At 40.4% G+C, this 115,343-nt stretch carries 95 protein-coding genes and 1 riboswitch (1 of these 96 only partly in view); of the genes, 64 read left to right on the forward strand and 31 right to left on the reverse strand.

The features are described from left to right. The first annotated feature begins 318 nt into the window (after positions 1–318). Positions 319–669 carry a DUF4870 domain-containing protein gene (locus ACWICE_RS08195; protein WP_454298055.1) on the forward strand — a complete coding sequence of 117 codons (351 nt, stop codon included), beginning with the start codon at positions 319–321 and terminating at the stop codon, positions 667–669. A gap of 72 nt (positions 670–741) precedes the next feature. Here ACWICE_RS08195 and ACWICE_RS08200 read toward each other — a convergent pair whose 3' ends face one another. Further along, complete coding sequence (locus tag ACWICE_RS08200; protein WP_185211489.1) at positions 742–1,209, reverse strand: hypothetical protein; 468 nt, start codon at positions 1,207–1,209, stop codon at positions 742–744. A 210-nt stretch (positions 1,210–1,419) separates the two neighbouring features. Here ACWICE_RS08200 and guaB point away from each other — a divergent pair, with 210 nt between their 5' ends. The 4 genes from guaB to nhaA all read left to right on the forward strand — a co-directional run bounded on the left by guaB (position 1,420) and on the right by nhaA (position 6,041). Continuing rightward, positions 1,420–2,895, forward strand: a complete 1,476-nt coding sequence (gene guaB / locus ACWICE_RS08205) for an IMP dehydrogenase (RefSeq protein WP_454298056.1) — start codon at positions 1,420–1,422, stop codon at positions 2,893–2,895. A 159-nt stretch (positions 2,896–3,054) separates the two neighbouring features. Beyond that, complete coding sequence (locus tag ACWICE_RS08210) at positions 3,055–3,180, forward strand: 30S ribosomal protein THX (RefSeq protein WP_093095150.1); 126 nt, start codon at positions 3,055–3,057, stop codon at positions 3,178–3,180. 248 nt (positions 3,181–3,428) lie between these two features. Continuing rightward, complete coding sequence (locus ACWICE_RS08215; RefSeq protein ID WP_254528360.1) at positions 3,429–4,865, forward strand: alanine/glycine:cation symporter family protein; 1,437 nt, start codon at positions 3,429–3,431, stop codon at positions 4,863–4,865. A gap of 6 nt (positions 4,866–4,871) precedes the next feature. Further along, on the forward strand, positions 4,872–6,041 hold the full coding sequence (gene nhaA / locus ACWICE_RS08220) for a Na+/H+ antiporter NhaA (protein ID WP_185217209.1): 1,170 nt from the start codon (positions 4,872–4,874) through the stop codon (positions 6,039–6,041). A gap of 35 nt (positions 6,042–6,076) precedes the next feature. Here nhaA and ACWICE_RS08225 read toward each other — a convergent pair whose 3' ends face one another. Then, a complete protein-coding gene (locus ACWICE_RS08225; protein ID WP_254528361.1) occupies positions 6,077–7,378 on the reverse strand; it encodes a DUF389 domain-containing protein in 1,302 nt (433 codons plus the stop codon). Between the two features lie 101 nt (positions 7,379–7,479). Then, the gene (locus ACWICE_RS08230; RefSeq protein WP_313258829.1) at positions 7,480–8,349 is read right to left on the reverse strand and encodes an AraC family transcriptional regulator; all 870 of its coding nucleotides are present in this window, start codon (positions 8,347–8,349) and stop codon (positions 7,480–7,482) included. A 114-nt stretch (positions 8,350–8,463) separates the two neighbouring features. Here ACWICE_RS08230 and fucP (ACWICE_RS08235) point away from each other — a divergent pair, with 114 nt between their 5' ends. The 14 genes from fucP (ACWICE_RS08235) (at position 8,464) to ACWICE_RS08300 (ending at position 25,894) form a co-directional block, all read left to right on the forward strand. After that, on the forward strand, positions 8,464–9,714 hold the full coding sequence (gene fucP / locus ACWICE_RS08235; protein ID WP_454291067.1) for an L-fucose:H+ symporter permease: 1,251 nt from the start codon (positions 8,464–8,466) through the stop codon (positions 9,712–9,714). A 16-nt stretch (positions 9,715–9,730) separates the two neighbouring features. Beyond that, positions 9,731–10,060, forward strand: a complete 330-nt coding sequence (locus ACWICE_RS08240) for an L-rhamnose mutarotase (RefSeq protein WP_093097687.1) — start codon at positions 9,731–9,733, stop codon at positions 10,058–10,060. A 6-nt stretch (positions 10,061–10,066) separates the two neighbouring features. Beyond that, the gene (locus ACWICE_RS08245; RefSeq protein ID WP_454298057.1) at positions 10,067–11,731 is read left to right on the forward strand and encodes a UxaA family hydrolase; all 1,665 of its coding nucleotides are present in this window, start codon (positions 10,067–10,069) and stop codon (positions 11,729–11,731) included. Positions 11,732–11,765: 34 nt separating this feature from the next. Further along, on the forward strand, positions 11,766–12,530 hold the full coding sequence (locus ACWICE_RS08250) for an SDR family NAD(P)-dependent oxidoreductase (protein ID WP_454298058.1): 765 nt from the start codon (positions 11,766–11,768) through the stop codon (positions 12,528–12,530). A gap of 99 nt (positions 12,531–12,629) precedes the next feature. Then, the gene (locus ACWICE_RS08255) at positions 12,630–13,487 is read left to right on the forward strand and encodes a fumarylacetoacetate hydrolase family protein (protein WP_454298059.1); all 858 of its coding nucleotides are present in this window, start codon (positions 12,630–12,632) and stop codon (positions 13,485–13,487) included. Between the two features lie 8 nt (positions 13,488–13,495). Next, complete coding sequence (locus ACWICE_RS08260; RefSeq protein WP_185211498.1) at positions 13,496–14,326, forward strand: amidohydrolase family protein; 831 nt, start codon at positions 13,496–13,498, stop codon at positions 14,324–14,326. Positions 14,327–14,331: 5 nt separating this feature from the next. Then, positions 14,332–15,120, forward strand: coding sequence for an L-fucose dehydrogenase (locus ACWICE_RS08265; RefSeq protein ID WP_185217201.1), 789 nt, complete (start codon positions 14,332–14,334; stop codon positions 15,118–15,120). Between the two features lie 446 nt (positions 15,121–15,566). Then, positions 15,567–16,733, forward strand: a complete 1,167-nt coding sequence (locus tag ACWICE_RS08270; protein ID WP_454298060.1) for a glycoside hydrolase family 172 protein — start codon at positions 15,567–15,569, stop codon at positions 16,731–16,733. A 6-nt stretch (positions 16,734–16,739) separates the two neighbouring features. Beyond that, positions 16,740–17,984 (forward strand): DUF6786 family protein, encoded by a 1,245-nt coding sequence (locus ACWICE_RS08275; RefSeq protein WP_454298061.1) that lies wholly within the window; start codon positions 16,740–16,742, stop codon positions 17,982–17,984. A gap of 11 nt (positions 17,985–17,995) precedes the next feature. Next, positions 17,996–19,759 (forward strand): L-fucose isomerase, encoded by a 1,764-nt coding sequence (locus ACWICE_RS08280; protein ID WP_454298062.1) that lies wholly within the window; start codon positions 17,996–17,998, stop codon positions 19,757–19,759. 4 nt (positions 19,760–19,763) lie between these two features. Continuing rightward, positions 19,764–21,098 (forward strand): L-fucose:H+ symporter permease, encoded by a 1,335-nt coding sequence (gene fucP / locus ACWICE_RS08285; protein ID WP_185217197.1) that lies wholly within the window; start codon positions 19,764–19,766, stop codon positions 21,096–21,098. A gap of 11 nt (positions 21,099–21,109) precedes the next feature. Further along, complete coding sequence (locus ACWICE_RS08290; RefSeq protein WP_454298063.1) at positions 21,110–22,777, forward strand: ribulokinase; 1,668 nt, start codon at positions 21,110–21,112, stop codon at positions 22,775–22,777. A gap of 5 nt (positions 22,778–22,782) precedes the next feature. Continuing rightward, on the forward strand, positions 22,783–24,864 hold the full coding sequence (locus ACWICE_RS08295) for a hypothetical protein (protein ID WP_454298064.1): 2,082 nt from the start codon (positions 22,783–22,785) through the stop codon (positions 24,862–24,864). A gap of 40 nt (positions 24,865–24,904) precedes the next feature. Then, positions 24,905–25,894 carry a LacI family DNA-binding transcriptional regulator gene (locus tag ACWICE_RS08300; RefSeq protein WP_185211505.1) on the forward strand — a complete coding sequence of 330 codons (990 nt, stop codon included), beginning with the start codon at positions 24,905–24,907 and terminating at the stop codon, positions 25,892–25,894. 4 nt (positions 25,895–25,898) lie between these two features. On the opposite strand, the gene crcB is transcribed toward ACWICE_RS08300, so the two are convergent. Beyond that, a complete protein-coding gene (gene crcB, locus ACWICE_RS08305) occupies positions 25,899–26,279 on the reverse strand; it encodes a fluoride efflux transporter CrcB (RefSeq protein ID WP_185211506.1) in 381 nt (126 codons plus the stop codon). 272 nt (positions 26,280–26,551) lie between these two features. On the opposite strand from crcB, the gene ACWICE_RS08310 reads away from it, so the two are divergent. Continuing rightward, on the forward strand, positions 26,552–27,448 hold the full coding sequence (locus ACWICE_RS08310) for an AraC family transcriptional regulator (RefSeq protein WP_185211507.1): 897 nt from the start codon (positions 26,552–26,554) through the stop codon (positions 27,446–27,448). Positions 27,449–28,426: 978 nt separating this feature from the next. On the opposite strand, the gene ACWICE_RS08315 is transcribed toward ACWICE_RS08310, so the two are convergent. After that, positions 28,427–28,933: a DUF6702 family protein gene (locus ACWICE_RS08315; RefSeq protein ID WP_313258794.1), complete on the reverse strand. Its 507-nt coding sequence runs from the start codon at positions 28,931–28,933 to the stop codon at positions 28,427–28,429. A 112-nt stretch (positions 28,934–29,045) separates the two neighbouring features. On the opposite strand from ACWICE_RS08315, the gene ACWICE_RS08320 reads away from it, so the two are divergent. Then, on the forward strand, positions 29,046–29,621 hold the full coding sequence (locus ACWICE_RS08320) for a HupE/UreJ family protein (RefSeq protein WP_185211509.1): 576 nt from the start codon (positions 29,046–29,048) through the stop codon (positions 29,619–29,621). Continuing rightward, positions 29,618–31,984 carry a M1 family metallopeptidase gene (locus ACWICE_RS08325; protein WP_313258792.1) on the forward strand — a complete coding sequence of 789 codons (2,367 nt, stop codon included), beginning with the start codon at positions 29,618–29,620 and terminating at the stop codon, positions 31,982–31,984. Before ACWICE_RS08320 ends, ACWICE_RS08325 begins: the two co-directional genes overlap by 4 nt. A gap of 236 nt (positions 31,985–32,220) precedes the next feature. Here the strand turns inward: ACWICE_RS08325 and ACWICE_RS08330 are convergent, their stop codons facing one another. The 3 genes from ACWICE_RS08330 to ACWICE_RS08340 form a co-directional block, all read right to left on the reverse strand. Further along, positions 32,221–32,766 (reverse strand): GNAT family N-acetyltransferase, encoded by a 546-nt coding sequence (locus ACWICE_RS08330; protein WP_454298065.1) that lies wholly within the window; start codon positions 32,764–32,766, stop codon positions 32,221–32,223. Beyond that, a complete protein-coding gene (locus ACWICE_RS08335; protein WP_454298066.1) occupies positions 32,763–33,416 on the reverse strand; it encodes a TetR/AcrR family transcriptional regulator in 654 nt (217 codons plus the stop codon). Before ACWICE_RS08335 ends, ACWICE_RS08330 begins: the two co-directional genes overlap by 4 nt. Positions 33,417–33,484: 68 nt before the next feature. Further along, positions 33,485–34,549, reverse strand: a complete 1,065-nt coding sequence (locus ACWICE_RS08340; RefSeq protein ID WP_254528387.1) for a helix-turn-helix transcriptional regulator — start codon at positions 34,547–34,549, stop codon at positions 33,485–33,487. Between the two features lie 594 nt (positions 34,550–35,143). Between ACWICE_RS08340 and ACWICE_RS08345 the strand changes: the two genes are divergently transcribed. From ACWICE_RS08345 to ACWICE_RS08355, 3 genes are all read left to right on the forward strand, one after another. After that, entirely contained in the window at positions 35,144–35,317 is a 174-nt protein-coding gene (locus ACWICE_RS08345; protein ID WP_454298067.1) for a hypothetical protein, read from the forward strand. 46 nt (positions 35,318–35,363) lie between these two features. Further along, positions 35,364–36,461 (forward strand): slipin family protein, encoded by a 1,098-nt coding sequence (locus ACWICE_RS08350; protein ID WP_454298068.1) that lies wholly within the window; start codon positions 35,364–35,366, stop codon positions 36,459–36,461. Positions 36,462–36,529: 68 nt separating this feature from the next. Further along, on the forward strand, positions 36,530–37,951 hold the full coding sequence (locus ACWICE_RS08355) for an RtcB family protein (RefSeq protein WP_454298069.1): 1,422 nt from the start codon (positions 36,530–36,532) through the stop codon (positions 37,949–37,951). 129 nt (positions 37,952–38,080) lie between these two features. Here ACWICE_RS08355 and ACWICE_RS08360 read toward each other — a convergent pair whose 3' ends face one another. The 8 genes from ACWICE_RS08360 to ACWICE_RS08395 all read right to left on the reverse strand — a co-directional run bounded on the left by ACWICE_RS08360 (position 38,081) and on the right by ACWICE_RS08395 (position 44,968). Continuing rightward, a complete protein-coding gene (locus ACWICE_RS08360; protein ID WP_454298070.1) occupies positions 38,081–38,785 on the reverse strand; it encodes a HesA/MoeB/ThiF family protein in 705 nt (234 codons plus the stop codon). Beyond that, positions 38,778–39,920 carry a 2-iminoacetate synthase ThiH gene (thiH, locus tag ACWICE_RS08365; protein WP_454298071.1) on the reverse strand — a complete coding sequence of 381 codons (1,143 nt, stop codon included), beginning with the start codon at positions 39,918–39,920 and terminating at the stop codon, positions 38,778–38,780. The genes ACWICE_RS08360 and thiH overlap by 8 nt, the downstream gene beginning before the upstream one ends. Positions 39,921–39,924: 4 nt before the next feature. Beyond that, on the reverse strand, positions 39,925–40,692 hold the full coding sequence (locus ACWICE_RS08370; protein WP_185211519.1) for a thiazole synthase: 768 nt from the start codon (positions 40,690–40,692) through the stop codon (positions 39,925–39,927). Next, positions 40,673–41,323 (reverse strand): thiamine phosphate synthase, encoded by a 651-nt coding sequence (gene thiE / locus ACWICE_RS08375; protein WP_454291087.1) that lies wholly within the window; start codon positions 41,321–41,323, stop codon positions 40,673–40,675. The genes ACWICE_RS08370 and thiE overlap by 20 nt, the downstream gene beginning before the upstream one ends. Continuing rightward, positions 41,320–41,928, reverse strand: coding sequence for a thiamine phosphate synthase (locus ACWICE_RS08380; protein ID WP_454291088.1), 609 nt, complete (start codon positions 41,926–41,928; stop codon positions 41,320–41,322). Before ACWICE_RS08380 ends, thiE begins: the two co-directional genes overlap by 4 nt. Further along, positions 41,925–43,736: a phosphomethylpyrimidine synthase ThiC gene (gene thiC, locus ACWICE_RS08385; protein WP_454298072.1), complete on the reverse strand. Its 1,812-nt coding sequence runs from the start codon at positions 43,734–43,736 to the stop codon at positions 41,925–41,927. The genes ACWICE_RS08380 and thiC overlap by 4 nt, the downstream gene beginning before the upstream one ends. A 19-nt stretch (positions 43,737–43,755) precedes the next feature. Beyond that, a complete protein-coding gene (gene thiS, locus ACWICE_RS08390; RefSeq protein ID WP_185211523.1) occupies positions 43,756–43,962 on the reverse strand; it encodes a sulfur carrier protein ThiS in 207 nt (68 codons plus the stop codon). A gap of 65 nt (positions 43,963–44,027) precedes the next feature. Next, a riboswitch (TPP riboswitch) is annotated at positions 44,028–44,126 on the reverse strand. A 101-nt stretch (positions 44,127–44,227) separates the two neighbouring features. Continuing rightward, positions 44,228–44,968: a hypothetical protein gene (locus ACWICE_RS08395; protein WP_454298073.1), complete on the reverse strand. Its 741-nt coding sequence runs from the start codon at positions 44,966–44,968 to the stop codon at positions 44,228–44,230. Between the two features lie 221 nt (positions 44,969–45,189). Here ACWICE_RS08395 and ACWICE_RS08400 point away from each other — a divergent pair, with 221 nt between their 5' ends. Together ACWICE_RS08400 and ACWICE_RS08405 are read left to right on the forward strand one after the other, a co-directional pair. Next, complete coding sequence (locus tag ACWICE_RS08400; RefSeq protein ID WP_185217180.1) at positions 45,190–46,056, forward strand: EamA family transporter; 867 nt, start codon at positions 45,190–45,192, stop codon at positions 46,054–46,056. Between the two features lie 63 nt (positions 46,057–46,119). Beyond that, positions 46,120–46,368: a DUF7218 family protein gene (locus ACWICE_RS08405; protein ID WP_185217293.1), complete on the forward strand. Its 249-nt coding sequence runs from the start codon at positions 46,120–46,122 to the stop codon at positions 46,366–46,368. Between the two features lie 13 nt (positions 46,369–46,381). Here the strand turns inward: ACWICE_RS08405 and ACWICE_RS08410 are convergent, their stop codons facing one another. Beyond that, positions 46,382–47,131, reverse strand: coding sequence for a DUF6882 domain-containing protein (locus ACWICE_RS08410; protein ID WP_185211527.1), 750 nt, complete (start codon positions 47,129–47,131; stop codon positions 46,382–46,384). A gap of 480 nt (positions 47,132–47,611) precedes the next feature. On the opposite strand from ACWICE_RS08410, the gene ACWICE_RS08415 reads away from it, so the two are divergent. Both ACWICE_RS08415 and ACWICE_RS08420 read left to right on the forward strand, forming a co-directional pair. Beyond that, positions 47,612–49,300, forward strand: coding sequence for a tetratricopeptide repeat-containing sensor histidine kinase (locus ACWICE_RS08415; protein WP_454298074.1), 1,689 nt, complete (start codon positions 47,612–47,614; stop codon positions 49,298–49,300). A 6-nt stretch (positions 49,301–49,306) separates the two neighbouring features. Continuing rightward, complete coding sequence (locus tag ACWICE_RS08420) at positions 49,307–49,972, forward strand: response regulator transcription factor (protein ID WP_185217178.1); 666 nt, start codon at positions 49,307–49,309, stop codon at positions 49,970–49,972. Between the two features lie 380 nt (positions 49,973–50,352). On the opposite strand, the gene ACWICE_RS08425 is transcribed toward ACWICE_RS08420, so the two are convergent. Then, on the reverse strand, positions 50,353–51,045 hold the full coding sequence (locus tag ACWICE_RS08425; RefSeq protein ID WP_254528414.1) for a response regulator transcription factor: 693 nt from the start codon (positions 51,043–51,045) through the stop codon (positions 50,353–50,355). Between the two features lie 347 nt (positions 51,046–51,392). On the opposite strand from ACWICE_RS08425, the gene ACWICE_RS08430 reads away from it, so the two are divergent. Beyond that, positions 51,393–52,073 (forward strand): hypothetical protein, encoded by a 681-nt coding sequence (locus ACWICE_RS08430; protein ID WP_454298075.1) that lies wholly within the window; start codon positions 51,393–51,395, stop codon positions 52,071–52,073. 7 nt (positions 52,074–52,080) lie between these two features. On the opposite strand, the gene ACWICE_RS08435 is transcribed toward ACWICE_RS08430, so the two are convergent. After that, a complete protein-coding gene (locus tag ACWICE_RS08435) occupies positions 52,081–53,007 on the reverse strand; it encodes an SMP-30/gluconolactonase/LRE family protein (RefSeq protein WP_454298076.1) in 927 nt (308 codons plus the stop codon). 43 nt (positions 53,008–53,050) lie between these two features. On the opposite strand from ACWICE_RS08435, the gene ACWICE_RS08440 reads away from it, so the two are divergent. From ACWICE_RS08440 to ACWICE_RS08460, 5 genes are all read left to right on the forward strand, one after another. Continuing rightward, positions 53,051–53,803: an HpcH/HpaI aldolase family protein gene (locus ACWICE_RS08440; RefSeq protein ID WP_454298077.1), complete on the forward strand. Its 753-nt coding sequence runs from the start codon at positions 53,051–53,053 to the stop codon at positions 53,801–53,803. A gap of 160 nt (positions 53,804–53,963) precedes the next feature. Continuing rightward, on the forward strand, positions 53,964–55,757 hold the full coding sequence (locus ACWICE_RS08445; RefSeq protein WP_454298078.1) for a class I mannose-6-phosphate isomerase: 1,794 nt from the start codon (positions 53,964–53,966) through the stop codon (positions 55,755–55,757). A 32-nt stretch (positions 55,758–55,789) separates the two neighbouring features. After that, positions 55,790–58,918: a GH92 family glycosyl hydrolase gene (locus ACWICE_RS08450; protein ID WP_454298079.1), complete on the forward strand. Its 3,129-nt coding sequence runs from the start codon at positions 55,790–55,792 to the stop codon at positions 58,916–58,918. 47 nt (positions 58,919–58,965) lie between these two features. After that, positions 58,966–60,261 (forward strand): MFS transporter, encoded by a 1,296-nt coding sequence (locus tag ACWICE_RS08455; protein WP_454298080.1) that lies wholly within the window; start codon positions 58,966–58,968, stop codon positions 60,259–60,261. A 1-nt stretch (position 60,262) separates the two neighbouring features. Then, positions 60,263–62,596 carry a GH92 family glycosyl hydrolase gene (locus ACWICE_RS08460; RefSeq protein ID WP_454298081.1) on the forward strand — a complete coding sequence of 778 codons (2,334 nt, stop codon included), beginning with the start codon at positions 60,263–60,265 and terminating at the stop codon, positions 62,594–62,596. 24 nt (positions 62,597–62,620) lie between these two features. Here the strand turns inward: ACWICE_RS08460 and ACWICE_RS08465 are convergent, their stop codons facing one another. Continuing rightward, positions 62,621–63,922: a hypothetical protein gene (locus ACWICE_RS08465; RefSeq protein ID WP_454298082.1), complete on the reverse strand. Its 1,302-nt coding sequence runs from the start codon at positions 63,920–63,922 to the stop codon at positions 62,621–62,623. 123 nt (positions 63,923–64,045) lie between these two features. Between ACWICE_RS08465 and ACWICE_RS08470 the strand changes: the two genes are divergently transcribed. Together ACWICE_RS08470 and ACWICE_RS08475 are read left to right on the forward strand one after the other, a co-directional pair. Next, positions 64,046–64,783, forward strand: coding sequence for a GntR family transcriptional regulator (locus tag ACWICE_RS08470; protein WP_454298083.1), 738 nt, complete (start codon positions 64,046–64,048; stop codon positions 64,781–64,783). A gap of 150 nt (positions 64,784–64,933) precedes the next feature. Further along, positions 64,934–65,362 carry a cold-shock protein gene (locus ACWICE_RS08475; protein ID WP_237219494.1) on the forward strand — a complete coding sequence of 143 codons (429 nt, stop codon included), beginning with the start codon at positions 64,934–64,936 and terminating at the stop codon, positions 65,360–65,362. A 113-nt stretch (positions 65,363–65,475) separates the two neighbouring features. Here the strand turns inward: ACWICE_RS08475 and ACWICE_RS08480 are convergent, their stop codons facing one another. The 5 genes from ACWICE_RS08480 to ACWICE_RS08500 form a co-directional block, all read right to left on the reverse strand. Further along, entirely contained in the window at positions 65,476–65,670 is a 195-nt protein-coding gene (locus tag ACWICE_RS08480; protein WP_093095228.1) for a cold-shock protein, read from the reverse strand. 27 nt (positions 65,671–65,697) lie between these two features. Next, complete coding sequence (locus tag ACWICE_RS08485; RefSeq protein WP_454291098.1) at positions 65,698–66,804, reverse strand: DEAD/DEAH box helicase; 1,107 nt, start codon at positions 66,802–66,804, stop codon at positions 65,698–65,700. A 246-nt stretch (positions 66,805–67,050) separates the two neighbouring features. Beyond that, complete coding sequence (locus tag ACWICE_RS08490; protein ID WP_454298084.1) at positions 67,051–68,112, reverse strand: fatty acid desaturase family protein; 1,062 nt, start codon at positions 68,110–68,112, stop codon at positions 67,051–67,053. A 126-nt stretch (positions 68,113–68,238) separates the two neighbouring features. Beyond that, positions 68,239–69,633 (reverse strand): aminopeptidase P family protein, encoded by a 1,395-nt coding sequence (locus ACWICE_RS08495; protein WP_454298085.1) that lies wholly within the window; start codon positions 69,631–69,633, stop codon positions 68,239–68,241. A 100-nt stretch (positions 69,634–69,733) separates the two neighbouring features. Continuing rightward, the gene (locus ACWICE_RS08500; RefSeq protein WP_454298086.1) at positions 69,734–72,460 is read right to left on the reverse strand and encodes a DUF5695 domain-containing protein; all 2,727 of its coding nucleotides are present in this window, start codon (positions 72,458–72,460) and stop codon (positions 69,734–69,736) included. 380 nt (positions 72,461–72,840) lie between these two features. Between ACWICE_RS08500 and ACWICE_RS08505 the strand changes: the two genes are divergently transcribed. The 13 genes from ACWICE_RS08505 to ACWICE_RS08565 all read left to right on the forward strand — a co-directional run bounded on the left by ACWICE_RS08505 (position 72,841) and on the right by ACWICE_RS08565 (position 91,963). Beyond that, positions 72,841–73,704, forward strand: a complete 864-nt coding sequence (locus ACWICE_RS08505) for an AraC family transcriptional regulator (RefSeq protein WP_185211540.1) — start codon at positions 72,841–72,843, stop codon at positions 73,702–73,704. 110 nt (positions 73,705–73,814) lie between these two features. Then, positions 73,815–74,717, forward strand: a complete 903-nt coding sequence (locus ACWICE_RS08510) for a dihydrodipicolinate synthase family protein (RefSeq protein WP_185211541.1) — start codon at positions 73,815–73,817, stop codon at positions 74,715–74,717. 78 nt (positions 74,718–74,795) lie between these two features. Further along, positions 74,796–76,292 (forward strand): aldehyde dehydrogenase (NADP(+)), encoded by a 1,497-nt coding sequence (locus ACWICE_RS08515; protein WP_454298087.1) that lies wholly within the window; start codon positions 74,796–74,798, stop codon positions 76,290–76,292. Positions 76,293–76,296: 4 nt separating this feature from the next. Then, positions 76,297–77,295, forward strand: a complete 999-nt coding sequence (locus ACWICE_RS08520; protein ID WP_454298088.1) for a 4-hydroxyproline epimerase — start codon at positions 76,297–76,299, stop codon at positions 77,293–77,295. A 22-nt stretch (positions 77,296–77,317) separates the two neighbouring features. Continuing rightward, positions 77,318–78,577 carry an NAD(P)/FAD-dependent oxidoreductase gene (locus ACWICE_RS08525; protein WP_454298089.1) on the forward strand — a complete coding sequence of 420 codons (1,260 nt, stop codon included), beginning with the start codon at positions 77,318–77,320 and terminating at the stop codon, positions 78,575–78,577. Between the two features lie 26 nt (positions 78,578–78,603). Beyond that, a complete protein-coding gene (locus ACWICE_RS08530) occupies positions 78,604–80,370 on the forward strand; it encodes a DUF885 family protein (RefSeq protein ID WP_454298090.1) in 1,767 nt (588 codons plus the stop codon). A 16-nt stretch (positions 80,371–80,386) separates the two neighbouring features. After that, the gene (locus tag ACWICE_RS08535; protein ID WP_185211545.1) at positions 80,387–81,802 is read left to right on the forward strand and encodes an APC family permease; all 1,416 of its coding nucleotides are present in this window, start codon (positions 80,387–80,389) and stop codon (positions 81,800–81,802) included. Beyond that, on the forward strand, positions 81,799–84,033 hold the full coding sequence (locus ACWICE_RS08540; RefSeq protein ID WP_454298091.1) for a DPP IV N-terminal domain-containing protein: 2,235 nt from the start codon (positions 81,799–81,801) through the stop codon (positions 84,031–84,033). Before ACWICE_RS08535 ends, ACWICE_RS08540 begins: the two co-directional genes overlap by 4 nt. A gap of 36 nt (positions 84,034–84,069) precedes the next feature. Beyond that, complete coding sequence (locus ACWICE_RS08545) at positions 84,070–85,014, forward strand: ornithine cyclodeaminase family protein (RefSeq protein WP_313258714.1); 945 nt, start codon at positions 84,070–84,072, stop codon at positions 85,012–85,014. Between the two features lie 294 nt (positions 85,015–85,308). Continuing rightward, positions 85,309–88,257 carry a SusC/RagA family TonB-linked outer membrane protein gene (locus ACWICE_RS08550; RefSeq protein WP_454298092.1) on the forward strand — a complete coding sequence of 983 codons (2,949 nt, stop codon included), beginning with the start codon at positions 85,309–85,311 and terminating at the stop codon, positions 88,255–88,257. 49 nt (positions 88,258–88,306) lie between these two features. Beyond that, positions 88,307–89,917: a RagB/SusD family nutrient uptake outer membrane protein gene (locus ACWICE_RS08555; RefSeq protein WP_454298093.1), complete on the forward strand. Its 1,611-nt coding sequence runs from the start codon at positions 88,307–88,309 to the stop codon at positions 89,915–89,917. A gap of 188 nt (positions 89,918–90,105) precedes the next feature. Next, complete coding sequence (locus ACWICE_RS08560; RefSeq protein WP_185217158.1) at positions 90,106–90,444, forward strand: TFIIB-type zinc ribbon-containing protein; 339 nt, start codon at positions 90,106–90,108, stop codon at positions 90,442–90,444. A 598-nt stretch (positions 90,445–91,042) separates the two neighbouring features. Then, entirely contained in the window at positions 91,043–91,963 is a 921-nt protein-coding gene (locus ACWICE_RS08565; RefSeq protein WP_454298094.1) for a glycoside hydrolase family 43 protein, read from the forward strand. Positions 91,964–92,031: 68 nt separating this feature from the next. On the opposite strand, the gene ACWICE_RS08570 is transcribed toward ACWICE_RS08565, so the two are convergent. Then, complete coding sequence (locus ACWICE_RS08570; RefSeq protein WP_454298095.1) at positions 92,032–92,943, reverse strand: hypothetical protein; 912 nt, start codon at positions 92,941–92,943, stop codon at positions 92,032–92,034. Between the two features lie 118 nt (positions 92,944–93,061). Between ACWICE_RS08570 and ACWICE_RS08575 the strand changes: the two genes are divergently transcribed. Beyond that, positions 93,062–94,552 carry a sulfatase gene (locus ACWICE_RS08575; RefSeq protein ID WP_454298096.1) on the forward strand — a complete coding sequence of 497 codons (1,491 nt, stop codon included), beginning with the start codon at positions 93,062–93,064 and terminating at the stop codon, positions 94,550–94,552. Positions 94,553–94,700: 148 nt separating this feature from the next. Here the strand turns inward: ACWICE_RS08575 and ACWICE_RS08580 are convergent, their stop codons facing one another. From ACWICE_RS08580 to ACWICE_RS08600, 5 genes are all read right to left on the reverse strand, one after another. After that, positions 94,701–95,063 (reverse strand): hypothetical protein, encoded by a 363-nt coding sequence (locus tag ACWICE_RS08580; RefSeq protein WP_454298097.1) that lies wholly within the window; start codon positions 95,061–95,063, stop codon positions 94,701–94,703. 652 nt (positions 95,064–95,715) lie between these two features. Further along, positions 95,716–97,743, reverse strand: coding sequence for an FUSC family membrane protein (locus ACWICE_RS08585; protein WP_454298098.1), 2,028 nt, complete (start codon positions 97,741–97,743; stop codon positions 95,716–95,718). A 145-nt stretch (positions 97,744–97,888) separates the two neighbouring features. Further along, the gene (locus ACWICE_RS08590; protein WP_454298099.1) at positions 97,889–100,576 is read right to left on the reverse strand and encodes a hypothetical protein; all 2,688 of its coding nucleotides are present in this window, start codon (positions 100,574–100,576) and stop codon (positions 97,889–97,891) included. A gap of 222 nt (positions 100,577–100,798) precedes the next feature. Continuing rightward, a complete protein-coding gene (gene fdhA / locus ACWICE_RS08595; RefSeq protein ID WP_185211556.1) occupies positions 100,799–101,992 on the reverse strand; it encodes a formaldehyde dehydrogenase, glutathione-independent in 1,194 nt (397 codons plus the stop codon). Between the two features lie 43 nt (positions 101,993–102,035). Continuing rightward, positions 102,036–102,437: a GlcG/HbpS family heme-binding protein gene (locus ACWICE_RS08600; protein ID WP_185211557.1), complete on the reverse strand. Its 402-nt coding sequence runs from the start codon at positions 102,435–102,437 to the stop codon at positions 102,036–102,038. 137 nt (positions 102,438–102,574) lie between these two features. Here ACWICE_RS08600 and ACWICE_RS08605 point away from each other — a divergent pair, with 137 nt between their 5' ends. The 13 genes from ACWICE_RS08605 to ACWICE_RS08665 all read left to right on the forward strand — a co-directional run. Next, positions 102,575–103,474 (forward strand): helix-turn-helix domain-containing protein, encoded by a 900-nt coding sequence (locus ACWICE_RS08605; protein ID WP_454298100.1) that lies wholly within the window; start codon positions 102,575–102,577, stop codon positions 103,472–103,474. Between the two features lie 320 nt (positions 103,475–103,794). Next, on the forward strand, positions 103,795–105,135 hold the full coding sequence (locus tag ACWICE_RS08610) for a MutS-related protein (RefSeq protein ID WP_454298101.1): 1,341 nt from the start codon (positions 103,795–103,797) through the stop codon (positions 105,133–105,135). Positions 105,136–105,297: 162 nt separating this feature from the next. Continuing rightward, a complete protein-coding gene (locus tag ACWICE_RS08615) occupies positions 105,298–106,158 on the forward strand; it encodes a sugar phosphate isomerase/epimerase family protein (RefSeq protein WP_454298102.1) in 861 nt (286 codons plus the stop codon). 28 nt (positions 106,159–106,186) lie between these two features. Next, complete coding sequence (locus ACWICE_RS08620; RefSeq protein ID WP_454291121.1) at positions 106,187–107,893, forward strand: IlvD/Edd family dehydratase; 1,707 nt, start codon at positions 106,187–106,189, stop codon at positions 107,891–107,893. 20 nt (positions 107,894–107,913) lie between these two features. Then, positions 107,914–108,678: an SDR family NAD(P)-dependent oxidoreductase gene (locus tag ACWICE_RS08625; protein WP_185211562.1), complete on the forward strand. Its 765-nt coding sequence runs from the start codon at positions 107,914–107,916 to the stop codon at positions 108,676–108,678. Between the two features lie 56 nt (positions 108,679–108,734). After that, positions 108,735–109,898, forward strand: a complete 1,164-nt coding sequence (locus ACWICE_RS08630) for a Gfo/Idh/MocA family protein (RefSeq protein ID WP_454298103.1) — start codon at positions 108,735–108,737, stop codon at positions 109,896–109,898. A gap of 284 nt (positions 109,899–110,182) precedes the next feature. Continuing rightward, on the forward strand, positions 110,183–110,908 hold the full coding sequence (locus tag ACWICE_RS08635) for a hypothetical protein (protein ID WP_454298104.1): 726 nt from the start codon (positions 110,183–110,185) through the stop codon (positions 110,906–110,908). A 21-nt stretch (positions 110,909–110,929) separates the two neighbouring features. After that, positions 110,930–111,586, forward strand: coding sequence for a hypothetical protein (locus ACWICE_RS08640; RefSeq protein WP_185217146.1), 657 nt, complete (start codon positions 110,930–110,932; stop codon positions 111,584–111,586). Continuing rightward, positions 111,532–112,314, forward strand: coding sequence for a sensor histidine kinase (locus tag ACWICE_RS08645; RefSeq protein ID WP_313258675.1), 783 nt, complete (start codon positions 111,532–111,534; stop codon positions 112,312–112,314). The genes ACWICE_RS08640 and ACWICE_RS08645 overlap by 55 nt, the downstream gene beginning before the upstream one ends. Beyond that, positions 112,314–112,982 carry a LuxR C-terminal-related transcriptional regulator gene (locus ACWICE_RS08650; protein WP_454298105.1) on the forward strand — a complete coding sequence of 223 codons (669 nt, stop codon included), beginning with the start codon at positions 112,314–112,316 and terminating at the stop codon, positions 112,980–112,982. Before ACWICE_RS08645 ends, ACWICE_RS08650 begins: the two co-directional genes overlap by 1 nt. A 130-nt stretch (positions 112,983–113,112) precedes the next feature. Next, positions 113,113–113,439: a hypothetical protein gene (locus tag ACWICE_RS08655; protein ID WP_185211566.1), complete on the forward strand. Its 327-nt coding sequence runs from the start codon at positions 113,113–113,115 to the stop codon at positions 113,437–113,439. Positions 113,440–113,634: 195 nt separating this feature from the next. Beyond that, positions 113,635–114,879: a tetratricopeptide repeat protein gene (locus tag ACWICE_RS08660; protein ID WP_454298106.1), complete on the forward strand. Its 1,245-nt coding sequence runs from the start codon at positions 113,635–113,637 to the stop codon at positions 114,877–114,879. Between the two features lie 32 nt (positions 114,880–114,911). Continuing rightward, positions 114,912–115,343, forward strand: partial view of a hypothetical protein gene (locus tag ACWICE_RS08665; protein ID WP_454298107.1) — the 5' portion only. Its footprint extends 51 nt past the window's final position; the window shows 432 of its 483 coding nt (coding positions 1–432); its start codon is at positions 114,912–114,914; its stop codon lies off the right edge, out of view.

Here is a 115,343-nt window from a genome sequence, read left to right on the forward strand (position 1 = left end):
TCGCAAAGGTATAAAAAAATTATATAATGAAAATAGTATATCAAACTTAATACGGAAAAAGTTGTTATTAAATATTGTCTTCATTTTCAATTAGAATGGAATCGTCAAATTCCTAATTTTCTGTGTTATTATTGGGTTAAACTTTTTGGCGATAGCCAAGCATTCTTTTCCACATTCTTCCGATCAATTCCTTATTCAATTACCCTAAAATGCCCTGAATTCAGGGATGTTTTCCTTTGGTCCATTTCGATAAGTTTGCAACTCTGATCGATGAACATTGGCTTTTTACGGACTATTAATTAAATAAACAGAAACAATATGAACAGAAATGATTTGAAAATGAATGAGGAAAGGATTCAGGACAATAAGACATTAGGTGTCGTATCCTACTTGACTTGGATTGGTTTGTTAGTGGCATTTTTGATGAACAGGGACAAGAACGATCCCTTTGTCAAGTTCCATATTCGCCAAAACCTAGGTTTGTTTATCCTGGGCCTGGTTGCAGGTGTCTTGCACTATATACCAGGGGTAGGAGGGATTGTTGCTTATCTAGTCTTTATCGCACTGTTTATCTTTTGGGTAATCGGATTGATCGGCGCTATCAATGGGAAGGAAAATGCAGTTCCAGTGGTTGGGCCTATGTTCCAGGAATGGTTCAAGGGTTTTTAGTGTCTAGGATTTGATCCATTAAAAAAGGCTTTCCGGTATCCGAAAAGCCTTTTTTATACATTTTAATTCAGCTTATTTCAAAGTGAATTTAAATCCTAAGCTAAAACGAGCAGCTTCGAAGTTTGAGCTGTGAGAAAGGTTCCACCAAGGTTTCCAGTCAAAATGTAATGCTAATGGAGCAGCAGGGATTTTGTACTCAAGACCAGCAGCTGGACGTACAGCAAACCAAGTCTCATCACCACCGAAACCTAACTGAGGACCAACACCTACATACCATCCTAAACCGTTAGTACCAGCGAATTGTTGGTTGTAAGAGTAGTCAGCTCCAACTGCGGTGAAGTTATCACCGAATAAAACTTGCGCGTTACCAGCATTGTTACCACCGAATGAATGTTTGATCTGTGGGCCAAACAAAGTAGCGCCATCACCTAAGTCAATAGCTAAACCGATTGCTGTTTTATAAGGAGTCTGAGCTTTTGCTTCGTTAAAACCAAAAACTAATGCAGCTGCCGCTGCTAATGATAGTAATGTCTTTTTCATAAATATTGTGTTAATTAAACTTTAATTTATACATGAATAGCAATTAGCTTGCCAAAAATTTAACATTCCTTTAACTAATTGCTCAATTACCTGTTTTCCGGTAGTTGTACCTTAATGTCGATTTTATGTAAATAGTTATTTAGAGTTTTATTATTTTATAAATTTTCGTAAATTTGCCTCGCAAATAGGAAACCCCATTTAATATTTGCTATGCAATTAGATCCACAAAAATTCGTACAAGAAGGACTTACCTACGACGATGTATTATTAATTCCTGCATATTCAGAAATCTTACCTCGTGACGTAGATACAAGTACATTCTTAACTAAGAAAATCAAATTAAATATTCCTTTGGTATCGGCCGCTATGGACACCGTAACAGGTGCTGATCTAGCGATAGCGATTGCTCAGGCAGGCGGAATCGGTATGTTACATAAGAATATGACGATCTCGGAACAAGCAGCTGAAGTGCGCAAAGTAAAGCGTTCAGAAAGCGGAATGATCCAAGATCCGGTCACCTTATTGGAAAATGCAACCGTAGGTGATGCTTTTCAGATCATGAAAGATCATAAAATCGGTGGTATTCCGGTTATTAATTTGGAAAGTAAGCTGGTTGGGATTGTTACAAACCGTGACCTTCGCTTCCAGAAAGATATGGCCCGCCCGATCAGTGAACTGATGACCAAAACCAATTTGGTGGTTGCTCCTGAAGGGACCGATCTAATCAAGGCTGAAGAGATCCTTCAGAACCATAAGATTGAAAAACTACCAGTAGTTGATACAAACGGTGTCTTGAAAGGATTGATTACTTTTAAAGACATTCAGAAATACAAACACTATCCTAATGCAGCAAAAGATGAACATGGTCGTCTATTGGTTGGTGCAGCGGTAGGAGTTACGCCAGATACCCTAGAACGTGTTGAAGCTTTAGTTAAAGCTGGTGTTGATGTGGTTACCATTGATACTGCACACGGACATTCCCTAGGTGTTATCAATAAATTGAAAGAGGTAAAGGCTGCATATCCTAACCTACAGGTGATCGTAGGAAACATTGCAACGGGAGATGCGGCGAAAATGTTAGCAGACGCTGGTGCAGATGCGGTTAAAGTGGGTATTGGTCCCGGATCAATCTGTACAACCCGTATCATTGCTGGTGTAGGTGTTCCTCAATTGTATGCCGTTTATGAAGTCGCTAAGGCTTTAAAAGGAACGGGTGTACCATTGATCGCTGACGGTGGTATCAAACAGACAGGAGACATTGCGAAAGCAATTGCTGCCGGCGCAAATACCATTATGGCTGGTTCATTGTTTGCCGGTGTTGAAGAAGCACCAGGTGAAACTATCCTATTAGAAGGTAGAAAATTCAAGTCCTATCGTGGAATGGGTTCTGTAGAAGCTATGGAAAAAGGTTCTAAAGACCGTTATTTCCAAGATGTGGAAGATGATATCAAGAAATTGGTTCCAGAAGGAATCGTAGGTCGTGTACCATATAAAGGGACCTTGGCAGAGGTAGTTTACCAATATATCGGTGGATTACGTGCTTCCATGGGTTACTGTGGTGCTGCAACCATTGAAAAATTACAAGAAGCGAAGTTTGTTCGTATCACAGGTGCTGGATTGCGTGAGTCTCATCCTCATAATATTCAAATTACTAAAGAGGCGCCTAACTACAACAGTAGAGGATAAACTCGCCTCCATGGGGTATTTAAACAGGGTTATGGTTTTGCCATAACCCTGTTTTGTTTTCGCCCATTTCCTTTTTGTTCATTTTGTAATATGTCTCATTTTTAGTAACTTGAGAGTCCAAAATATATTTTTATTTAACAATTACATAATAACAAGCTTATGGGAAAAGGAGATAAAAAAAGTAGAAAAGGAAAGATCATCATGGGTTCATACGGTAAAAAAAGGCCTAGAGATCCATGGAAACATAAGACCACAGTAAAGTCTACAGAAGAAAAATCTAAATAGAACATATTTTCTGAAATGTAAGAAGCATCTTGAAGAAAGGTAAAACTGGAGCAAGATGCTTTTTCTTTTGTGTTGATATTAGTTAAAATTATCCTTTCCTTAAATTTTCTGCTTGTATTTTATAGAAAAATTGGGTCAATTCTTTCTATAAAATTAGTGTGACATATAGAGATTATCTATGCAATAATTCTGTAAAGCGTTGGAAGTATTCTATATTTTAGCGGACCTACCAATTGAGGGATGGATTTATGCAGGAAATTATAGACAAAATTTATAGTATAGTTTGGAGTGATGCCTTGGTGTACTTGTGCCTTTTGGCAGGGGTGTATTTTACGGTTCGCTTTAAATTTCCACAACTAATTTATTTGAAAGAGATGATCCGCCTTCTCTTTAAAGGCAATAGTTCCAAAAAGGGAATATCCTCTTTTCAGGCTTTTTCATTGGCCATATCGGGTCGGGTGGGGACAGGAAACATTGCTGGTGTGGCTACAGCCATTGGTATGGGTGGACCAGGCGCCGTATTCTGGATGTGGATCATTGCTTTCTTGGGAAGCTCATCGGCGATTATTGAGGCCACTCTTGGTCAATTGTATAAAGAGGAAAAGGATGGGCAATACCGCGGTGGACCAGCCTATTATATCCAAAAAGGGTTAAAGAGTAAGGTGTTTGCTTGGATATTTGCCATTGTGACCATCATCAGTACGGGTTTCTTATTGCCAAGTGTGCAGAGCAATAGCATTGCCTTGGCCATGAAGTCAGCCTTTGACCTTTCTCCAATGGTTATCGGGATCTTTTTGGTGCTGTTATTGGGTTTTATCATTATCGGTGGTGTAAAAAGAATCTCTAAGGTTGCCGAATATGTGGTTCCATTTATGGCTGGTGCATATATCTTAATGGCCGTTGTCATCATAATCCTAAACATCCAGCAAGTTCCGGCGGTTTTTAAACTGATCTTCCAGTCAGCCTTGAATTTGGATGCCACATTTGGCGGGATCGTGGGTTCCGCGATTTCTTGGGGTGTAAAACGAGGGATCTATAGCAATGAAGCCGGTCAAGGTACTGCGCCACATGCTGCAGCAGCTGCCGAGGTGAGCCATCCAGTTAAACAGGGTTTGGTGCAGGGTTTTTCAGTTTATGTGGATACTTTATTTGTTTGTACGGCTACGGCGTTGATGATCCTGTTTACAGGGCAATATAATGTAGCAGATTCCGCTGGCGGATTTATTGTGCAGCACATCCCAGGTATTGAAGCAGGTCCGGAGTTTACCCAATTGGCCGTTTCGCAGCATTTTCCTTCCTTAGGGGCGGGTTTCATTGCCATCGCATTGATGTTTTTTGCTTTTACAACGATTATGGCCTATTACTATATCGCCGAATGTAATGTGAGCTTTATAGGAAAAAACAGGAGCAGGACTGCCTTGATCTGGGTTTTGAGGGTGATGATATTGGGTTCGGTCTATCTAGGATGTATTTCAACAGCCAAGATGGCCTGGGATCTGGGCGATATTGGCGTAGGAATGATGGCTTGGCTAAACATGATCGCCATTATTTTGTTGCATAATAAGGTCTTGAAACTTTTCAAAGATTATAACCAACAACGAAAAGAAGGAAAGGATCCGGTATTTAATAATGCTGAAACGAAGTTTTCAGATGTGGGGATTTGGGAGAAAAATAAAAATATATAATTACCTATGGCTAAATTAATTAATCTGAACGTTTTTAAGGATTTCTTTGCGTCGAGTAACGCGGGTGGGATCATGTTGTTTCTATGTGTTATCCTATCCATGATCATTGCAAATAGTCCCTTGGCGGCAGCCCTTCAAAATCTTTTGGACCTGCCACTAGGTTTCGAAACGGAATCCATTCACTTGAAATATTCAGTTCTGCTGTGGATCAATGATGGTCTGATGGCTGTTTTCTTTTTATTGGTAGGGTTGGAGATCAAACGTGAAATCGTGGAAGGTGAACTGTCTTCACCTAAAAAAGCGAGTTTACCGATTTTATGTGCTATTGGTGGTGCTGTTGTGCCTGCATTGATCTATTTGTCCTTTAATGCTGGACAGGAAACGGCAAGTGGTTGGGGTATCCCAATGGCGACGGACATTGCCTTTGCATTGGCGGTGATCAATCTGTTGGGCAACAGGATTCCTTCCAGTCTCAAGATATTCCTAGCTGCCTTGGCTATCGTGGATGACTTGATCGCTATTTTGGTAATCGCGTTTTTCTATTCTTCGGGAATTGAATTGACTTATCTATACTATGCAGTTGCGGGTATGGTTGTATTGATCCTGATGAACAAATTCAATGTGCTGAATCCTTACTTGTATTTGATTCCGGGTGTGTTTATTTGGTATTTTATTCATCATTCCGGTATCCACGCTACTATTGCTGGGGTTTTGGTGGCGATGACCATTCCTACCAATGATACGGCAATTGAATCGCCATTGGAGCGTTTGGAGCATGCTTTGACCAAGCCGGTTAACTTCTTGATCATTCCACTTTTTGCTTTTGCCAATACCAATATAACCCTGGAAAAGGAAATGTTGGGCGGACTGACTTCTGGCTTAGGGTTGGGGATTTCATTGGGATTATTGGTCGGGAAACCGATCGGTATCCTGTTAACTTCCTTTTTATGTACGAAGGCTAAACTAAGTTCTCTACCTGAAGGAAGTAATTGGAAGCATATTATTGGAGTAGGGCTGTTGGCTGGTATTGGTTTTACCATGTCCATCTTTATCGCCATCTTATCGTTTAGCAATCCAGACCATGTTTCTGAAGCTAAACTATCCATTTTATTGACTTCTTTATTAGCGGGGGTATTTGGATACCTCGCCTTAAATTCCAAGAAAGAATATAAGTAATAAACAAAGGGAGGCTGATAAATGCCTCCCTTTGTTTATTGTGAATTTGCCCTTACGATTTGGATATTGCCAGTTTCCAATTTGTTTTCCAGCCATTTCTTTAATTTGCCAAGTTCCTCAGCGTTTATATCCTTCTGAGCATTGTACGTAATGATATTCTGGTAGTGACTGCTGTCGGATGATACAACGACCAGTTGTTTTCCTATGCTGTAGGGTGCCAATTCAGGGAATAGGATATTGATTTCCTTGATTAGGTTCTGGTCATCGAAGGTATAGGAAGCGAGTTCTTTCCTTAGGTTCTGGATCGTCACATCCTTTTCAGAAACATTTCTAGATTGCCTGTTGATCTCTGCCAAAATATCTCTTTTGAGATCTGTGCTGTCCTGTCTGATCAGGAGATCCGTATTTTCTAGATTATAAGTAGCTAACTTCATTTTGAGATCCTTGATTTCCAAGGAGTCGAATTTCTTGTCCAGGAAAGCAAGTTCAATCTTTTTGGGCCGGCTGTTGAAATAGGTGTTCTCGTAAATCAAGGTGTAGCCCTTGTTCACAAATTCATTTTGGATGAAATTATCAACGTTTTGGCTGTATTTCTTTTCTTGTAGTAGGAGGTAAGCCAAATAGAAACTTGGAATTAGGATCACCAAGATCAGGGTACTGATGGTTCTTGTAATACGTTTTTCCTTGGCTTCATCCACGAATTTTACTTTAGGGTATTTCAAGAATTTAACGATCAAGAAGGTTGAGATACAGATAAAGAAACAGTTGATGGTGTAAAGGTAAAGTGCTCCACCGAAATAACTGAAATTGCCGATGGCGAGACCATATCCGGCTGTACAGAGGGGTGGCATGAGGGCGGTGGCAATCGCAACTCCGGGGATAGGATTTCCCTTTTCCACCCTGGTCAATGCTATTACGCCTGCTAAGCCACCAAAGAATGCGATGAGGACATCATAAATGTTTGGAGCGGTACGAGCCAGTAATTCCGATTGCGCTTCCTTAAATGGGCTTAAAAGAAAGTATACAAAGGAAACAAATAGACTGACAACCGTGGCAATAGCCAGATTCTTGATCGATTTCTTCAATAGGGTGAAGTCATAGGTCCCTAAGGCAAAGCCCGCACCTACAATCGGACCCATCAATGGAGAAATTAGCATGGCACCGATGATGACAGCCGTGGAGTTGACATTCAGTCCAACCGAGGCAACAACAATGGCACATGCCAAAATCCATACATTTGCCCCGCGAAAAGATATGCTGGAAGTGACGTTTTCCAAAACCTTATCCTTCGCTTCTTCCCCAAAATGTAAATTTAAAAATCTGTATAGTTTGTTCATGGCAGTGTGATTCTGCCTGCAAAAATATCGTTTAATATGAATTGAAAAAATAAAAAAGGGAGCTTTCGAGAAAAAATATCAAGGACTTATTTACTTCGTAATTAAGTCCTGAATTGATTGGGCGTGGTGCCCGTAATGCTCTTAAAAGACTTGTGGAAGCTCACAAAATTATTGAATCCAGAATCATAGCATACTTCTTTCAGGCTAATGTTGCTATTCCGCAATTGAAAACAGGCATGTGATATCCTGACTTCGTTAATGAATTGCACCGGCGTTTTTCCGGTTTTATTCTTAAAATAGCGGCAAAAGGAGTTTTCGGTCATTCCGGCAACCTTGGCCAGGTCCTGAAGCATGATTCTGTGTTTGTAGTTTTCACGAATGTAGCCCATCAGGCTGTTCATCCGATATTGGTCTTCTGACTGATTGAGAATGGAATAATTTGTACTGATCAATTCCTCGGCTACTAGGTTGGATGCCTCCTGCAAGCATTCCAATAAGAGGAAAAACTTGGTCATTCCGCTGGATTGGATGCATTTCTGGATCTGCAGGTCAAATAAACCATCCTGATCAATGGGGATATACCTGCCTCTACTCGTTTGATCCAACAGCTGTTTGATCTGTACTAACTCAGGTGCTTGCAAAAACTTCTCTATTCCAAAGTCCTGGATAAAATGGACAACAACACAATCTATTGTTTCTTCAGGCTTTTCTGGATTGGATATTTCATCAAAAAGCCAATAATGAGGGATCTGAGATGGGATAAGCACAGCAATTCCAGCATGGAAACTCTTTATTCGGTCACCAATAAAAAGAGTTCCCGATCCTTTCTTGACATAGACCAGTTCCCATTCTTCATGATAATGCCAAATGGATTGATGCTTGGGGAAATAATCCCTTCGCATCTGGAAACTTTGATTCTCTGTTTTTGGAACAGTGAGTTGCTTGATGATCATAATGTCTAATTTATTCATAAAAATTGAATTGCAAAGGCCGTGAATGGTAAAATAGTTTATTAATTAGGTAATATAGTTCAATACTTTTTGCTGAAATATCTCGTATTTAGTTTCTCAATTATATTCCACACTATGAACAATAGGAGTAACACTATAGCTATCGTATTAATCACGTCCCTGTTTTTTTTCTGGGGATTTATCCATAACCTGGACCCTATATTGATAGCTCACCTCAGGAGTGCGTTCAGTTTGACCCATCTCCAAGCCTCTTTGGTGGATTCAGCAGTGTTTATTGCTTATTTGGTCATGGGTATTCCGGCCGGACTGATTATGCAGAAGTATGGGTATAAGGTTGGGATTTTAGTGGGGTTGATCCTTTTTGCGGTAGGATGTTTTTTGTTTGTGCCGGCAGCCAACACGATGAGCTATATGTTCTTTCTTTCTGCTTTATTCGTGGTGGCCTGTGGAATCACGATTCTGGAAACAGCTGCAAACCCTTATATGACTGTCTTAGGGGATCCTAATACAGCCACCCAACGTCTGAATTTCGCCCAATCTTTTAATGGTTTGGCTGCTTTTGTTGCTCCGATCGTCGGAGGGAAGTTTATTCTGACGGAAGATCCCAAAACCGTTGAACAGGTTGCGGCCTTGACTGATGCGGAGCGTTTGGCCTATATACAGACGGAAACGGCCGTGGTAAAAGGGCCCTATGTTATTTTGGGGGTCATTATTTTGGTAGTTGCATTGATCTTTTTCTTCATCAAGTTGCCTGAAGTAAAGGAAGAAGAGGGCGAAGGAAAAGGCTTTTTAAAGGCCTTGAGGCATAAAAACGTTGCTTGGGCCGTCCTTGCACAGTTCTTTTATATTGGTGCACAGGTCTGTGTGTTGAGCTTTTTGATCGTATATGCCGTGGAAGTATCAGGTATTGAAGCGAAAGATGCTAAATACTATGCAGGGGTTGCTGGCTTGATGTTTATGTTAGGGCGATTTGTTGGGACCTTCTTTATGCGTTATATCGCTCCAGCGAAGCTGTTGTTGTATTACGCCGCTATCTCGGCCTTACTGACCTTGTTGTGTATTTTTGGTACAGGTGTCATCACGCTTTACAGTATGGTTGCCATAGCATTTTTTATGTCGATCATGTTTCCAACGATCTTTGCGATTGGGGTAGAGGGTACAGGTGCGGATACTAAATCTGCATCTAGTTTGATCATTATGTCCATCGTTGGAGGGGCTTTATTGCCTCCGGTTTTGGGGTATGTGTCAGATTTGACCGGTCATATGCAATACGGGTATTTTGTGGTATTGGTTTGTTTCTTGGTGGTGGCCTTGTTTGCTACCCAAAACAAGAGCGATAAACTGATTGTTAAACAGGGACATTGATAAATAGATTATGAGTATTAAAAGATATGCCATGGCTTTGGATCTGGTTGATGATCCAAAAATGATCGCTGAATATGAAGATCACCATAGGCGAGTTTCTGCTGAAATCAAAAAGTCGATTACTGATGCTGGTGTAACGGTGATGGATATATATCGCTTTGCTAATCGCCTGTTTATGATCATGGAGGTTGATGAGAGCTTTAGCTTTGAGCGAAAAGATAAGATGGACGCTGAGAATCCTGCTGTGCAGGTTTGGGAGCAGTTGATGTGGAAATATCAGCAGTCTATTCCAGGATCTAAACCTGGCGAAAAATGGGTAATGATGGAACAAATATTTGAATTATAGTACCAAATGGAAAAAGAGAGATTGGAGTTTTTACAAATCCATCCTAAAGATAATGTCCTGGTGGCTCTTCGTGACCTGCCAGCTGGCTATTCCCTGGAATTTGAAGGGAATGAAATCAGCCTGAAAAGAGCTGTGGCTGCCAAGCATAAGTTTACCATAGATCCTTTCCAAAAGGACGATGAGGTTTATATGTACGGCGTTTTGGTGGGAAAGGTGAATGAAGACCTGCAAAGTGGCGAGTTATTGGATGTAAATAACCTGCGCCATGCCGCTGACGATTTTAAACTAGGCGATAGAAAATTAGAATGGCAAAAGCCTGATGTGTCTGCATTCTTAGGAAGAACGTTTCGAGGTTACCATAGGAGTAATGGATTGGTAGGGACGGCTAATTATTGGTTGGTTATTCCATTGGTGTTCTGTGAGAACAGGAACGTGTTGACCTTGAAGTCGGCATTGGAAGAGAAATTAGGTTACCAAGTTGAATCGAAAGATTATTCGGATGAGGTGGATGAGTTGATTTCCAGATATCAAAGTGGAGCTTCCATAGATGATCTGATGTCTGTGGACTTGAGTGCCGCGAGAGAGAACAAGGCTAAAAAGAGGCTTTTTTCCAATGTAGATGGCGTGAAATTCCTGAACCATGATATGGGATGTGGTGGAACAAGGATGGATTCGGATGCCCTATGTGGCCTATTGGCTGGATACATTACGCATCCCAATGTTGCGGGAGCAACAGTGTTGAGCCTAGGATGTCAGCATGCCCAAGCTTCTATTTTGAAAGCTGAGATTGCAAAACGAGATCCCCATTTTGATAAACCGTTGTTTGTATTTGAGCAACAGTTTGAAGGGACGGAGCAGGAGTTGATGCAGAAAGCTATCAAATCAACCTTTACTGGTTTGGTAGAGGCAAATAAACTGGAACGCCAAGAAGCAGGGTTGGATAAACTGTGCATAGGACTGGAATGTGGAGGTTCAGATGGTTTTTCTGGTATTTCTGCAAATCCGGCACTAGGTTACCTTTCGGATATGTTGGTAAGCCTAGGAGGCTCGGTCATCCTTTCGGAATTCCCAGAGTTGTGTGGTGTAGAACAAGAATTGAGCGATCGTTGTATTGATGAGCCTACCGCAGAGAAGTTTATTCAGTTAATGCGAACATACAACGCGAAAGCGGAGGCTGATGGCTCTGGATTCTATATGAACCCATCGCCAGGTAATATCCGCGATGGATTGATCACGGATGCGATTAAATCAGCTGGAGCTGCAAAGAAAGGAGGGACTTCTCCGGTGGCAGCTGTGGTGGATTATCCTGAATTGGCAAACGGTCCTGGTTTAAACCTGCTATGTACTCCTGGAAATGATGTAGAGAGTACCACGGCTGAAGTTGCGGCTGGAGCCAATGTGGTTTTGTTCACTACCGGGTTGGGAACTCCAACAGGGAATCCGATTACTCCGGTTATCAAGGTGGCGTCCAATACGAAAGTCTACAATAAAATGAACGATGCAATCGACCTGAACTGTGGGACCATCATCGATGGGGAAGAAAGCATTGAGGAAGCTGCACACCGCATCTTGAATTATGTCATTGCAGTTGCAAGTGGTGAGGAAACAGCAAAAGCAGTTAAGCTTGGTCAGGATGATTTTATTCCTTGGAGACGTGGAGTTTCACTTTAGTAAATAATAATAAAACATTTAAATAGAAATAATTATGTCTAGGCTAAAAGATAAAGTAGCGATTGTGACAGGCGGGGCAAGTGGGATAGGGAAAGCCATTTCCACTTTGTTTGCCAAGGAGGGAGCAGTTGTACATATTTTGGACCTGAACCCGACTGGTGGGGAAGAAACCAAGAAGTTGATTGAAGACGAAGGTGGAAAATGTGAAGTCCATACTTGTAATGTGAGCAACCAAGCTGAAGTACTGGATGTAGTAAAACAGATTGGCAAGGTGGATATATTGGTGAATAATGCCGGTATTGCTCATGTAGGCAACCTAGAAGGGTGTACTGAGGAAGATATGGACCGGATTTACCAAGTGAACATAAAAGGCGCTTATAACGCCTTATTTGCGGTCGTTCCAGTAATGAAAGTTAATGGAGGTGGAGCAATCTTGAATTTGGCTTCCATTGCAACCCTAGTAGGTATCCCAGATCGCTTTGCTTATTCCATGAGTAAAGGTGCTATGTTTGCCATGAGTTTGTCCGTAGCTAAGGATTACCTGAAAGATAATATCCGATCAAACTCCATTTCCCCGGCACGAGTACATACGCCTTTTGTGGATGGGTTCATTGCCAAAAACTATCCTGGTAAAGAGGCCGAAATGTTTGAAAAGCTCTCTAAAACCCAACCTATCGGACGTATGGCAGAGCCGGAAGAAATTGCAAAATTAGCCTTGTTCCTTTGTTCAGATGATGCATCGTTTATTACTGGTAATGACTATGCTATCGATGGAGGTTTTGTGAAGTTGAATAATTAAAATAGACATAAGACAATAGATAAAAGACATTAGACTTTGGTGACTTGATTGTTCTTATGTCTCGTGTCTTGTGTCTATTGTCCCTAAAAGTATAGAAAAATGAAATTAATCAGATACGGAGAATCAGGAAGAGAAAAGATCGGTGTGAACATCGATGGAAAGAATTATGATGTTTCGGCATTTGGCGGAGACTATAACGAAGAGTTTTTTACGGACAATGGACTTGCCCGTCTGGAAGAGTTTGTGAAAGCGAATCATGGGAAACTGATAGAGATTCCTGCAGATTCTCGATTGGGAGCTCCATTCACGAGACCATCTAAGATTGTATGTATTGGCTTGAACTATAAAGACCATGCGGAGGAAACTGGGGCTAAGATCCCAGCAGAGCCAATTATCTTTATGAAATCCACTACTGCATTGGTAGGTCCTAATGACCAAGTGATGATTCCTAAGAATTCAGTGAAGACCGACTGGGAGGTTGAGTTCTGCATTGTTATCGGTAAGAAAGCAACTTATGTCGAAGAATCTAAAGCCTTGGACTATGTTGCTGGTTATGTTCTTCACAATGATGTTTCAGAGCGTGAGTACCAATTGGAGCGTGGCGGAACTTGGGATAAAGGGAAAGGATGTGACACATTCGCGCCTATGGGCCCATTTATGACGACTACTGATGAAATTCCTGATATCAACAATGTAAAACTTTGGTTGAAAGTGAATGGCAAGACCTATCAAAACGGAAATACCGCCAACCTGATCTTCAATGTGCCATTTGTAGTTTCCTATGTCTCTCAGTTTATGACCCTGTTGCCAGGGGATGTGATCTCCACAGGAACGCCTGCTGGGGTTGGCTTAGGCTTTGATCCTCCAATTTATCTTAAAGAAGGAGATGTGGTTGAATTGGGGGCTGATTATCTTGGTGAGCAACGTCAGGAAGTAATCGCTTTCCACAAAAATTAAAAGAGACCATGAGAATAGATACTCATCAACATTTTTGGTTATTTGATCCCGTAAAGGACGCTTGGATTACAGATGAAATGTCGGTAATACAACGGAATTTCCTTCCCAATGATATTTCTGGAACCCTCAAGCAACTGGGTTTTGATGGTGTTGTTGCTGTTCAGGCAGACCAGTCCCATCAGGAAACAGCGTTTTTGCTGGAGTTATCCCAAGTCTATGCCTTGATCAAGGGTATCGTTGGATGGGTGGATCTCAGGTCTGAAAATGTAGAAGAGCATCTCCAAAGCTTCTCAAAACATCAGGTCATCAAAGGATTCAGGCACATCGTTGAAGGTGAGGATGACCCTGACTTTCTCCATCGGGATGAATTCTTGCGCGGGATTGCCGCATTGACCAAATATAAATATACCTATGATCTTCTGTTGCGCCCAAGGCATTACCAGAGTTCCTTAAAATGCGTGGCAGCTAATCCGGATCAAGCTTTTGTTTTGGACCATATTGCAAAACCGCCAATCAAATCCCAGGAATTTACGGAATGGGCTAGCTATATCGAACAATTGGCTTCCTATCCGAATGTTCATTGTAAGATTTCAGGACTAGGCACTGAGGCAGATTGGAAACATTGGAAGTTGGATCACTTTACGGAGTACCTGGACCATGTCATTCAATGCTTTGGTAAGGAAAGATTGATGTTCGGATCCGATTGGCCGGTATGCCTGTTGGCCGGTAGTTATGAGGACGCGCTCAAGATTGTTGAGCATCGCTTAGGTGATTTTACGGAACAGGAATTGAAAGGTTTCTGGGGAGATAATGCAGTGAAGTTCTACGGTTTAAAATAGTTTATATGAACTTAAATTTAAAAGATAAAGTGGTCTTGGTTACCGGTGGTGCCAAAGGAATTGGAAAGGGAATTGTTGAGCTTTTAGCTGAGGAAGGAGCGGTTCCGGTAATTATTGGAAGAAAGGAAAAAGATAACCTTGCCGTAGAGGAGGAGTTAGCTGCAAAAGGCTTTAGATCTTTCGCGGTGCAGGCTGAACTAACGAATCCAGAAGACTGTAAAAAGGCCGTTGATGCTGTAATAGCTAAGTGGGGCAGGATTGATGGATTGGTAAATAATGCAGGTTTGAATGATGGTGTGAGCCTAGAAGATGGCGATTATGACTCTTTTGTAAAGTCGCTGCACAATAGTTTGGTCCATTACTATCTGATGGCGCACCACTGTCTCCCTGAATTGAAGAAAAGCAAAGGGAGTATATTGAACATTACTTCTAAAACTGCCGAAACTGGACAGGGAGGGACATCCGGTTATGCTGCTTCCAATGGTGGAAGGAATGCTTTGACAAGGGAATGGGCGGTTGAATTGCTTCCGTATTCCATTCGTGTCAATGCCATAGTTGTTGCAGAAAGCATGACACCGCAATATGAAAGTTGGATAAAAACCATTGCTAATCCAGAAGAAACATTGAAAAAAATAACGAGCAGGATTCCGCTTGAAAACCGGATGACTACCGTGGAAGAAATTGCCAATATGGCCGTATTCTTACTGTCTGATCGATCAAGCCATACTACTGGGCAGTTAATCCATGTGGATGGGGGCTATGTGCACCTAGATAGAGCATTAATCAATGATTAAGTATAACAAGATATATTTGTAATCAACCTTTAGTAAACTCAATTGAGCTGCTTTCATTAAGCAGCTCTTTTTTTATCCCTTTCCTCCTAAATAAATTGTTACAAACGATATACTTCATTCAAAATCTTATTCTATCAAAAACAAATCCTGTTTTTGATGTAAAATCCCATTTCTAACCATTGGTTCTTATCAGATTCGGACTTAACATTTTAAGATTTTATTTTGATATTAAACGTTTAAGCATTAACATTGTGTAATTATAAACTGAAAAGTTCCGCATTTGTTTTAATCTAATTGTCTTGAGCAGTCTTCCTTTATGCTTAAGGTGCTTAAACGATTAAAGCAATAGCCAAAACCCTTTACTAACCGAAAGATTTGGTAGTTCTTTTCAAAAATAGAATGTGACTTCCGATTGGACATTTGAATAATCAACTAATAAATAAATCATGAAAATTAAATTGTTATTAGCTTCCTTATTGCTCTGTGGCATGGCCTATGCCCAGCAAAAGCAGCCATTTAATGGAATAGATATGAGTTTGGGAAACCTTTCCAAACTTTCCAATGCCAAAACCAGATCAATTAGTCCAGAAAACTTTACCGGTGCCAAGGGGAAAGGAGGAATGGCAGATCCAGCGAAACAGGCTGGTCAAAAGAATGTTGCCAATGCTTCACATGCATCTAGGGAGCTAGGAGTGGGTTGGAAGGTAAATCCCTATATCACGATTGCGCCCGGTGAGACCTTTACCATGGCCGAAATCAATGAATCAGGGGTAATCCAGCACATGTGGATGACTCCAACAGGCAATTGGAACCACACGATTTTCAGGATTTATTGGGACGGCGAGTCAACTCCTTCGGTAGAATCTCCAGTAGGGCCATTCTTTGGGATGGCTTGGCATCGTTTCGCACCATTGAATTCCTTGGCTATGACCGTTAATCCGGGAAGTGCATTCAATTCCTACTGGAAAATGCCATTTCGGAAAAGTGCCAAGATTACTATGGAGAATATTTCCAGTGAGCCCATGAACCTGTATTACCAGATAGATTATGCTGTTACAGAGGTTCCTGAAGATGAAGGGTATTTCCATGCCCAATACCGTCGATCCAATCCTACCCAAGGCTCCTTGCACACTATAATCGATGGAATCAAAGGAAAAGGACAGTACGTAGGAACATATTTAGGGGTAGGTGTCAACAACATAGGTTGGTGGGGAGAAGGAGAGATTAAGTTCTTTATGGATGGTGATAAGGACTTTGCAACGATAGTTGGAACAGGACTGGAGGATTATTTCTGTGGCTCCTACAACTTCGAAAACAAGGCCACAAGGCAATATCAAGAATATTCCACCCCATACGCTGGCTTGCACCAAGTAATTCGTCCTGACGGCGTATATGAGTCCCAGGCGCGATTCGGAATGTACCGTTGGCATATCATGGATCCAGTGAGGTTTGATGGGGACCTAAAAGTGACCATACAGGATTTAGGATGGCGTTCGGAAGGCAGATACCTACCGCAGAAGTCCGATATGATCTCTGTAGCCTATTGGTATCAATCCGAACCCCATAACAAATTTCCAAATCTACCATCCAAAAACGATCTAGAAGTAAACTAAATTTCTATGAAAAAGACATGGCTACATGCATTTATGGGAGCTTCGGCAGTTTTGCTGGCCAGCTCCTGCCAAGAAACCAAAAAACAAGAATCATCAATCCAGGATACCGTGAGCACCAACTATAATGAAGGGCAATTTGGCTACGACCTGCAATTCCTGCAGAAGTATGATAGCATTTTGATTTTGAGCAACGAAAGTGGACTAGGGCAGGTCCTGGTGTCCCCAAAATATCAGGGTAAGGTATTTACCTCAACTGCAGATGGGCCGGACGGTAAAAGTTTTGGCTGGGTAAATTACAAAGCCTTCTCTGCGCCGGTTGATCCCCATATGAATGCCTATGGCGGGGAAGACCGCCTCTGGCTAGGTCCAGAAGGAGGTCCATTTTCCCTATACTTCGAAAAACGCAGTGAAATGGTCTATGATAACTGGAAAACACCAACTGCCATTGACACGGAAGCTTGGACCCTGCTGTCAGCAACTGGAAATTCAGCAAGCATGGAGAAAACTGCAGAATTGAAAAATTATGCAGGTACTGTCCTCAGCATGAAGCTTAATAGGGATATCAAGATGTTGAGCAATTCACAGATCGAAGCCGATCTAGGCATTCAATTATCCGATCAGGTAAAAACGGTAGGCTTTAGCACCATAAACAGCATCAGCAATACTGGAAAAGAGGCATGGACCAAAGAAACTGGAGCACCTTGTCTTTGGAGCCTGGATATGTTTATGCCGACTGACAGCACTGTTATTCTTATCCCTTTTGAAGAGTCTGCGAAAGGAAAGGTCGCCACGACCGATTATTTTGGAGAAATCGATAAGGATAGAATCAGCTATAAAGCAGGGGCACTCTATTTCAAGGCAGATGGAAAGTCTAGAGGCAAATTGGGATTGTCGCCTTCTCGAGCAAAAAACATTGCCGGAAGCTACGATCTAGCCAATGGAATCCTGACCGTAACCAAATTCAGCATCGACTCAAGCAAGGTCTATTTGAACCAGGAATGGACCACCAAAAAGGATCCGTTCTTAGGAGATGCAGTCAATGCCTATAACGATGGACCATTGGAAGATGGAAGTCAAATGGGACCTTTCTACGAAATCGAAAGTGTTTCACCTGCTGCTTTCCTTAAACCATCTGAAAAGCTGGAACATACCCATAATGTATATCATTTTTTTGGAGATAAAATACAAATAGCTAGTCTGTTAAAGAAGTTATTTAATATAACCGTTGAAGATATTCAATCTGCTTTCTAAACCCCTAGACCATGAACAAATATCCAAAAATCGGGATTAGACCCATCATCGATGGCCGCTGGGGCGGCATACGGGAATCCCTGGAAGATACAACCATGAACATGGCCAAGGCTGTGGCAAAACTATATGAAACTGAACTGAAATATCCCGATGGCAGCCCTGTACAATGCGTCATAGCAGATAGTTGCATCGGTGGGGTCAAAGAAGCCGCAGGTTGTCAGGAAAAGTTTGATCTGGAACAAGTCGGTGTTTCCTTATCGGTAACCCCATGTTGGTGTTATGGATCAGAAACCATGGATATGGATCCAATACGGCCCAAAGCCATCTGGGGTTTCAATGGTACAGAAAGGCCTGGTGCCGTATATCTTGCGGCTACCGTCGCTGCCCATAATCAAAAAGGCCTCCCTGTATTCAGTATTTATGGACATGATGTCCAAGATATGGGAGATACCAAGGTTCCGGACGATGTGAAGGACAAATTGCTTTCCTTCGCCAAATCTGGCCTTGCTGTGGCCATGTTGCGCGGTAAAAGCTATCTGGCTATCGGCTCTGTTTCGATGGGCATTGTAGGTTCCATCGTTAATGCTGAATTCTTTCAGGAATATCTGGGCATGCGTAATGAATATGTAGACTCTTCGGAAGTGCTTCGGCGCATACAATTGGGTATCTATGATGAAGAAGAATTCAAAAAAGCATTGGAATGGACCAAAAAACATTGTAAGGAAGGGGCTGATTTCAATCAAAAGCATAAGGTAAAAAACAGAAAAGAGAAGGATGAAGACTGGGAGTTTGTGGTAAAGATGACCTTGATCATCCGTGACCTTATGATCGGAAATCCCACTTTGAAGAAAATGGGACATGCTGAGGAAGCTATGGGCCACAATGCCTTTATTTCGGGCTTCCAAGGGCAAAGGCAATGGACCGATTTCCTCCCGAATGGTGATTTTTCAGAAGCTATTTTGAATTCCTCATTCGATTGGAACGGTATCCGTAACCCTTTTATGGTCGCTACTGAGAATGATTCCTTAAACGGTGTATCCATGGCTTTCAATTACTTATTGACCAATACGGCGCAAATATTTGCCGATGTCAGGACCTATTGGTCTCCGGAGGCTGTCAAAAGAGTGAGCGGCTGGAAACCTACCGGTGCTGCTAAAGATGGTTTTATCCATTTGATCAACTCAGGCTCTGCAACCTTGGACGGTACAGGGCAGCAATCTGCCGATGGTAAACCAGTTATGAAACCATTTTGGGAAATCTCCGATAAAGAAGCAAAAGCCTGTTTAAAGGCGACTACCTGGTATCCGGCAAACCGTGATTATTTTAGGGGTGGAGGATATTCATCTAACTTCTTGAGTAAGGGCGGGATGCCAGTGACCATGTGTAGAATTAATTTAATAAAAGGTTTAGGGCCAACTATACAAATTGCTGAAGGTTATACAGTTGATATACCAGAAAAAGTGCATAAGGTATTGGACGAACGTACCGATAAAACCTGGCCGACTACCTGGTTTGTTCCTGAATTGACTGGGGAAGGTCCCTTCACCGATGTCTATTCTGTGATGGCCAATTGGGGATCCAACCATGGGGCCATCAGCTATGGCCATATCGGGCATGACCTGATTACGATGGCAGCCATGCTTCGGATTCCAGTCTGTATGCACAATGTTCCTGCAAACCGTATGTTTAGACCTGCAACCTGGGCAGCCTTCGGGATGAAGCCAGAAGGAGCAGATTATCGGGCATGTGAGGTATTTGGACCACTTTATAGATAGCAACATGAGCAACCTAAAGAAATCATTGTTTCGGGATGATGAAGGGAACTATCTATTGGTTCCATTCCTTTTCATCTGCAGTTTATTCCTATTATGGGGCTTCGCCCATGGTTTTTTGGACGTGTTGGACAAGCATTTCCAGGATCTATTGCATGTTTCCAAGGCGCAGTCTGGCTTTGTACAGTTCTCTTTATACATCGGATATTTGGCAATGGCCATCCCTGCAGGCCTTTTTATCAAGAAATTTGGTTACCAGAAAGGTATCATATTCGGATTGGTGCTCTTTGCCATAGGTGCTTTTATGTTCTATCCGGCAGCCAAACTGGCCGCATTTATCCCTTTTTTGGCCGCTTTGTTCGTGATTGCCTGTGGATTGGCATTCCTGGAAACTGCTGCCAATCCTTATTCCATTGTCTTAGGTTCTAAAGATGGAGCTGCCAGACGTATCAACATTTCCCAATCCTTCAATGGTTTGGGCTGGATATTGGGACCGTTGATTGGTGGATTGATGATCTTTGGGACAGAAGCCGAAGGCGAACATGACAAATTTGACTCCTTGGTGCAGCCCTATATTGGAATTGGCTGTGTCGTGGTTTTGGTTGCTATTGTCTTCCTGATCATTAAGCTTCCTGAAATCAAGGAGAAGAAAGAGGCTGGGGAATACGAGGAAAATCCACCCATGCGGAACTTGCTGAAACATCCGGTATTCATCTTCGCTGTTATTGCCCAGTTCTTATATGTGGCAGCCCAGACTGGAACAAATTCATTTTTCATCAATTATGTGATTGATGCCATTCACGATTTGAAAACCCCGATTTCTAATATTATGGGCAATCTAGGTTCATTCGGTGAATTCTTCATGCCTAAAAACGACGAACAGGCAGCTTCCCTGATTCTTGCCTTTGGTGGAATGGGAGCTTTTTGGATAGGTCGGCTGACAGGTTCTTATTTGATGAAGTTCATCGCCCCACATCGTCTTTTGGGTTTCTACGCTATCATGAATGTCATCTTAAATATTTTGGTGTTCATGAACTTAGGTTGGGTTTCCGTGTTTGCACTGTTCTTGACCTACTTTTTCATGTCCATCATGTTCCCGACCATTTTCGCACTGGGGATCAACAATTTGGGTACACTCACCAAAAAAGGATCATCCTTCTTGGTTATGGCGGTAGCAGGTGGTGCATTCTGTCCGCCTTTGATGGGCCTGATTGCCGATCATAGTACAATGGCTACTGGATTTATTATTCCAGTCCTGTGCTATGTGGTGATAGCCGTGTTTGCTATTTGGGGAGTAGGTAAAGTGGAAGGTAAATTAGATATGTCAAATCCCGTTCATTAATAGAAGGTTAAATGAAGCAATCATATGTAATTGGCGTTGATTTTGGGACCGATTCTGCTAGGGCTCTGCTGGTCGATGCTACCAATGGAGAAGTGCTAGGGTCTGCAACCTCCAGCTTTACGAGGTGGAAAGAAGGACTGTACTGCGACCCTAAAAAGAGTCAATTCCGTCAACATCCATTGGATTATATTGAAAGCCTTGAAGCTTGTCTGAAGGGCTGTTTGGCAAATGTCCATGATGAAATCAAGACTAATATTGTAGCCATTTCCATCGATGCTACGGGCTCCACTCCGGTAGCCATTGATAGCAGTGGCCATCCTTTGGCGCTGGCTTCGGGATTTTCCGAAAATCCTAATGCCATGTTTTTTCTTTGGAAGGACCATAGCTCCATCAAGGAAGTGGAAGAAATCAACCGAAAAGCGCAAGACTTTGAAGTCAATTACCTCAGCTATTGTGGCGGAGCGTATTCCTCGGAATGGTTTTGGTCCAAATTGCTCCACTTAGCCAGGACTGACGAAGAGGTTTACAACGCTACCCATTCCTGGCTTGAGCAGAGTGATTGGTTGCCCTATCTTTTGACAGGTCAACAAGATGCGCAAAAAATAAGGAGGAATGTGTGTGCGGCCGGGCATAAGGCTTTATGGGCGCAACAATTAGGGGGTTACCCACCGTTGGAATTCTTTAGCCACTTAGACCCTAAATTGGAAAGGATATACCAATCCATTAATAAAGAGGTATTTACCGCTGATGAGATTGTTGGAGTTCTGTCCGCAGATTGGGCAGATAAACTAGGATTAAAGAATAGCGTTTTGATCTGCGTAGGAGCGATCGACGCGCATGTTGGAGCCATCGGAGCCCAAATCCAACCTGGATATATGTGCAAGGTCATGGGGACATCCACCTGTGATATGATGGTCATTGATAGAGAAGAATTACAAGATCGATTGGTCCAAGGAATCTGTGGACAGGTTCAAGGGTCAATCGTACCACATTATATAGGTCTGGAGGCCGGACAATCCGCTTTTGGGGATGTCTATAATTGGTTGAAAAACTTGCTGTTGTGGCCAATTAGGAACAGTCTGAAAAAAACTGCATTTCTGGGTAGTCAAGCCATTTCAGATTTAAGGGATGAACTTGAGCAAAATTTACTTTCAGAACTATCCGAATTGGCCAAGCAACAGCCTATCCGAGAAGATGATGAAATGGCCTTGGATTGGTTCAATGGAAGGAGGACCCCGGATGTAAACCCTTCACTGACTGCCGCCTTGTTCCATTTGGATTTGGGGACCAATCCTGTCCATATCTTTCAGGCTCTGGTCGAAGCAACCTGTTTTGGCTCCCGGGCGATCGTTGAACATGTGGAACGCCAAGGGGTCGCTATTCAAGGTGTCATTGGAATAGGGGGAATAGCCAAAAAATCGGATTATGTCATGCAAACCTTGGCAGATATCCTTCAAAGACCAATTATGGTCCATCGATCAGATGAAACCTGTGCTATGGGAGCTAGTATGCTGGCTGCAACTGCAGCAAAAATCTATCCTTCCTTGGCTGAGGCCATGGATAACATGGGAGCCGGATTTGAAAAAGAATATTCGCCCAATCCTGAAAAGAAGGATTTGTTCGACAAACGCTATGCTAAGTATTTGGCTTATGGTTCTATGCTAAATACCATACAATAACTGAAATGAGAATTCACTTGATTTACATATTTGTTGGTTTTTTAACTTGGCTGCATGCTATGGGTCCTTCCATAGCGTATGGCCAAGGGATTCCAAAGTTGATCCAGCCGTACATATCCAATCTGGAGTATTCCAAAATTGGAAATCAAAATCCTGAAATCAAGTATAAAAAAATCGATAAACAGACTTTTAGGCTTGAATTCAAATGGGAAATAAAAGCCGATACAAGCTTAGATAGGCTCTATGTCGCTGTAAAGCCTGAATTTAAGCCTAGTTTTCATTGGGCCCCTCATCTGACACCTACAGATAACCATATCATTGCCCAACATGTTTTTCGTTCGGCGGCCTTGATTGTTCAGGATAGCAAAAAGTCTTTGGCCATCATTCCGGATGTGTCGCTGTTAACATCAAAACCTGCTGTTCCTTACTATCTAGATCTTGATGCCGATAAGAATCTTTTGACCTTAGGTCAGGCAAATTCTAAGATTACCGATCATGTGCTTTATGAAAAAGAAGAAAAGACAGATTTTCCAGCAGGAACCTATCGTCTGGCTTTTTACGTAAAATTCTCTTCAGATCCAGCTAGCATTGATAATCCGTTTGCCGGTATAAATCAGTTTATGTGGCAGCAATGGGGTAAGAAACTCTATCAAAATGGGGAGCCTTTCGATAATAACAATCTCGATGCTTATGTAGACTATACCTATCAATGGGCCTTCAAATATTGGCGAGACGCTGTATGGCAGGAATTTGACCTGAATGGCAAAAGAGTAGGAGCTCCCACCTTTATTGTAAATGTTACCCAAAGCCCTAATTATCCAGGTGAAGTCAACGAAAGGGAGTTTAGGTCCATTTGGAACCAAGCTTGGTTCAATTCCTTACGCTCTGCATCTGGCTTATTTCGCTATGCAAAGCGGAAAAACATAGATTCGCTGATACGCTATGCGGATATGACCAAGGAATTGGCGCTTTCCTTTCCGCAGAGAAATGGTTTTTTCCCGGGATTGATCGCCACAGAAATGAAGGAAGTAGAAGTCGAGGGAAAAAAATATTGGCGCTCGGCAGGCTGGAATACTCATTTCTTCGGCAACTCAAACCGTAATCCCTATACCTGGAATGCAAAAGAATCTCCTTACCATATTCTGGATATGAGCTATACAGCTCTATTGATGCTGGATTGGTATTCTGAGTTGGAAAAAGATCTCCGATTATTGGATTATGCCATTCGATATGCCGATGCATTGGTCAACATACAACGCCCTGATGGCTATTTTCCAGCATGGCTAGATCTAAATCAGCAGAAAGATATGGAGCTGTTGAGCAAATCTCCAGAATCTGCCATGTCCGTAAGTTTTTTGCTGAGATTATATCAGATAAGCAAAGTTGAAAAATATAAAGCATCCGCTTTAAAAGCCCTTGATGTAATCGTAAAGGAAATTGTTCCAGTCGGACGCTGGGAAGATTTTGAAACCTATTGGTCCTGTAGCCGATTTGGACATGACAGTTTAGTGGATCGGAAAATTGCTAGGAATAATATGTACAAGCAAAATACCCTGAGCATGTATTATACGGCCCAGGCAGCCATGGAAGCCTATAAGGTTACAGCGGACCAAGCTTATTTACAAAAAGGAAAAAGGGTGCTGGATGAACTGTTGATGTGGCAAGCTGTTTGGCAACCATCCTTTATCTATATACATGCCCTGGGCGGTTTTGGAGTCATGAATGCAGATGCGGAATGGAATGATTCCAGGCAGAGCTTATTTGCTGAACTGATCATGCATTATGGAAAAGAATTAGGTCGGAAAGATTATATGCAACGGGGCATTGCTGCCTTAAAGGCGTCCTTTGTCATGATGTATGCTCCCGAGAATCAAGAAACCAAGGAACAATGGCAAAAACGCTGGCCATTTCTGAGGAAACAGGATTACGGCTTTATGATGGAAAACTATGGGCATGATGGCCATACCGATTCCAACGGAATTGGAATTGGAGAATTTACTATCTATGATTGGGGGAACGGAGCAGCCTCGGAAGCAGTTAATCGTGTCATCGATCATTGGGGTGAAAATGTCTTTGCAAAATGGTAATGCAAGGTTAGTTATGAATTAATAATAATATATTTACAAAATGGTAAAAAAGGTATCATTAAAGGATATTGCTCAGAAAATTGGCGTTTCTACCGCATTAGTTTCTTATGTGTTAAGTGGTAATGAAGAAAAGGGCAGAGTAGGGAAGGATACTGCAGAAAAGATCAGACAGGCTGCCAAAGAACTGAATTATCAGCCCAACCATATCGCCAAAAGTTTAAAAACGGGTAAAACCAATACCATCGGACTAATTGTTGCAGATATTTCAAATCCTTTCTTTGCTTCGATCGCACGAGGAATAGAAGATGAGTCTGGACATTTTGGTCTGACCACCATAATAGGTAGTTCCGATGAAAGTACGGAGAAATTGAAAAACCTAGTCGATGTTTTTATTAAAAGGCAAGTCGATGGTTTTATTATCTCTCCACCGGATCACTCCGAAGAAACCATCGAATATATTATTTCTTTGGGCATTCCCATCTGTTTGATCGATAGGCATTTTGATCATGTCAATTCCAGCTATGTCATCACAGATAATAAGGAGTCCATGCAGACCGCGGTGGGCCATCTCATTGAAATGGGGTACAAGAACCTGGCTTTTGTTGCCTACAAGAGTAGCCTACAGCATATGAAAGACCGTGAACAAGGTTTCTTGAATGCCAGCTCTGCAATCCAATCCAGATTGTATAAAATTAATTTCAGTAAGCAACAGCAAGAATTAGGGCAAGTCCTAGAGGAGATTTTGAACGATCAGAAAGCTGATGCCATTGTTTTTGCCACCAATACCCTTTCGGTTGCGGGATTAAAATACCTCACCCAAAAAGAGATCCAGATCCCAAAGGACTTAAATGTAATGTGCTTTGACTTTAGTGAGGTATATGATTTCTTTTATCATCCCATAATCCATGTTAAACAGCCTATTGAGCAGTTAGCAAAGGAAAGTGTCATTGCCTTGACTCAACAGATGAAAGATAATACCATTCAGAAAAAGGTGTTAAATTCTGAATTGGTTGCAAAGAAGAGGGGTTAATGATTTATTGAAATAATTTCCAGAACATCAAGCCACAGTAAACTGCCGCCAATCCAAGGACAACGCTAAGGCCAATGTATAGGAAGGCCTGCGACGTCTGTTGGTTTTGGATAAGATTGATGTTTTCTGCCGCAAAGGTAGAGAAGGTCGTGTAACCACCACAAAAGCCTGTTACCAGTAACAGTTTCCACTCATTGCTCAAGCCTTGATTTTTGGCAAAATAACCCAATAATAGCCCAATCAGCAGACAGCCTAAGAGGTTCACGATTAAAGTGCCAAGCGGAATCTGGCTGGGATAATTTTTGCTGATGAACTGCCCGCTGTAATACCTTAGTACACTTCCGACAGCTCCACCTGCAGCAATAATGAATGCCTCTCTGATCATGAATAATAACTAATGTTGATTTATTTTTTTTCGAATTTAATGAATTCCTTTACAAGTTACGAATGGATCGATATTCAATAAAACCGAGCGAAAGGTATGAAAATGAATGAAATATGATTGATGTCAGAAAATTGTTGCGTAAATAATCTTATAAAAATTCAAAAAATACCCTGCGATTGTAAAAAAATGATATTTTTGTTATAACTAAATTATGAATATCATTATCCCCAAACAACAATAACCGGTTGGATTGGGACAAAAATTAGGAATGTATGGAAGCTTTAAAGACTATGGAAGCAAGGTATCCAATTGAGTTTACTGTGCCTGCTTTTGGAGCTGGTTCGTTTTATATTCAAGAAGACCTTAGGGAGGAATTCTATACCCACTATCATAGGCATAAGGAAATTCAAATTTCCTATATCCTAAAAGGTAGGGGTTCGGTCGTTATCGGAAACTTAATACAGCCTTTTTTTGAAAATGAAATCTATATCTTAAAGGCCAACGACCCCCATATCTTTATTAAAGAAGGAGCTGAAAATGATCAGATCCATGTTGTCCATATTTTTGTTGCCTTCGACAAGATGCAGTCCTTCTTCAATATGCAGGAGCTGCATCGGATCAGGGATATCTTTACAACCTTGGATTCCAGTAAAAAGTTGTTGCAGAAATATAGCCTGCCAGTGAGGTCCATCTTTCAATCATTACTGCGAGAGGAGGGTCTGCCTAAACTTATGCGCGTATTGGAGGTCTTCGAATACCTGATCGCCAATGAAAAGGAAATGATCTCCCTGTATTCTGGACTTCCTGAATCAAACTTCAATGATAAAGTCGGGGTCCGTATCAATGAAGTCCTGCGATATTCCCTAGAAAACTATAACAGGGAAATCAGTATCGATGCGGTTGCCAAACTCATCCACATGACCCCATCTGCATTCTGTAAGTATTTTAAAAAGCATACCATGAAAACCTATGTAACCTTTTTAAATGAAATCCGAATCGAAAAAGCCTGCCAATTGCTCATCAACAAGTCCACAGAAAATATTTCCGAAGTCGCCTACCAATGCGGATTTAATACCGTCGTCCATTTTAATCGTGTATTTAAACATATCCTCCATAGTTCACCCTCTGAGTTTATCCATCGACATGCGGTGAATAATATGGCGAATTAAGGAGGAGATTTGAGATGGGAGATATGAGAAGTGAGGCAGTGAATTTTCCGAAAGGGTAATTTTTTTAGTCATTCTGAGGTTTATCCGAAGAATCTCGGAGTAATACAAACAAAGATTGAATTGACGTAAGGGCACTCCATCTTCGATGGAGAATGAAGGGAACTGTTGGAGGAGAACCGTACAGATTCCTCACTGATCGTTCAGAATCAAAATATGCTAATGAAGGATTCAGAGTGAAGCGAAGAATCTATTTTTGTTTTTTTCTTGGGGATGCATTCATTCCGAAGTCGTAAGATGAGGAAACTATTTTCTGGGGATTAATTTCCGCTTTAGAGGATTTATAGAAAAATATTTCATCCCTGCTAAGGGTTGTGTATCCCAAAGATATCCTTTGACCTATTCCAGTCCAATCCTCCCATCCAGTACCCTGAGCGGCGTATAATGGCATCCTGATTCAACAACGGGCGTTTGCAAAACGCCCCTACAGTATTGGGGTCTTTCCAACGACACAATAGCAAGATGTTCCTGGTCTATCCTCACATCCATTTAATCCTGTTTCTTGCCCAGTTCTTGGCCCATCCTCCCATCCCTTTAATCCTGGTTCAAAATATTTACCCAATCGCCTCTACATTCACTTCAGCACACAGCTCTCTTATCTCTTATCTACTCCAAATTTGGAATTTGGCTCAAAATTTGTTATATTACTAGCAAACAATAAAAGAAAGGTAAATAATATGATTAAAAAAGAAAGAAGTAAAAAAGAAAAAATGATCCAGAACCCATTCTCATTCTATGTAACGAATGTAGGGTTTATCGGAAACCAACCAAGCCCACAAAATAGAAGTGTTAACAAGAAAAGTTAACCCTTCTACAAAACCAAAACAAATTAAATTAGACGTGCTTTTTGAGAAAAAAGCATTTTGTGTTTCTAGCGGGTTCCTATTCTCGCGGCCCTAAATCCCCAGCCTCATTTCCGAATTAAAAATTGAAACTGGCCGTCCTTTTAGGATTGTCTAGTTTGGTGCTTTTTTTAACATTATTGACCTTGATATGCATAATGTTCGACTGATTCTTGAAATCCTGGAAAAGAAGCTGGTTGACAATATCCAATTTGCTGATCGAATTAACATTGCTGACTTCAAAATAGCACCAAGCAACATCCTCCTCAATTTCATAGCCCACATACTGTAAGTTTCGAAGATGATTATTGATATTGATCTTGAAATTTTGTCGGATGTATTTCGAAATGGCAGAATCTGCCGCAGCTTTGTTTTTGGGATGGATTACATCGATATGCTGGCCTAATTGGTTTTTCAAGGCTACTTCCAGATCATCATAAAACAATCTGCAGGATACCTCAATACGTTTTTTGCTTGGGTTGAAGTCTACTGAACTAATGCTAACATAAAAAGGATGCGCAAAAGCAATAAATGCCGTAAATATTCCAACAAGCAGCAATCCTAGTCTTAATTTCTTCCAATCCATTCTATTGATTTTTTGCAACAATTATGTGCAAATCTGCCTAAAATTAGTAAATCCGTTTGTCTATGTTAAAATAATATTAATTTTGCTATGTTATTATTACAAGACCTAATTAATGAGCGATTTCTCTATCTATTTTCAGCTTGGTTGGCAGCATATCTTGGACCTGACGGGTTATGACCATATTCTTTTTGTTCTCGTTTTATGTTGCAGTTATACGCTAAAAGATTGGAAGAAAATTCTTTGGCTGGTAACCGCATTTACGGTCGGCCATTCCATCACCTTGGCATTGGCAGCATTTAAGATCGTCAGGGTAGATACCGCCTGGGTGGAATTCTTGATTCCGGTGACCATTTTGGCCACTGCATTCTATAATTTGCCCAAAAGAAGAAAGCAGCGAAGCCCATATGTCCTTTATGCGATGACCCTATTCTTTGGACTGATCCACGGTCTTGGATTTTCAAATTACCTGCAATCGTTGTTGGGACAGGAAGCAAATATTGTACTGCCACTGCTGTCCTTCAATATAGGTTTGGAGTTTGGACAACTTATCATTGTCTTTTTTGTTATTCTGCTGTCGGAGTTGATGCTCAAGATTTTTGCGGTCAGCAACCGTGATTGGAGCTTCTTCCTCTCATCGGCTGTTATCGGAATCTCCTTTATTATGGCACTCGAACGTATTCCATTATGAAATTATATTCATCAATAATCAAAACCTTCTGCCTTGCCCTTGTAGGTTCGGCAGGCATATATGCTGCCCAAGCGCAGATGCAGCATAACCCAGGTTCCAACCATGGGAACAAGTTTGAGCAACTGGGTAACCTGTTGACGGATCCAAATATCTTTCGAACGGCATCTGGTGCACCAGGGGCAATGTATTGGCAGCAGAAAGCCGATTATGTCATTGATGTAGAGATCGATGATGTCAATCGCGTGCTGAAAGGGTCTGAAACCATTACCTACACCAACAATTCTCCAGATCCATTGACCTATCTTTGGATTCAGCTAGATGAAAACGAGCATGCGGACAATGCCGAAAGTAAACGGTTTGACCAAAGTAGCTTAAGGGAGAAAATGTCAATAGGCGAACTGAAATCATTGGTTCCAGAGAAAAAAGGTTTTGGAGTCAATATCCATAAGGTGACCGATGGAGCCAATAAAGCGCTAAAATATACCATCAACTATACCATGATGCGTATTGATCTTCCCACAGCGTTGAAGCCTGGCGCTAAATTCGTGCTGAAGATTGATTGGGATTATAAGATCTCAGACCGTATGGTTGAAGGTGGTCGTGGTGGATTTGAGCATTTTGCTAAAGATGATAATAACCTATACACAATAGCACAATGGTTTCCACGTATGGCAGTCTATTCCGATTTTCAGGGATGGCAAAACAAACAGTTTACCGGAAGAGGGGAATTTGCGTTAGTTTTTGGTGACTATAAAGTAAATATCACGGTTCCAGCGGACCATGTGGTAGGAGCGACAGGTGAATGCCAAAACTATGCACAAGTATTGACCTCGACGCAATTGGCTAGATGGAAGCAGGCTCAGCAATCGAAAGAACCCGTTGAGATTGTTACTTTAGAGGATGCTAACAAAGCCATTCAACAGAAATCCAGTGCCAAGAAAACTTGGGTTTATGAAGCCAAGAACGTTCGCGATTTTGCCTTCGTTACCTCTCGTCGCTTGATCTGGGATGCTTTGCGTGTGAATGAAGGTGTTCCGGGAAATCAACCAATGGCCATGTCCTATTATGGTCCTGAGGCTTACCCATTGTACCGTAAATATTCCACCAAAGTTGTTGCCCATACCTTAAAGACATATTCTAAATTCTCCATTCCATATCCTTATCCCGTAGCTATCTCTGTGGAAGCAGCAAATGGTATGGAATATCCGATGATCTGCTTCAATTATGGCCGTGCCGATGAGGATGGTACCTATACTGAAGCCGTAAAATATGGCATGATCGGTGTAATTATCCACGAAGTTGGACATAACTTCTTTCCAATGATTGTCAATTCGGATGAGCGCCAATGGACTTGGATGGATGAAGGACTGAATACGTTCCTTCAATATTTGACGGAACAAGAATGGGACAAGGATTTTCCTTCCCGTCGTGGACCGGCCTACAAGATCGTGGATTACATGAAGCTTCCAAAAGATCAGTTGGAACCTATCATGACCAATTCAGAAAATATCGTTCAATTTGGACCTAATGCATACGCTAAACCAGCGACAGCTCTAAATATATTGAGAGAAACAGTAATGGGGCGTGAGCTCTTTGACTATGCCTTTAAGGAATATGCAAGACGATGGGAGTTCAAGCACCCTACTCCGGCCGACTTCTTCCGAACCATGGAAGATGCTTCTGCCGTAGATCTTGATTGGTTCTGGAGAGGTTGGTTCTTTGGAACTGATCCGGTTGAGATTTCCTTAGATAATGTGACGCAATATAGAATGAGTGGAGCAGACCCTAAGAAAACGCAACAGGAGAAAAAAGAAGCATTTGATAAAGACCTGAACAGTATTACGCGTCAGCGAAACATGGAAGAGAATATGGCTTTCTTGGTCGATAAGGATACCTCTCTTCTGGATTTTTATAATAAATGGGATCGTTTCGCCGTGAAGCCAGCCGATGAAACCAGCTACCAAGATTTCTATAATAAGCTAACTGATAAAGAAAAAGATATCTTCAATGGTAAGACTACATTCTATGAGTTGAACTTCAGGAACAATGGTGGATTGGTCATGCCATTGATCATCGAATGGACCTTTACCGATGGAAGCAAAGAGATCGATCAAGTCCCTGCTTATATCTGGAGAATGGATGAAAATGAAGCAACGAAAGTATTTGCAAAGAGCAAGCAAGTTGCCTCCATTCAATTAGATCCGTATCGTGAAACTGCGGATATAGATGAGTCCAACAATGCATGGCCTAGAACTTCTCAACCTTCCAGGTTTGAGTTGTACCAGCAGAATGGACGGGCAGCTCGCGGTCAATCGGCCGAGAGCAATCCGATGAAGGAAGCTAAAAAGCAAAATAATAGATAGGTAATACTAAACCAAAAATATAAGGGGCAGTTCAAATTTTGAGCTGCCCTTGTGTTTTATTCTACAATTTTTTGACTATTTTATCCTGGTTTTGCTTTGGTCTTATTCGGGACACATTCCGAATTTTCCGAATATGGCTCGAACAAGGGTAAAGCTTGGTCAAGAGCTCGTGGTCTATGAACGCTTGATCTGAGAAAATTTCAGATGAGAGATAAGAGGGTTTAGATATCCTAAAACTAAGGTCTGTCTGACTTCAGCCTGCTGAATACCAGAAGATCCCTAAATTGGAAATTGCCCATCCATTCCCCATTCCTTTTGGTTCCTTCAAGTTTAAAGCCTAGTCTTTTGGGAATATTGATGCTTTTTTCATTGCCTATGGCGCAGCAGATCTGTATGCGTTCTAATTTAAGCTCTTCAAAAAGCTCCTGGATCAGGGCTTCCACCGAGCGGGTCATGATCCCCTGGTTTTGGAAATCTTGGGATAGCCAATAGCCAATTTCCGTGTTTTTGTTCAATAAATCGGTTTCCTTGGTGCCGATCAAGCCAATCATACGGTCATCGAAACAGATCTTATAGACATAGTCTTTTTTAAGCTTTCGGCTCAGTATTGCCATTTCAACAAAACCCTTGCTGTCTTCTACTCTGTTGGTAAATTGGACGAAAGGGAGCCATTCTCCGAGATATTCCCTTTGGCTATTGATGATGTTGTACATGCGAATGGCATCACTCTCGACGATTGCTTTCAAGCTGATTTGAGGATCTATTTCGATGATTCTTTTCATGTTTGGGTCTTAGTCAGTATTTCTCTTAATGCTGCGGAAACTCGTTCTTGGTCTTTTTCGGAATTCAGATCTAGTCCGCAGAAGGTGCTTCCATTTGTTTTGGCGTGAAGAGCTAGGTAATATAAGCCTGCAGTTTGCAAGGCAAGGATGGCGCAGGTGTCGACATCGGAATTAGGGTGGCTCTTCTCGTATTTACGGATGAGTTCCGCGCCAATTTCTTCACGGCTATCTGCTAGTTTACGGAGGATTTCCTTGTTTTCAGAGAGCTCCCACTGCAGGATTCGCTGTAGGATCTCGTCGTTAAGAACAGCATTGAACTGTCCTTGCAAGAGCGCAAACATTTCATCATCCTGAATGATCTCCTGGCTCAATAATCGGGAAATAGTGGATTTGGCCTTGGTTTTCCAATAATCCCTCTTTTCGATGTATAGCTCCACCAAGTTGTCCAAGTTGTCAAAATAAGTATAGATCAATTTACGGTCGACTTTTGCTTCTGTGGCAATATTTGCAATGGTCAACCCAGGGTAACCATGTTTTTTTAAGACTTTTCCGACGGCATTGACGATTCTGTTCATCGTTCTTGCCTTTTCACGTACGGGTCCAGAGGTGATTTTTCTGGATTTCTGCTCAGGATTCGGAGCTTTTTTCATATCTGTTTAAAATAGTAGGATAAATTTAAGCATTATTCACAGCATAGGGAATAAAGTGAGTAATATCATTATTTATCAGGTTGCTTCTGCGGCTCTGTATCTTCCCTTATGATTTGGGCTTTGGCATATTGATTTAACGCTTTGTAGTGCCTATAAAGTATTCTCTTTTCTAGGCTTTTTGGGGCCAATACCTTAACACATTCCCCGAATCCCAATATCTCTCGCTCCAGCTCAAGATTCAGTATCACGTCTATCCGTATGGTAATGGAACCATCATCATGCCTTTTTTGGATCTGTTGGGAGCTGTGCAAAGGTTTGGTCTCTACATAGGGTGCATTGGCGGCGTTTACCTGTAGGATGACTTTCTGACCACGTTCCTTGGCAGACTTGGTAACACCTATGGTATCTGAAAAGTAACGATCGAAATCAACACCTTCATAAGGTTGAAACCCATTTTTGGCCATCATGTCAATTTCAGCCATCCGGTCCAGTGCCAAAGTAGTTAAGCTTGAATGGTGCTTTTTACAACAGATTAGAAACCATCGGTTTCTATACTCCTTTAATAGATAGGGGCTGTATACTTCAACTGTGGGCTGTTTTGACTTGAAGGATTTGTATTTGATTAAAACAGGGTTTTCGTCCTTTATGGCTTGATAGAGTGGGGTAATCCATTTCAATCCCTTTAATAAAGGATTGGCTTCAAGCTGTACAATGGACTTGCCTTCTCCCTTAGAAGCGTACATCTGGCTCTCTAAACGGATAATCATATCGCTCATTTCCTCAAAAAATGTAAAGCCATTCAAATGTTTCAGGACATCGACGGCTTCTTTCATTTTTTCCATGTCCATGGAGGAAATAGGAGAGTTGCTAATGCTGTAATTCGGGTCATCGTAGCTATAATATCGACGGTCCTTCACAACTATAGGAGCATTATATCCAAGTTTATTGCTTCGCATCAACTGTATATCGCCTTGAATTGTCCTTTTACTGACACCACTATTGATCCCTTCCAACTCGTAAAGTGCATCCGAGACCTTTTCTATCAAGTCCTCCAAGGTCCATTTCCTATGGGTTTGTTGAAGGCATTGGTCGATGATTTTGTATCGAATAAGAGCAAGTTTGTTTGTAGACATGGATTTCCTTTCCTTTTTGGATAAAATAAAGATAGATAATTTAACATTACTACGCAAAGTATTTGCGTAGTAATGTCTTTTTGTAAATATGTTATAAAAAAGTTGTTAAATTAATTACTTGATATACAGTATAATAAATGTATATTATTAAAATAATTTGAATAAAATTTTACTACGCATAAGTGTTGCGTAGTGCTGTATGCATCTTTGTAATGTCGGGTATGACAAATGTTCTTTGATTAAACAAGCGATAAGCTTTTTATACGATATATGTCCAACAGGATATATAATCTGTAGAGATCAAATCGTAATCCTGGTGTCCTGTTTCTGTATGGCAGGCTAGTGCTTTTCCAGTAGGATGAAGTATACTGATTATGAGATGGGTCTATAGATTAATTGTTTGCAGTGCAGGTTCGAATCCTGCTCCTGGTTTCCAGGATAATTCAAATGGCTAGAATAACAAACCCATGGTTGAAATAGGACCATAAACATCCTCACACGATGCATTTCCGTGGTAAAACACGATGGACGAGTTTAGGTCTTCTCTAAAAAGATTAAAAGCTTATTGCCAATGGTTCGGTTAAAGGCATGTTCATGCCAATAACAGTTGGAAAGGATCTTTGCAACTTTTTGCTAGACCTAGACCAAAGGCGAATTGTTCCTGAACTACCGGAAGACCTGTTCTTCCAGTGTAGAAAGGGCAAGGTCGCTGGATGGTCTAGGACTACCCTAGAGTTCCGTTCCGGACCGATGAACGATTGGCAATAGCTTTTTAGGATTAAATGAATGAGTGAAATAATTAAATAGAAAAACAATGAAAAAGGTATTAATTAACAGAAACGAAGTAGGATTGATCATCAAAAACAATGCTGTAAAAAGGGTTGTGACTGAAGGAAAATACTGGTTAGGCTTTGGGGAATCCCTTGAGCGCCATGATATGGCGAAACCATTTCAGGTTGCTTATCATCTAGATGTTTTGTTGACTGTACCTGGATTTGTAGAATTGGTTGAATTTGTTGAGGTCTTGGACAATGAAATCGCTTTGATGTTCAAGAACAAGAACCTTGTAGGCTTGTTGAATGCGGGAAGACATGTCTTCTGGAAAGGATTGGATGATTTGGAATTCCAAATTGAAAATATGGATACCTTGGAGGTACCTTCATCCATCAACAAGGCTTACTTAAGGAAAGACTTGTTCAAACCTTATGTGAGCAGATATCAGATTGAAGAATTTCAAGGAGCATTGCTTTTTGTAAATGGAAAATTTGAAAGAGAATTGTTGGCTGGGGAATACTTCTTTTGGAAAAACGCTGATGCCATTCAGGTGGCCATCGTGGACAAAAGAGCTATGTATATGGAGATTCCAGGTCAGGAAATCTTGACTAAGGACAAAGTGCAGATACGATTGAATATTGGTTTCCAATATCAAGTAAAAGATATCAAGATGGCCTTGTTGGAAAACCAATCCTTTGATAATCATTTATATGTTTTGATGCAAATGATCGTAAGAACGTATGTATCTGACCAAACATTCGATGGATTATTGGAAAATAAGGATGCGATCGCAAAGGTGATCTTGGAAGAAGCGAAGAGGTCGGTTCAGCGATTGGGAATTGAATTGATTTCCATGGGTATCAAGGATATTATCCTTCCGGGAGAAATCAAGGATATCATGAACCAAGTGTTGGTCGCTGAGAAGAAAGCTCAGGCGAATATCATTACCAGAAGGGAAGAAACGGCCTCGACAAGGAGCTTGCTGAATACCGCGAAGCTTTTGGAAGAGAATGCGATGTTGTTCCGGTTAAAGGAAATGGAATACGTGGAGAAGATTGCGGACAAGATCAATACGATTTCTGTTTCTGGAAACGGACAGATCGTGGATCAATTGAAACAATTGTTCTTAAATAAATAGGAAGTCCTGCAGGGTAATAAGGCCCTGCAGATTTATTAAATGGTCATTATTTGTTAAATTAATGAAAGATGGAAAATAAGAGAATTAATGGCAATGATTTGATTGCTTTAGGATATAAGGAGAATTTGGCTATTGGGGTTGCTTTGAAGATCAATAAGAAGCGATTGGGTTTTAGCAAAGAGGAAATGTTGACGAAATTTAAAGCTGTTTTGGATGATCCAAAAGGTTTTGCTGAAGATCCCTTGTTTTCACCGCTCTCATTTGCCTTGTTGAATATAGAGGAATTGGAAAAATACAATATCCCCTTGAAGACTGAAGAGTTGCCATACGAGGTGTATGGCGCTGAGCAAATTGAGGATGGGGCAAAGAGCCAAATGAAAACGGCGATGAAACTGCCGGTAACGGTTGCCGGTGCCTTGATGCCTGATGCACACCAAGGCTATGGATTGCCTATTGGTGGGGTATTGGGAACGAAAAATGCAATCATTCCTTATGCTGTTGGGGTCGATATCGGTTGCCGTATGGCGCTCTCCATATTTGACCTTCCGGCCAGTTATGTGGATACCCATCGGGACGAGCTGAAAAAGATCTTGATGAAAACCACGCGCTTTGGTGCAGGGAACGGTTTCTTGAAAGATGAACGTCTTGACCACGAGGTGTTGGAGAACGATCAGTTTGATGCCAATCCTTTTGTGAAGCAATTAAAAGATAAGGCTTGGACACAGTTAGGATCTTCAGGTGGTGGCAACCACTTTGTGGAGTTTGGCATCATGGAATTTAATGAAGAGGATAAAGAATTAGGGGTTCCTCAAGGACAGTACTTGGCTCTATTGACGCATTCTGGCTCTCGTGGATTGGGAGCAATGATCGCCAATCACTATACCAAAAAGGCTATGCAGTTCTGTCAATTGCCGCATGAGGCCAAGCATTTGGCTTATTTCGACTTAGATTCTGCTGAAGGTCAAGAATATTGGTTAGCCATGAACCTAGCGGGGGACTATGCCTCAGCCTGCCATGAAGTGATCCATGAAAAGGTGCTCTCTGAATTGGGTGCTGAGCGATTAACGAAGGTGGAAAATCACCATAACTTTGCTTGGAAAGAGATGTGGAAAGGAGAGGAGCTGATCGTGCACCGTAAGGGCGCAACTCCAGCGGCAAAAGGGGTGATGGGAATCATTCCGGGATCGATGGCTGCACCAGGATTTCTGGTGCGTGGAAAAGGGGCTGAGGGAGCGATCAATTCGGCTTCGCATGGTGCAGGACGATTGATGAGCCGTACCCAAGCGATAAAGACCTTGTCACGAAAAGAGCTTAATCAGCGGTTGGAAGATCTAGGGATAACCTTGATCGGAGCGGATTTGGACGAAGCACCAATGGCCTATAAGAATATCCATGAGGTCATGGATGCCCAAAAGGAATTGCTGGATGTGGTTGCATCCTTCCATCCAAAGGTGGTCCGCATGGCTGAGGATGGTTCAAGGGAAGATTAAGCATGGAGGTATTGGCTTTTTGTTCGGTTCTTTGACCTTAATATTGCCTTTTAATAAAAAGGGATAAGGTTAGGCAGGATTTTTACCTGCCATCTTATCCTTTAGTAATTGTCACACTAATTACTCTCTTTAATATCTTAACTGGTTGAAGTTCCAGTTTTTGCCATCGATGATGGTCAACTGGTTTACAGGGACATTAAGTCCCAGAATAACTTTCAGGGTCAACATGGCCATCATGGTTCCAGTGATTCCCGCCAAAGCTCCCAGAACCCCAAATTGGTCACAGTTCTGTACATCCTCTGGATTAGGGGGACTTGGAAATATATCCCTTAGGTTCTTGCTGCCCTCATAATTGAATACAGCCACTTGACCCTCAAAGGAAAATATGCTTCCATAAACGAGTGTTTTTCCCATTTTGATACAGTGGTCATTAATCAAGTATCTCGTTTCAAAATTATCTGAACCATCTACGATGATGTCGTATCCCGAAAATACAGCCGCAATGTTTTCCTTATTTAGTTTCTGGTCGATGGGCTGGAAAGAAATTCCTGAATTGAATTGGCGTACAAAAGAATGTGCACTTTCGACCTTTGGCCTTCCAATAAAGCTTTCTTGGTGTATCACCTGTCGGTTTAAGTTATGGATTTCAAGTATATCAAAGTCGATTGCAGCCAATTTCCCAACGCCTGCTGCTGCAAGGTATTGAATGACAGGGGATCCTAATCCGCCTGCACCGATCACCAGAACCCTTGAGTTTCCAATCTTGCGCTGGCCTTCAATGGATACTTCTTCTATGAAGATCTGTCGGCTATAGCGACTGAATTCTTTATCCATGGTTGCTGTTTGAGTTGCTGAATTGTTCAGAAAAACAGGAGTCCCAATCTTTCATGATAGGGTCATAGCCCTTGGCCTTTATTCTGGTCTTTATTTCTTCCATACTTCGTTCATCGGAAATTTCAAACTGCTCCAGGGATTGCGGGTCCACGACATATCCACCAGGATTGGTTTTTGAGGCAGCACTCATGGTTGTTGCTCCCAATGCGATGATATGGTTCCTGAAGTTTTCACTTTCTCGCGTAGAGATTGAAATCTCCAGATCCGGATTCCAGATCCTATAAGCGCAGATCAATTGCAACAAGTGACGGTCCTCCATAATGAAGTTGGGTTCAATTATGCCCTCCGCGGGTCGCAATCGTGGAAATGAAACGGAATATTTGGTTTTCCAATATCGCTGTTGTAGGTAATTCAGATGAACCGCATTGAAGAAGCTGTCAATCCGCCAATCCTCTAGGCCTAATAGAACGCCTAGACCTATTTTATGGATTCCGGCAGAGCCTATGCGATCTGGTGTTTCTAATCGGAATTTGAAATTGGACTTTTTGCCTTTCGGGTGGTATATTTTATAGACTTCCTCGTGATAGGTTTCTTGATAGACCAACACTGAATGTACTCCTGCCTGATGGAGCATGGCATACTCTTCCTGGGAGAGTGGCTGTACCTCAATGGAGATATTTGAAAAAAAGGGTTTCAAGAGACTGATGGCGTTCAGGAAATATTGGATTTCTACGGTCTTATTGGCTTCTCCCGAAACCAATAGGACATGATTGATCCCCATCTCTTTTAAAGCCATGGCTTCCAAGATGATTTCAGCATTGCTCAAGGTCCTTCGTTTTATTTTGTTGTCCATACTGAAGCCACAGTAGGTACAGATGTTCTGGCATTCATTGCTCAGGTACAAAGGGGCATACAGTTGTATGGTCTTGCCAAAACGCTGTTGGGTCAACTGGCTGCTTAGTTGTGCCATTGGTTCCAAATAAAGTTCTGCAGCAGGTGAGATTAGGTTCAGAAAGTCCATGATAGACTTCTTAGGCCGAATCAGGGATGATTCAACATCGGAGGGTTTGCAATTCTGTATTTTGTTTTGGATTTCTTTCCAGTCGTATTGGTTTAAGGTTTCTTTGATGTCCATCCTGTTATTGATCCATTAAAAAACTAGTTAGTGGAGAAGATGGATTGGCATTGAAGCTCTTGCTTGCTAATCCAGATTCATAAGCCATCCTTCCTGAAATCACGGCCAGCTTGAAAGCTTCGGCCATTTTAATAGGGTCCGAGGCCGTGGCAATTGCAGTGTTCACCAATACGGCATCTGCTCCAATTTCCATGGCTTGGGCAGCATCAGAGGGGGTTCCAATGCCCGCATCGACTACTACCGGTACCTGACTCTGTTCAATGATGATCTCCAAAAAGTCTATGGTCTTTAATCCCTTGTTGCTTCCTATTGGAGAACCTAATGGCATAACAACTGCCGTACCGGCATCCTCCAGTTTTTTACATAAAACAGGGTCAGCATGAATATAGGGCATGATGATAAAACCCTGCTTGGCTAACGCCTCGGTAGCTATTAAAGTTTCGATGGGGTCAGGCATCAAATATCGAGGGTCAGGATGGATTTCAAGTTTGATCCAATTGGTTTCAAAAGCTTCTCTTGCAAGTTGGGCAGCAAAAATTGCTTCTTTTGCATTCCTAGCTCCCGAAGTATTGGGAAGCAAGGCCACATTGGGTAATGACAAGGAATTCAGCAAGGTATCCTCGGCAGATTGGTGATCCACTCTTTTTAACGCTAAGGTGACCAATTCGGTTTGAGAAACTAAAATAGCTTCCTCCATTTGGGAAAGGTTTCCAAATTTTCCAGAACCTAAGAAAAGTCTGGATTGAAATGTTTTATCGGCTATTTTCAACATAATCTTCTATGTAAAATTGATTCATTCTTGAAGTTGCAGAAGGGTCATTTTGAATCAGGCTTGATACAGCCACACCATAAATCCCTGCTTGCAACAATTCGGTTAAGTCCTGTTCTTTTATCCCTCCAATGGCATAAATTGGAGGGTATTGTACCTTTTCATTTTTTAGTCTTTGAATGATTTCCTGGTATCCTGAAAATCCTAGAACTGGACTCAGTTTCTGTTTGGTTGAGGTGAACCGTAATGGTCCAAGACCAATGTAATCGCATTCTTCCTGGATTCTTTGAAGTACATCCTGGAAGCTGTTTGCTGTCCCTCCAATAATTTTTTCATTGCCTAAGACAGCTCTAGCACTTAAAATAGATTCATCCTGCAACCCTAAATGGATTCCATCTGCATCCAGGTCTTTGGCTAAATATAAATGGTCGTTGATGATAAAGGTTGCCTGATAGAGTTCACAGAGCTTTCGGCTCAATTCTGCAAGCTGATGAAGTTCCTTTTCTCTTCCAAATTTCCACCTGAGTTGTAGCCACTTGATTCCTGAATCCAGAGCCTTCCTGATATTTCTTTCCTGGTCCGAAAAAGTTCTTCCATCAGATATGTATTGGATTCGACTTAAGTTAGTTTTCATAGTTGGTCTGCCTTCCATAATGCTAGTTTTTCATTGCAGGAGATCAAATAATTAGTTGGATCAATCTGATTCCAAATGGACCCTAACAAAGCAATTCCGTCCGAACCTTTGCCTAATACTCTTTCCATGTTTTGATATTCAATTCCTCCTAGTCCAATCAAATCGACATCTGCATTGTCCTTTAGTTCAATATCTTCAAAAACATTGTTCGAAATACCGTGTCCAGGCTTTGAGATACTCTGAAAAATAGGGCTAAGAAAGGCGTAAGACCAAGTCTTGTTCAATTCATTGAATTCCTGAATAGAATGCGTGGAGGTCGATAAGATGTAATTTCCATTATACTCCAATTGCTTCCCTCTTATCCGATCATAACTATTGAAATGCAGACGCTCAATGTCCATAAACTCAGTCGCTAGGTGATGGTGGGAGTGAAGTACGATTTTCTTTCTTTGACAAACATCAATATTGTCCAAATACTCCAAAGCCAGCTCATCCGATGAGGCATATTTCCTGAAATGAAATAGCTCCAATCCATTATCTAACATGTTGTTGACATGCAATGGTTCGTTAGGATAATTGCTGTTTGGAGAAACGACTATGATCATAGGTATATTTCTTTTCCACTTTCAATAAATTCCTTCGATTTTTCCAACATCCCTTCTTCGGTTGCCTCCCTGATCTCTTGCGTTATTTTCATGGAACAGAATTTAGGGCCGCACATCGAACAGAAATGAGCCACCTTTGCTGCATCTGCAGGTAAAGTTTCGTCATGAAACTCTCTTGCGGTATCAGGATCGAGTGAAAGGTTAAATTGGTCCTCCCATCTGAATTCGAATCTCGCTTTGCTCAATGCATTGTCTCTGTATTGGGCGCCAGGGTGTCCTTTGGCCAAATCTGCAGCATGGGCAGCAAGTTTATAGGTGATTACTCCGTCCTTAACGTCTTTTTTATTGGGAAGGCCTAAGTGTTCTTTTGGTGTTACGTAGCACAGCATAGCACATCCGTACCAACCGATCATTGCAGCGCCAATAGCTGAGGTGATATGGTCATAGCCGGGAGCAATATCCGTTGTCAATGGACCTAAGGTATAAAATGGAGCCTCATCACATTCTTCCAATTGCTTTTCCATATTCTCTTTGATCATGTGCATAGGGACATGTCCTGGGCCTTCTATCATCACCTGAACATCATGCTTCCAAGCTATTTTAGTCAGTTCTCCTAAGGTTTCCAATTCTGCAAATTGAGCCTCATCGTTGGCATCGGCAATAGAGCCTGGTCTTAATCCATCACCTAAAGAGAAGGCTACATCATACTTTTTCATGATTTCGCATATCTCCTCAAAATGCGTATACAGGAAATTCTCTTTATGATGGTATAGGCACCACTTAGCCATAATTGAACCACCTCTAGAAACAATTCCTGTTACCCTTTTCGCCGTTAAATGGATATATCTCAACAGGACACCCGCATGTATCGTAAAGTAGGAAACACCCTGTTCTGCTTGCTCAATGAGAGTATCCTTGAAAATCTCCCAGGTCAGATCTTCCGGCACACCTTTAACTTTTTCTAAAGCTTGATAGATAGGAACTGTACCTATTGGTACTGGAGAATTTCGGATAATCCACTCGCGAGTTTCATGGATGTTCTTTCCAGTAGAGAGGTCCATGATCGTGTCGGCGCCCCATCGGCATGCCCAGACTGCTTTCTCCACTTCCTCTTCGATACTGGAACTTACAGCGCTGTTTCCGATATTGGCGTTGATCTTCACCAAGAAATTGCGGCCAATGATCATAGGTTCACTTTCCGGATGGTTAATATTATTTGGAATGATTGCCCTTCCGGCTGCGATTTCATCCCGCACAAATTCAGGGCTGATCCGTTTTGGCGTATTGGCACCAAAGCTTTCACCTTTATGTTGTTCAGCCATTCCTTTCGTAGCGGCCTGTAATTGTTCAATTCTTTGGTTCTCACGAATGGCGACATATTCCATTTCCGCAGTGATGATCCCTTTCTTAGCATAGTGCAGCTGGGTTACATTTTGTCCATCTGCTGCTCTTTTTGGTTTATGATTGTAAGAAAAACGCAGTTCATCCAAGTTGGGATCATGGAGTCTTTTTTGTCCGTACTCGGAACTGATGCCCTCCAAAATCTCAACGTCATTGCGGTCTAAAATCCATTGTTCCCTGATCCTATCCAAGCCTTTACGGATATCGATTTCAGAATTCACATCTGTATATGGACCAGAAGTATCGTAAATCGTAATTGGAGGGTTGATTTCAAGACCACCCTTGCTCAACTTGGTTGGGCTCAGGGATATTTCACGCATTGCAACTTGGATAGGGTATAGGTTACCTGGAATATAAACCTTTTTGGAATTTGGAAAAGCATTGGTTGTAATCTTTTGTTCTGTCATGTCTTCAAATATTTAAGGGTTATCCGCCTTGAGTTGCGGTTATGATTAGGATAGAATCAGTATCAGTCAATAAGGTATCCGACCATTTGTCTCTAGGGATGACTTGGTTATTTAGGGCAACAGCAACACCTTTGGTTTTGCCTTTAAGCTCCAAATCCATTAATTCCTCCAAGGTAAATGGAGATCTCTTGTACTGTTTTGTCTGATTATTGATAATAAGTAACATTCCTGAATAGTTATTTAAGCATTAATGCTTTAGGAATGTCTACTTTAGGTACAGGACGCACCCATGAATGACATTTTACTTTTCCCTACGCTAGTATGATCTAGATCAGGTTATAAGGGTAAAATCTCAGCCTGCAATTAATGCAGACACCCCTAAAGCGTTGGCAAGTTAGCTAAATGAGTTAACTAAAAGAAATTATTTGTGATTATAATACAATTTACAGGTTGCTTCTTTACCGAGAAGAAACCTCAAGATATCCCTAAAACTACTTTAGGATCAATCTTTCAGCAGGGTTTTTCTCTTTAAATTCTTTGTAGTATTTCTTGATATACACATGCAGGTCATAGTTGGTCCAATATTGGGCAGTTTCGAAATCAGGTCTATATTCCACCATAAACTGTTCCAGTTCTTCATCGTCCATGGGGATAATATCGCTGATGCTTGCTTTGTTGAAGATTTGGTCCACTTCCATATTTTTGATTTCTTGTTGCATAAAAGCATTGAACCTTCTCGCGTTTCTACCAGATTTACTGAATTTTTCGTAGAAGTAAGTAACGGTTGGCATGCCAAAGGGTAGAAGCAGGTACCATGGTGGTTCACCGGAGTAATATAGTCCCCCTTTAACGTTGATATCTTTTTTCATGCTTTCCAGTTCCTTCAGCTTTGCAGCTTTGGTATTCCCCATGACGACGATCTCTTCTAGCACGATGGATTTTTTCTGTAGGAAAACATGCTGCTTTAGATCTTCAGCCAAGATACTGAGGCTATTCCAATGCGGATGGACAAAGGTTATGCTATCAGACGGGCGGGCATCGATGCCAAAGGAACCATCAAAATCTGATCGCAGCGTTTGTTTTGTTCTTTGGTTAATGACATCCACATTTTTGATCAACAGACTGCTGTCATTGGAGTAAACTGTGCCGGTATACCTCTTTTGAGCTTGGGAAAATGCCACCAAACTATAAAGGAACAAAAGGAAGGAAATAATAATCGGTTTTAATGCCATAGCTCTAATATTAAGCTTTCATTTTCTTTAGGTGAAAATAATTCATCTAGTCTAATTTACTAAATCTAAAGGCTTAGAATGACAGTAATAACTATATTTAACATATTGGTTAAGAAAATTAAATATAGGAAGTCGTTTGGGGAATTAATTATTCACATTTCGCCGGTTTAATAAAAATGAAAGGCTATTTTTGGATTCAATTTTAAAAAGAGCGATTGACCATGTTTGCCAAAATCCGAAACACCAATATTGCTGTTGCTGCTGCCATCTTATCCATGATCTGTGTGCAAGGGGGAGCATCATTCGCGAAGCAGTTGTTTCCGGCCATTGGTCCCATTGCGACAACAACCTTGAGGATTGGCTTATCTGCCATTCTGCTCTATGCGATCAATAGGCCGAAGCTACGTACCTTCAACAAGCAACAATGGATGTACTGTGGTCTTTACGGAATCGGCATTGCCGTCATGAACCTCATTTTTTATATGGCCATCCAAAGAATCCCATTGGGCTTAGGTGTTACCATTGAATTCGTAGGACCTCTGTTCTTGGCCTTTGTCCTATCAAAGAAATGGACAGATGTCATCTGGGCAGTATTGGCGTTGACAGGAATTTTACTGATCGTTCCTTGGAAGAGCAATGGCATCGATCCGATAGGATTGGGATTAGCCTTACTTGCAGGGGTCTTCTGGGCCGTTTATATCCTGATGGGGGCCAAGCTTTCCAAAGTTATGGAGGGTAAACAGGCAGTTACTACCGGGATGATGATCGCAACGGTCTTTATAGTTCCATTTGCCTTAATGGATGGCGCGATATTGAACATCAATACTGGGCAATTTTCCAAAGGGCTTCTCGTGGCCATCTTATCTTCTGCATTGCCGTTTTCATTAGACATGATGGCCTTGGGAAGACTGCCAGCCAAAACATTCAGCATCTTGACCAGTCTGCAGCCTGCATTCGGTGCACTCTCTGGACTGATATTTTTACATGAATACCTCAGTATCAATCAATGGGTGTCTGTCTTATGTGTGGTATTGGCAAGTATAGGGACGACAATTTTTTCTCGAAAACAGGAAAAGCTTGAACTATAAATAAAAAATTCCAACAAAAAAATCCATGAAATGTTCAAAGGGTATAAACAAATTTTCAATGATATGCCCAGAGAAAAAACACCCCAGATAAAAAAACCAAAAACCTATGATGCATTGGTAGATAAGGGGATGAGTAAAGAAAAAGCTGCCCGAATCTCAAATGCACAGGCTGCTGGTACCATCGATCATAATTCTAAAAAGCTGGAAGAAAGATCAAAATCTGATTTATTGGCAGAAGCAAAAGAAATCGGTATAAAAAATCGTCACAGCATGAATAAGGGACAGCTTATCAAAGAAATCAGAGGACATTAACAGTCCTCTTTTTTTATCCTCCTAAATTTACTACGCGATTTAGGGAATCTAAGCTTGCAGTACATTTTTCATTAGCTTTCGTGCCTATGACTTGAGTATCGCTCTCTTCGACATCATAGCCTTTGCTCTTCAGGTAATGGATCAACGTATTCCTATGATCGACTTCAAAGTTTGAGATTACCTGCGGGAAGGTTGTGAATATTCTGTAATGATTATCTTTTCTGTTCTGTTGGATTAACTCTGATTTTACGGTCATGAGCATGACCCCACTGCCATAATCTGCTAGGTAATAGGCGTCGGCATCAAACATTCCGACTGCGATTAGGCCCAATCGATGTAAGTCTTCCTGTTTGATCGAAAATTCAGGAGTCCTCAATTGATCTATTTTATTTTTCACACCAAACTCCTTCAATGCTTTCGCATCAATTAGGAGGTTTTCAGGTAAGTTTGATTGACTATTTGCCCATGACCAAAGCCAAGTGTTCACAGAATAAGAAAAGCTCCCAATAATCTGCAATGGAAACTCAAGTCCATCACCAAAAGTGATTGACCCACGTGTCAAATCCGCATCCCAGCTCTTGTCTTCAATTAATTCCGAAAAGTCCACTTGCTTTTCAAATCCATAAGCTGCATAACTCTCAAATAATTCTTTCTCCGTTTTTATTGGCTCAATTATAGGGCTTTCTTTGCTGGTTGGTTGTTCTGATTTTTCATTTTCCTGTTTAGGTGTAGGTTTTCCAAATAACCTATTTAAAAATCCCATAATATATTACTTTACTGTGTTAGTTTCTTTTGATGATTTAAGTTAACAAAGGCTGGTTGAAATCCATAATTAGAAGGGGCTAATGTTATAGGAAATTCATTTTTCGTAGTGTTATATCTACTGTTTGTAGGAGAAAATACTTATCAGCCTAAATCGTCGAATATTAATTTTACCTCAATTAAAGTGAAGTTAGGTTTTATTTTAGCTTATTAATGGTCGTTTGGTTAAATATTTGCTTAAATTCTGGACTTAATAAGGGAGCCTATTATAAGATCGTATTTTTTTGATATTGTAAAATTTGCATAGATAAATGGTTGTGTAACAATTTGTTATTGTAAAGATAGCCGAATTGTTACAGCAATGTCTGTTCAAACAGTTGTTTCGCTTAACAAAATAATCTTTCATTCTTGTGATTATTAGTGTTATGTGCTGAAAAGTAATTGTTTTATTGGCTATTTTTGACCATTATTATTTTTACCTGTGAAACCATTATTACTCTTGACCGGGCTACTGCTTTTAGTATCCTGTAAAAACCAAATTACATCTACTCAAGAATCAGAAAAGAATCCGTATTACGAACAGGCATACGATTTCTTGGACAAAAATGAGTTTGATAGTGCATTTGTCTATTTTGAGAAAGCAAAATCTCTGTTCTTGGAAAGGGATGATAGTGTCGGTGTGGCCGAAAGCTTGATCAATATGGCCGTGACCCAATCTGATTTTGGTGATTATTATGGTTCCCAGGAAACCTCCACCAAGGCCATTGAATATCTGAACCTGAACGATACCGCTCAATACGGCTTGTTGGGAATGGTCTACAACAATTTAAGTAATGTCTATACTTCCCTAAAGGATACTGAAAAATCAATTGAAGCCAATCAATTAGCCATACGATATGCCGAAAACCCTGCCAATAAAAAGGTTTACGAAAATAACTTGGCTTCCACTTATATAGCGAATAGAGAATATCAAAAAGCCATTGAAATCTTAAAAAAACTACTATCCAATACAGATTCAAATTCCATTGATTATGCACGATTCTTAACGAATTATGCCAGGGCCAAAAGCCATGTCGATACGAATTACAGGTTTTTGCCCGTATTGAGGAAGGCCATGCTGATCCGTCAGAAGAAGAAAGACCCTTGGGGGCTCAATTCGAGTTATTCCCATATGGCGAACTATTATAAGGAGAGGAACAAGGATTCAGCGCTGTATTATTCCAATCAGCAATATGAGGCGGCTAAGGCTATCAAAAATCCAGATGCCCAAATGGATGCCCTGCAGCGCATGTTGGAACTTTCTGTTCTAGAAAGAAACCAACCTATACTAGAAAGGTACCATAAGATACAGGACAGCGTCGAAATTGCACGGATGACTGCAAAAAATCAATTTGCATTAATCCGCTACGAGGTAGAAAAGAGTAAAACCAACAACCTGAAGCTTAGCAATGAAGTTGCTGAAAAGCAATATAGATTGAACCTGATGCGGGTATTCATCGTCGGTCTGTTGATTGTGGCTGCACTGACTTCATTCTATTTCTTGAATTGGCATAAAAGAAGGAAACAGCGAATGGAATTGGAAGCTGAAAATAGGGTGAAGGAAAGTCAACTGAAAACTTCCAGAAAAGTCCATGATGTCGTTGCGAATGGGATTTACAGGGTAATGGCTGAATTAGAGAATCGAGATGATATCAACCGAGAGGAGCTATTGGACCGGTTGGAAATCCTATATGATAAGTCTAGGGATATATCCTACGAAGTTGAAGACCTCGGGATGGATGATATTCAGTTCCATCTGACCATCTCCGAATTACTGAAGTCATTTTCAAATGAGGACCGTACCATCCTGATTGCAGGGAACGAGGAAGCTATTTGGGAAAAATTCAATGCCCTTCAAAAGGATAACCTAGAGCAGGTCTTGCAGGAGCTGCTAGTCAATATGCAGAAGCATAGTAAAGCGCAGGAAGTCATCGTTCGATTTGATTACGATGGAAATAACCTTCATGTTCATTATAAAGATGATGGCATTGGACTTTCGGATTCCTTAAAATATGGCAATGGATTTAAGAATACGGAAAACCGTATAAATCTATTGAAAGGGACCCTTACTTTTGAGAAAAATAATAATAGAGGTTTAGGAATTCACATTTCCATCCCTATTCAAAAATAGGATGTTATGTTTAAAAAAGTATTGATTGCTGAAGATCATGAGGTGGCCAACCTTTCTGTCCATAAGACGGTACAGGAAATGGGAGTCACGGATACCAAATATGTCTATTACTGCGATGATGCCCTCAGTTGGATCAAAAAAGCAGTTCGCGAGGGAGAGCCGTATGACCTCCTGATTACCGACTTGGTTTTCGAAGATGATATCGTCCCGCAAAAGATTTCCCATGGTAAGGACTTGATAAAAGCCGCAAAAGAAGTACAACCAGATCTGAAGGTGATTGTATTTTCTTCCATTGATCGGATCAGCTTGATTGAGGATCTCTTTAGAAATTATCAGATCGATGCCTATGTCAGGAAGGCAAGGCATGATGGGCAACATTTTAGAGAAGCGCTGAAAGCGGTTGCCAGCAACAAAATTTATCAATCACCCGATATCCGCTTGGCCCTAAGGTCAAAGAATTCACATGAATTTACCAATATGGATATCCAGATTATCTCATCCCTATCCCAAGGAGTCCTTCAAAAGAACATCCCTCAAATCTTGCAGGAAAAGAATATCAAACCTTCGGGATTGAGTAGTATCGAGAAAAGATTGAACCTGATGAAAGAGGTATTAGGCTTTACCAAGAATGAACAACTGGTATTGTATTGCAAGGATAAGGGATTAATATAAAATTAATGATTGCTTTACGGAAAACCGTATGGTAATGCCAAGTAGGGAAAGTATCTTTGCTTACTGATTTGACCAACCCATATTAACCAAAATAAATATAAATGGCTTCTAATTATTTAGAGGCCATTTTTTATGCTTTTTCCTGCCAATCTTGTTAAAAAATGTTAATCCATGGGTCTTAATATACATTTAGGCATTTGCTTTGCGTTAATAATAGCAAACAGAGTAAAAGAGTAAAAGAGTAAAAGAGTAAATAATTTCATAATTTAGGTTAATAATTGGTTAGTTAAAAAAAACCTGAGCTTCCCCGGCTCAGGTTTTTTATTTTTTGTTTATAATGAATATGATCCTATTGCTAATCGCCAATATTTGGCAATAGACTAAGTCAAATCAAAATTTACGGCAAACTTCAATAATTCAGCAAAGGATTTATTTTCCAGTTTCTTGCAAATGTTTTTTCGGTGTGTGGATACGGTATGGGAGGATAGAAAAAGTTGGTCTGATATTTCTGATGTTGAGAAGCCATTTGCCAGCATTCGAATAATCTCTTTTTCCCTTTTGGTCAGTTGCGCATATTTTTTATAATGGGCATGCACATATTCGTTTTGATCCAAAGTCTTATTGACCCGTTGGATGATATGGTCTAATCCATCAATAGGAGCAGATATCAAGATCAACTTAGTCTCGGTTTGAATTTTAGCAAGTTTACAACTGGTAAAACACCATTGATACTGTTGATCGGCATACCTTTTTACCCTTTGGAAAAAATTGTAGGTTTTATCAGCCTCCCCATTGATGATATACTGCTGTAAACCAACAAAAAAGCTGAATATTTCCTCTTTAACAAAGAAATGGTCGTAATAATCCATCCCCATGGCAGGGATCTCTTCAGGATATACCCCTAAATAACTGGTCCCCCAATGGTTCATATAACTGCAGCCATTAGGTGAATTTCCGTTCAAATCATGGATCATGAGGCTTGCCGGTAAGATATCGCCTAAGTCAGGAATGCTGAAATTCCCCATATTAAGACCATGTGAGATTTCAAATAATTGGGCATCAAGGGTAATCATAATAATTAATATATGGTTTGGAAATTAATTATCGCTTATCCTAAAATAGCGAACAATGTTTAAACACTAAAATAATTTTTTCAAATCTGCTAATCGAATTGCAATAAATAATTCTATTATAGAACCTATTAACCTTTTTTTAATGTAATCTTAATATTATAATTGGTTTTAAACAATTGATAATCAAACCAATAACTTGGTGTTTACTTAAGGTTAACTAATGCGAATTTTTTATTTTGAAATAATAAAAAAGCCAAAAAAAACCTTTGTTACAGTTGTGGTAATATTTATTTTCGTAACAGTTTAATCTTTTTAACAAAATTAGATTCCAACTGAAAAATAGAATCATGAAAAAGCTAACGATCCTTCTCCTTATTATTTTCAACTGTCTGGCCGCATCGGCACAAAGAGGTAAAATCAGCAATAATTTTTTTGGTCACTTGGAGTTCAATTCCCTTGATGGAATGTATAAGGCCACCCTTGAAAAGAATATCTTCAATGGATTGGAATTTTATGACAATTCAAGCAATAGAATCACCTTTGATGAAAAGTACCTAGCCAAGCATTTTCCAGGGATCATGAGAGATAATGAAGGGAAAACCAATTTTCTGCGAAATCTGGTTCGTAAATATTCACGTGATAAAAATTATAGATTATCTCATGTCATTGACATGTTTGGCAAAGAGAAGGTTGAAGACAATCGTGGTTATTCTTCCGAGAGAGGAACGGATATTTTTGGACATGAATATCATGAAGAATCGGGGAAGTTTGGTACTGCTAGCATTAAACGCAACCTGCAAGGCGTTCTTGAATATGATCGAAATGATTTTTCAGCCAGCTTAGGCAAAGATTTTCACAGGCAATGGGTATATGAAGATTCTCAAAAAAACAGAATCGAATTCAATCCTAGTTCTTGGGAAAAAATGATCAAAAGGTTCAAGTCTGATAAAGAAATCATGTTCTTCTTAATCGAACAATTGACTGATTTCTATGACGAAGATGACAACACCTATCATAACGATTATTGAGGCTTACTTAGTGGTTCAATATGAATTCCACGGCAGCCTCGTCATCAATTTTTAAGCAATATAAGCCAGCAGCATCTGGCTGGTCATCCTCATGCGCAGAACTGCTGATAAATAATTCATCCATATTTGGCCCTCCAAAAGTACAGGAAGTTGGATTTTTGGAAGGCAGCGGGATATAATCGATGACCTCTAACCTTGCAAGATCAAATATGATGATCCGGTTTGCGCCCCAATTTGCTATATAGAGTTTTTGGCTCCTGGAGAGGCACATCCCATCCAATGAACCTGTTCCATCATATTGAAAGACCAGGGTTTCATCCTCCAATTTTCCATCGTTGTAATTGAATCGTCTGACCGAGTTTAATTCAGAATCGATGAAATAGATAAAAGTGTCCTCAAAGACAATCCCATTTGAAATAATGACTCCATCCAATAGTGGCTTTGCATTGTCCTGCTTCAGTTCATATAAGGTTGCGTCAGGTAGCAATGGACCGTTATCACCATTATTGAGGTTGTTCATGCTGCCGATTAACCAAGTTCCCCAAGGGCTAACTGCACCATCATTATATCGGTAATTTGACCTATGCTCAGGCTGAGTGATGAAAGTCTTTCTCCCTGTTTTCCATTCCAATTCATACAGACCGCTTTCAAGAGAGATTAAGATTATGTCCAAGTCAGGGGTCAATGCCAAACAACTCACATATTCGTTGAAAACATGCTCCTCAAAACTCTGTATTTGGTAATCATAGATGTAAAGTTTTTTGTCCATGATGTCCACAAAGAAGAGTTTCTGGATCCTATAATCCCAAACCGGTCCTTCGCCTAATTTTAATGCTTCTTTATAAATTCTTTTCAGGGCCATATTTTCCTGGTTTTGGTAAATTGCTGTATATCCTGAAATTGTTTCATTTTCAATTGCGGATTTCTTGGTCATTATCAGCAATATAAGTTATTTTTAGGTTTAATTTTAAACCTACATGAGATTTTTAGAGAAACTGGAAGCTGGTCAGACGGTTATCGGGCCATTTTCAAAAACTTCAGATCCTTCCATGATTGAAGCCATGGGATATGCAGGCTTTGACTTTATCATCATCGATTTGGAACATGGTCCTAATAGCATTTTAAATGCGCAGAACCTCGTGAGGGCAGCGCAGATCACAGGCGCCTTTCCTATCATCCGAGTTCCCGAAAATGCGGCATCGGCTATCGGAAAAGCATTGGATATTGGTGCCATGGGGGTACAAGTCCCTCAGATCAGTAATGCCGAACAGGCAAAATTGGCTGTTGAGTATGCTAAATTTGGCCCCATAGGTATGCGCGGTGTTTGTAGGTTTGTCCGTGCTGCAGAGTTCTCAAACAAAGATAGGTTTGAATATTTTTCAGAGGCCAATAAGAATTACCTGATCTTGCAATTGGAAGGAGAAGAGGCTATCAGGAATATTGAGGAAATCATTCAGGTGGAACATGTCAACATTATCTTTCTGGGACCTTATGATCTATCCCAAGCCTTAGGAGTGCCAGGACAGATTAATCATCCTACCGTTATAGAGAAAATAGAATATATCGTCTCGCTCTGCAAAGAAAACTCGAAAAAAACCGGAATTTTTGCAGATAATCTTACGGACGCCAGAAAATGGAGGGACTTAAGGATTGATTACATTTCATATGCAGTTGATGTAGGGATCATACAAGAAGCTTCGAAGTCCATAATCACTGAATTCCTAAAATAGATTTAATTTGAAAATTTCAGGTTTTTTTTGTGCTCTTGTTTTGTGAAAATTTCCTATATGTATAAACATGTTTATATTTTTCTTTGATATGTAGGTACAATGTTTTAATATTGTGCTGTAGACCAATTGAAATTAAAGAATTTTTAGATTGCAAATAGATATGTTGGAAGATTTGTCAACCATGGAAAGCCCTTCAATCATTCGAGGTACCAGACAAGCAGTGATGCCATCCGTAATTTCAAAGGAATTTAGGGATGGATATAGCATTTATCCCTCCTTTTCCATTGCCGAAGGAATGATTTCATCGGGATATTCCTCTTTAGCAGACTGGATGATTTCCAAGAAAACGGTTTGTGTGGATGGTTATGTTGCGGTAGATTGGGCTGGGATCAAGGCTGCTTTGGAAAAAGAATTTGCTAGAAGATCCGTACGTGTGAATTGGATTGAAACAAAGGATTTCTTTAAACCTGAGGCGGAGATCGATATAATGGTAGCACCTTATATGGGTGATGAAGACTCGGTATGGGGAAAGGTTTGTGACCTTAACCTAGCTGAATTCTTTGACATGGAGGGATTAAAGAATCTGGAAGCCGATCAAGAATTTGAACTCAATATAGTCTGGGGGATTGGAGCCAGTTTTGTTAGCACTTTTAATTCCATAGCCTATTTTGATATTCCAAAAAATGAACTGCTTTTCCGGGTAAGGGGAAATTCTGCCTTTAATATTGGATCCACGACAAGGTTCAATATGAAGAAAACCTACAAACGTTTGTATTTTGTGGATTGGATCGTGTTGAATGCCCATAAAAAGGCGATCCTTTCAAAGATCGATCTTCTTGCAGACAGCCAATGGTTGGATACCATAAATTGGATCCAGGGCGAAGATTTAAGAAATTCCTTATCTGAAATGAGCAGAACGGTCTTCAGGCCTAGACCCTGGTTTGACCCTGGGGTATGGGGCGGACAATGGATGAAAGCTCATTTTCAGGAATTGGCCCAAGATGAGGTGAATTACGCTTGGTCATTTGAAATTATTGCACCTGAAAATGGATTGGTTCTAGAAAGTTCGGGGCATTTGTTGGAGGTCAGTTTTGATACGCTGATGTTTCAGGAGTCTAAAAATATTTTAGGCTCAGGTCATCCGCAGTTTGGTGATTATTTCCCGATCCGTTTTGATTTTCTGGATACTTTTGATGGTGGAAACCTTTCAGTTCAATGCCATCCAGCATTGGATTATATACAGGAAAATTTTGGCGAACAGTTTACACAGGATGAAACCTATTACATCATGGATTGCAAGGAAGATGCGAAGGTGTATTTGGGATTTCAAGAAGACATTGAACCAAACAGATTTAAAAAGGCTTTAGAAGATAGTGTAGTAGAAGAGAAGGAGCTGGAGGTTGCCGAATTTGTCCAGGAATTTAATTCCGAAAAACATAAGCTGTATCTAATTCCAAATCAGACGGTACACAGTGCTGGAAGGAATAATTTGGTTTTAGAGATTTCAGCAACACCCTATATCTATACTTTTAAGATGTACGATTGGCTTCAGCGGGACAAGGAGGGGAAGCCTAGACCCATCAATATTGAACATGGGTTCAGGAACCTGGATTTTTCAAGAAAAGGAGAGCTGGTTGAACGGGAACATATCTCCAAATCCTATGTATTAGAAGAACGTGAGGGGGCAAAAATCATCCAATATCCAACCCATCCTGAACATTATTATGCAATACAAAGATTAGATATCAAGGATCAAATCGAAGTGCAGACAGCGGATAAAGTGCATGTCCTGATGCTTGTCGAAGGCAGTAAGATTGAATTGGAGGACAGAGCAGGAAATCAGCAAACATTCCATTATGCCGAAACTTTCATTGTACCGGCTGCAGCAGAACAGTATAAAATTAAGAATCTAGGAGAGGGAGAAGCTAAGGTTATTCTTTCTTACTTGAAATGATCAAAACGATAACCAATAGCAAAATCATGATTATGCAGCATTTTCGAAAGGTATTTTTTTCTGTGGCTTTATTTCTGGCAAGCGCTTCGAGCATTTTTGGACAAGAGAATACGATTTGGGAATTAGGAAAAGCAGATCATTCGAGCCAAGAATTTGCCTTAAGTCCGCAAGGATTTAAAGATTTTTTGGCGCATGATTTTGGTTATGAAGACAACTATTTTGTGGTTGGTCAGCAGGTGCTCAACCAAGATTTTCCTTATGTTTTACCGGGTCCTGCGAACGGGTGGGGCGGCACAGGGGGGACTTCTGGTATCCGGACCCATTTTCTGAACCTGTACTATCAATTGACTTCCATAGACCCAAATGATAAATATGTACTGGAATTGGATTTCGTGAATTCTGAAGGTAAGGCCAAACCCACTTTGCAGGTGGGTATTAATGGACATCTTTTCAATTACGATCTAAAGAATGGTACTGGCGAAAGTAATCCTGTAGCAGGACAACTTGGCACTGAAAAAATCAGGATCGATATCAATCCAGGCATCCTGAAAAATGGTTTCAATCAAATTAACCTAACCAGTTTAAAAGGAGGCTGGATTGAGTTTGATTCCTTTAGGTTATTGGGACCATCGGGTACAAAACTCGTTGCTGAATACAGTACAGTTGTTAAGGGGCTTGAAACGGCTGATTTTGAACTGCAAAATGATAAAGAAAGGATCCAGAATTTACTGCTGGAAATCTTGCGATTAAAAGACAACCAAACCGTAAAGGTATTGGTCGATGGCAGGACAGAATATCAAAAGTCCATGGATCAAGGCTTGTCCAGGATCGAGATCCCGTTGCAGGCCGTGAAAAAAAGTAAGACCAGTACTGTTGAGGTATATGTTAATGATCAATTACTCAGCAAAGAGCAGGTGATTCGGAGTCCGAAACCCTTAGGTTCATTAGCAAATTATGTCAATACCATGATTGGCGCATCCCATTCCCGTTGGATGATTGCTCCAGGGCCATGGATGCCCTTCAGTATGGTAAAATTAAGTCCTGACAACCAGAATGTTGGATGGCAGGCCGGGTACGAACCATCCATTGAATCAATTGCTATGTTCAGCCATATCCATGAATGGACAATGGCCGGGCTAGGTACCTTTCCCACCTCGGGGCCATTGCAGATCCAGGTTGGCGATCAATATGATCCCGATTCAGGCTATCGCTCCAGGATCGATAAGACCACTGAAAAAGCACCATTAGGTTCTTATCATGTGAAATTGACCGATTATGATATTGACGTCGATCTTACCCAAACCACCAGAGCCAGTTTCCAACGTTACACCTTCCATCAGTCTGAGACAGGTCGAGTTATGATTGATCTAAAAGTCAATGGCGAATACCCTTATACCATCAAGGACTATCAATTAAAAAAGGTCTCAGACTATAAGATCATCGGTTATTCGGATCAATTATCGGAAAATGTTTGGTCGACAGATGCAAAACAGGACTATAAGGTCCATTTTGTAATGGAATTTGATCAAGCCATAGTTGATTTTGGAACTTGGGAGTCAGATCGCATCCAGAAGGGGCAGAGTTCATCGGGGAAAGAGGTGAAAGAGGCGGGAATGTACGTAGAGTTTGATGTCCGAAAAGAAAAGACTGTACAATTACGGACAGGCATATCTTATGTCAGTATTGATAATGCGCAAGAAAATTTAGATAGAGAGATTTCAGGACCATTTGGTTGGTCATTTGAAAAGGTTAGGGGCAATCAATTAAAGACTTGGAACGCATTATTGGAAAGGCTGAAAGTGAAAAGTGATGATTACTTTGAAAAGGAGAAATTCTATAGCAATATGTATAGGTCCTTAAGCCGGAACACCTTTAGCGATATTAATGGCGAATGGCGTGATTCGCAGGAAAAGGTCCGTCAATTCAGCAATCCTCAGGATTTAGCCTTGGGTTGTGATGCTTTTTGGAATACCTTCTGGAATTTGAACCAGTTTTGGAACCTAGTTACTCCGGAATGGAGCAATAAATGGGTGAAATCACAGCTCGCGATGTATGACGCTGATGGTTGGTTGGCCAAGGGACCCGCTGGAATGGAATATATTCCTGTCATGGTTGCCGAGCATGAGATTCCGTTGATCGTATCGGCCTATCAAATGGGTATTCGGGATTATGATGTAGATAAAGCATTTGAAGCCGTTAAAAAAATGCAGACTACGATGCCTTCGAAATTTGCAGGTGGATTTGCAGGGAATAGAGACCTCGAGGTCTATTTAGAATATAGATATGTTCCATCTGATTTGGGAAGGTTCTCCAATACCTTGGAATATAGTTTTGATGATTGGACGGTGGGTCAGTTTGCCAAATCCTTAGGGAATGAAAAGGACTACGACTATTTCAATGATCGCGGCAATTGGTGGAAAAATGCCATTGACGTGGAAAGTGGTTATGCCAGGATGAAGGATTCAAAAGGGGAATGGTTAAAAGATTTTGATCCATTCAAATCTGGTGCAAACCATCATTATGTTGAAGGGAATGCTTGGCAATTGACGTTTTTCGTTCCTCAGGATATTCCTGGATTGGCCAATTGGATCGGTGCCGATGTATTTTCAGAGCGACTGGAATGGGGATTTGAAGAGAGTGTAAAATGGAGATATAACGGGCCCAACGATCAGTATTGGGATTACCCGGTAGTTCAGGGTAATCAACAGTCGATGCATTTTGCCTATTTATTCAATTATTTGAATAAACCTTGGTTGACACAGAAGTGGAGCCGTTCCATTGCAGAAAGGTATTATGGTAGAGGGATATCAAATGCCTATTTGGGAGATGAAGATCAAGGGCAGATGAGTGCCTGGTATATTATGACGGCCATTGGTCTCTTTCAGATGGATGGAGGTACAAGGAGCCAACCGGTCTATGAGATTGGAAGTCCTATGTTTGAAGAGATTCAGATTGACCTTGGAGAACAGTTTGGCAGGGGGGGGAAGTTTGTCATCAAGGCCAAGAACAATAGTAAAGCGAATGTTTACATTCAAAATGCTACCCTGAATGGTAAGAAATTGAACAGCTTTTATTTCAGTGCCGAGGAGTTGTTGCAGGGCGGTGAGTTGATTTTAGAAATGGGTGCCGAACCAAATAAAAATTGGGGTGTATCGAGATAGGGATCGATTTCAAAATAAAAAACTATTATAAACTATAATTCCGACATGTGAATATTTCCAATAAGCAATTGGCCTTTGTGGCCTTGATAGCCTCATTAGGTGGTTTTATTTTTGGCTTTGATATGGCTGTGGTATCGGGGGTTTTGCCTTTGGTGAAAATGCAGTTTAGTCTTGACAGCTTTTTGGAGGGCTGGTTTGTTTCATCGGCACTATTAGGCTGTATCCTCGGGGTCATGATTTCCGGTCATCTATCGGATAAATATGGACGTAAAAGCAGCATGCAATTTGCTGCTATAATATTTGTCATCGCCACTTTTGCCTGTATTTTTTTGGAATCCTTTTCCTTGATTATCCTGACCAGGATCTTTACGGGGATTGGGATAGGTATTGCCTCGAATGTTGTTCCTCTATATCTTTCGGAAATTGCACCTGTTAAAGATCGTGGAAAACTGGTGACCTTTTATCAATTGGCATTGACCTTTGGCATTGTACTGGCTTATGTGTCGAATGCTTTGATCATTAAAGATCAGGATGTTTTGGCTCAATTCTCAGCGCAAGCATTCTTTCAACTTGTGTTTGTCGAAGAGGAGTGGCGAGCCATGATCGGTATGTCCCTGATACCCTCTTTGGCCTTTTTTATTGGATTGATGTTTGTGCCCGAAAGTCCGAGTTGGTCTAAAAACAATGATGGAATGTCCAATTCAGGGTATGCAGAAGTCTGGAAACCAATTTATAGGAAAGCATTAATAATAGGTTTGTTTTTACCGATATTTTCCCAGTTCTGTGGGATCAATGTAATCATCTATTACGGTCCTACCATATTGAAAACTTTAGGGTTTAGCTTAGATAATTCCCTGTATGGCCAGATTATCATAGGTGTTGCCAATATGTTGTTTACACTGATTGCCATCTGGAAGGTGGATAGTTTAGGCAGAAGGCCACTCTATTTGATCGGGACTTTGGGCGGAGCTGTATCCCTGTTTCTGACCAGTATATTGTTTTTTCTGGATCTGGCAGATAGTTGGCTGCTGGTGATTTCGGTAGTCTCTTTCCTGGCATTCTTTGCATTCTCCATAGGGCCCTTGAAATTTGTGGTGGCTTCTGAAATCTTTCCTGCACATATCCGCGCCAAGGCTATGGGCTTGAGTATTTTAGCCATGTGGGTATCTGACTTTTTAATGGGGCAGGTAACACCCTTCCTATTGGAGGATATCGGCGTTGCTGGGACCTTTATTCTATTGGGTCTAGTTTGTCTGATTGGTTTTTTATTTGTCCTTAAATATCTTCCAGAAACCAAAGGTAAGAGCAGTGAAGAAATCCAATTCCTATTAAATCAAAACTAAGATGAAAAGATTGTTCAGCTATTTAACATTTGCCGTTCTTAGCCTAGGTCATCTTGCTATGGCCCAACAACCGATTCAATCGGTGGATCTCTTTATTGGTACTGCCCATGCGCGCTGGTTTCATTTTGCTCCAGGTGCCATGCCATTTGGTATGGCCAAGCCCGGACCGTCGACCAATGGAAGTTTGGGTAATAAAAGTGGATGGGAGGCGACAGGTTACGACTTCCGCGACCATAGCATAGAGAGTTTTCCTAATTTCCATGAATTCCAGATCGGTGGGATTTCGTTAATGGCAAGCAATGGCAAATTGAAAACTATCCCGGGAAATCTGGATGATCCCCAAACGGGCTATCGTTCAAGTTTTGACCGTAAAGATGAACTGGCAGAACCGGGATATTACCGGGTATTGCTAAAAGATTATGGCATTACAGCGGAATTGACGGCTACCGAAAGAGTCGCGTTCCATCGCTATACCTTTCCTAAAAGTGATGAATCCCATATCATTTTCGATATTGGCAATATCATGGGGGAGAGCGGAAAGGTGAAGGACGCTGAGGTGAAAATAAACCATGATGGTACCATTGAAGGATATGCAATTACAGCACCATTTTATGTAGAGAAATATCAGGCTGGTTCCGATATCAGGATGTATTTCTATGCGGAGATCAACAAAAAAGCGAAAAAGCACGGCGTATTCCGGGGAGAAAAGCAGTTTGAGGGACTTGATCGGATTTCAGGGATTTCTTCAGGAGCTTATTTCAGCTATACTACTGCTGATGAGGAAAGCATCGAAGTCAAGTTAGGCCTTTCCTATACATCAGTTGCTGAGGCCAAGGCAAATTTGACTGCAGAAGCCAGTAATTTGGATTTTGATGCTGCCAAAGAACAGAATCAAACCCAATGGAATGACATGTTGGGAAGGATTCAGGTGAAGGGCGGGAAGGAAACAGATCGCACAAAGTTTTATACCGGTCTTTACCATGCTCTGTTGGGCAGGGGATTGGCAAGTGATGTTTCAGGAGCCTATCCAAAAAATGATGGGACCGTAGGGTACATTGAAAAGGACCAAACAGGAGAGCCAAAACATCAACATTACAATACAGATGCGGTATGGGGGGCTTTTTGGAATTTGACACAACTATGGACCATCGCCTATCCAGAATACTTATCTGATTTTGTGAATTCGCAATTGTTGATCTATAAGGATTCAGGATGGTTGGCAGATGGGATAGCCAATAGCAGATATGTTTCTGGCGTTGGGACCAATTTTGTAAGCCTTGTTATTGCCAGTGCCTATATGCAGGGGATTCGGGATTTTGATGTGCAATTGGGTTATGAAGCGGCATTGAAAAATGAAATAGATGGAAAGGGGAGGCCACGAGGAGCAGGAAAATTGGATGTGGATCAATTTGTAGCGAAGGGATATGTGCCACATATTGATAAATCTGATAGTGAAATCCATGAATCTTGGATGTTTTCAGCTTCTCATACTTTGGAATATTCTTTCAGTTCCTATGCAGTTGCCCAATTTGCCAAAGCATTGGGCAAGAAGCAGGACTATGCACAGCTATCCACATTATCACAGGGCTGGAAGCATCTTTTTGACCCTCAATTGAAATTGATAAGACCTAAACTTGCCAATGGGGATTTTATTATGGATTTTAAACCTAGCCAAGCATGGCGGGGTTTTCAGGAAGGAAATTCCTATCAATATACATTTTATGTGCCGCATGATCCTAAAGGCCTGATACAAGCTATAGGTAAAAAAGCGTTCAACGCTAGGTTGGACAGCATTTTTGTGCAATCGGAAGCATTAGGGTTTTCGGGAGGTAAAAATATTGATGCCTTTTCAGGACTAGAGGGTCTCTACAACCAAGGGAATCAGCCGAATCTACATGTATCTTGGTTGTTTAACTTTTCTGGGAAGCCTTCATTGACGCAGAAATGGGTTCAGGAAATCTGTAATAAATTCTATGGTAATGAGGGCATTCATGGATATGGATATGGGCAGGATGAGGATCAAGGGCAATTAGGTGCTTGGTATGTAATGGCAGCCATGGGCATATTTGATGTGGCTGGACTAACGGATGCCGATGCAAAAATGGGCCTATCGACGCCACTCTTTGAAGAGATCAAGATTCAATTGAATCCTAAATACTATTCAGGTAAGGACTTTGTCATTAAGAAAGAGAACCCAGGTTCGAGTGGTGCCTATATTGATCAGATTAATTTGAATGGCAAGATTGTCCATGAACCATTTATCCCATTAAAGTCAATTAGGGCAGGAGGGATACTTAAATTGAAAACTGGCAATCGTCCAAAAGATAAATACTAAGCTAAGGAGATGAAAGATCAGGGATTAAGACCCTGATTTTTCCAATAGCTGTATGGCGTCATACAACACCCCGGCTTCGCCTCTAAAGGTTCCGGATCCTTCCGGTTTGTTGTCTTTCGTGTACCATTCATAAAAGCCTTTGTTTTTGATCACCCGGTCCAGCATAGGTTTGAGTTGTTCCTTTGCCTCTGTCACAAATCCGTTCCTGATCAATTGCTGAACCATCCTGCCTCCAAACCAGGTCCAATCCCCTCCATTTTGATAGCCGTAAGGATACATACCTTTATTTTTAAAGAAGCCTTTCGGATAGGTGGGATAAATCGTAAGCCCTATGGTTGCAGCTCCAGATTCTTTCACATTGGCAATCATTTTATCCAATGAAGTTTTGATCTGCTCTTTGCTCAACAGATTGGCTTCGATTGCAATTGCAGTTCCTCCATGGTAAAAGATTTTATTTTCATCGAAATCAGCAGGAAAGGGAGACCCATTCAGGTAGATATGCGGAATAAATTTTTGATTCTTTGCATCCCAAAGATGTTTCATGGTATTGCTCGCAATATCTTTTCTGATGGTTTCCCATTTTGGTTTATTGTCAGGGACTAACACCATGAAATTGTCAAGGGCGATCAAGAACATGGCATTATCATAGATGTCAATGGCGAGATGGGAATTATCATCCAAATGTACTCCCCAGTCATGTTCAGGCTGAACATCGCCCCAATCCACTGTTGTTGCGCCCCATAGCAGCCCATGTGCTTTGTCAAATCGTTTGTCCATTAAGAATTGAAGCGCTTGTTCCATTCGTTGAGCGACTGTAAACTGACCTACCATGGTCTTTAAGAAATCCCGGTCATCGGAAACCTGGATATATTTATAGACGGCCTGTATTAGGGATGCCTCTTGGTCAGTCTCCACCGTATTTTTATGGGCAGCCAATAAGGGTTCTAACTTAGACAGGATGCTGTAATAATCACTTGGTTTACCCTTCAGGCTTTCTTTTGTCACGAAGCCATCTGGGATATTTCCATCCTTAGCTTGAAGACCAAAAAAGGCCAATAGGTTTTTCTTGATTTGATCGGCAGGTTGTACTTTGTAGGCAAGTCGGATAAAAGTATTGTAATCACGGATCCAAACCTCTTGGTATCCATCACCAGCGTTAAAACCAGACTTAACGATGTCCTTTGCCATGTCTTTGACAATAGTATAATTACTGTCGGAAATCACTGAATCCTGAATGCCTGAATTTAGATTGTTGTTGTTGCTTGTATGGTTGTTGCAGGCTGTTAGAGTTAGGCCGAATGCAACATAAAATAAATAACTTTTCATTGTTTTTATTGGTTATAACCTCGAAAATCGATAATATTAGGGCACTGAAGTATGTGTATACAAACATACATAATTTGCTATTTAAAAAAGAATTATCTTACTTTAAGTCACAATCAAAAAAGTATGAATCTGAAGATAGACCATAATTGCCCCATTCCCCTGCACGTCCAGGTGGAAACTTTGCTTCGAGATTTAATCAAACAGCCTGAGTACCAGGAAGGCAAGTATTTGCCCAATGAGATAGATCTGGCGAAGAAATTGTCGATTTCCAGGTCTACCTTGCGATTGGTGATCAATAAGTTGGTCTATGAAGAACTTTTGGTGAGGAAGAAAGGTGTAGGGACGAAAGTTACGCAACAGAAATTCAGTTCAAAATCCAAGAATTGGTTGAGTTTTTCGCAGGAGATGAAAAACAGAGGGCTGGAGGTGAAGAATTTTGAGCTCCATGTGCGTTGGGTGGTTCCGGAACCTGCTGTTGCTAAGTTTTTTGAAATTCCGGAAGATCAGAAGGTCCTGAAGCTAGAAAGGTTGCGAGGTAAGCCAGGTGATCCATTTGTCTATTTCATTTCCTATTTTCACCCAAGGGTCGGACTGACGGGAGAGGAAGACTTCAAATTGCCCTTATATGATATTTTGCAGCAGCAATGCAATATCATTGCGGATCTTTCCCAAGAGGAGATTGATGCCAAATCTGCCAATAAATTTATTTCGGAGAAGTTGGAGATTGCCATAGGAGAGCCTATTCTTTCGAGGAAGCGTTTTGTATATGATCAATCAGGAAAACCCATTGAGTATAACCTAGGTTATTACAGGGCGGAAAGTTTTACCTATAAAGTAGAAAGTAGAAGGGGAGAGAGCTAATTGGTTGGAGGGCGTAGTACGTAAAGATTAGCAAATCTCGCTAATTTTTTGTATCTTTGTATTCATTCATAAAGGCCCCTATCTTAATCCTCAGCCAATCCAGGTTATTTAAAGAGATACCCCTTTCATTTTTTAACTTAATAATTTTTAATGTCAAGAAACCAACTCACATTCAAGAAAAAAGAACTAGCAAAAAGAAAACAGCAAAAACTTCAAGAAAAGCAAGAGCGTAGAGAACAGAACAAGTCTCAAAACAACAAAGGCAAGTCATTGGAAGAAATGTATGCATATGTTGATGAATTTGGAAACATCGTCGATACACCTCCAACTGAAACCTATAAGTTTAAACCTGAAGACTTAGAGAGACCGAAGGATCCTGAGGATGAATTCCTATTGGGACGTGTTTCTTATTACAATGAAACAGGTCATTATGGATTTATTCGCGATAACGAGACTAGAGAAACTGTTTATTTTAACGATACCCTTGCAGGCAAGATTCTTTCTTTGCATCAAAATGTGAGGTATAAGTACACCAGAACCAGACAGGGAAACCAAATTTCGGAAGTGGAATTGGTATAGTCGGATTGTACTTGAAAATATATCGACTAATGCTAAGCCATTAGTTTTGCACAACAAAAAAAGCAGCCCAAGGGCTGCATTTTTTGTTGTGCAACATGCACGTTTGAGCTAGATTATCTAACTACACGTACATTGATTGCATTAATTCCTTTAGGACCACTTTCAGTATCAAACGTAACATTGTCATTTTCTCTGATTTCGTGTACTAAACCTGTTGAATGTACGAATACATCTTTTCCTCCTTCGTTTGGAGTGATAAAACCGAATCCTTTAGTTACGTTAAAGAATTTTACTTTTCCTTCTTGCATGGTATTATTATTTACTTACTTAATTATTTAATTCGTTTCTAGTTGGAAGCCAATCAGTTTTTGGATTCCATGTAATGCTTTTTTCTCTTCTTCACTGCAGAAAGAATAAGCATGGCCAGCATTTCCGGCTCTACCTGTTCTTCCAATCCGGTGCACATAGGTTTCGGATTCAGTAGGAAGGTCATAATTGATGACCTGTGGTAATTTATGTATATCAATACCACGGGCAGCAATATCTGTTGCGATCAAAATCTTGGATCTGCCTGTCTTAAAAGATTCCAGGGCATTCTGTCTTGCATTCTGTGATTTATTTCCATGAATGGCATCTGCCTTGAATCCTCTTTTATTGAGTTGCTTTGCCAGACGGTCTGCAGCATGTTTTGTACGGATAAAAACCAGAGTTTGTAGGTTCTTATCTCTGTTCAATAGATCAACCAATAAGTCGGTTTTCTGTTTTTTCTCAATGAAGAAAACAGATTGATTGACATTTTCAGAGGCTTTTACAACGGGGTTGATATTTACTTCTGCTGGGTTTTTTAAGATCGTATTGGCAAACTTCCTGATTTCAGGAGGCATGGTGGCAGAAAAGAACAAGGTCTGTCTTTTCTCCGGTACATATTTAAGGATCTTCTTGATGTCATGGATAAATCCCATATCCAACATGGTATCTGCTTCGTCCAATACTAGGGTAGCAATGCTGTTCAATGTTAAATATTTCTGATTGATGAGGTCCAATAACCTACCTGGTGTTGCGATCATTATATCTACAGGCTGTTGAAGCGATCTAATATTTCTGGAGATAGGGACACCACCAAATACGACCAAATGCCTTAGACCAAGGTGTTTGTTCAGTTCAGCAAAGGTCTTGTCAATCTGAATAGCTAACTCGCGAGTAGGTGCCAAGATCAAGGCTTTTGGAGCTTTGGAATTCGATTTTTGCTTCGCACAGTTTTGTAGGATAGGGATGCTAAAAGCAGCCGTTTTTCCAGTTCCGGTCTGTGCACATCCGATGATATCATTTCCCTTTAAAATGTGGGGAATTGATTCAATCTGTATATCCGTAGGGGCCTTGTAGCCAAGACCTTCGAGTGCTTTTATGATTGGAGCGATTAGCTCCATATTGTTGAAATTCATTGATGTTTTTAAAATTTGTCTTCAAAAAATTTGTTTTACGAAATGCTCTTCGTTTGAACAAACTGCTTACAGACATAAAATATGTCAATTAATATTAAAATGAAATCTGAAGAAGCAGTGACAAAGTTTATTAAGGAGGGTTTACAAAGTCATTGATATTATAGAATAAATTCCAATATTATTACAAAATTACTAAAATATTTCGATAATATTTTTCTTTTTTATTAATGGGACGATTTAAAGTTCCTAAACGGACATGAGTTTAATGACCTTGACATGCGATTTAAAGGCTGACCAGAAGGAATTATACTCGTTGTATTTTATTTCATAATCCTTGCAAGCCTGTCTAACGATCTTATTTAATGCCGGATAATGGATGTGGCTGATCTTTGGAAAAAGGTGATGCTCCACCTGAAAGTTCAGACCGCCCAATAGCCAAGTTAACATTTTGTTTTTGGTGGAGAAGTTTGCTGTGGATTGGATTTGGTGGATCATCCATTCCTCTTCAATTTTAGGTTGGTCACCAGATTTAAATTCCGTTTCTGAAACCACGTGAGCCAACTGAAATACCGTCGCTAAACAGATTCCGCATACTGCACCTGCAATCAAAATACCAAGTAGAGTTGGAATCCATCCTACATAAATAATCGGGATGACAATAAAGATCAAGGCGTGAATGAGCTTACTGATCCAGAAGATTACTTTTTCCTGCAATGGAAAGTGGAAAGTTCTTTCTGAGCTGCCCATTTTTTGCCTGAAGTATTTTTCATAATCCTGATAGAATATCCATGCTAAATATGAAATTCCATAAAGAAAAATAAAATAAATAGGCTGGAAACGATGGTGTTTCTTTAGTTTCTGATCTTGATGGATACGCATAAACTTCACTTCGATATCGGGATCTTCACCATCAATATTGGTGTAGGTATGATGGGCGATATTGTGTTTTTGCTTCCAAAAAAAAATATTTCCTCCCAATAGATTTAAAGAATAGGAAAGGATATTATTGACTTGCTTATTTTCAGAAAACGAATTATGGCCTGCATCATGCATAATATTGAATCCAATTGCTGCAAGATTGACACCAAATATCATACATAACAGGACACTGATGGTCCAATGCGGTTGTACAAAAACTAATATACAGTATATTAAAACAAAGGAAGCCATCAAGATTATGGCTTTACTGTACAACTTACTGTTTCCAGTCTTTTTTTGTATGGTATTATTAAAATATTCGTTAATATTATTTTTTAATGATTTTGAGAATAAGCTGTTTAAGTTGTTGAACTTTATGGTTGATTTCATATAATTATTACCCACTTCCACTTTGTCGACCAGCCCGACAAGAATGTTGTATTTGTGCAAACTTACAATTTATATGGCAAATGATTGTTTAACTTAAGTTAAAAAACTCTAATTTTTTATTGGACCTTAATTTAAACTTTGCTTTCTGATTTCTTCGATTTCCTCCACGGTTTTTACCAGGTCTGGACCTAATAATCGGTAGCCATTCTCTTCAATCATGAAATTGTCTTCAATTCGGATCCCCGAAAAATTACGGTAATCTTCTAGGAGATCATAATTGATGAATTCATGGTTTCTCTTTTCAGCCTTCCACATATCGATCAAGTCAGGGATAATGTATATGCCCGGTTCTACAGTCAAGACAAAGCCTGCTTCCAGTTCTTTTCCTAGGCGCAAAGATTTGAGCCCAAACGTATTATTGTCCTTAGGCTCTCTTTCGGTATATCCCACATACTGTTCACCCAAGTCTTCCATATCATGGACATCTAATCCCATCATATGGCCTAAGCCACATTGAAAGAACATGGTATGGGCGTGGTTCGCAACGGCGTCTTCAGCATTCCCCTTCATCAATCCAACTGCAGTCAAGCCCTCTACCAAAGTTTTGGCAGCTTTCAGGTGAATATCCTTGAATTTAACCCCAGGTTTCATCATGTCTCTAGCATCTGTAAAGGATCTTAAGACCACATTGTAAAGATCTTTTTGTCTTTCCGTGAAAGTGGCGGATACAGGGAAAGTCCTGGTTAAGTCACCTGCATAACCCATTGGAGTTTCAGCGCCCGAGTCGTTTAAGATCAAATCACCGTTTTTAAAGCTGTTCTCACGGTATTGGTTATGGAGAATTTCACCATGCACTGTCACGATCGGTGGATATGCAAATGTGAAATTTTGGTCTGCAGCATATTTTAGGATCGCATTCACCAATTCATATTCTTTCATTCCAGGTTTTGCAATCTTCATGGCAAGGAGATGCATTTCCGTAGAAACACGAAGAGCCTCTTCAATCTGCTGGATTTCCTGTGGTTCCTTGATCGATCTCTGCTTTACGACGGCCTTGATCAGTTTTTCAGATGGCAGTAGTTCATCTAAATGCCTATCCAAAAGTCTGCTCAATAGGATTTTGTTGTAAGATTGATATGGAGGTAGGAAATGGATTGGGCGATTGTTGAACTTAGCTTTCTGAAGGTAGTTCTCCAGTTCTTTGAAAGGCATGGTTTCAGAAACGCCCGCTTTTAGGCTTTTTTCCTTCAAGGTTTCTTGTCTGCCGGTCCAAACCAGTGCATCCATGTCCAATTCATCACCAAAGATTATTTCCCGGTTTTCATCAATGTCGATGATCCCAGCAATAAATGGGGCTTGGATTCCGAAATAATATAAAAAACTGCTGTCTTGGCGGAATGGGTAAGTGTTATGTTCGAAATTGATGGGATTTTCAATATTTCCCAATAAAACGATCACTCCATGGGAAACCTCATTTTTTAATTGGGTTCTTCTATTCTGATAGGTACTTGACGAAAACATTGCTCTAAAATTTTATAACGAAATTAAACAAAAACTGTGGAACCATCTTTAGGAACCACAGTATTTATAGGAATAAGTTGTTACCGGTTGATTAAGCAGCTTAATCTTTGCTTAGTTGAATTTGTGTAACGCGATTTGGAATGACATATCTACCCAAAGCATCTTTTTCAAAGCCTTTTAATGTATAGCCACTTTCGGAATTAAACCTGATGAGATTATTCTCCAGGATTTCTGAATTGGGGGTAAGGGTCAAAGTAACCGTTTTGTTTTTCTCATTATAGGAAAGTAGGTCCAGCTCTCCAGCATCGAGTTCAATCCAAAGTTTTTCTGGAGCTAGAAAGATTCGGTTTCTTGCTGCAGTTTTGATTTTAACATCGATATTTTCTTTATTCTTGACCAGGTTTCCTGAGAATGCCAACCAATCGAATTCGGGATGTTTGATGATATATGTTCCTGAATTAACGGCATAGCCATAAAATCCTGATCCATAATCGCCAGTAATACCATCGATTTCTAGGGTTGATGGATAGGAGTGGAACGCTGCTGGTCCGAATCCTTCTTGGGTAACATTTGCCAAAGCACCCATCATGCCAGCATGACCTACGCGCAGTAGGTAGAAGTCATCGGGATGGTCTCTATACTCGGTGAGAACTGGTATGGAATTCAGGGCAGAGCCGTAGTGATGTAGCTGTCTTTCAATTCTGGATAGTTTTCCGCCGTATACAAAGTCCCAATAACGGCGAGCACTGCCATTGTAGCCCCAATGGGGAACTGTCGGCATATAGGCTAATATGGCGTTGAGCGTCACTTGTGCTTTTTCATCGAAACCAAAGTACTTGGACCAGAGGTAAACTTCTTCCTGACCGGTAGAGTCCCATGGCATTTCGCTGCCAAATGGGTAATTTAAGGTTTTCCAATGCTCGGCACGTTTTCTCATTTCAGATTCCAATTTATTTGCAGAGTTCGTTAAGCCTTCCCTTCTTAGGTCATTTAGTATCAGCAGGAAAATACTGCCTTCCATCTGTCCGAATTGTGCATAATGTGGGGCCTTTTCAACCATGGCAATTGCCGTATGGAATGCCCGGTCGAGGTATACATCCCAAGGTTCTTCAGAAACTAGCTGGTTGTAATTCCTTGCGAGTCGGTACATGACCCAATGGGCAGCAGCAACATGGGGATAATTATAGGATCGGCCTATATTGTCGGCTTCTTTTTTAGGCCAAGCCGACCATGTTTTCCAGTTGATATCTTCACTATAGGTACCTTTTGGTAGGGAGTCTGGCTCATAATAGAAAAGACTTTTAACTACGCCATATTTATCTTTTCCCTCTTTGTGCTGGATTCGGCCATACATAGTTTCATTGACAAAACGCTTCAGTTTTTCAATTTCAACCTTGTTAGGTATCATAACCTGCTTCATCATTGCTGCGAGCCAGCTGGCGGCACCAGCTTCATCACTTAAGCCTGCATACCAGGCCCTTTGCTCTTGGGTAACTGGTTTTCTTTCTTCAATATCGTATGTAATTACCGAAGGAGATCTTTTAAATGGATCATTTGAATCCTCAAACCATTGTTCATTGGTCAAGAAATTCCCTAAGTCCTTGACTACTTCCTGTTCAGGTTTGATGACCTTATACTGAATGGTTTGTTCGATTCCATCTTGATAGGTGATCTGCAGTCTTGCCCTTCCCCAGGTATTTCCTGATACTTCAAATTGATTCCAATTATTCTTGGTCTTTTTCAAGGTTTTTATGCTTAGGGCATCTTTTGGGAAAACCTCGATGTTCTTGATCTGCTTATTATGCTTGATGAATAATTTGCTTGGGTTGTCCATTGGAATGACATAACCTGGGGCTGCAACGGCTACAGGTCTATTATTGGCCAATAGGGTAGATTCAATTTCTTTGATGCTCGGTGCGAGAACAAATCTCAAGGAGAAGTTTTTGGTCTCACCAGGTTTCAAAATAGATGATGTAGGTTGATTCCAAGGGTTGACATTTTGCCATTCAGTTTCTGCATAAGCTTTGCTATGTATCAACCATTCATGAAAGCCTTCAAAGGTGATGCTTCTAGGGGTTGGATCTGTATTTAATGGGTTGTAAGCTTCAAAACCCGCATTTTCACTGGGCAGGACCAATAGGCTAGGTCCATTTCCATGAAGTCGGTTTACCTGCATATATCCGGCATCCTTTCCAATGTAAGGGTCGAAGAAGACATTTTTAGCATGGGCTTCGTCTAAACTTTTCCAATCCATGTTGTTGTTGAACGGTAATGGAATCCCAAGGCCTCCAATCTCAATGGATTTGGTTGAATTATTGATGATCTGGAAGGTAAGTTGCAGATTTCCATTTATGTCTTCCCATTTTCGGATTACCTTCAAAGGTATGTTTTGAAGGGTTGAACTCAGATCAGCCATAGCCAATACATTGCCCTCAGGCTTTAATTCTAATACTTTTTGACGGTTATTTGCGGAGGAGAAGGCCTGCCATTCCTGGTTGCCGGCATCACGAATTTTGAGATTGATGTCCCCGATATGGAAGAAACCATTGCGATCTCTTTTGTTTAAGAGTTCGGTTGCTGTGTAGTCAAAGCTAGTATCTGCATGGATCAGCTTGATTGATGATGCGGTCTGAGAACTGTTTAAAAGCTGCAGGTTTAGTTCTTTCAAAGGAAAGGTTTTGTTGCCTTGGTCTATGCCAAGGGTAGGAGGTTCAGCAGCTACTTTTTTCCAAACAGGGTTCTCATTCTGTTGAGCATGAGCAGGTTGGGACAAGCAAGGTGTCAAGGCCACTAAAAGGAGATAATAGAAATTTTTAATTTTCATCATTTCTGTTGAAGTCTTGAATTATTAATAGAAAGCCAATTAATCTAATTCTAAAAATGAATGGAAGGAAAAATTTAATTGTATTAAGTAAAATAATTAGATTAGTGGAAGCAAAATTACAGTTTGGAAGAAATTAAATGGGGTGTTTTCCATTTACTCTAAAAAAACTGGTTTTATTAGCATTGATCCAAAGTCACACTTAATACACACGATTAAGTTTTTCCTGTTTGTTTGTTACAAATATGGTTTTAATAATTGTTTTAAGATTGCCGGATTTTAGCTTTATATGGCCAATTCTTAGCCATTCCTGTTAAATATTTTGCTGAATGACCTCTTTATAATTATATTTAGTGTTAAATTGACATTTATAAACTTTTTAAATTATGAAACCAATACAATATAATGTACCAGTTCCTAAGGATAGGACGGTATTTGTGCAGGAAGACATATTAGATAAGTTTTATCCGTATATGCATCGTCATGTTGAGTATCAGATTATTATGATTGTAGCTGGTAGCGGTCAACTGTTGGTTGATGACAATCTTCATAATTTTCAACAGGGTGATATCTTTTTGGTTGGTTCCAATCAAGCTCATGTTTTCAAGAATGACCAAAGTTCAGAAGGGATAAGGTCTGTTTCCGTATTTTTCAATCTAGAGGGCGCCTTGCTTAATTTGTTGAATTTGCCTGAGTTGAGCGTATTAATGGAATTCATCAGCAATAACTGTAGAGGTTTTCAGGTTCCAAAACAGCATTTAGCTCCGATACGGAGAAGAATCGAGGTTTTGAAACGATCTGATAGGATGGACCAATTGGTGAACTTCTTTTATCTGTTAAAATCGTTAAATATGGTCTCTGCTGATTTGACGCCACTTTCAGGGGTTTCTCATTATGAAACAGATGCCTTTGGTGGTTTCAAGATCAATTCTTTATGTAGGTTTATTGAGGAGAATTTTAAAGAGAACATTTCCTTATGCGATGTTGCAGAAAAGGCAAACTTAACCCCACAGGCATTCTGTAGATATTTCAAGAAATGCACGGGAAAGACTTTTGTATCCTATTTAAATGAAATCCGGGTTCGTGAAGCCTGTCGTTTATTAGGTAATGATAAATATGATTGTGTTTCCATTATAGCTTACAGCAGTGGATTTAACAGCATCACCAATTTCAATCGAGTATTTCGGAGTGTTATCGGCACCTCACCCAAGGAATATGCATTAAACTACAAGAACTTTTTATATCAATAAATAGAAAAGGTTAAAATTCAGTAAACAAATATTAAAAGGCGGTTAGGCGAGGAGCTATTAAGTGGCTAGTTTTGGTTATACAATTATAATTTAAAACAAGAAAACTTACTATGGCTCAATTAAATTGGAAAGGAATTTATCCTGCTGTTTTGACTCCATTTAAGGAGAATGGAGAAATTGATTTTGAAATGTTTGCCAAAAACACGGAGGCGCAGATTTCTGCGGGTGTTCATGGGATCATTATTGCGGGAACTCTGGGAGATGCTGCCGTATTGGACAATGATGAAAAATTTGAATTGCTCTCTTATGCGAAAAAAGTTGTTGCTGGAAGAATTCCACTAATTCTGAATATTGCGGAAAATACGACCAAAAATGCGGTTGACTTTGCAAAAAAAGCAAAGGAACTTGGCGCGGATGGTTTGATGTTACTGCCTCCAATGCGTTATAAAGCAGATGACCGTGAGGTAGTAGAATACTTTAAGGCTGTTGCCAGTGCGACTGACCTTCCTATCTTAATTTACAACAACCCTGTTGATTATGCGACCTACGTTTCATTGAGCATGTTTGAAGAATTGAAGGATTACCCAAGTATTCAAGCGGTGAAAGAATCAACCAGAGACTTGTCAAACATTACCAGAATGAAGAATAAGTTTGGCGATCGCTTTAAGGTTTTGGGTGGTGTAGATACTATTTCATTGGAAACAGTACTCCTTGGTGCCGATGGATTGGTCGCAGGATTGGTTGATGCTTTTCCAAGAGAAACCATGGCAATGTACAATTACGCCCTGAATGGTGAAATTGAAAAAGCTATTGAAATCTATAGATGGTTTATGCCATTGTTAGAGTTGGATATCCATCCAAAACTTATCCAGTACATCAAATTAGCTGCTACAGCTGAAGGAATCTGTACACCGCATGTTCGCGCGCCAAGGTTGCCTTTGGTAGGTGAAGAAGCGACAAGAATAAACAAGATAATTGCTGATGGCATTGCAAGTCGTCCGGTTTTGAATTAAATCGGAAGAAGTGCATTCTTTGGGACATAAAGTTGGTCTTACAGCTTTATGTCCCTTTAATAGTAAACCCAATTGAATATGAACCAAAAAAAAGAATACTTAGATAAATGTGTAGAGCTGGCTGCTGAGGCGTATCAATTTTTAAAGTCCACTACGGTTAGGGATCGGGCCAAGTTTATGCATGCTGTAGCAGATCGAATTGAAAGTCTAGGGACGGAATTGATCGAGACAGCAAATCAGGAGACTTCCTTACCTTTTCCTCGTTTGGAGGGCGAGAAGGCTAGGACCATCTGGCAATGGCGCAGTTATGCAAATGCGATTTCCAATGGCCTGTACAGTGAGGCAAGGATTGACTTAGCAAATCCAGAAAAAGGAAAGAATGATATTCGCAAATACAATCTAGGCATTGGGCCAGTGGTTGTATTTGGGGCTAGCAACTTTCCTTTTGCTTTTTCAACCGCAGGTGGAGATACCGCAAGTGCCCTAGCTGCAGGATGCCCAGTCATTGTAAAAGGTCATTCGGGGCACGAGAAAACCTCTACGGTTATGGCCAAGGCAATCACGGAAGTCGTAAAGGAATTTGGATGGCCTGAGGGTGTCTTCAACCATATCCTTGGCAATGAAGTAGAAGGTGCCAAAGAGAAGATAGGCGCTTATTTGGTTGCTCAGCAAGGTATTAAAGCGGTGGGTTTTACCGGTTCCTATTGGGGTGGAAAAGCCCTGTTTGATATTGCGAACCAGAGGGAAGAACCCATTCCTGTCTTTGCGGAAATGGGAAGCATCAATCCAGTATTTGCCTTCGGGAATATATTGGAGGAGAAAGCAGAAGCTTTGGCAAAGGAATACGCATCATCCTTAACCTTGGGAGTAGGGCAGTTTTGTACCAATCCAGGATTGTTCATTGCGGTGAAAGGGGAAGCATTGGAACGATTTAAATCGAGCCTGCATGATGCGATTGCCGCGATCAATTCAGCCCATATGCTGAATCAAGGGATCTATTCACATTTTGAGAAAAACAAGGATCTATTGAGCAGTCAAGCTGAGGTTGCAATACTTTCAGAGTCGAATTCTATTGCTGAATCTGGCCAGGGCCGACCAAGGGTAGCCTTGACCTCCGCAGCGAATTTCTTGACCAATGAAGTTTTGGCTGAGGAAGTTTTCGGTCCGTTTGGATTATTGATAGAAGCAGATTCCATATCAGAAGTAGAGAAAATCGCAAGAAACCTAAAAGGACAACTGACGATAACTATTGCTGGAACGGAGAAAGATGCTGAAGAAAATAAGACGATATTAAACATCATAAAAGATAAGGCCGGAAGGCTATTGTTCAATGGAATGCCAACCGGGGTTGAGGTCGTGTATGCGATGCAGCATGGCGGGCCTTTCCCTTCGAGTACAGATCCAAGGTTTACCTCGGTAGGACCTGATTCCATTAAGCGGTTTTTACGTCCATTGGCATTTCAGAACTGGCCAGACCAGTTTCTTCCAGCAGAACTGAAAAATGGCAATCCCCTTGCGATCAATCGCCTTGTGGATGGTACAAGTACTAAGGATTCCATAAATGCAAACCAATAAATAGATGAAGAAAACATTTTTTTGTATTGATTCCCATACCTGCGGTTGCCCTGTGCGGTTAGTAGCTGGAGGTGGTCCATATTTGAACGGGAATTCCATGATGGAACGCAGGCTCCATTTTATGGAGGAGTATGATTGGATCAGGAAAGGGTTGATGTTTGAGCCTAGAGGCCATGATATGATGAGTGGTAGCATTCTTTATCCACCTATCGACCCTAATAATGATACGGGTGTACTCTATATAGAAACCAGTGGTTGCTTGCCGATGTGTGGCCATGGAACCATTGGAACTGTTACCATAGCCATAGAGGAAGGATTGGTGATTCCGAAAGTGCCGGGAAAGCTTAGATTGGAAACACCTGCAGGATTGATCTTGATTGATTATGTGCAGGAAGGCCCAAAGGTCAAAACAGTAAAGTTGACCAATGTGAAATCCTTTTTATATAAATCAGAATTGACAGTGGACTGTCCGGATTTAGGGGAGATTGTTGCTGATGTTGCATATGGAGGTAATTTTTATGCGATTGTAGATCCGCAGAAGAACTTTAGGGATATCAGTGATTTCTCTGCTAGCCAATTGATCCATTATGGCAAGGTGATCCGTTCCCTGTTGAATGAGAAGTATGAATTTATCCATCCTGAGAATGAAAATATTTATGGTTTGAGCCATATTCAATGGACCGGGAAACCGACCAAGGAGAACTCTACAGGTAGAAATGCGGTATTGGTAGGTGAGAATGCCCTCGATCGCTCACCTTGTGGAACAGGGACTTCAGCTCGCATGGCGCAATGGTATGCAAAAGGGAAATTAAAGCCAGGAGATGAATTTGTCCATGAAAGTTATATAGGCTCGCAATTTATTGGGCGGATTGAGGAAGAGACCCAATTGGCGGGTCATGCTGCCATCGTTCCATCAGTAGAAGGGTGGGCAATCATTACGGGATATAGTCAGATCATCATAGATGATATGGACCCGTATAAAGAAGGATTTCAAGTTATGTAATTCACGATAACCATTAAATAAAGTGTCAAAAAACCATAAAGGAAATGTAGTTATTATCGGGGCTGGGATTGCAGGTCTATCCACAGCATATTATTTATTTAAAGATGGTTGGCAAGTCACTGTCCTGGAGAAGGACAATGGCAAGAACAATTGTTCCTATGGCAATGCGGGCATGATCGTTCCAAGTCATTTTACACCTTTGGCAGCACCAGGAATGGTAGCCCAAGGAGTAAAATGGATGCTGAACAGTAAGAGCCCGTTTTATGTTAGGCCATCATTGAACCTCGGATTGATCGACTGGGGACTGAAATTTTTAAAACATGCCAATGAGAAGCATGTAGAAAGGAATGCTGAAGCAATCCGTGATTTGAACCTGGAAAGCAGCAAGCTATATGATCAGTTATCTTCAGAAGAAGGTCTTGACTTTGAGCTGAGGCAGAACGGCATTTTGATGATGTACAAATCAAAAGATGTCGAGCATGAGGAAATAGAATTGGCAGAAAAGGCGAATCGATTAGGATTAGATACTCAGGTTTTAGATCGGATTGGCGTACAGGAATTAGAACCGAACCTAAAGGTCGATACATTGGGTGCTATTCTGTATAAGTGCGATGGAATTATGTATCCACCTAAATTAATGCAGGAATTGACAACCTATCTTGTCAATCATGGAGTGAAATTTCATTATGCAACTGAAGTTAATGGATTTGAGACCAGTGGGAATAAAATCAAATCCGCAGTGACCAACAAAGGAAACTTTCAAGCAGATGAGTTTGTGGTAACTGGAGGAGCAGCATTGGGCAAGATAGGTGCTAAATTACACTTGAAATTGCCACTGATGCCTGGGAAAGGCTATTCCTTTATGTTCAATCCAGAGGAAGGCACCTCGATGAATCACGCAGCACTTTTGCTGGAAGCAAGGGTTGCCGTGACACCAATGAACAATCAGATCCGATTTAGTGGTACCATGGAATTGGGCCCTGCGAATGATAAAATCTATCAGAACAGGGTTAAAGGAATCGTTGAATCTATCCCAAAATACTATCCTGATATTCAAATTGACTATCCAAACGATATATGGTTTGGATATAGACCATGTTCGCCAGATGGGCTTCCTTATTTAGGGAGGACCAAGAAATACAGCAATGTAAGCATTGCCGGGGGCGGAGGTATGATGGGCCTAAGTTTGGGGCCTGCCTTTGGTAAAAGCATAGCAAGGATCCTATCCAATGAAAAGATAGAATCGAATATTTCGGGCTTTAATCCGGACCGATTCCAGTAGCAATTTAACATACCTAAATTATGATTATGAAAAACCGGAAAAACATTGACCTTAAATCATTTATTGGAATTGGAATTATCGCTATGACTAGTGCTACAACATTTGCTCAAGAAAGTGGCTTGTACGATCATACCACTCCCATCGAACCTTATATCATACAATACAGAAATGACCTGCAGGCCATCAATTATTTTTATGGACCGATGCCGAAAGGTTGGGGATTTCAGAGTGCGGCAGCTTCTCCTGAACAAATAGGCAGATTACTCCTGCTAGATCAGGATTACGAAAAGAAACTGCAGCAGTTTGACTATAAAAAACTCAATACCAATGGTCAGGTCGATTATATTTTACTGAACAGAAAAATCAAAAGGAATATTGAGGACCTTAAATCCAATCAAACCGCATATAACCGTGTGAAGGGTTACCTGCCTTTTGCAGATAGCATCCTTGAATTTGAGAAGAAAAGAAGACGTGGTGGAGCAGTGGATGCAAAGGAGGTAGCAACGGCTTTTGAAAAAGCCTCGGCCCAGATTGATCAAGAACTTAAGAAATTGGAAGAGGTAAAAGCTATACCTTCTGCAGATGTTGAATATTTAGAAAGTCTCTTAGAGTCTCTTAAATTAAGATTGGAAAGCTCATTTGACTTCTATAATGGCTATGAACCTCTGTTTTCTTGGTGGGTTCCAAAATCCTATGATCGATTACAGGAAAAGCTAAAAGAGTATAAGGACCTTATAGTATCGAAATCAGATTTGAAGGCCTTTGATGATGGTAGCAATATCGCTGGTAAGCGCGTCGGCAAGGAGGTGTTAAATAAAATGCTGAAGGATGAAATGATTTCCTACAATGCCGATGAGCTTCTGAAAATTGCTGATAAGGAATGGCAATGGTGTGTTGCAGAACTTTTGAAGGCTTCCAAGGAGATGGGTTTTGGCGAAGATTGGAAGAAAGCTCAGGAAAAAGTAAAGAACTCTTATGTCCCTGAAGGAAAGCAACCTGAATTGATCAATGAACTGTATGATAAAGCCATGAACTTTATCAATGAAAAGCAATTGATAGATATTCCACCTTTGGCGGATGAAACTTGGGGAATGATCATGATGACCCCAGAACGTCAATTGGTCAATCCGTTCTTCACGGGCGGTCGAGAAATCAGTATCTCGTATCCAACCAGTACCATGACTTACGACCAGAAAATGATGAGCATGCGTGGAAATAATCCACATTTCTCCCTTGGAACAGTTCAGCATGAATTGATCCCTGGGCATCATCTACAGTATTTTATGAACCGCAGGTATAAACCCTATAGAGAACAGAATTTCAATACCCCTTTTTGGACGGAAGGCTGGACCTTGTATTGGGAGCTGCTATTGTATAGAATGGGATTCCCGAAAACACCAGAAGAGCGGATAGGGATGCTGTTCTGGAGGATGCACCGTTGTGCAAGGATAACCTTCAGTATCAAATTCCATATCGGAGAATGGACTCCACAACAATGCATAGATTATTTGGTAAATCAAGTAGGACATGAGCCTGCAAATGCCCATGGCGAAGTAAAAAGATCCTTTGAAGGTTCTTACGATCCATTATATCAATTGGCCTATATGATCGGCGGTTTGCAATTGTTGAGCATCAGCGATGAAATGGTCGGCTCAGGTAAAATGACGTATAAGGAATTTCATGACCGTGTGATCAAAGAAAACTATATGCCTATGGAGATGCTGAGGGCTATCTTGACCAATCAGAATCTGAATCCTGACCATCAATCTTCTTGGAAATTCTATAAATTCTAAACCAGCGACCTAAATTATGGAAGAAAACAAACAGGAGTTTAAGAAGTCATTGGGCCTATTGGATGCAACTATGTTGGTGGCCGGTAGTATGATTGGATCCGGTATTTTCATTGTTTCGTCAGATATCGCCAGGAATACAGGTTCTGCAGGATGGCTAATGATCGTGTGGGCGATATCTGGGTTTATGACTTTGGCAGCAGCATTGAGTTATGGGGAGTTGAGCTCGATGTTTCCAAAAGCTGGAGGACAATATGTTTATCTGAAAGAAGCTTATGGCCCATTGGTCAGCTTTACATTTGGTTGGACTTTTTTTGCTGTGATCCAGACCGCTACCATTGCTGCAGTTGGGGTAGCGTTTGCAAAATTTACAGCTTACTTGTTTCCCAGTTTGGATGAGGATGTCTATTTGCTGACCATCGGGACCTATCATATTTCATCGGCACAGGTGCTGGCTATCGGTGTAATACTTTTACTGACCTTTATCAATACCCTAGGCGTACAGAACGGGAAAGTCGTGCAGACAACATTGACCCTCATCAAGATCTTGAGTTTGGTCTTGGCCGTCTTGTTTGGGTTTGCAGCCTTTGATCTAGAAGTATGGAATCACAATTGGAATAGTGCCGATACCTGGAACCTGAGCCGCTTAGCTGTCGAGGGAACTAAATCTGATTATACCTTTCTAGCAGGATTAGGAGCTATTTCAGCAGGTTTGGTTGGCGCATTGTTCAGCAGTGACTCCTGGCACTCTTCTTCTGCGGTTGCTGGTGAGATTAAAAACCCGCAAAGGAATATTGGTTTGAGCTTAGCATTAGGGACCATTATCGTCACGGTAATTTACCTATTGACCAACTTAATGTATACTGGGGTCCTTCAAATGGAGGAAATGGCAAGTGCTCCTAAGGATAGGGTAGCGATGGTTGCCGCCCAAGAGATATTTGGTCCGATCGGAATCACGGTCCTTGCTATTATGATTATGGTAAGTACGTTTGGTTGTAATAATGGTCTGATCATGGCCGGTGCCAGGATCTATTATTCCATGGCAAAGGATGGTTTATTCTTTAAAAAGACAAAAGAGCTTAACAAACATGCAGTGCCTAGCTATGCGCTTTGGCTGCAAGGGATTATCGCTTGTCTATGGTGCCTGACAGGAAAATATGGTGATCTCTTGGATATGATCACCTGTGTAGTGGTTATTTTCTATGTCCTTTGCATCATCGGGATTTTTATTCTTAGAAAAAACAGACCTGATTTACCAAGACCATACAAAGCTTTGGGATATCCCATAATCCCCGCAATTTATATTCTATTGGGAGTATCCTTTATATTGTTACTCGTCTTTTACAAACCACAGTTTACTTGGCCGGGAATAATTATTACATTATTAGGCATACCGATTTATTTTATTGTAAAGTCTAAAAAATCGTCACTATGAAATTGAGAATTACTGCTTTTTTGCTGTTTATCCTTCAGGTTTCCAGCTATGCACAGGGAACCTTGGATGATTATAAAAGAGCAAAGGAGGTTCGAAACAATTTTGGAAAGATCTATAATATCCCTCAGCAGATCACTTGGGCTGAAGATGGAGGGTCTTTCGTCTACAAACTGAAACAGAAGGACAACAAGAGCATCCTGGTTTTAGTTGATGCGCAAGCAAAGAGCAAAAAGATCATTGATCTTGAAGCCATGTCTGAACAGATGTCTAAGCTCCTTTCTGAAACTGTACCCTTAAACAACAGTTGGTTTGTGGGTTTAAAACCGATCAACAACAATGAAATCGAGTTTACGGAGAAGAAGAAAGTTTGGCGCTGGAATGTATCAGAGAATAAACTTTCAATCCAAAAGGAATTGAATGATAATGAAAGAGGATCTGGATATTGGGGACAAAAATGGGACGATAGCAAAGGGGAGCCTATTGAGTCGCCGGACAAGGTCTATCTAGCTTATATCAAAAACAACAATATCTATGTCAGAAAGAAAGCTGATTTGAAAAGTGAAAAGCAAATGACCTTTGATGGTAGCCCTGGCTTGTATTATTCTGCTAGACTTGATTGGTCTGCTGATTCCAAAAAACTGAGCAGCAGCAAAGTCAGAAAGGCTGAGGTTCGTCAATTAACCTTGTTAGAGTCGTCACCAACCGATCAATTGCAACCAAAATTGCAATACAGAGATTATGCAAAACCTGGTGATGCACTTTCACAATATTATCCGGTCATCGTAAATGTAGAATCTGGTCAAGTCGTGGAAGTTGATCCTAAGCAAGTTGAAAACCAGTTTTCGCTGTATAATATACGCTGGAGAACAGATAATAACGCCATCACTTTTGAATACAACCAACGCGGTCACCAACGCTATGATGTCTTGGAGTTGGACGCTGTAACTGGCCAAACGAAGCCCATAATTTCTGAAACAAGCAAAACTTTTATTGATTATAGCGGCAAGAAATACAGAAAAGATCTCGAAAAGAGCAATGAAATCGTGTGGACTTCCGAACGCGATGGATGGAACCATCTATATTTAATTGATGCCAAAACTGGCAAAGTGAAGAACCAGATTACCAAAGGGAATTGGGTCGTTCGGAAAGTGATCAATGTCAATGAAACTGACCGCAAAATCATATTCGAGGGCAGTGGTAGAAATAAAAATGAAGATCCATATTTAGTTAGATACTATACAATTGGTTTGGATGGTAATGGATTAAAAGAACTGAGTCCTGAACTGGCTAACCATCAAGGATATTTTAACAAAGATTTCTCTAAGTTCATTGATGTCTATTCCTTGGTAGATCAAGCTCCCAAAGCAGTATTGCGAGATGCAAAAACAGGCAAGGTTGAACTGGATCTAGAATCCGCTGACCTATCCGACTTGAATGCTAGTGGCTGGAAAGCACCTGAAGTGTTTTCAACAGCAGGTAGAGATGGTAAGACCGATATCTGGGGTATTATTATCAGGCCGAATAACTTTGATCCCAATAAAAAATACCCTATTATAGAATACATCTACGCAGGGCCACATAGTTCCTTTGTTCCGAAATCTTTCACATCAGGCTTATCTGGCATGTATGAATTGGCAGAATTAGGCTTTATTGTCGTGCAGATCGACGGAATGGGAACTTCTAACCGCTCCAAAGCCTTTCATGATGTAGCTTGGAAGAATTTGAAGGATGCTGGTTTTCCAGATCGGATTGCGTGGATGAAAGCTGCAGCACAGAAGTATCCGCATATGGATATTGATAAGGTGGGCATCTATGGCACCTCAGCTGGTGGACAGTCCTCAACAGGCGCTGTTTTGTTCCATCCTGAATTCTATAAGGTTGCGGTTTCTTCCTGCGGCTGTCATGATAACCGTATGGACAAAATCTGGTGGAATGAACAATGGATGGGCTGGCCAATCGGTCCGCAGTATGCAGAATGTTCGAATATTGAAAATGCCCATCGCCTGGAAGGTAAATTGATGCTAATAGTAGGCGAATTGGATGATAACGTAGATCCGGCCTCAACCTATCAACTGGTAAACCAATTGATCAAAAATGGAAAGGAACATGAATTGATAATGGTGCCGGGAATGGGGCATTCCTCCGGAGGTGATTATGGTGAGAAGAAAAGAAGGGATTTCTTCGTGAAGAATCTATTGGAAATAGAACCACCTGCTTGGAACATGTATTGATAAGCTAAAATCGTTCATAAAATAATTAAACAAAAAATGATGAGAACAATTGATAATGAAACAATAGATCAAGTACTGAATTATGATAGGATGTTGGAGGCATTGTACAAGACCTTTATTTCCAATTTTACCATGCCTGTTCGACATCATCATTTTTACAGTACCCCTGAGTCCGCTGAGAATGCATTGATCCTAATGCCAGCTTGGACGGACAAATACCTTGGTTGCAAACAGGTTATTGTAGCTCCCAAAAATGCTGAGCAAAATTTACCTGCTATCCACGCCTTGTATACCTTGTTCAATGCGGAAACGGGTGTGCCCTTGGCGCAGATGAATGCTACCAAACTAACTTCCGTACGCACTGCCTGTGCTTCGGCATTGGCAGCTAAATACCTCGCTAGGGAAGAGGTTGAAAACTTACTGATTATCGGAAGTGGTAGTGTCGCAGCTCATTTGGCCCAAGCCCATTCGGCCGTAAGGAATTACAAGCACATAGAAGTTTGGGCTAGAAATTCTGCTAAAGCTCAGTCCTTGGTAAATGGTTTAAATGAACAAGGATTTACAAATGTGAGCTTGGCAAACAATCTCCAAGAAGCAATACAAAAGGCTGACGTTATTTCCAGTGCAACGCTTTCAAAGGAACCAATTATCAAAGGAGCATGGTTAAAACCTGGCGTCCATCTGGATTTAATTGGCTCCCACACCCCGAAGACCAGAGAAGCTGACGATGAGGTCATCCGGAAAAGCTCAATTTATGTGGATTCCAGAGAAGGTGCTCTCCATGAAACCGGAGAATTGGCCATTCCAATCGCTTCAGGGATCTTGGATCCTCTTGAGGTGAAAGCTGATCTGGTTGAACTATGTAAAGCGAATAAATCAGCAAGAAAGGATGATGATGAAATCACCATGTTTAAATCTGCTGGATTAGCCATTGAAGATCTGGCAGCGGCATTAATGGTTTATGAAGCTGTTGCTGAATAAATATTGCACACAAAATAAATAAAAATAAAGTCTCAAAGGTCGCTAAAATTTTAGCGACCTTTTTGTTTAGCGAGCGATCTAAGTTTTCCCCTTTATTTCTCTTTTGATTAGATTATTTCATTTGGTCAATGATATGTTGATTATCTAATTGACTGATTGGTAGGTTAATGTTGATTTATTATTAATAATTCTAATTAGGGTTAAAAATTGATAAACACTTGCTAAAATATGCCTCGTGTTGAAGAGCATTCCTTATTATCTTCGGAATAATTGTCTAAATAACATTTAACCATTATGAAGAAACCAAATATTATGCTCGTCATCCTATTTTCCTGTATACAGGTTTTATTTGCTCAAAATAAAATCCAGTTAAACGGGGAAGTAGTCAATACGACAGGGGAGAAATTATCGGGAGTGACAATTTCTCTAAGCAACTCCAACCAAAAGTTCATGACCGATGAAAATGGTTCATTTTCTTTCGAATATGTTCCAGGAACGGAGTTAACCATTAATTCCTTAGGATTTGCCACACAGCAAGTCACCTTGACGAATCAAACTTCTTTGAAGGTCGTGTTGATTGAATCGGAAGAAAATCTTGAACAGATTGTCGTGGTAGGATATGGTACCCAAAGAAAAGGGGAGACGACCGGTTCGGTGGCCAGTGTCAAATCTGAAAGCTTTAACCAAGGAGCTGTAAAGGATGCAGGTCAATTGATCCAAGGTAAAGTTGCAGGTTTGAGAATTACGACTCCGAGCGGTGATCCCAACGGCTCTACCCAAATCAACTTAAGAGGTTTGAACTCTATCCAAGGTGCGGTAAATCCTCTTGTTATTATTGATGGAGTACCAGGCGACTTTAATTCGGTTGCCCCGGAAGATATTGAGTCGGTGGATGTCATGAAAGATGGCTCTGCGGCAGCTATTTATGGTACGCGAGCTACGGGAGGTGTTATTTTTATTACGACGAAACAAAACCGTTCCACCGATGGCAGAACGACCATCGAATATAACAATTATGCATCACTTCAAACCTTATTTAGGGTTCCCGAACTGATGAATGCAGATGATTATAGAAGGTTGATCGGAGAAGGACAAAATTACACTGATTTGGGGCACAGTACCAATTGGGTAGATGAAGTGACTCAAAACCCTTTCTCCCATAATCACAACCTTTCTTTATTTGGAGGCAATGCTAGAACCAATTTCACAGGAACCGTAAATTTTCGCGATTGGAACGGTGTATTGTTGAAAAGTGGTCAACAGCGATTAAATGCTAGAGCCGATTTAAACCACGAAATGTTTGACGGAAAACTAAGGAGCAGAATTCAGATTATCAGCAACAGCATCAAAGCTTTGCAAGGTGGAAGTTCTGCATATATGTGGAGGCAAGCATTAATTAGAAACCCAACAGACAAGATCTACAACGATGAAGGCAAATGGCAAGAGAACAACGCCTATATGTACGACAATCCATTGGGGATGATCAACGAAACGGTCAATGACCGAATATTCAGAGAAACGAGAATGAATGGATCCTTGGATTACCGTCCTATTGAATCTTTGAGCTTCAAAGCCATGTTCTCTAGGGTGCAGGATAATGATTTAACCGGTACATCAACATCATTTGATCATGTTAATACCACGAAAAATAACCTGAATGGTACTGCTAGCCGATTTACCCAAGCGGGTGTGGAAAATCTAATGGAATTGACCGGAAATTTCAACAAATCTTTTGGTGACCATCACTTCGCAGTTCTGGGCGGGTACAGTTGGCAACGTAATACTTTCGAAAACTTCAGTGCCTATAATTATAATTTCCCAACAGATCAATACAGCTATAATTCCTTGGAATCTGGTATGGCATTAAAAGAAGGTTTGGCGACCATGGATAGCTATAAACAAGAATCAACTTTAGTTGGCTTTTTTGGAAGGTTGACCTATAATTACAAAGAGAAATACATGGCTATGTTGAGCCTGAGGAGAGAAGGGTCCAGCACATTTGGAGAAAACAACAAATGGGGTAATTTTCCAGCAGTTTCCATAGGATGGGACATCGCAAAAGAAGATTTCTTGCTGGATCAACCTGCTATAAACCAACTAAAACTGAGAGCTGGATATGGGGTGACCGGAACCATTGCAGGTTCACCATACAACTCCCAGATCAGCTATAATTATACCTTCGATCAAGGAGCCTATATCAACGGGAAATGGGTTCCTGGATTCGTGCCTGCCCGTAACTTCAACCCAGACTTGAGATGGGAAAGGAAAAATGAATTCAATGTCGGCTTAGACTACAGTTTAGCGAACAACCGGATTTACGGTTCCTTGGATTATTACAACAGAAGGGTAAAAGACCTATTGTACTGGTTTGAAGTACCTGTGCCTCCGTATTTGACTTCGACCATGTTTATCAATGCTGGTGAAATGAGCAACAGTGGATTCGAGGCTTTGGTAAATGCTGATGTGTTGAACAAAGAAGGAGGGGTGAAATGGAAAACGGGCGTTGTCTTTTCTACCAATAAAAATAAATTGATCAACCTATCCAATGACAGATTTGGAGTAACCCAAGAGTTTTTTGATGCTGGCTATACCGGCGAACCCATTCAAACCTTTACACACCGTGTAGAAGTAGGGCGGAGCATAGGTGATTTCTATGTATGGAAAACTGTAGGCTTAGATGACGATGGGAAATGGTTGGTGGAATCCCAAAATGGGGAAATCATTCCAATCCAAGATGCAAGTGTGGAAGATAGGCAATACTACGGAAACGGAATCCCAGATTTCAATTTAGGATGGAACAACAATTTTCAATACAAAAACATTGATCTAACCATAAACTGGAGAGGTGCATTCGGACATCAGATTCTTAATATGCCTAGAATGTATTATGAAAATCCTGTAAACAAAGCATACAATGTTTTGAAAACCGCATACGATCCGATCGATGGTAAGTTATTGAACAATGATTTAGTGTATGTGTCCCACTACATTGAGGATGCAGATTATTTCAAACTCGATAACCTAACCTTGGGCTATACCTTCAGACCACAATTGATCAAAGGTATCAGTAACCTTCGGATCTATGTTTCCGGTTTGAATCTAGTCACATTTACCAAATACAAAGGTTTAGATCCTGAGGCTACAAGTTATGAAGGAGAATTTCAGTTTGCACCGGGAATTGAGCACAGGGACCGATATCCAACTACGCGGACCTATACCATCGGATTGAATGTTAAATTCTAAGAATATCACAAATCACATTCAGAGTTTGTATCAATTAAACTAAATCACAATGAAGAATTTAAAATTAAAAAACATATTGCTCCTCAGCGGTTTATTCGGTTCGATCATGACGTTCAATGCCTGTACCGATTTGAATGAGGAAGTGTACTCTGAGGTTTTGGGTAGCACTGTGGATCCCAAGGAAAGAGATCTGCCCTTTATTGTGGCACCAACCTATAGTTCCTTCAGGTCCTTGATGTTTGGCTGGCAGGGTTATTTCGACCTTCAGGAGGAAAGTGCCGACCATATCATCACTCCAGTCCGACCAAACGGATGGGATGATGGTGGAACCTACAGAAGGATGCACCAACACATGTGGACCACCGAACAATGGCAACCTTATAATACTTGGAATCAAGCCTACGCAACCATTACCAAAGTAAATATGGTGATCATGCAGATTGAAGATGGCCTGTTGGCATTACCAGAAGAAACTGGAAAAGATGCCATTGCAGAATTGCGGGCCACTCGTGCATTAGCCTACTATCTTTTGTTGGACAATCACGGAAATGTGCCAATTGTCACTGATTATCGAGATGATAGCCTACCTCAACAAAAGACGAGAAAGGAATTGTATGATTTTGTGATCAAGGAACTGGAAGAAGTCATTCCTATGCTTTCTGAAGAGGTAAGTTCGATGTATGGCCGAATCAATGTTTGGGCAGCAAAGACCTTACTGGCCAAGATCTATCTGAATGCAGAGGTTTATATAGGAGTAGCGCAATGGGAAAAGGTCATCAAAGAGACCAATGATATTATTGCGAGCAACCAATACAGGCTAGATGATGATTACAAGAATGTATTTTCTCCTACCAATCAGAACTCTCCTGAAATAATATTTTCCGTTCCCTATGATGAAGTCTATGGATTTGGAAATCAAATCCACATGAAAACCTTAGATCCATTGAGCCGACTAGTTTATGGCATGGCTGCAGGTCCTTGGGGTGGAAATTGTGCTGTTCCGCAGTTTATTGACTCCTATGATAAGGATGATACTAGGCTAGTAGATACTTGGATTCAGGGACCTCAATTGAATGCCAGCACGGGCGCTGAGGTCATCAACTATGTAAAACAAGTTCCTGGAATTGGAGGCGATGGAACCGTGGCTGCCTCAAATGCAGGCTATAGGATTGGAAAATATGCGATAAAGCAAGGGGCTACAAACAATCTGGATAATGATTATCCTATGTTTCGTTATGCAGATGTATTGATGATGAAAGCTGAAGCATTATTAAGAACCAATAAAGCCAATGAAGCAGCTGTTTTGGTGAGCCAAGTTCGTGCGAGATCCTTCAAGGAAAATCCAGCCAAAGCACAGGTCACAGGTGCCCAATTAATGTTGGGTAGTAATTACAATTACGGCTGGCAGGAAAAGAACAATACGGTTACTGGAACCAATGGAGGTGCTGATGTGAAGTACGGTAGATTCCTAGATGAACTGGGCTGGGAATTCGCTGCAGAAGCTAGACGGAGACAAGATATTATCCGCTTCGGGGTGTTTCAGTCTAAATCATGGTTTAACCATAAACCTCATACCAATGCGCAATCCAGAACATTATTCCCCATCCCTAATGCGGAAATCACCAAAAATCCAAATCTTAAGCAAAATCCTGGTTATTAGTTAAAGTTAAATATAAGTTCGGCCCATCTCATTCCATTGAGATGGGTTTTTTATTGATTCTGGTCATCTGTTTATCCATTTCCTTAGCACGAATTCATTTCCTGTTAAAAAATGTCAAAAAACCGGTCCTTTGCCCTTAAAAACCATCGTTATTTTCTATTTTATGAGAACATCGAAAAAGAAGAACTATGAAATGTCCAAATTGTAATGAAATATTATTGATGACAGAACGCCATCAGGTCGAGATAGATTATTGTCCCAGCTGTCGGGGTGTATGGTTGGATAAAGGCGAGTTAGATAAGCTAATGGAATATGCCTCAACTCAAACACAAGCTCCAGATCCTCGACAAAACCAAGGCTATGATCGTCAAAACTCCTATCAACAGGATTATCGTGAAGAGTATCGAGATCATCGAGACGATCGATATGAACGCGATCAACGAGACCATCGGGACTATAGAGGACAAAACCAAAAATATCCTCGAAAGAAGAAATCCTTTTTATCTGACTTTTTTGATTTTGATTAAGGCTGAAAGGAAAAAAAAGATCTTTAAGGCAGTCGTTTTGGATAGACATCACGACTGCCTTTTCTTATTAAGAATACCCTGTTAGCCTATATTTTAGGCTAAATCTCTGCTTAGTTCCTTAGCTGTATCAATTCCCCCTTGATACAAAAAAGGATACTCTAGCGTATGCAAGAACCTGTGTTTCAATTCGTCATTTTCAATTATCAGCGTATTTTGGCTCTTCGAGCACTTCACCAATAATCGCTCCTCATCCCTCATGATGGAGAAGGAATAAAACTCATTACTTTCAGTTCTTACAGCATGATACAAGGTCCAAACCTGGTTAATGTTAGATAGCTTAACATTTTGGTTTAGCCAAACGTTAAAGTCGGTGGTTTCCATGATGTTAGTGTGATGGGGCGAATGTAAATATTAATTCGATTCATCCATTACGGTTTCCCGTATTCCCACATCTATTTTACAATAATTACCGATTATGAATACCAGTTTTTGTTTTTGTTGTTGATTGTCGATAAAATAATCTTTATAAATCCCAGCAATTTTCAATAAGATTTATTTTGTAACTTAAACCTTTTCAAAAACACCTATACCTACCAATATGAAAAGTATTTACCTCCTAGTTTTTATTCTTCTTATGGCTATTGGTTCCCATGCCCAAGAGAAGTTAGTGCCTTTGGGAGACCCATTCATTATGCTGCACCAAGGAACCTATTATGCCTATGGTACCAATGCTGCAGATGGCATTCAAGTCTACACCTCTAATGATCTTAAGGAATGGTCTTTAGAGCCTGACCTTGCCCTTAAATCTGCTGACTCCTGGGGAGGTAAGTGGTTTTGGGCTCCTGAAGTATACTATATCAAGGAAAAGAAGAAATTTTTCATGTATTATTCTGCGAATGAACATATCTGTGTCGCAAGTTCCGATTCGCCGATTGGACCCTTTGTCCAAGAGATGAAGGCTCCCATGCTGCCAAATGAAAAAGCAATTGACAATTCACTTTTCATCGATTCCGATGGAAAACCTTATTTATATTTCGATCGCTTCAATGATGGTCTGAACATTTGGGTCGCCAAGCTCCAAGATGACCTGATAACCATTGATACCAATGGTATGAAACCCTGTATCCATGTATCCCAAGATTGGGAGACGGTATGGCCAAGGGTAAATGAAGGCTCATTTGTAATACAGCATAAAGGTCTTTATTACATGACCTATTCTGCCAATAGTTATGAAAGTCAACATTACGGAATCGGTTTTGCAACCTCCAAATCCGCCGAAGGACCTTGGACTAAGTATGATAAAAATCCCATCTTCCAGATGCCTGAAGATTTAGTAGGTGTAGGACATAGTGCGATGTTTCGGGATAAAGAAGGGAAATTACGGATTGTGTTCCATGCCCATCATTCCAAAGAAAAGATTCATCCACGAGCGATGTACATAGCAACAGTTGATTTTAGTAAGGATAAGTTACCTGTGATGCGGATTACAGGAAAAGTCCTGCGCCCAAAGCTAAAATAGAGGATTAAAGCAAAAAGATTACTAAAAATTTTTATCTGTCCTCCAATTTGTATCCTCATAAAGCAGTATTATTTGTAATAGACATAAACACGACCAGGAAAGTGGGGGAGAAAACTGGAATGTTCCATACCTTTAGATTTTATGAAATTTATTAGTTCGGTAGCATTTTTTGTAGTTCCTTTTATGATGTGAGGTTCAAACAAACCCTTTGCACTTACAAAGGATATATTAGTTTGATAATTTCCTTCTTTAATCAAAGCATCACTTATTATTATAGGATAACCTTTAAAGGAAGGGTACAAAACATCATACCTGTAAAGCTCAATTCTATATTGATTCTCAAAAAGGAACTTCACTTTATTTATCGGTTCAGATGTGAAATATTGTGGAACAGGACGGCCGTATTTAATAGCAGGTTGCCATTTCTTGATTTTAGTACTATCAACAAGGTCAATAAGATTATTATCCTCTATAAATTTCAACTTGCCACTTTTGTCAACCATGAAAGAAATAGCTTTGTTCCAATCGTAATAATCAATTTGATCCTTGTCCAGATTAGCCGATATCTCAGTATGCAAAACGTTTAGAAAGGCATTAATGCCCCTAGGATAGCTGGCTGGAATATCTTCGACTACAAAAATACCTGCCTCCTCGATCATATAATTTGAAAATGTTCTTTCACTGATAGAATCTCTAAAGAAATATAATTCATATAATTTGTTTTTGGCTAATGAATCTTTTTTGGATTGCATAATTAATTTTACCTGTTGGCTGTCTACTAAATTTCTATCATAATTTTGGTAGAATTGAACTTCATTTAAACTGTCCAGCTTAATGATCAGCATATGCTTCCTATCTTTTTCAAGAACCTGATGGACAATTGGATTTAATTCACGCTCCAAGTTTTCCATGAAGGAATGGCTTTGTGAAAAGCATACACTTGTCAGGAGATTAAAGAAAATAATGGTCAGTGCTTTCATAATTAAATGATGCAAAACGATGGTCGATTGCATATTATTTTGGCAAAATCTTTTAATAATCCTTATCTTCTCACTAATCTAAATTCAAAATCAAATAAATAATCGATCTACCGAAAACATGTTTAGTAAAAAGACACTGACCATTCTATTCTTATTAATTGCTTTTAGCTCAGCATATGCACAGCAAAAACCTAATATTATCATCTTTATGGTTGATGATATGGGCTGGCAGGATACATCATATCCATTTGCCGATCAGGCAACAGAATTTAACAAAAGGTATCATACGCCAAATATGGAAAGGCTAGCCAAAGAAGGAATGTCATTCACCGATGCTTACAGTACGCCTGTCTGCACACCAACTCGTGTTAGCCTGATTACCGGTATGAATTCCAGTCGACATCATGTCACCAATTGGACGGCTCCTTTTAAGGACAATCCTACAGGAAACCAAGATGAACAAATGGAAGAGCCTGAATGGAACCATAATGGAATGAGCCCCATTCCAAATATTGCCCACACGATCTATGCTGATGCATTGCCACAGATCTTAAAAGACAACGGTTATTTCACTATCCAAGCGGGAAAGGCTCATTGGGGATCAGCTGGAACGCCTGGTTCTAACCCATATTCCTTAGGTTTTACGGTGAATATCGCAGGAACTTCTACCGGTAGACCTGCAAGTTATTGGGGGGAAGAAAATTTTGGTCGCACCGGCAAGGATTACCATGGAATCGAGAACTTACAAGAGTATTTTGGTGAAGATATCAACCTGACAGAAGCCCTAACCCGTGAAGCTTTAAAGAGTTTGGATTATCCAATCCAACATAAAACGCCCTTTTTTCTCAACCTCTGTCACTATGCTCTGCATGACCCTTTAATGGAAGACCGTCGTTATTTTCAGAAATACTTAGATCAAGGCTTATCCCAGAACGAAGCCAAATATGCTTCCATGATTGAGAGCATGGACAAAAGCCTTGGAGATGTTATGGACTTCTTAGAACAACATAAAATCAAGGACAATACCTATATTATCTTTATTTCAGATAATGGCGGATTGAGTACCGTACCTCCTCGCGATGGAATTGCACATACCCATAATAAGCCTTTGCGCTCAGGCAAGGGATCTATTTACGAAGGCGGAATACGAGTTCCTTTAATCATAAAGGGCATAAACAAGGATGCGAAAAATAAGCGTTCTGGAGTTCCAGTAATAGTAGAGGATATCTTTCCAACCGTTTTAGATATGGCTCAGCTCAAGAAAGTACAGACCGTTCAGCAAGTCGATGGTGTCAGTAATTTAGCCCTTCTTAAAAATCCACAAACAAGCAGAGCAGATCGTGCCCTGATCTTTCATATTCCCAATAAATGGACGAAATCAGACGGCGATGGTTTCAATTATCGCTCCGCAATCCGAAAGGGGAAATATAAGCTGGTTTGGTCTCTAAGGAATGATAGCTATGAATTGTTTGACCTTGAGCAGGACTTAGGCGAACAGCATAATATTATCCAGCAAGTCGGAATGGCTAAGATCGCTGAAGAATTAAAGGCTGAGCTCAAGGCTACCCTAGAAAAAAATAAGGCTCCTATGCCTAAAAAGAAGGGGTAATGATGAAGCAAAAACGGAGTTCGATTTATCGAACTCCGTTTTTGTATAACACAAAATAATTCTGCCCTTTTAGGGCAATAGGACGTAAAAAAGCTATCTTTTCCATCGTCATCCTGACGCAGGAAGGATCTCGGAACTATACAAATTGTTATGTATTGGCGAACAGGTCATCCATCTTCGATGGACGATGATAGCTGGTTATGGGACATTTACGTACAGATACTTTGTTACTTTTGAAGCCCAAAAGTAACCAAAAGGCTTCGGCCCATTTAAGGTGGCTTTTCGCACGGGCTCCCACACATGGATAGAATGCCTTGTTGTCGGGAATATCTTTCAGAAGATCATCCCTTTTGATGGGATGATCTTCTGAAAGCATTCCAAGGCCAATCCCACCACACAGGCATCGGCATTTTATCCATTTTTCCGCCACTGGAAATGAGCCGGATGCTAAAGGACTTCCTTCGGAAGGATAAATGTTTGTTAATTTTCCGACCCCTCCTTGAGATGACATCTTTATAGAAAATCAGATTGTAAAGCGAATAACCCCTTTTGGGGTTCCATTATTTTAGCAGACATGGCACGTTAGCCTGGAGGTCGCGCAAAAACGATGTTCGATTAATCGAACATCGTTTTTGCATTACCCCTTTATAGTTCAATACCATTTCTAAAATAATACTGCCCTTCCAGGGCAGTATGTCGCAAAAGGAGATTTTTCTGGGAAATAAATATGGGTCTAAATACCTAAAAACACAGATTTAACAAACTTGTTCATTGGTACGCAGGAAGGATCTCGGAACTATACAAAGCATGATTGAATTGGCGTACAGTTCCTAAATCTTCGATTTAGGATGACAAAATCTAGTGTAGAGAACCGTACAGATTCTTCACTCATCGTTCAGAATTGGAAATGTCTTAGAGAGGGATTCAGAGCACAGCGAAGAATCTATTTTTTATTTTTTTAAGGGATAGTTGTCATCTCGAATCGTAAGATGAGAGAACCATTTTTTATTGTTTTATTGTCGTAATGGGGATTCGTAGAAAAATATTTCACCCCCGCAGGGGGTTTTCTACCTTCACAAACATCAACCCTTTGGGAAACCCAACAGGGTGACACTGCGAATAAAAAGCCTTTTGTTTACTTTTCCGCGAAAAAGTAACAAAACCTACTTACTAGCCTCCAGCTGAATTGTTTTACCGTTTTTCTCCTTCTTGCCTTTTGCCAGTTTCTTGGAAAGATCCTCAGCCTCTGAAATAATGTCATTGATATAATGCACTTTTTCTTCCATGACCTCGGGTTCCAAAGTGAAACCTAACTTCGTCATATTTACCGACAAACCAACCAATAGGGCATTGATGCGGTAAGCCAGGGTCTGGAAATGTGCTATATCCGCTTTAAGGTATTTTCCTTTTAAGGGTTCTTTTGCAAATTGATCAAGGGAATCATAGGATTGTGCCAATGAAGCCTGGGTAGACTTCCTAAGGAGTCTCAAATCATAATAATTCAGGTTGCCGGTTTGGTAGCTCTCTTCAATTTTATGCAAATAAGATTTGAAATGTTGGAGCATAGCATTGGTACTTTGTTCTACGCTGCGATAATGGTTGATAGGAATTGCTAAACAACCTAAAACCGCGAAAATCGATCCCAATAAAGTAAATGCAAAACGACTGCCTAATAGGTCCTGGATATTGCCTTCATGGATATGCTGTCCTAACAAGATGGTAATGGTGATAAAAATCACACAGACCAAATAATTGGGCTTGTTGAAAAGCAGGAATAAATAAAGACAAAACGCAGCAATGGCAATCAATACCCAAGCATTTTTTATATACACTAGCAATAATAGACTTATTGCAATGCCGATAACAGAACCGACAATACGTTCGTAATTTCTTTTTTGGGTATTGGTATAACTAGGTCTTGCCACCAAGATGATGGTCAACAAGATCCAAGATGCATAGCGATATTCGGGAAGGAAATAACCTATCAGTCCTCCTGCCATCAGAAGGGCAGACATGCGGACTGCATAAGAGAAGATCGGAGATTTAAAGCTTAGGTTCTTTAGGATTGTTTTGATGTTACTTTTGGGAGCCACAAAATCAGCGTAATTCTTGCTCTCCACCAAGGTAATGTCTTGATAGATCTCTTTGGCCTGGATTTTTTGCAAAATATCGGCCACATGCCGTAATTGCGTGCTGATGGAACAGATCAAGATCCATTTCTCAGGGGAAGCATCAGCCTCCTCCGTTTCCAATTGCAAGAGAAGCTCCTCTAGTTTATATCTTTTGGTGAATTTGTTTAGCCCGATCTTTTGACTGGAAATAGTCAATCTTTTGGTTTCCTTGGACAGGAGATACAAGGATTGTCGGATCAACTTCAGCGTGTTTCCACCTTTTAAGGTCTCTCGGATATGTTCGTAGTCATTGTCAATGGCCATCAACAATTCATAGAGATCGACTAATTGGTATAGTTTGGCGAGCCATATTTTGCTCTCCAGGTCTGCTTCCGAATGCAGTTTTTTATCCCGAAGGAGAATGGATCGGATAGCTTCCAATTGATCGCTTAATTTCGTGTGCAACGCACTTAATTCCTTATATGCCTTTGGTAAAGATTCCTTTTCATCATAACATGCTATTTTTAAGCGGATCAATTGTGCCATAGTCTTCAAGCCGCCATCTACAGCATATCGCAAGGAACGATGGGGATGTAGGTAAACCTGAATGATACAGACCATAAAAAAGAATAAGGCTCCTGCGGTAACCGAAAGACTAAAGCTGATCGGATCATCAGGTCTTAGGCCAATCGTGAAACTGGCAACGATTAGCCCTAGGTTTCCGACTACATTTACCCGAAAGCCTAACAAGGCAATAATGGTATAAATAAAGCCATAGATCCCTAGAAGTGGAACAACTACCCAAGACTGATGGAAAAGGGCAGTGGAAATGCTGAGTGCTGTAATAAAGAAAATCGGAAGACAATAAGCCGCAGTACTTAATTTGTCGGTTTTGTTTCCAGGCACATCGGTCAATGCCGCTAGGAGGGCTCCAACCGCAAAAGCTACCGCAATGGCACCATCAATAAAGAAAAAGATGAAAAAACTGGGAACTAAAACGACTAAGATGTTTCGAAGTGCATCTAGACTTGATTCTGTCTTTAAAAATGATAATAACCTCGAAAATAAAGCTGCAACCAATATTTTATAATTGAATTAATTTATTACAGCGCAAAAATAATGATTCCAATCGGTTTTTGAAATATGATATGGAGTAAAATTTTTCTGACAAAATATTATTTTAGTTTTTCTAGTTTTTATTTAGTTTAATTTTGTTCTATTTTTTTTATTTATTTTCTGTTTTTAGAAACTTGTAGACCATTCCGAGTAGAAAATACTGCCTTAAGGTTGTAGTCGAATTGAAATAGGTACTGTTCGAAGAAGTTCCAAAATAATTGGATACGTTTTGGTTTAAAATATCAAATGCGGACAATTTTAATTCACCTTTTTTTAATATGGGGTAATAGATGGATGCATTGACGATATGTAGGTTTTGCCGCTGGTTATTGATGCCGACCACTTGGTTCTTAATGGTATATGAGCTTTCCAATCTGAAATTCTTGATATTGTTCAATAATAATGTAGCTCCATATTGCTTTGAATTATTGTTCATGTCCTTGAAGTTTTCAGAATCGAACTTAAACTTGGTGTTATTGCTGTTGAATTCAAACATAGGGGTAAAGGTGAAGGCATTTTTATAGGTTAGGGTCATTGTGTTATTGAAATTACTATAAAAGCCTGATGCAATATTTTCCTCTGTATTCACCTTGCTGTAGGTGTCCTGAAGTATTCCGTAGCCGAAAGAATTGAAATTCAAATTCCAGTTTTTGTTTTGGAATATTGTTTTTGAAAAGGAAACATAGAAGTTTTTTACCTCGGTAGGTCCAGCTTGATAAAACTGACCACTGCTAAAGCTGGTCTGGATATCATAAGTACTGGAATGGGCGATGCTATTGGAGTTCTTGGAAAATCCGCCTGATAGATGGAGGTTGATTTTTGATTTTGCGAAGAACTTATTGTAATAAACCCTGTAGTTTTCCTTTAGATTGTTTTCGAAAAATGGACTTGCCATTCGAAGGTAATTTGGTGTTAAATCTGATTTTACGGTTACAATGGAATAAAACCTGGGCGTTTCTAGCTCCTTATAATAGTTGAAATTTAGACCTTTATAGGAGAGGTTTACATCCGGGAGCCAATGGGATTCTTGCGTATTTCTATTTTCCAATTTTTGATAATAGTCAAAATGGTTGGAAAAAGAACCCCATTTGAGGCCAAAGGAAATGGGTAGGTTTTTTATTATTTTCAGGTTCCATTTCGTTCCAACAATATAATTTTTATTCAGCAAACCCTTGTTGTTAGCGACGTCATTCCGGCTTTGAAGGATATCTGAATTTACGCTGTTTAGAATATCTTCTGTGGAGGTTTCTTCATTTAAGTTCTGATGTCCAAAAACATCAAAATTGACCTTTTTGCCAAGTGGAACCTGTAAATTGACTTTATGAGATAAAGTAAAAGTACTTGTATTGTTGTTTTGTTGGCGAACCTGATGAAATACGCTGTCATTCAATAAATAAAATCTAGAAATGGAATTACTAGCGTCATAATCTTCGCTATTTTCGTTCGAGATCCCCTGATTTATGGAAATTAACCATTTGTTTTTAAATTTCTTTTCTGCATAAAGATTATGACCATAATTAAAGCCCTTTTTTGAATCTTCATTCTGATATTCTCCCTGAGTTACCTTTTGCAAGTTGTTTCGCCAACTTTCACCATTTGCATTAGAAGTGGATTTCCCTCGATTGCCAGATAGGGAAGGAGAAAAGGTCACTTGGGAAGTGGTATCGATATGATATCTCAGAAACCCTCTTAACTCATGTGTGAACCTTGAATTATTGGAATTATCCGTGTTACTCAGCTGTTCTGCAATCTCGTTATAAAAGGAATTTACTTCGTTTCGACTATCGTAATTATAATCATGCTGTACATAGTTGTACATCAGGTTGACCTTCAGTTTTTTCTTGATATCATAGTTGATATTTACACCTGCAGAGATTTGGTTCATTAAACCGTTTGTGCCATAGCTAGCATAGTTTTGATTTTCCGCCCGATTCATCCCGCCATGTTCATTGAGTTCAGAATAATCAAATCCTTGTCGGTTAATATTGTTGGCAAAACCGATAAAACTGACCTGCAAGGTATCCCTGAACGTATTGATCAATGCTCCAGCCTCATATCGATCCCGCGTGGCTGCCCCTCCATAGAGCTTGCCGAAATTGGCCTTTAAAAACTCTCTTTTCATCTTTAGGTTTAGGACTATCGGTAATTGGCTATCGTCTAAAATCTCCCTTTTTGATTCCCCTTTATCCTTGATGATCTGGACCACGTCGATTAAAGAAGCATCCAAATTTCGGGTCGCTATTTTCAGGTCTTGGGCAAAAAAATCTTTATTGTTTACCCGGACACTTTGAACCTGCCGACCTTGATAATAGATTGTCCCATCAGCGTTTACCTGTAGCCCTGGTAACAAACTGATCAATTCCTCCACATTTGCATTAGGTCTCGTCTTGAAATAGCTGGCTTTATATTCTAAGGTATCCCCATTTAATCGGATCGGTGGAACAGCAGTAATTTCAATTTCCTCGATAGAATTCCCTTTCATGATTATACTGTCCATTTTTAACTTTTCATTGGGCTTTAAGTTGATTTTCTTTTGAAAAGCCAAACTGTTGACATGAGAAATGAAGAAGGTCAATTCTTTATTGGTCGGAATCCTGACCAATTCAAACTCTCCCTTGTCATTGGTCAACGCATAGGTAACAACCAAGGAATCCTGTTCGGAAACTAGGGAAACGGTCGCTTTTTCTAAGGGCTTAAGTTCGGAATCAAAGACCTTTCCTTTAATGGCAGCATTATTTTGTGCTTGCACAAAACTGATCATGGATACAAGAAAAATAAGGAGGTAAATTTTCTGCATAAAGGTTAATAAAAGTTAGTTAACCTAAATTAGATTATTTTTTTTGACTAATATTTCCCGTACATAGGATTTAACATTATTTAGCTGTTTCAGGTAAATGATGGTAGATTAAAAAACGAAAGCCCCAACATCTGTTGAGGCTTTAATTCCATTTGATAGATAGATGTGAACTTAAATTCTTGTATAAAACCTAGTGAGTTTTATCAATAGTTCGTGTGATCTTTAAGCTGGAATCATACCATGTGGGTCGATTACATATTTCCGTGCTGCTCCTTTGTCGAAATCTGCATAACCTTGCGGTGCTTCATTCAAACTGATCACCTGAACATTTACGGCATCGGCAATTTTGATCTTATCATATAGAATAGCGTTCATCAATTGGCGATGGTACTTCATGACAGGACATTGTCCTGTGTGAAAGCAATGTGATTTTGCCCAGCCCAAACCAAACCTGATCTTTAGGTTCCCTTGTTTAGCTGCTCCATCTACCGCTCCTGGATCTTCCGTTACGTAAAGTCCCGGGATTCCGATCGCTCCACCAGCACGGGTTATTTCCATTGCCTGATTCAATACCACCGCTGGCTGTTCCTCCGAACTGCCCCCATGCGAATGGGCTCTCGCTTCAAATCCTACACAATCCACAAAACAGTCTACTTCCGGAACACCAACGATGGCAGCAATCTGTTCCGATAGATCTTCACCTGTATTTAAGTTTACCGTTTCGCAGCCAAAACTTTTGGCTTGTGCTAGACGTTCCTCATTTAAATCGCCGACGATTACTACTGCTGCCCCCAACAAATGGCAGCTCGCTGCACATGCCAATCCAACAGGACCAGCACCTGCTACATAGACTACCGAACCTGGACCTACACCTGCAGAAACTGCACCGTGAAAGCCAGTAGGGAAGATGTCAGACAACATCGTCAGGTCGCGGATATATTCCATCGCCTGTTCATTGTCTGGAAATTTCAACAGATTAAAATCTGCATAAGGTACCATGACATATTCTGCCTGGCCACCAACCCAACCGCCCATATCTACATAGCCATAGGCAGCACCCGGACGTGAAGGGTTTACATTTAGACAGATCCCTGTCTTTCCCTCTTTACAGTTTCGGCATCTTCCGCAGGCAATATTGAAGGGAACAGAAACAATGTCACCAACATTGATGAATTCTACATCCCTTCCTTTCTCGACCACCTGACCTGTAATTTCATGGCCTAAGACCAATCCTGCGGAGGCTGTTGTCCTGCCTCGGACCATATGCTGGTCGGATCCACAAATATTGGTCGAAACGATCTTAAGGATAACCCCATGTTCACACTTGCGGTCTCCCAAGGCCAATTTCGGATAATCTATTTCCTGTACCTGGACCTCACCGGGTCCCATATATACAACACCGTGATTTTGACACATAATAAATAGCTTTAATTAAAAATTGTGGTTTTATTAATCTGTATTATACAGCAGAAGCACCTGCAGCTGCAACCGCATGGTCATCCTCAACGGTACTGCCACTTACGCCCACCGCACCGATAATCTTGCCGCTGGCGTCCTTGATGACAACCCCGCCTGGGAAAGTAATCAAGCCATTATTGGAATGCTCGATGTTATAAAGGGAACCTCCAGGTTGTGATAACTTGCCGATTTCTCCCGTATCCATATTAAAGTATCGAGCAGTTCTCGCTTTCTTCTGCGAAATATCAATAGAACCCAACCAGGCATCATCCATCTTGTTGAAGGCAACTAAATTAGTCCCTGAATCGACAACGGCAATATTCATTTTTACTCCTAATTCCTCAGATTTTTTAAGGGCTGCATCTACAACTTTTCTTGCTTGTTCTAATGTGATGTTACTCATAGCTTATGTTTTTTAAGTTTATAAACATAAAGTTATTCCATAATGGTCTGGATTTGTATAAGTATAGTTTCATTAAGTATTACGATAGTTCCAAAAAATAAATTTAACTTTAGGCTATAGGTAATCCTCCAATACAGATGAACAATACCATTGACTTACTGTCCTTACAGACTCCCGAACACCTACGAAGTGGTCAGGAACACCAAACTCGCTTTGATTGTGGCGAATTTGAAGTCAATATATTTGAAACCTTTCAATCGTCGACCAAAGTCAAGATTACCTATAAAGGGCTCTCTATTTCCAGTATGATCCGTGGGTACAAAACGGTATATACCAAAAAAGGAGAGAGTTTTAAGTTCCTTCCCGGAACTTCTTTGATCTTACCTGAAGGGGAGACGATCTATGCTGATTTTCCAGAAGCAGACCTGAAAAATCCTGTACAATGTGCGACTATTCTAATAGGAAAGGATTCCCTAGAGAACCAACTCAAGTTCCTGAATGAAAATTATCCTGAAAATGAAACCTGGAAACTGGATTTCTCTAATTTCCACTTTAATAACAATCCTGGATTGGTACGTGCTTTCAATGAATTGCTCCAAGTAGCCACCCAACAAGATCCGAATATCCCTTTGAGCGATCTATTGCTCAAGTCACTTTTGATCAGGATCATGGAGTCCCAAAAAGAACATGCAAAGGAACAAAATAGCCTGACCGCCAATAGCCAGTTGCATGTAATCAAAAACTATATCCGCGAAAATCTGGGACAGACCCTGAATACGGAATTACTGATGAAGATTGGTAACTGTAGCAAGAGTACATTGCACCGCATGTTTGAAGCGTATTGTGGAAAGACTCCCGGTGCCTATATTTTGCAGGAAAGGATGCTCAATTCACGAAACCTGCTCCTACAAGCTGATTCCAATGTTTCAGAAGTAGCCTATAAAACTGGCTTCAGTTCCTTGAGTTATTTCGTAAAACAGTTTAAAGCTTTCCATAACTGTACCCCTGGAGATTTCATTAAGAAATTTGGGAAATAAACCAACTTTTTTTAAAAGTTTAACCTTCTTACTGGGTTTTGTTTTGACCTGTAATTCAAGGGTCGAAGCATGCTCAGATTTTCGGAACTGTTTCATACTAAATTGTTTATTAAAAAAATGAAAGATTTGTTGAAAAAGAATATGCAATTCTTAGGTTGAGTGCATCCTATATAAAAGGAAAGTTGAGCTAGTGCTGGCTTCTAACTTAAAATATAAATGATTTTTAGCTATGTACATGGATTGAAAATTGTATTTTTAGTTTAGTATCCTTGGAGTGTAAAGCAATTTCAATAACCAACATTCGATCTAATCCAATAGTTATGAGTGAAAAATTCTTAATTGATGAACAGACCTTACAAGATATACAGCTTAGAGATAGGCATAGCCGTACCATTTTAGAATTCTTTGATCATACCATTACTGACGGTGGGATGTTCCATTTAATGGATATTTTCTATAATCCTGTTTTGGATGTGGCTGTCATCAAGGACCGGCAGATGAAGATCCGTCGTTTAGAACCAGTGGCTGATCAGGATTTTCTGTTTTACAGGGTGATTGTAAAAGATTTGGAAAAATATGTCAAATCCTCACACTCTGGTCGTGCGGCTTCGCTGACCTTGATGGATTTTATCGGCGTAAGAAGTCCTGCTTATTATTATAAGAAAAGGTCAATTCAGGAAGCATGCGACTTTATGATCAAGTGCCGCGACTATTATATGCAGATCAACAAGGATATACAATATCCCGATGTGGAAGAGATCCTTCAATTAATCGAGGATTGCCTTTCCATGATTTTCAAAAAGAAGAAATATGATGCCGATAAATTGCGGATCAATATCTTCAACATCGAGAATTTTGACAAGATGGTACGTTATACCTTGGCACCAAAGATCAAGAAGATCATTACGTTCTTTTATGAGATCGATGCTTTCTTGTCTGTTGCAAAAGTATCCAAGGCGCATGGATTTTGCTATCCCGATGTCTATCCCAAAAATCAGACGGGCGTAATAGAGATGAAAGGTGTATATCATATCTTCCATAAACAACCCGTAAAGAATGATGTGAGAATGGCTAGGGATAAAAAGATCTGGTTTTTGACTGGAGCTAACATGGCCGGTAAATCATCCATCATCAAAACGATTTCGTCAGCACTTTATTTGACCCATATTGGTTTCCCAGTTCCTGCAGATTCCATCAAGACTGATTTAATCGATGGCGTCTTTACCAGTATAAACCTTCAAGATAATCTAGAAATGGGCTATAGCCATTTTTATGTGGAGGCGATGCGTTTAAAAACAATTGTGGACCAATTGCCTAAGGATTCCAATGCGGTTATCATTTTGGATGAGCTGTTTAAAGGAACAAACCACAGTGACGCTTCCAACGCGATATTAAAGGTGTTGCAGAATTTAGCCGAAGTGGATGGGCCCTATGTTATCGTATCTTCCCATATCACGGAGCTGTCTAAGGAACTTGAGCATATTCCATCTGTTGGTTTCTTTAAGATGAATATTGAAAGCGATCCTGAAGGCTTGCCTATTTTTACCTATAAGATCAAGGAGGGAGTTGCAGAAGAAAAATTGGGCATGTGGCTGTTGAAGAAGAGTGGTGCATTTGACTCCATTGATAAGATCAAGAATACCGAGACAACAGCTTCTTAATGAGTTATAAAAGGCCTACAAACGAGGTAACATAATTATTTCAGAAAAAACACCTTCAAATATCATGGAGGTGTTTTTTATTCGTTAAATTTAGAGTAACTTATTCCCAAGGCATTTGCTGATCGGCAGCTCAATGCTTGAATAAACCTAAATCATAGCTGTATGAAAAGATTCGTTCCGAGATTCGAAATGCTAGCCCTTCTGGCGGTTCTTTCCTTTCTGTTTTTTTCCTGTACGGGCCAATCTAAACCTGTGGAAAATAAGCTGGAGGAAGCTGAAAATATGGAGGTAGGCGTAGGTCTATATTCATTTAATCGATTCCCTTTTGAAAAATCAGTCGAAATGGCAAAAGGAACCAATGCCCAAAAAGTGGAAGGTTTTTCCTTTCATAATTTAGGGGGTCGGTTCGGGGGGAAAGTTATAGCAAACCTATCAGATGAAGAACTCTCGATGATGAAAGGCATTTTGGATAGCAATCAGGTTCAGATGGTTTCCATGTATGCCGATGGAAAAACGATAGAAGACTGGGAACAATTATTTAAGCAAGGCCAAAAGTTGGGCTTACAGTTTTTGGTTGGGGAACCTGATCCATTGTTACTAGATAAAATCAATGAATTGGCAGGACAATATAAGCTACCCTTGGCCATTCATGAGCATGCCAAAGGACTGAGTCGCTATTGGCATCCCGACAGTGCGATGGCAGCCGTAGAAGGACGAGAGCATCTCAAAATCTGTGCAGATATTGGTCATTGGGTACGAAGCGGACTCGATCCAGTGGAATGCTTGCAAAAAGTAGAGCACAAATTATTGAGCTTGCATGTCAAAGATCTGGATGGTATTGGGAATATGGAGGCGAAAGACGTGGCCATAGGAGCAGGAGTGATAGATTATGATAAAGTATTTGCTGAATTAAAGCGTCAGGATTTTTCTGGAGAAATCTTTATTGAATGTGAGCATAATTGGGATAATAATTTTGAGGAAGTAAAAGAATCCGTAAATTATATGAGGCAAAAAGCTAAATAAACCTATTGATAACAATAAGCTACGACATATGAAACTAAGAAGCAAAGAATGGTTTGCTAGAAAAGGCAAGGATGGCTTTATCTATCGTGCATGGATGAAGAACCAAGGTATTCCAGCAGATATGTTTGAAGGAAAGCCTGTAATAGGCATCTGTAATACATGGTCAGAACTGACGCCATGCAATGCCCATCTACGTGATTTGGCAGAAGCAGTTAAAAAAGGCGTTCTGGAAGCAGGAGGGTTTCCGCTTGAGTTTCCGGTGATGTCCTTGGGGGAAACCTTGATGAAGCCAACCGCTATGTTGTTCAGGAACCTCGCCAGTATGGACGTCGAAGAATCCATCCGTGCGAATCCGATGGATGGAGTTGTGTTATTGGTAGGCTGTGACAAGACAACACCCTCATTGGTGATGGGAGCCTGTAGTGTGGATCTTCCGAGCATTGTGGTTTCAGGTGGAGCCATGTTGACCGGTAAATTTAGAGGTAAGGATATCGGGACCAGTGATGTTTGGCGATTTGCAGATGACTCTAAAAAAGGACTGGTATCTGAAGAAGAGATGAATATGGCCGAAGCAGGGATGTGCCGTAGTATTGGCCACTGTGCAGTCATGGGAACAGCGTCAACCATGGCCGGAATGGTAGAATCCTTAGGCATTACCTTAGCAGGCAATGCGGCAATACCTGCCGCAGATTCCAGAAGAAAGGTGTTAGCTAGGATGTCGGGAAGAAGGATTGTTGAAATGGTCAAGGAAAACCTGAAATTATCCGATGTCCTGAAACGCGAAGCTTTTGAGAATGCGATCAAGGTGAATGCCGCTATTGGTGGTTCTACCAATTTTGCTATTCACTTGATGGCCATTGCTGGTAGGATTGGCGTGGACTTGAACCTGGAAGATTTTGATCATTTCTCGAAAGATATTCCCTTGGTTGCCAATCTACAACCTTCGGGACAGTATTTCATGGAAGACCTGTATTATGCGGGCGGTATACCGGCTGTGATGAACAGTATCAAAGGTTCATTGCATGCTGATATTTTAACGGTCAGTGGAAAGACCGTTGCCGAGAATATACAAGACCAAAAGAGCCTGAACGATGATGTGATCTCGACGAAAGAAAACCCATTCAATCCTATTTCAGGTATTGTAGTCCTCAAGGGGAACCTCTGTGAGAATGGGGCTGTTTTGAAACCTTCAGCTGCAACACCTGAATTGATGAAGCATACGGGGAAAGCTGTTGTTTTTGAAGATATTGAAGATTATAAGAAAAGGATAGATTCGGATGATCTCGATGTCGATGCCAATTCGGTCTTAGTCCTGAAAAATGTAGGCCCAAAGGGCTATCCGGGCATGCCTGAGGTTGGCAATATGGGGATTCCAAAGAAGTTGCTCGATGTCGGAGTGACGGATATGGTCAGGATATCGGACGGGCGTATGAGTGGTACCGGTTTTGGTACGGTGGTTTTGCATGTGTCTCCTGAATCTGCCATAGGGGGTACCTTGGCTTTGGTTCAAAATGGGGACCTGATCGAGTTGGATGTGGAAGCTAGGAAATTGAATCTATTGCTAGATGATGCAGAATTGGATAGTAGAAGGAAAAATTTAAAATTAAATCTCAATCAATTTACCCGTGGGTATTGTAAGTTATATGTGGACCATGTGGAGCAGGCTCATTTAGGAGCAGATCTGGACTTTCTAAAAGGAGGTTCTGGTAGTGAGGTGCTTCGAGATTCCCATTAACAGGGGTTAAAAGAAATTATATGGAACAAAAAAGATTTGTAAATAAAACTGCAATCGTTACGGGAGCTGGTAAAGGCATTGGCTTTGAAATAGCTAAAAGTTTGATTTTGGAAGGGGCTACCGTAATTTTAAATGATGTAGATCCAGATTTGTGTGATGAAGCTACCGCCAAACTCAATGAAATCGGCACCTGTTATTCCTTTGCAGGCGATGTGTCTGAAGCTAGCTTTAACAAGGACCTTGTTGACTTTGCAGTATCAAAGACGGGGACTTTAGATGTGGTAATGGCCAATGCTGGTATTACCTTGTTTGGGAGCTTCCTGGAGTATAAGGCGGAAGATTTATATAAAGTGCTACAGGTCAATATTGGTGGCACTTTCTTTTTGGCCCAAGCTGCCGGTAAATATTTTATTGAACAAAAGAAGAGAGGTAGCATTCTGTTTACTTCTTCGGTGACAGGGCATCAGGCCCATAAGGAGCTTGCAGCCTATGGAATGACCAAAGCTGCGGTAGAATTATTGGCGAAACACTTGGTCTTGGAGCTCTCCCCTTATGGGATCAATGTCAATGCCGTAGCCCCAGGGGCAACCTTGACCGAAAGGACCATGGAGGATCCGGAATATAAAAAGACCTGGGCTCATTTGACACCAATTGGTTCTGCGGCATATCCAAGCGATATTGCGCAGACAGCACTCTTCCTGGTCAGTGAACAGGCAAGACATATTACGGGACAGACGATAGTGGTAGATGGTGGTTGGTCTGCTGTAAGTCCATCCCCATTTTGAGAATGAAAATAGGTTATGAAAATAAATTCAGTGTAAAAGTTAAAAACAGATTGATTATGGAAAACAGAAAGTTGAGGATGGGCATGATCGGCGGGGGACAAGGGTCTTTTATTGGTGCAGTACATCGTTCTGCAGCCTTATTGGATGGGAAGATTGATTTGGTGTGCGGAGCATTCAGTTCGCGGCCAGAGGTTTCTGCCCAATCCGGAAAAGATTTGGCCTTGCCGGCAGACCGTGTTTATTCTTCTTTTCAAGAAATGATCGAAAAGGAAAAGGAATTGCCTGAGGATATCAGGATGGATTTCGTTTCCATAGTAACACCCAACCATGCCCATTTTGAACCAGCTGTGCTCGCTCTGAGAAATGGTTTCCATGTCGTAATCGATAAACCGGTAACATTTACCTTAGAAGAAGCTAAGGCCTTGGCAAAAGTAGTGGAAGAAACGGGCTTAATGTTAGCCCTGACCCACACTTATGTGGGGTACCCCATGGTTAAACAAGCCAAAGACTTAGTTGAAAAAGGTTTGATAGGCAAGATCCGCAAGGTTTTTGTGGAATATCCGCAAGGTTGGTTGACCAAGGGGATAGAGAATTCTGGCAGTGTGCAGGCAGCATGGCGTACTGACCCGCAAAGAAGTGGGAAAAGTGGATGTATGGGTGATATTGGAACCCATGCGGCACATTTGGCAGAACATATTTCTGGTTTGAAAATAACACATCTATGTGCCAATTTGAATATTTATGGAACTGATCGCGTCATCGATGATGACGGTGATGTCCTGTTGAAATTTGAGGATGGCGCCACGGGTGTATTAAGTGCATCGCAGGTGGCTACTGGTGAAGAAAATGCGTTGAAAATCCGCATTTATGGGGAAAAGGCAGGATTGGAATGGAAACAGGAAGAGCCTAATTCCCTGTTTGTCAAATGGGATAATCAACCGATTCAGATTTATAGGACTGGCGGGAACCAGGTATATCAGATGTGCGAGGCAACTGGAGCATTCACCAGAACTCCAACAGGACATCCAGAAGGCTATATTGAAGCTTTTGCCAATATCTACCAATCTTTTGCAGCTCGATTGTTACAAAAGATCACAGGCAGCCATGCAGAAATCGCTTTTCCAGCTTATCCAGATATTGAAGAAGGTATTCGAGGTATGTTATTTATTGATCGGGTTTTGGAATCCAATGAGTCCGAAGCAAAATGGACAGCATTTTAATACAAAAAACTCATCATTTGATGAGTTTTTTCTTTTTATTGCCCGTTTTTCCGCTTAAAATAATAAGCCAAAATTATATCATAAAAACATGAATTATTTCATTGTATTTTAGCGGATTAATTATTAATTTTTAGTCTGAAATATAATCTTAAATTATTAAATAATTTCTATAATAAAAATTTTATAAATTATTAATAATCAGTTTGTTGTAATTGTTATTATTGGTTAATTTGATAGAATAGCATGAATTTTTATTTATCTTTAAGCCTCTAAACTGATCAATTATGCTAAACAGAAAGGAATGCCAGCTTTCGATAAGGCAATGGCAATCATCGAAAGGCAATATAAATGAAATATTGAGGGTTTTTCCTCCTCATTTCATGTTTTCTGTAACTGAAGAGGGTAGCAGCTGGGTTCTGAAGAATAATGAAAACGAATGTTTTGTTGTCAAAATGGGTATACATGATGATAAAGCGATCGTGATATTCTATCCTTTAGATAAAGCAGGCAATGAGATTGAGCTAAAAGAATATCCTTTTTCCTATTTAGGTCCATTGGAGGCTGAAATAAAATTTGTCGAGCAGGAGGTCAAGACCCAAACGAAAGTAGCGGTGTTATCCTGTGATCTAAAGGTTACCTCACGGGTCATTGAGGAGACACAGCCCCTATATCAACATCAGATAGAATGTCAGGATACGATATTGGAGCAGGTTGAGGACTGGAGAAATGAGTCGGCTGATTGGTTTTTTAAACAGATCAAGGAAACCAAAGGGGAAAGTATTTTCAATTTATTCCATGTACCGATAGAGGATCTAGAGGGTGGAAATCGGGATATTGTAGGCTTATTTGCTTTAAAATATTCAAAAATATATTCAGAGGTGCTACCAACCATTATTTTCGTCCATCATGAAGGGACAGTTTTGGGAAATTCAAAATTGCATTCCATCCAGACGAATTTGTACAATTGGTCGCAGCCTTGTCCACCATTTTGTAAACCAAAAGGTGGTTAAACCATTTTATGAAATTTAATTATGCTCTTTTTTTACTTGACAATTGGTTTGTCCAATGTCATGTTGTTGCTAGCGAGTCTTTGGAATATTAAGTACCATTTTGAGTTCAGTACCCCAGCAAGAAACCTTAGGTATTTCCTTCTTTTTCTCTTGGGGATCGAGCTTGTTTCGAAACTGTTGATCTATGTTTTCTCCGTAGGGAAAACGGAGTTTTTGTTCAATATTTTTGTTGCCGGTGAACTCTTATTATTAACGAATTTTACCAATAGTATTGTATCTAAGAAAAGCAGGCTGTCCATGGTTTACCTGGCACTGTTTTTATTTTTAATAGGAGCTGCTACTATTCATAATTTCATTCAGGTAGTGACCTGGATGAAATGGATAAAACCAATCTCCAATATTATTATAGTTTTTGAATTAGGCAGGTGTTTATTGCATGCATTGAAATCGGATTTTAAAGTGAATAATCCTGGTCTCTTCCATGTTTTGTTTGCCCTATTGCTCTATTACTTTGTGTCGACTATACTGTTTTTGATTTTAAATCAATTGAGTAACCTAAAGATCGAGTATGCTGGCTATCTATGGTCAATAAACAACATTCTGTCCTGTAGCTTATATGCCGTATGTCTGTATTACTTTTTTTCGTTTCAAAAATCTACATCGAAATCTATGAGATAATCATCTTATTGGTTTTGGCCATAATGATTGTGCTTTTTGTGATCGTCCTGTATAATCAATACTACAAGAAAATCCAGGAAGAGAATGATCTGCGGCACCAACAGGAGCTAAAGTTTCAGACGGAGACGAAGGCTCTTGCCATCAAAACGCAGGAGGAGGAAAGGAAACGGATTGCAAGGACATTGCATGACGAAATTGGCAATAAATTGCAGGTGCTTAAACTGAATTTAATTTCCAACAAAGATCAGATTGAGGCTCAGCAATATGTAGGCCTGAGTGACAAGATTGAACAGCTGATAGATTCAGCAAGGGAGATTTCGCACCGGATGTATCCCGTGAACCTAGAATATTTTGGCTTGATCTTGACCTTGGAGGAATTGAAGCAAAATTTGATTGGATATGAGGTGGAACTTTATCTGCATCAAAAGTATCAGGAAAGACCCTTAGATTTTGAAGTTCAGATCTATCGGGTAATCTTGGAATTTGTCAGCAACACCATAAAACATGCTAAAGCGAATAAGATTTCGATCTTGGTCCGTGACGGCAATTATTTTCTCAGTTTTCTCTTAAAAGATAATGGGAAGGGCTTTGAAAAGATAAATTCTAATGGGATGGGGGTTTCCAATATTAGCAATCGGGTAGAATTATTGGATGGTAAATCCAAATTGAGTTCGGCTCTGGGCAAGGGAACTCGGCTGATGATGGTGTTTCCAAAAATGGCGGTATAATGAGTGAAATGAAAATTGCATTGATGGATGATGAGTCCTTATTTATTGAGGGACTGAGTATGCTGATAGGAAAGATCCCTAATTGTCAGGTAATCTATAAGAATACAGACCCAAGTACCCTAATCGCTGATTTCATGGCCATGGATGAAAACCAGTTGCCAGATATCTTGCTTTTGGATATTCAGATGGAACCCATTTCAGGTTTGGTGCTCGTGGAGCAACTCTTGCCAAGCTTTCCTAAAGTGAAGATCTTGATTTTATCCTCCCATTATAAGTCTAATATGATTGGGCATATGCTGAAATTGGGGGTTTCAGGTTTTCTACCTAAAGTTATTGATATTGAAACATTGCAACTGGCCCTAGAAACGGTGTATAACACTGGAGTGTATGTTACAGCTTCAGATTACCAATTGCTGCACCAATACCTCAATAATCCCAATAAGAAGGTATCCTTTGACCTGAAGGACCAATTGACCGACCGAGAAATTGAAGTCATCCGATTGATCTGTGAGGAATATACCAATATTGAAATCGCAGAACAGTTATTCATTAGCAAAAGGACCGTTGAAAGTCATAGGCAGCGAATCCTGGATAAATTGGGGCTTAAAAACACCGTTGGTCTGGTGATCTATGCCTTAGCGAATGAATTGTTCGTTCCCAAGAAATAAGCATTCCGTATAAATACCTAATTGCAACTTGCCGTTTTTGTGCTCTAAAAAACAGGGGCGAGGTTCATTAACTTTGAGGTATCAAGTTCAATAAAATAGTTAATTGCTAAGAATCTAAGACCAATCTGTTATGACACGTGAATTGAATAAGAAACCAGAAGCAAATGTAGAGACAAAAGGATCTACCTTTTGCGATCCAAATTTGACCAATTACATCAACAGTATTGTAGCTTATAAATTTTTGTACAATGATTATCTAGAAGACCTGAATTCTGGACATGCAGAAATCAAGGTCAGGGCCGAGAACTATTGGCAGGATAATCTAGCGAACTTGGAAGGAAATATAAAGATTGCATTTCAGAAAATGATCGCTTGCAAAAGCAAGTTTATCGATGATGCCCTATATATTTTCGAAAATACAATTCGGGATAATAAACGGATCAACCTCTATGGGTGATACCCATATTCAAATGTACCATACCATGTTTATTCAGGCTCTGAGCAGCTAATTATTTTGCCTGAGTAATTTATTAACTAAGTAATAATGTTAAAGTTCCTAACGGTCAGTTTAGGAACTTTTTTTTTTGATGGAAGGTCGTAAAATGCGAAAGGAAAATTACCTACATTTGATGTTGTAACCAATTAGAAACCAATGAAAACGAACCCTAAAAAGAGGAAAAATGCTGATTTGTTTTTTCTCATCTGCATGCCTATTTGTTTGCTGTTCTCCAATTTAGGCTATGCGCAAGAGGCTGTCAATGCTCAGATTACTCAGCATTCTCGGGATGCGAAAGCGAAATATGATGCCGGACAGTATTCTGCGGCAATATCAAGTTATACATCAGCCTTGAATTTGAAAGCGGTAGATTCCATTTACCTTAATCTTGCGGCAGCCTATTATCTGAATGGGGATTATGGAAAGGCTATGGATGCCATCAATTCGGGTCTAAGCCTAAAGCCCAACAATACCGGTCCATATCTTAAGTTAAGAGGAGAAACCTATTATGTTTTGAATAATATTGATGCTGCCATCGCTGAATATGATGAGATCATTAAGGTTGAAAGCGATTGTGTGCCTTGTTTTATCAATAGAGGCAAATACAAAACAGATATTGGTGAATTTGATGATGCCATTGCGGATTTTACTCAGGCGATATCATTGTCTGACACTTCCTCAGTAGCCTATTATCAAAGGGCAAACGCCAAATTCATCATTCAGGATTTTGAAGGAGCCTTAGAAGATGCGGAGAAATCCATTGCACTCAATCCGAAAAACAGTTCGTCTTTTTTTACGAAAGGACTCGTTAAGACAGTGATGGAAGACTATAAGTCAGCCCTTAGTGCCTTTTACAAGGTTAGTGAACTTAGTCCAACTTTTGAGCCGGCCTATCTTGGGCGTGCCTATATTTTTGGGAGAACGAAGGAATATTTGGAGGCCGTAAAAGAGTTAAATCAAGCAATTGCCTTTAATCCTAGGAAATATGAATCTTTTATGAACAGAGGGACGATGTATTATTTTATGGGGGACTATACAACGAGTTTAAAGGATTTCAGTAAAGCCATTGAGATGAAACCTTCGGAAGAGGAACTTTATTTTAGAAGATCGAAAGTATATAATGCCAATAAAATGTACAATGAGGCACTAGCTGACCTGAATAAGGCCATAGAAATGAATCCTGACTTTTATGACTATTATTTTCTTAGGGCAAATAATTATGAAGCCCTAAATAAGTTTGATCTTGCATTGAAAGACTATAATGTAGCCCTTGAAATGAACCCATTAGATTACAGGGTATTCAGGATGAGAGCTGGCCTGTACAAGAAATTAAACAAGACCACAGAAGCTGAGGCTGATCTTGAAAAAGCAAATGAATTGGAAACAAAAAGTCAGAATTAGCTATTATTGTAGGAAACACAACTTTTAATATCATGAAGATCAAATTCCTGATTTTTTCCTGCCTGTTATTTTTAAGTTCTTGTTCTGTTAACAAAACAGATCAGCAAAAGCTAAGTAATACCATTGAAATTGGGGAGTATGAATTTGATTTTCCTGCCGATTTCAAAAAGGTAGAGATGCAGGGAATTGATTCCTATGTAGGCCATGTCGTAGGGGATAGTATCAAGTTTTATTTTGATTATGGCTGGTACTCCAATAGCTTGAATGAGAGAGAACAAAGTATGCAATATTATGTGGATAAGGACAGTTCGTATCACCTGTACAGTAAGGTGCTTTGGCCGAAGGAGTCTGTGGTTGGTATTACGGGCATCCATGTCAGAAGAATGCCAGAGACTGTAGAGGAAAAGGTGCAGAATTCTTTAACGCTGACGGCGGACTCCCTAAATGCTCAACAGCAGGAATTG

The sequence above is a fragment of the Sphingobacterium sp. NPDC055346 genome, from assembly GCF_053645235.1.

Coding starts and splice junctions, on each gene's coding strand:
- ACWICE_RS08425 (WP_254528414.1), bottom strand. CDS start 51,045: ATGATTACCCTTGATGCCCAATTATTTGAAATCTCACATGGTCTTAAT.
- ACWICE_RS08630 (WP_454298103.1), top strand. CDS start 108,735: ATGGAAAACAGAAAGTTGAGGATGGGCATGATCGGCGGGGGACAAGGG.
- ACWICE_RS08540 (WP_454298091.1), top strand. CDS start 81,799: ATGAAATTGAGAATTACTGCTTTTTTGCTGTTTATCCTTCAGGTTTCC.
- ACWICE_RS08520 (WP_454298088.1), top strand. CDS start 76,297: ATGAAGAAAACATTTTTTTGTATTGATTCCCATACCTGCGGTTGCCCT.
- ACWICE_RS08505 (WP_185211540.1), top strand. CDS start 72,841: ATGAAACCAATACAATATAATGTACCAGTTCCTAAGGATAGGACGGTA.
- ACWICE_RS08320 (WP_185211509.1), top strand. CDS start 29,046: ATGAGCGATTTCTCTATCTATTTTCAGCTTGGTTGGCAGCATATCTTG.
- fdhA (WP_185211556.1), bottom strand. CDS start 101,992: ATGTGTCAAAATCACGGTGTTGTATATATGGGACCCGGTGAGGTCCAG.
- ACWICE_RS08360 (WP_454298070.1), bottom strand. CDS start 38,785: ATGGATAAAGAATTCAGTCGCTATAGCCGACAGATCTTCATAGAAGAA.
- crcB (WP_185211506.1), bottom strand. CDS start 26,279: ATGATCAGAGAGGCATTCATTATTGCTGCAGGTGGAGCTGTCGGAAGT.
- guaB (WP_454298056.1), top strand. CDS start 1,420: ATGCAATTAGATCCACAAAAATTCGTACAAGAAGGACTTACCTACGAC.
- ACWICE_RS08430 (WP_454298075.1), top strand. CDS start 51,393: ATGAAAAAGCTAACGATCCTTCTCCTTATTATTTTCAACTGTCTGGCC.
- ACWICE_RS08660 (WP_454298106.1), top strand. CDS start 113,635: ATGAAAACGAACCCTAAAAAGAGGAAAAATGCTGATTTGTTTTTTCTC.
- ACWICE_RS08605 (WP_454298100.1), top strand. CDS start 102,575: ATGAACAATACCATTGACTTACTGTCCTTACAGACTCCCGAACACCTA.
- ACWICE_RS08450 (WP_454298079.1), top strand. CDS start 55,790: ATGCAGCATTTTCGAAAGGTATTTTTTTCTGTGGCTTTATTTCTGGCA.
- ACWICE_RS08550 (WP_454298092.1), top strand. CDS start 85,309: ATGAAGAAACCAAATATTATGCTCGTCATCCTATTTTCCTGTATACAG.
- ACWICE_RS08510 (WP_185211541.1), top strand. CDS start 73,815: ATGGCTCAATTAAATTGGAAAGGAATTTATCCTGCTGTTTTGACTCCA.
- ACWICE_RS08440 (WP_454298077.1), top strand. CDS start 53,051: ATGAGATTTTTAGAGAAACTGGAAGCTGGTCAGACGGTTATCGGGCCA.
- ACWICE_RS08635 (WP_454298104.1), top strand. CDS start 110,183: ATGCTAAACAGAAAGGAATGCCAGCTTTCGATAAGGCAATGGCAATCA.
- ACWICE_RS08410 (WP_185211527.1), bottom strand. CDS start 47,131: ATGGGATTTTTAAATAGGTTATTTGGAAAACCTACACCTAAACAGGAA.
- thiH (WP_454298071.1), bottom strand. CDS start 39,920: ATGGACATCAAAGAAACCTTAAACCAATACGACTGGAAAGAAATCCAA.
- ACWICE_RS08395 (WP_454298073.1), bottom strand. CDS start 44,968: ATGGCATTAAAACCGATTATTATTTCCTTCCTTTTGTTCCTTTATAGT.
- ACWICE_RS08255 (WP_454298059.1), top strand. CDS start 12,630: ATGAAATTAATCAGATACGGAGAATCAGGAAGAGAAAAGATCGGTGTG.
- ACWICE_RS08555 (WP_454298093.1), top strand. CDS start 88,307: ATGAAGAATTTAAAATTAAAAAACATATTGCTCCTCAGCGGTTTATTC.
- ACWICE_RS08315 (WP_313258794.1), bottom strand. CDS start 28,933: ATGGATTGGAAGAAATTAAGACTAGGATTGCTGCTTGTTGGAATATTT.
- ACWICE_RS08420 (WP_185217178.1), top strand. CDS start 49,307: ATGTTTAAAAAAGTATTGATTGCTGAAGATCATGAGGTGGCCAACCTT.
- ACWICE_RS08625 (WP_185211562.1), top strand. CDS start 107,914: ATGGAACAAAAAAGATTTGTAAATAAAACTGCAATCGTTACGGGAGCT.
- ACWICE_RS08250 (WP_454298058.1), top strand. CDS start 11,766: ATGTCTAGGCTAAAAGATAAAGTAGCGATTGTGACAGGCGGGGCAAGT.
- ACWICE_RS08290 (WP_454298063.1), top strand. CDS start 21,110: ATGAAGCAATCATATGTAATTGGCGTTGATTTTGGGACCGATTCTGCT.
- ACWICE_RS08260 (WP_185211498.1), top strand. CDS start 13,496: ATGAGAATAGATACTCATCAACATTTTTGGTTATTTGATCCCGTAAAG.
- ACWICE_RS08470 (WP_454298083.1), top strand. CDS start 64,046: ATGAATCTGAAGATAGACCATAATTGCCCCATTCCCCTGCACGTCCAG.
- thiE (WP_454291087.1), bottom strand. CDS start 41,323: ATGAAAACTAACTTAAGTCGAATCCAATACATATCTGATGGAAGAACT.
- ACWICE_RS08400 (WP_185217180.1), top strand. CDS start 45,190: ATGTTTGCCAAAATCCGAAACACCAATATTGCTGTTGCTGCTGCCATC.
- ACWICE_RS08210 (WP_093095150.1), top strand. CDS start 3,055: ATGGGAAAAGGAGATAAAAAAAGTAGAAAAGGAAAGATCATCATGGGT.
- ACWICE_RS08435 (WP_454298076.1), bottom strand. CDS start 53,007: ATGACCAAGAAATCCGCAATTGAAAATGAAACAATTTCAGGATATACA.
- ACWICE_RS08615 (WP_454298102.1), top strand. CDS start 105,298: ATGAAAAGATTCGTTCCGAGATTCGAAATGCTAGCCCTTCTGGCGGTT.
- ACWICE_RS08565 (WP_454298094.1), top strand. CDS start 91,043: ATGAAAAGTATTTACCTCCTAGTTTTTATTCTTCTTATGGCTATTGGT.
- ACWICE_RS08655 (WP_185211566.1), top strand. CDS start 113,113: ATGACACGTGAATTGAATAAGAAACCAGAAGCAAATGTAGAGACAAAA.
- thiC (WP_454298072.1), bottom strand. CDS start 43,736: ATGACAGAACAAAAGATTACAACCAATGCTTTTCCAAATTCCAAAAAG.
- ACWICE_RS08215 (WP_254528360.1), top strand. CDS start 3,429: ATGCAGGAAATTATAGACAAAATTTATAGTATAGTTTGGAGTGATGCC.
- ACWICE_RS08490 (WP_454298084.1), bottom strand. CDS start 68,112: ATGAAATCAACCATAAAGTTCAACAACTTAAACAGCTTATTCTCAAAA.
- ACWICE_RS08620 (WP_454291121.1), top strand. CDS start 106,187: ATGAAACTAAGAAGCAAAGAATGGTTTGCTAGAAAAGGCAAGGATGGC.
- ACWICE_RS08580 (WP_454298097.1), bottom strand. CDS start 95,063: ATGTCATCTCAAGGAGGGGTCGGAAAATTAACAAACATTTATCCTTCC.
- ACWICE_RS08275 (WP_454298061.1), top strand. CDS start 16,740: ATGAAAAAGACATGGCTACATGCATTTATGGGAGCTTCGGCAGTTTTG.
- ACWICE_RS08560 (WP_185217158.1), top strand. CDS start 90,106: ATGAAATGTCCAAATTGTAATGAAATATTATTGATGACAGAACGCCAT.
- ACWICE_RS08345 (WP_454298067.1), top strand. CDS start 35,144: ATGCCAATAACAGTTGGAAAGGATCTTTGCAACTTTTTGCTAGACCTA.
- nhaA (WP_185217209.1), top strand. CDS start 4,872: ATGGCTAAATTAATTAATCTGAACGTTTTTAAGGATTTCTTTGCGTCG.
- ACWICE_RS08500 (WP_454298086.1), bottom strand. CDS start 72,460: ATGATGAAAATTAAAAATTTCTATTATCTCCTTTTAGTGGCCTTGACA.
- ACWICE_RS08325 (WP_313258792.1), top strand. CDS start 29,618: ATGAAATTATATTCATCAATAATCAAAACCTTCTGCCTTGCCCTTGTA.
- ACWICE_RS08485 (WP_454291098.1), bottom strand. CDS start 66,804: ATGAATTTCAACAATATGGAGCTAATCGCTCCAATCATAAAAGCACTC.
- ACWICE_RS08610 (WP_454298101.1), top strand. CDS start 103,795: ATGAGTGAAAAATTCTTAATTGATGAACAGACCTTACAAGATATACAG.
- ACWICE_RS08295 (WP_454298064.1), top strand. CDS start 22,783: ATGAGAATTCACTTGATTTACATATTTGTTGGTTTTTTAACTTGGCTG.
- ACWICE_RS08645 (WP_313258675.1), top strand. CDS start 111,532: ATGTCTGTATTACTTTTTTTCGTTTCAAAAATCTACATCGAAATCTAT.
- fucP (WP_185217197.1), top strand. CDS start 19,764: ATGAGCAACCTAAAGAAATCATTGTTTCGGGATGATGAAGGGAACTAT.
- ACWICE_RS08280 (WP_454298062.1), top strand. CDS start 17,996: ATGAACAAATATCCAAAAATCGGGATTAGACCCATCATCGATGGCCGC.
- ACWICE_RS08445 (WP_454298078.1), top strand. CDS start 53,964: ATGTTGGAAGATTTGTCAACCATGGAAAGCCCTTCAATCATTCGAGGT.
- ACWICE_RS08300 (WP_185211505.1), top strand. CDS start 24,905: ATGGTAAAAAAGGTATCATTAAAGGATATTGCTCAGAAAATTGGCGTT.
- ACWICE_RS08335 (WP_454298066.1), bottom strand. CDS start 33,416: ATGAAAAAAGCTCCGAATCCTGAGCAGAAATCCAGAAAAATCACCTCT.
- ACWICE_RS08270 (WP_454298060.1), top strand. CDS start 15,567: ATGAAAATTAAATTGTTATTAGCTTCCTTATTGCTCTGTGGCATGGCC.
- ACWICE_RS08195 (WP_454298055.1), top strand. CDS start 319: ATGAACAGAAATGATTTGAAAATGAATGAGGAAAGGATTCAGGACAAT.
- ACWICE_RS08545 (WP_313258714.1), top strand. CDS start 84,070: ATGATGAGAACAATTGATAATGAAACAATAGATCAAGTACTGAATTAT.
- ACWICE_RS08405 (WP_185217293.1), top strand. CDS start 46,120: ATGCCCAGAGAAAAAACACCCCAGATAAAAAAACCAAAAACCTATGAT.
- ACWICE_RS08245 (WP_454298057.1), top strand. CDS start 10,067: ATGGAAAAAGAGAGATTGGAGTTTTTACAAATCCATCCTAAAGATAAT.
- ACWICE_RS08230 (WP_313258829.1), bottom strand. CDS start 8,349: ATGAATAAATTAGACATTATGATCATCAAGCAACTCACTGTTCCAAAA.
- ACWICE_RS08590 (WP_454298099.1), bottom strand. CDS start 100,576: ATGCAGAAAATTTACCTCCTTATTTTTCTTGTATCCATGATCAGTTTT.
- ACWICE_RS08535 (WP_185211545.1), top strand. CDS start 80,387: ATGGAAGAAAACAAACAGGAGTTTAAGAAGTCATTGGGCCTATTGGAT.
- ACWICE_RS08225 (WP_254528361.1), bottom strand. CDS start 7,378: ATGAACAAACTATACAGATTTTTAAATTTACATTTTGGGGAAGAAGCG.
- ACWICE_RS08495 (WP_454298085.1), bottom strand. CDS start 69,633: ATGTTTTCGTCAAGTACCTATCAGAATAGAAGAACCCAATTAAAAAAT.
- ACWICE_RS08575 (WP_454298096.1), top strand. CDS start 93,062: ATGTTTAGTAAAAAGACACTGACCATTCTATTCTTATTAATTGCTTTT.
- ACWICE_RS08570 (WP_454298095.1), bottom strand. CDS start 92,943: ATGAAAGCACTGACCATTATTTTCTTTAATCTCCTGACAAGTGTATGC.
- ACWICE_RS08480 (WP_093095228.1), bottom strand. CDS start 65,670: ATGCAAGAAGGAAAAGTAAAATTCTTTAACGTAACTAAAGGATTCGGT.
- ACWICE_RS08515 (WP_454298087.1), top strand. CDS start 74,796: ATGAACCAAAAAAAAGAATACTTAGATAAATGTGTAGAGCTGGCTGCT.
- ACWICE_RS08350 (WP_454298068.1), top strand. CDS start 35,364: ATGAAAAAGGTATTAATTAACAGAAACGAAGTAGGATTGATCATCAAA.
- thiS (WP_185211523.1), bottom strand. CDS start 43,962: ATGTTACTTATTATCAATAATCAGACAAAACAGTACAAGAGATCTCCA.
- ACWICE_RS08640 (WP_185217146.1), top strand. CDS start 110,930: ATGCTCTTTTTTTACTTGACAATTGGTTTGTCCAATGTCATGTTGTTG.
- ACWICE_RS08465 (WP_454298082.1), bottom strand. CDS start 63,922: ATGAAAAGTTATTTATTTTATGTTGCATTCGGCCTAACTCTAACAGCC.
- ACWICE_RS08650 (WP_454298105.1), top strand. CDS start 112,314: ATGAGTGAAATGAAAATTGCATTGATGGATGATGAGTCCTTATTTATT.
- ACWICE_RS08330 (WP_454298065.1), bottom strand. CDS start 32,766: ATGAAAAGAATCATCGAAATAGATCCTCAAATCAGCTTGAAAGCAATC.
- ACWICE_RS08200 (WP_185211489.1), bottom strand. CDS start 1,209: ATGAAAAAGACATTACTATCATTAGCAGCGGCAGCTGCATTAGTTTTT.
- ACWICE_RS08265 (WP_185217201.1), top strand. CDS start 14,332: ATGAACTTAAATTTAAAAGATAAAGTGGTCTTGGTTACCGGTGGTGCC.
- ACWICE_RS08380 (WP_454291088.1), bottom strand. CDS start 41,928: ATGATCATAGTCGTTTCTCCAAACAGCAATTATCCTAACGAACCATTG.
- ACWICE_RS08310 (WP_185211507.1), top strand. CDS start 26,552: ATGGAAGCTTTAAAGACTATGGAAGCAAGGTATCCAATTGAGTTTACT.
- ACWICE_RS08370 (WP_185211519.1), bottom strand. CDS start 40,692: ATGTTGAAAATAGCCGATAAAACATTTCAATCCAGACTTTTCTTAGGT.
- ACWICE_RS08355 (WP_454298069.1), top strand. CDS start 36,530: ATGGAAAATAAGAGAATTAATGGCAATGATTTGATTGCTTTAGGATAT.
- ACWICE_RS08475 (WP_237219494.1), top strand. CDS start 64,934: ATGTCAAGAAACCAACTCACATTCAAGAAAAAAGAACTAGCAAAAAGA.
- ACWICE_RS08460 (WP_454298081.1), top strand. CDS start 60,263: ATGAAAAGATTGTTCAGCTATTTAACATTTGCCGTTCTTAGCCTAGGT.
- ACWICE_RS08530 (WP_454298090.1), top strand. CDS start 78,604: ATGAAAAACCGGAAAAACATTGACCTTAAATCATTTATTGGAATTGGA.
- ACWICE_RS08340 (WP_254528387.1), bottom strand. CDS start 34,549: ATGTCTACAAACAAACTTGCTCTTATTCGATACAAAATCATCGACCAA.
- ACWICE_RS08600 (WP_185211557.1), bottom strand. CDS start 102,437: ATGAGTAACATCACATTAGAACAAGCAAGAAAAGTTGTAGATGCAGCC.
- fucP (WP_454291067.1), top strand. CDS start 8,464: ATGAACAATAGGAGTAACACTATAGCTATCGTATTAATCACGTCCCTG.